The sequence below is a fragment of the Kribbella sp. CA-293567 genome, from assembly GCF_027627575.1.
Lineage (GTDB): Bacteria > Actinomycetota > Actinomycetes > Propionibacteriales > Kribbellaceae > Kribbella.
In genome coordinates this window covers 7,118,056-7,228,971 of record NZ_CP114065.1, presented here as the reverse complement: position 1 = coordinate 7,228,971, position 110,916 = coordinate 7,118,056, and the positions used below count along the sequence as shown (strand labels likewise).

The following is a 110,916-nucleotide window of genomic DNA, read 5'->3' as shown; positions in this document are numbered from 1 at the left end:
GACGGCGCGGTCGACCCGTCGAACTCGGCCCAAGAGAACAACATGGCCCAGGCGAAGGGCTTCGACACCGCGCTGGAGGCCTTCGCCGAGGACTGCGCGCAGCGGTCCTGCCGGCTGGGCAGCTCCAAGGCCGAGGTGCTCGCCAATGTCGACAAGCTGATCACCGAGTCCGACGCCAAGCCGCTGCCGGGCGACGGCGATCGGGAGGTGACCCAGGCGCTGGTCGTACTGGGCGTCATCTTCCCGCTCTACGTGAAGGACTACTGGCCGCGGCTCGAGGACGCGGTGGTCGACGGGCTGGCCGGCAAGGGCGCCCGGCTGCTGGCGCTCGCCAACGAGTACACCGACCGTACGCCGCGCGGCTACGGCAACAACCAGAACGAGGCGATCTACGCGGTCAACTGCATCGACCGCCCGGACCTCACCTCGGTCGCCGAGGCGAAGGCCGACGAGCCGAAGTACAAGGCCGCCTCGCCGCGGTTCGGCTCGTTCCTGCTCTGGGGCTCGCTGCCGTGCGCGAACTGGCCGGTGAAGCCGGTGGACAAGCCGCACACGATCAAGGCGACCGGTGCGAAGCCGATCGTCGTGGTCGGCACCACCCGCGACCCGGCGACGCCGTACGACTGGGCCGTCGGGCTCGCCGGCCAGCTGGACAGCGGCGTCCTGATCACCCGCGACGGCGACGGTCACACCGGGTACAACGAAGGAAACCAGTGCGTCGACGACGCCATCGAGACCTACCTGCTGAAGGGTACGGCGCCGGCGTCCGACATCAAGTGCTGATCGGTACGCCGGCCCCGCGCCGGCGCCGCGGTACCGCGCGCTAGTTGGGCCTCGTGTCGCCCGCGCCCGCACTGAGCTGCAGGCTGTCGGTGGCGCGCTGGAGGACGGTCCGGAGGCCGGCCTCGTCCTGCGGGCGGCCGCCGACGGTGATCTCGACCAGCGTGCGCTTGCCGTCCTCGCTGGGCCGGAAGCTGGAAAGCCCCATCCGCGGACCGCGGGTCTGGTCCGTGTAGGTGTAGATCAGGGTGCCGTTGTCGCGGCTGATCACCTTGAGGTCGCGCTCCTCGATGCTGCGGGCGCGGTTGTCGACCAGCTGGTCCGGCGACTGGCTGCTGCCCCGGGTGTCGAACCGGATCTGCCAGACCCCGGTCGGATCGACGTACCTCGGTCTGGTGCCGCCGCTGCTGCTCTTCCAGGTCGACGGCACCTCGGCGGTCGCCGGCGCGTTGTCGGCCCCGAAGGGCTGGGAGGAGAACTGGAGCGAATCGGCCTGCAGACCGTCGCCACTGGTGGGGGTCTGAGTCGGCTGACTGGCGACCACCTTGGTGGCGGCTGGGTCGTCGCCGGAGAAGTTGCCGTTGATCGCCAGAACGGTGCCGAAGACGGCCACCCCGACGGTCATTCCCGCAAGTGTCGCCAGCAGCGCCTGGTGCCTGGGCGTGAGCATCCCGACCTCACTTCCGCGTCTCGGTGCGCTTCTCGATTATCGGGTACGAAGGGGGCGTCGGCGAAACCCGCGTACCCTTTCCGCCTGTGGAGATGGACGAAGCGCTGCGCTCGTACGACGACGGCGAGGCCGGCCGGGCGGAACTCAAGCTGCTGGTGAAGGAGCTGCTGAAGCTTCTGGTCGCCAAGGCGCCCGGCCACGCGGTGGAGGTACGCGTCCCGCCGTACGGCGCGGTGCAGTGCATCGAGGGTCCACGCCACACCCGCGGTACGCCGAAGGCGGTGATCGAGATGCCCGCCGAGATGTGGATCGACCTCGCGCTGGGACGGATCACCTGGGCGGCCGCCCGCGCCACCGGAAAGGTCCGCGCGTCGGGGGAACGCACGGACCTGACCGAACTACTTCCGCTCTTCGAGCACTGAGAGAACCACCGAGGGTCAGTGCAGGGCCTTGACCACGGTACGGCCGTGGATCAGCAGCAGCTTGCCGTCGTCGCGGAGCTGCAGGACGGTACCGGGCTTCTTGGTGACGATCGCCCAGGGTGAGCCGAAGGTCTCCTCGACGCCGAAGGTGCCGGCCGGGGAGAGGAAGGCCCAGTAGTCCACGAACGGCTTGTACGGCGCCGTCCACAGTACGGTCTTGTTGTTCTGCAGCAGTTGCAGAGCGCCGGTCGGGCGCATCTGCAGCGAGTAGACCCGGCTGCGGGAGAACAGCACCACCGGGCCCCAACTGCCGCCCGGGGAGTAGATCCGGCTGCCCGGTGACATCGTCTCGATGATCATCTTGTAGTTCCAGACCGATCGGCCGGCCGTGTTCTGGATCGTCAGCAGGCCGTCGGTCGGCAGCACGAGCTTGGCGTTCGGGCTGGCCTTCGCGCCACCGATCCAGTACTTCGTCCGGCCGTGGACGATGCTGAGGCCACCGTCCTTCTCCATCACCAGGACGGACCCCGCGCGGGCGGTGCCGGTCTCCCACACCCTGCCGGTCCCGGTCCTGACCAGTTCGACGTTGCCGGTCGCGCGCATCACCAGTGTCCACTGGCGATCCGTGGAGCGGATGTACTGCCCCGACAGCAGCCGCTGGCCGGGCAGCAGAGTGTTGGAGATCGCCGTGGTTGCGGCGCTGGAGACGCTGGAGGTGGTGGCTGCCTGCGCCGGCGCGGTCGTCAGCGCAGTGCCGGTGGCGACGGTGGCCACGGCCGCAGCGAGTGTGGCGACGGAGCGCAGTGTGGTCTTGATCATGCGGGTGGGTCCCCTTTGGTCGAAGAAAGCTCTCTATGAGTTAGACACAAGAAAGGGGGTCCCGCGTTGGGTCGGCAGCCACTATTGCAGCTACCTGCAACAGTGGCCGCCGGCCGCGGCAGGGTCAGCGGCCGCCGGTGCCAATCGCCCAGACCGGCGTACGGCCGGAGATGACGGCCAGGTTGCCGTCCTTCTGCATGACGATGGTCGAGGCCTTGCGGTTGGTGACAGTAGAGGCGAAACAGGTTCGTCCAAGGGTCACTTCGAGTGTCACCATGTGCCAGTGGCAACAAGTTTCCGGACCCGGCTGGACCGGCTGAAGATCGATCTGACCCCGTGGCGCGGGTCGCGGGACTTCCGGATCCTGGTGATCTCGGGCTCGGTCTTCTTCCTCGGCGGCATGGTCGGTTACGTGGCGTTGCCGTACCAGCTCTATCAGTTGACCGGCTCCAACTTCGCGGTCGGCGCGATGGGGCTGGTGACGATCGTCCCGCTGGTCGTCTTCGGCCTGTACGGCGGTGCGCTGGCCGATCACGTCGATCGCCGCAAGATGCTGATCGCGACCGGCGTCGCGCAGGCGGCGATCTGCTCGCTGATGCTGGCCAACTCGCTGCTGTCCAACCCGCAGATCTGGCTGATCTACGTCTGTGGCGCTCTCAACGCGATCGCCACCTCGCTGCAGCGGCCGAGCCGCGAGGCGTTGTTCCCGCGAGTGGTCAAGCACGACGAGATGGCCGCCGCGGTCGCGCTGACCTCGGTGACGATGCAGGTCGGCCAGCTGGCCGGCCCCGCGCTGGGCGGCGTACTGGTCGGCACGGCGGGGGTGACCTGGGCGTTCGCGATCGAGCTGGCCGGCCTGGTGATCGCGACCGTCCTGTACGCCGGGCTGGGGTCGTACAAGACCAGTGAGCACAGCAGACCGCCGAGCCTGCGCGGGATCGGCGAGGGGATCAGCTACGCCTATCGCCGCAAGGACCTGCTGGCCACCTATCTGGTCGACATGGTCGGGATGTTCCTGGCGATGCCGATCGTGCTGTTCCCGGCCTTCGCGACCGAGATCCTGAAGGAACCGAAGCTGCTGGGGCTGCTCTACAGCGCCGAGGCGATCGGCGCGATGTGCGCCAGCCTGACCAGCGGCTGGGCCAGACGCGTGCACCACCAGGGCCGGGCGGTGGTGATCGCGACCATGGTCTGGGGCGCGTCGGTCGGCATCGCGGGGCTGGCGCCGAACATCTGGTTCGCGGTCGGCTTCTTCGCGATCGCCGGGGGCGCCGACATGATCTCGGTGCTGTTCCGGTCGGTGATCTGGAACCAGACCATCCCCGACGAGATGCGCGGCCGGCTGGCCGGGATCGAGATGCTCGGCTACTCCCTCGGGCCGCTCGGCGGTCAGGCCCGCTCCGGTCTGGTGGCCGACGCCACCAGCGTCCGGACGGCGATCGTCAGCGGTGGAGCGCTCTGCGTCGTGGGGGTGGTCGGCACGGCGGTCTGGCTGAACGAGTTCTGGCGTTACGACTCCCGCACCGACGAGCACGCCGTCCGCGAGCGCGAACTTCGCACCGAGCCAGGACCTGGGTCCAAGACGTAGGCTCTGTCACCATGCGTACCCGCTCGGTAGTAGCTCTGCTCGGCAGTACTGCGCTCCTGGCCGGCTGCGGCGGTCCTGGCGGCGAGACCGCTCCTAGCGTGCCGCCACTCGTCTCCATCAGCACGACTCCGACCGAGACCACACCTACGCCGAGCGAGACGCCCAGCAGCCCGCCCACCGCGAAGGTGGCAGACACCCTGTGCACGCGAATGGACCAGACGCTCGTGCAGAGCGCCCTGGCCGCCCCCGCCGTACAGATTCAGCTGAAGCCGGCGCCCGCGGAGTTCGGGTTCCCGTCGTACGACGTGTGCCAGTTGAGGCTCAGCACGAGTGCCAGCGGTCCCGTACTGCGAGTCGGCACCTCTGTCTTCCCGTCGACCCCGGCAGACCTCGCTGCGGCGCGGAAGGCCTACGAGGCGACCAAGGGCGAGGCTGCCAAGGTGGTGACGATCGGCCAGGGTGGTTTCGGGACCAGCCGGTTCGTGGTGTTCCTGCTGGAGGGCAAGTTGTTCAAGGTCAGCGGACCGCCCGCGACGCTGGCGAAGTACGTCGTACTGGGGGAGGAAGCGGCTCAGCAGGCCGACGGGTTGCCGGACAGCGAGCCGCTGATCATCCGGCCGGAGTGCGAGCGAGGCACCAAGTCCGCCGCGATCGCGATGGGCGTCGAGGCGGCCATCCGCCGCGACGGTGAGACCGAGGCGGGCGACATCGTCTGCGGCTGGATCACCAGGACCCGCGTCCTCTACTCCACGGTCCGTCGAGTGGCCGACGCCGAAGCCGTCATCGCCCCCACCCGCAAGGCCGCGACCTCCCAGTCGGTCCCGCTGGGCGACGAGGGTTACATCGACACCGCCAGCGGCCGCGGCGTCATCCGCGTCGGCGCCGACAAGATCGTCGACCTCGTCCCCCTCCCGGCCGGCACCGCCGACAAGGACGACATGGTCGCCTTCGCCCTCGCCATGTCCGGCCTCTACACCCGCTGATGCGCCCCGGCCGGCAGCCGTGCCGGCTGGACGACAGGGCCGCTTCCTGCGACGAGGTTGCAGGTGGGTTACCTTTACCGCGTCGTGGTGTTCGGGAAACCGGTGTGATGCCGGTGCGGCCCTCGCCACTGTGATCGGGATGTTCCTGGGTGATCCGGAGACGGAGACCACTGGCCTAAGTCGGCTGGGAAGGTCAGGCCCAGGGATGCGGTACCCGTCAGCCAGGAGACCGGCCACGGCGTGTCACACCGTCCACGAGGTGCTGGAGGCGCGCGTGAAAACGCTGGCTGCTGCTGTTGTCGTACTGTCCCTGGTCACCGGCTGTAGCGGAGCTGCCGCGCAAGCGGGGCCTGCCGCCGATGCGGTGACGGTGAAGAACTGCGGGGTCGACGTCACCGTCGACGGCCCGCCGAAGCGGGTGTTCGCGGCGTACCAGCCGGCCATCGAGATGGCGCACGCGCTGGGGATCTCCGACCGCCTGGTCGGTACGGCGTACCTGGACGCGGAGGTGCTGCCGGCGTACGCCGCGGCGCAGCGCGACCGCAAGTACTACCAGAACCTGCCGAGTCGCGAGGAACTGCTCAGCCAGGAGCCGGACTTCGTGCTCTCCGGCTTCAACGACGTCTTCGCCAGCGCCGGCAGCGACGGCAGTTTCGGCACCCGCAAGAGCCTGGCGGACCTCGGTGTCCAGACCTGGATCTTCGGCCCGCTCTGCCCGACCGCGGACGGCAAGGGCGACGAGGCGATCGACCCGGCGACGGTCTCGATGGACAACGTGTACGCCGATCTGCGCGACCTCGGCAGGCTGTTCGGTGCCGGCGAGAAGGCCGAGGCCGTGATCGCCGACCAGCAGCAGCGGATCGCGGCGGTGGAGGCGAAGGTGAAGGGCGCGGACCGGCCGACCGTGGCGATCCTCCGGCCCGGCCTCGAGGGCGGTGGCCTGACGGTGTCCGGCGGCCCGGACTTCGGCACGGTGCTGATCCGACAGGCCGGTGGGGTGAACGCGTTCGCCGACCTCACCTCGAAGCGGAACGTGAAGATCAGCGTCGAGGAGTTCATCAAGCGTGATCCCGACTACGTCCTGATCAGCGGCTGCTGTGAGGCCGACCTGACCGAGGCGAAGGTGCAGCCCGACGTACAGAAACTGCTGGCCAACCCTGCCTTCGCCAACTTGAAGTCGGTGCGGAACAAGCGCGTCGTGCCGTGGCTGTTCGCCCACCACTCGGCCGGCGTCCGTGGCGCCGGGTCGACCGAGCTGATCGCCAGGATCATTCACCCCGATCTGGTCAAGTGAGGTCCGAGCCGGCCCTGCTGCGGCACGGTGGCTCCCGAACCGCCGGTCTGCTGGTGGCGGTCGCCGTGCTGCTGGTCGCCGTGCTGCTGTCGATGCTGGCCGGCAACCAGTGGTTCGGGCCTCACGACGTGTATGTCGCGGCAGCCGACTTCACCGGCTCCGACACGGACCGGGTGATCCGCTACCTGCGGTTCCCGCGGACCGCCGTCGGCGTGCTGGCCGGAATGGCGCTGGGCCTGGCCGGTGCCGTGATGCAGGGCATCACCCGCAATCCGCTGGCCGATCCGGGCATCCTCGGCGTCAACGCCGGAGCGGCACTGGCGATCGTGGCGGCGATCGGGCTGCTCGGCGTCCAGTCGTTGACCGGCTATGTCTGGTTCGCGATGGGTGGCGCGCTGGTGGCCACGGTCGTGGTCTACCTGGTCGGTTCGGCCGGCCGGGGCGGCGCGACTCCGGTCAAGCTCGCACTGGCCGGTGCCGCGTTCTCGGCGCTGCTCGGATCGGTCACCTCGGCGATCACCCTGCTGGATCTCACCGCGCTGAACGAGTTCCGGTTCTGGGTGGTCGGGTCACTCACCCTGGCGACCGGTGGGATCGTCGTCCAGAGCCTGCCATTCGTTGCCATAGGCACCGTTTTGGCGCTGTTGCTGGGCCGTTCGCTGAACCAGATCGCACTCGGGGAGGAACTGGCAGCCGGCCTCGGCACCCGCGTCGGTGTGGTCCGCGTCCTGGCCGCTCTGGCGATCGTGCTGCTTGCCGGTACGGCGACCGCGATGGCCGGACCGATCGCGTTCGTCGGCCTCGCCGTACCGCACGTCGCTCGGGCGCTGGTCGGCGCCGACTACCGCTGGATCCTGCCATGGTCGCTGGTCCTCGCTCCGACGATGCTGCTGCTCGCCGACGTGGCCGGCCGGTTCGTCGCCCGGCCGGACGAGCTGCAGGTCGGCATCGTCACCGCGCTGATCGGTGCGCCGCTGTTCATCGCGCTGGTCCGCCGACGGAAGCTGGCCGAGCTGTGAAGGCGCTGCGGATCGGGCCGGTCTCCACCCGGATCGACCTGACCAGCATCGTGGTGACCGTGGTCGCGCTGACGGCGACGGCGGCGATCGGCGCGGTGTCGCTGACGATCGGCGACTACGAGATCCCGCTGCCGAAGGTGCTGGACACGCTGGCCGGCAACGGATCGCTGATCCTGACCGACGTCGTGGTCAACAACCGGCTGCCACGAGTGCTGGTGGCAATCGGAGTGGGCGTCGCGTTCGGTGTCTCCGGTGCCGTCTTCCAGCGGCTGGCGCGCAACCCGCTGGTCAGCCCCGACCTGATCGGGATCAACTCCGGTGCCGCGCTGGCCGCGGTGCTGGTGATCACCGTGATCGGCGCCGGCTCCGGCTGGCTGCCGGCCGGAGCGCTGATCGGAGCGGTGCTGACCGCCGTCGTCATCTATCTGCTCGCGTACAAGAAGGGCATCACCGGCTACCGGTTGGTGCTGGTCGGGATCGGGATCACCGCGATGGTCAGTTCGATCACTGTCTACCTGCTGACCCTCGCCGACATCTACACCGCCAGGAGCGCCACGATGTGGCTGGCCGGCAGCCTGGCAGGCAGGAGCTGGCCGCACGCGACCTTGATCGGCGTCAGCCTGCTGGTGCTGGTCCCGGCTGCGCTGGCCTCGTCGCGGCAACTTCGATTGCTGGAACTGGGCGACGACCTGGCGCGCACTCTGGCCGGCCGGGTGGAGCTGTCGCGGGGACTGCTGATCGCCATCGGTGTCGGCCTGGCCGCCCTGGCGACCGCAGCGGCGGGCCCGATCGCCTTTGTCGCGCTGGTGGCCCCGCAGATCGCCCGGCGGCTGGTCGCCGAGCGGGTCGCGGGACTGCTCGCGGCCGGAGCGATCGGTGGGCTGCTGGTGGTGGCCGCGGATCTGGTCGCCCGGGAGATCTTCGCGCCGACCGCGTTGCCGGTGGGGATCGTCACCGCGTTCCTCGGTGCGCCATACCTGTTGATCCTGATGGCCCGCGCGAACCGCGTCGGGCGAGGAGGCTGACATGCCCGTACTCCGGACCGAGAACCTGACCCTGGCGTACGGCGGAACGCCGGTGGTCTCGGAGCTGTCCGTCGAGATCCCGGCCGGCCGGATCACCGTCATCGTCGGCGCGAACGCCTGCGGCAAGTCCACCTTGCTGCGGGGGCTGGCGCGGCTGCTCACCCCGAAGGGCGGAGCCGTCTACCTGGACGACGCCGACCTGGCTCAGCTCTCCGGCGGAGCGCTGGCGGCCAGGCTCGGCATGCTGCCGCAGCAGCCGGTGGCACCGGACGGGATCACGGTCTCCGACCTGGTCGGTCGTGGGCGGCATCCGCACCAGCGGTGGTTCCGGCAGTGGTCGAAGGAGGACGAGCGGGTGGTCGCGGCGGCGTTGCAGGCCACCGGCACCGAGGATCTGGCGAACCGTTCCCTCGACGAGTTGTCCGGTGGTCAGCGGCAACGCGTGTGGATCGCGCTCGCGCTGGCGCAGGACGCGGAGACGATGCTGCTCGACGAGCCGACGACGTTCCTGGATCTGGCGCACCAGCTGGAGATCCTCGACCTGGTGCACGACCTCAACCGCGACCGCGGCAAGACGATCGTGCTCGTCCTGCACGATCTCAACCTGGCCGCGCGGTACGCGCATCACCTGATCGCGCTGAAGCACGGCAAGGTAGTTGCTTCAGGCAACCCTGCTGAGGTGGTCACGGCCGCGGTGGTCGAGGAGGTCTTCGGCCTGTCCTGCGAAGTCATCGCCGACCCGCTCACCGGTACGCCGCTGGTACTGCCGCGTCCTCGCCGACTCTAGACAACGGGCAGCGCAGGCGGGCCGGCCCGTACACAACGACAGGCAGTAGTTGCCTCCGAAGGCTTGGCGCAGGCAGCAGCAGGCGGGCGGAGAACGCAGCAGCAGGACTACTGCCTGTCGTTGTGTTCAGTCGGCCGTTGATTGCTGATGGTCAGGACAGGGTTGCCAGGGCTTCGCCGATGGTGGCGACGGCCGCGGCGACCTCGGTGGGTGTGCGGGCGGCGTAGCCGAGGACCAGGCCAGGCTGCAGTGGCCGCTGACAGTGCCAGGACAAGGGCTGGGTCTTGACCCCCAGCTCCAGGGCCGCGGTGACGAGGTCCAGGTCGGACAGGTTCGCCTCGTCGAAGGTGATGGTGAGGTGCAAGCCGGCGGCAGCTCCATGAACCGTTGCTGTCGGCAAATGATTGGCGATCGCGGTGATCATCGCGTCGCGGCGGGCCCGGTGGCGACGGCGGACGAAGCGGAGCTGGCGTTCGAGGTCGCCGGACTTCATCAGGTGGGCGACGGTCAGCTGCGGCAGGCCGGCGTTGCCGAGATCTGCCTGGCGTTTCGCGGCGACCAGATCGCGATGGAAGCGCGGTGGCGGCAGCATCCAGCCGATCCGCAGCGCCGGGGCGAGCAGTTTGGAGATGCTGCCGGTGTAGATCACCTGCTCGGTGAGCATGGCCCGGAGGGCCGGCACCGGCGGCCGGTCGTAGCGGTGCTCGGCGTCGTAGTCGTCTTCGACGATCAGCCCGCCATCGGTTGCCCACTGCATCAGTTCGCGACGGCGTTCTCCGCCCAGCACGACGCCGGTGGGGAACTGATGGGCAGGAGTGACCAGGACGGCGGGTGCACCGCTGCCTCGCAGTACGTCGATCCGTAGGCCGTCGGCGTCGACCGCGACGGGAGGGGTGCGCATGCCCCAGAGCTGCAGGTGCTGACGGGTGCCCAGCGAGCCGGGGTCCTCGACGGCCAGTTCGGTGATCCCCGCTCGGGTGAAGACCTGCGCGATCAGGGCCAGGGCCTGCGAGACTCCGGCGACGATGATCAAGTCGGCGGGGTCGGCCTTGATGCCGCGGTTGCGGGCGAGCCAGTTCGCGACGGCCAGCCGCAGGGCCGGCGTACCGGCTGGGTCTCCGTAGCCGAAGGCCGAGGCCGACAGGTCGCTCAGGACGGCACGTTCTGCCCTGAGCCAGGCGGCGCGAGGAAACGCAGCCAGATCCGGTACGCCGGGAGTCAGGTCGATTCGCGCCTCGGCCGCCCGCATCGCGTCGAAGATCTCCTGGCCCGGTGCGTCCAGCGCAGGCAGCGGCCGGAGCGGCGCCGGCTCGCGGCGCTGTCGCGTATTGGGTCGGCCATCGGCGCTGGGTGCCCGGTTCGGCGATCCGCCGCTGCCCGCCGAGCCTGATCGGGTGGTCCCGATCGGTGTCGCGACGACGATCGTCCCGGCCCGTCCTCGGCCGGTGACGTGGCCGTCCTCGCTGAGGCGCTGGTAGGCCTCGGTCACCACTCCGCGGGACACCTGGAGTTCCGCGGCGAGCTGACGTGTCGCCGGGAGGCGGCTGCCGAGGGGGAGCCGGCCGTCCGCGATCGCCGCCCGGAACTCTCCGGCCAGCCACTCGGCCAGCCCGCCGGCCGGGGCTTCTTCCGGTCGCAGCTGGAGAAAGTCCGTGCCTGCGGTTTCGGCTCTCCCGTCGGCACCTGGTTCGGATCGGCTCACCGGACCATTGTCACCGCACCGACGGCAGCCGTGACCCAGGATCGAGTACGCCGAATTGCCCCGGACTGGTAAACAAGAGGCATGTCGCCGACTGAGCAACTCGAGATCGAGACCAAGTACGACGTCGACGAACACGCGATGCTGCCCGCGTTGCACGAACTGCCCGGGGTGGCGAGCGTCGCCCAGCCGATCGAGCTGCACCTCGAGGCCGTGTACTTCGACACCGTCGCCCTCGACCTGGCCGCGGCCAAGGTGACGCTGCGGCGCCGGACGGGCGGTGAGGACGACGGCTGGCACGTGAAGCTGCCGGTGTCGTCGGGTGAGCGGCTGGAGATCCAGCATCCGCTCAGCAAGTCGGTGCACAAGGTGCCGCTCCAGGTGGTCCGGAGTATCCGCGTGCACGTTCGCGACCGGGAGCTGGTGCCGGTGGTGACCCTGGCGACCCGGCGGATCGTGCACCGGCTGCTGGACGCCGACGGCGAGGTGCTCGCCGAGATCGCCGACGACCAGGTCACCGCGACGGTCGACGGCGAGTCGCAGACCTGGCGCGAGTGGGAGGCCGAGCTCGTCAACGGTGACATGTCGTTGCTCGAAGCCACCGAACCCGTACTGCGTGCCGCGGGCGCCGAGCCGGCCTCGGGGCCGAGCAAGCTCGCGCGGGCGCTCGGTGACCGGGTGCCGGTGCGGGAGAAGTGGGAGCTGCCGAAGAAGCCGTCGACGGCCGACCTGTTCCGCCTCTACGCCGCAGAGCAGGTCAAGGCGATCCAGCAGCGCGACCCCGAGGTACGGCGTGACCTGGCTGACTCGGTCCACAAGATGCGGGTGGCGACCCGCCGGCTGCGATCCGCGCTGGCGACGTACCGGCCGGTGGTCGACCGTGCTGCGGGCGACGAGCTCCGCGCCGAGCTGAAATGGCTCGCCGGCGAGCTGGGCGACGCGCGTGACGCCGAAGTACTGCGCGAGCACTTCAGTACGGCGGTCGACGCGCAGCCGGTCGAGCTGGTGATGGGCAAGGTCGGTGGCTTCATCGACACGCATCTGCGGTCGGTCTACAAGTCCGGCCGGGTCAAGGCACTGGCCGCGCTGGAGAGCGAGCGGTACTTCCGCCTGCTGGACGCGCTGGACGAGCTGCTCGTCGACCCGCCGCTGGTCGGCGAGACGCGCAAGGCCACCAAGCAGCTGCCCGAGCTGCTGGATCATGACTGGAAGCGGATGAGCAAGGCGGTCCGCCGGATGGAGAACGCCGAGGACGCCGCCACCCGCGACCACGAGCTGCACGAGGTCCGCAAGGCCTCCAAGCGACTCCGGTACGCCGCCGAGTCGGCGATCCCCGCGCTGGATGACCAGGCCGACGGGCTGGTCACGCGGGCGAAGGAGGTACAGGAGGTGCTGGGCGACCACCAGGACAGCGTGGTGGCGCGTAACCTGCTGCGCGACCTCGCGGTCCAGGTGTATCTGGACGGCGGCAACGCCTTCACGTTCGGCCGCCTGCACGCGGCCGAGGAGCAGCGCGGTGAGGCCTCCCGGCTCGCCTTCCTGGAGCTGTGGCCGACCCTCAAATGAGAATCGGGGGACCCGGCCGGCTGCCGGGTCCCCCGTCTCGGGGTGAAGCTGTCAGGCAGGTTCGCCAGTGGTGCGCAGGGCCTGCCTGACAGGTCTCGGAGGGGTGCCGATCAGTGCTCGGACGCCTTCTCGGCGCCCGCGCCGGTGAGGGAGCGGACCTCCATCTCGGCGAACTTGTCGACGTTGGTGCCTTCCTTGCTGGTCAGCGTTCCGACGATGCCGAGCACGAACGCCAGCGGGATCGAGACGATGCCGGGGTTGTCCAGCGGGAACCAGTGGAAGTCGATCCCGGTGTCGGTGATCATCGACAGGCTGGCGCCGGTCTTGGCGTCGACCTTGCCCGAGACGACCGGGCTGAAGATGATCAGGAAGATCGCCGAGCCGAGGCCGCCGTAGATGCTCCACAGCGCGCCGCGGGTGTTGAAGCGCCGCCAGAACAGCGAGTACAGGATGGTCGGCAGGTTGGCGCTGGCGGCCACCGCGAAGGCGAGCGCCACCAGGAACGCGATGTTCTGGCCGTTGGCGAAGATGCCGCCGATGATCGCGACCGCGCCGATCACCAGCACGGTGATCCGGGCCACCCGGACCTCGCCGTCGCCGCTGACCTGGCCCTTCTTGATCACCTGGCCGTAGATGTCGTGGGCGAACGACGCGCTCGCGGTGATGGTCAGACCGGCCACCACCGCGAGGATGGTGGCGAAGGCGACCGCCGAGATCACGCCCAGCAGGATCTCGCCGCCGAGTTCGTAGGCCAGCAGTGGCGCGGCCGAGTTCGCCTTGCCCGGGGCCGCCCGGATCGCGTCGGGGCCGACCAGCGCGGCGGCGCCGTACCCGAGGACGAGGGTGAACAGGTAGAAGATGCCGATGATCCAGATCGCCCAGCTCACGCTGCGACGGGCCTCGCGCGAGTTCGGCACGGTGTAGAAGCGCATCAGGACGTGCGGCAGCCCCGCCGTACCGAGCACCAGGGCCAGGCCGAGCGAGATGAAGTCGAGCTTGCTGATCCCCGTTGCGCCGTACTGCAGGCCCGGGTTGAGAATCTTCTCGCCCACGGCCGGGCTCTTGTCGACAGCGGCGCCCAGCAGGCTGGACAGGTTGAAGGTGTACTTCGCCAGCACCCACAGCGTCATGATGCCGGCGCCGATCACCAGCAGGACCGCCTTGACGATCTGCACCCAGGTGGTGCCCTTCATGCCACCGACCAGCACGTAGGTGATCATGATGATGCCGACGACGGCGATCACCAGGCTCTGGCCGGCCCGGTTGTCGATGCCCAGCAGCAGCGCCACCAGACCACCCGCACCGGCCATCTGGGCCAGCAGGTAGAAGAAGCAGACACCCAGGGTCGAGATGGCCGCGGCCATCCGGACCGGGCGCTGCTTGAGCCGGAAGGACAGCACGTCGGCCATCGTGAACCGGCCGGTGTTGCGCAGCAGTTCGGCGACCAGCAGCAGGGCGACCAGCCAGGCGACCAGGAAGCCGATCGAGTACAGGAAGCCGTCGTAGCCGTTCAGCGCGATGGCGCCGGCGATACCGAGGAACGACGCGGCGGACAGGTAGTCGCCGGCGATCGCGATGCCGTTCTGCGGACCGGTGAAGGAGCGGCCACCGGCGTAGAAGTCGGCCGCGCTCTTGTTGTTGCGGGAGGCCCGGATGACGATCGCCAGGGTGGCCACCACGAACAGCGCGAAGATCGCGATGTTGACCTTGGGGTCACCGACAGTGGTTGCTTGCGGCAACAATAGTGGCGCGCTCACGGGGTCTCTCCCTCGATCTGCTCCCGCAGGTTCTTGGCATCCGGGTCGAACTTCTGGTCGGCCCAGCGGACGTAGAGCAGGGTGATCGCGAAGGTGGAGACGAACTGACCCAGCCCCATGATCAGCGCGATGTTGATGTTGCCGGCCACCTTGTGCGACATGAAGCCGGGCGCGTAGTCGGCGAGCAGGACGTAGAGGAAGTACCAGGCCAGGAACAGGCCGGTCATCGGGAAAACGAAGCGCCGGAACCGGCGACGCAGTTCGGAGAAGTCCGGTGACAGCTGGACGTCTCGGTACGTCGTCAGTTCCGGATCGCCGGCCGCGCGGCTGGTATCGCTCATCGCGGGACCTCCAGACAGGATCAGGCCGGGCGGAAACCGGCACGCAGGGTTGCTGGTCCGTACTGTGGTCCAGGTCACTGTCGCGCCGACAGCACCGGACAGCATCGAGCGCCCAGCGGCGCCCACCTCTCGACCGGCGGTGAACCCGGCCACGGTGAACGGTCGGAACCGTACGACGAACGGTCGCCCGCCGGGCCTGCGAACCGGTTCAGCCCGGTGGCAGTCCCCGGTCGACGTCGACGGCTTCGGGGGTGTGCAGGCGGACCATGCTGCGGGCGGTGCCGCGGGGGATCTTGCGCGGGGTGAGCTTGGAGACCACGATCACGGTGAGAAAGGCCAGCGGCATGGTCCAGGCGGCGGGCTGGGCGATCAGCGCCTTGGGCCAGCCGGACCGCGGCGGATCGATCACGTTGATCAGGACCGCGGCGATCGCGGCCACTCCGCCGACCACCAGGCCGGCCGCGGCGCCGACGACCGACATCCTGCGCCACCAGATCCCCAGCACCAGCAGTGGGCAGAAGGTCGAGGCGGCCACGGCGAAGGCCAGGCCGACCGTGTCGGCCAGGCTCAACGCTCCGGTCAGGTTGAAGAACAGGTACGGGATCGCGATGGCCAGCAGGGCGGCGATCCGGAAGCTGTTGACGGCCAGGTAGTCGCCGCCGGTCAGGCGGTGCAGCCGGTTGCGCAGCAGGTCCTGGTCGATCACCCCGGCGATCGCGACGGTCAGGCCGGAGGAGGTGGACAGGAACGCCGCGAAGGCTCCGGCGGCGACCAGCGCGCCGAGGAGATCGCCGACCGTGCCGGGGAAGATGCGGCCGGGCAGTTGGAGGACCACGGTCTCCGCGCCGCTGCCGATCAGTTCGGGGGCGAAGCTGCGGCCCAGGATCGCGTACAGGGGCGGGAAGAGGTAGAACGCGCTGAGCAGCGCGAGCACCACGACCGTCGTACGCCGGGCCGCGCGGCCGTCGGGGTTGGTGTAGAACCGGACCAGCACGTGCGGCAGGCCCATGGTGCCGAAACAAAGGGCCAAGAGCAACGAATAGGTGGCGTAGAGGGGGTGGTCGCGGCCCCCCGCTGTCGACAACGGCTCGGCCCACTCGGCCCCCGCGCCCTGCAGGGACTCCAGGACGCCGATCGGGTGGCCGGACGAACGCCAGGCGACCAGGATGACGAAGATCGGGGCGGCCAGCGCGAAGAGCTTGAGCCAGTACTGGAAGGCCTGCACGAAGGTGATCGAGCGCATTCCGCCGGCGGCGACGTTGATCACCACGATCACCGCGACCAGCGCTGCTCCCATCGCGGGCGGTGCGCCGGTCACCGTGTGGACGGTCAGCCCGGCGCCGCGCAACTGGGGCAGCAGGTAGAGAGTGCCGATTCCGACGACGAGGCAGGAACAGATTCGCCGTACGACGGCGGACTCGAAGCGGGTCTCGGCGAAGTCCGGCAGGGTGTAGGCACCAGAACGCCGCAGGGGCGCGGCGATCAGTACCAGCAGCATCAGATAGCCCGCGGTGTAGCCGACCGAGAACCACAGCATGTCGGCGCCGTTCACCAGCACCAGGCCGGCGATACCGAGGAAAGATGCCGCCGACAAGTACTCGCCGCTGATCGCGGAGGCGTTCCAGCGTGGGCTGACCGCCCGGCTGGCGACGTAGAAATCGCTGGTGGTGCGGGAGATCCGCAGTCCGAACAGACCGATCCCGATGGTCGCCGCGATCACCAACCCGATCGCGGTCAAGCTCATCGCCGAGTTCATCTATTTACGCCCGACGAACTCGGTGAACTCGGCTTCGATCCGCTCGGCCTGCCGGACGTAGATGCGGGCGGCAACATAGACGACCGGATAGACGGCGACGCCGAGCAGCAGCCAGGGCAGGGGGAGGCCGAAGACGGAGAGGGTGCGGGTGGCCGGGACGAGGACGAAGAGCAGGGGCAGGCCGCCGAGGAAGACCGCGGCGCTGCCGATCACCGCGAGCGCGAGCCGCAGCTGCGACTGGATCAGCGAATTCATGTAGACCTCGCCGACCCGGGTCTGCTCGTCGATCTCCCGGGTGCCGGCGTGCGCGGTGGTACGCCGGGCCGCGCTCGTCCTTGGGCTCGTGACGCGAACCCGCCGCGGTGGCTCCGGCGTACTCATCTCAGCCCCGCAAGGTGGTCGAGCGGACCAGCAGGTCGCGGAGCTCGCGGGTGTGCCGGCGGCTGACCGGCAGCCAGTCGTCGCCGACCCGGACGGCGCAGCGGCCGCCGTCGACGCGCATCTCGTCGACATGGGCGAGCGCGACCAGGGTGCTGCGATGGATCCGGGTGAAGCCCGCCTCGCGCCAGCGCTCCTCCAGGGTGCTGAGCGGGATCCGGACCAGGTGCGAGTTCTGCCCGGTGTGCAGCCGGGCGTAGTCGCCCTGCGCTTCGACGTACCGGACGGTGGAGCGTTGCACGAACCGGGTGACGCCGGCCAGCTCGACCGGGATCGTCTCGTCCTCGGAGTCCTCCTGCGGCGGCGCGGCGGTGGGGGTCCGGGCGTTGATCACCCGGCGCACCGCCTCGGCCAGCCGCTCGGCGCGGACCGGCTTCATCACGTAGTCGGTGGCGTGCAGCTCGAAGGCGGCCACCGCGTGCTCGTCGTACGCCGTGACGAAGACGATCTGCGGCGGGCGCTTGAAGTTGGACAGCACCCGGGCCAGGTCGAGCCCGTCCAGGCCGGGCATCTTGATGTCGCAGAACACCACGTCCAGCTCGGCGGCCTGCAGGATCTTCAGCGCCTCGGGCCCGTTCGAGGCGGTCCTGACCGGGCCGATCCGGGCGTCCTGGGACAACAGGTAGACCAGCTCGGCGAGCGCCGGCTCCTCGTCGTCGGCGACGAGGGCACGCAAAGGAGAGTCGGTCATGGGCGACAGACTAAGCGGACGCATGCACGCCTGAGGAGTATTTGGGCACCCGGAAGCTGACCTTTGTGCCCGCTCCCGGAGCGGTCTCGACCACCAGGCCGTAGGCGTCGCCGTAGACCTGGCGGAGCCGGGCGTCGACGTTGCCGAGGCCGACCGAGTCGCCGGCCGACTCGCCCGCGAGGGCAGCGCGGATCACCTCGGGGTCGCTGCCCGAGCCGTCGTCCTCGACGCTGATCTCCGCCTCCAGTCCGCGGTCCTGGGCCCGGATGGTGATCTTGCCGATCCCGGTCGTGCCGTCGAGTCCGTGCCGGACGGCGTTCTCCACCAACGGCTGCACGACCAGGTACGGGATCGCCACCGACAGCACCTCGGGGGCGATCAGCAGCGAGACCTTGAGCCGGTCGCCGAACCGGGCCTGCTCCAGCACGAGGTACCGCTCGACGTTGCGCAACTCGTCGGACAACGTGGTGAACTCGCCGCCGCGGCGCAACGCGTAGCGGGAGAAGTCGGCGAACTCGAGCAGCAGTTCGCGGGCGCGCTCCGGGTCGGTCCGGACGAAGGACGCGATCGCGGCCAGCGCGTTGTAGATGAAGTGGGGGCTGATCTGCGCCCGCAGTGCCCGCAGTTCGGCCTCCATGGCCCGGGTGCGCTCCTTGTTGAGCTCAGCGAGCTCGACCTGGCCGGAAACCCACCTGGCGACCTCTTCGGTGGCCCGAACAAGCGCTGCCGACGAGCGTGGGCTGTAGGCGAGCAGGACGGCTACTACGCGATCTTCGGTGACGATCGGCGCGACCACCGCAGTACGGATCGGGCACTGGGGATCACCGCAGGCGACATCATGAGCACCTAGAACTGCGGTCCGGCCGGTGCGCAGGGTAGCTGCAGCGATTGTCCTTGCCACGCCACGGTGATAGTCCTCGTACGCGCCGCCGACACCGTCCCAGGCCAGCACACTGGTCGAGTCGCAGATCGCGATGGCCGCAGTACCGAGCAGGTCACGGAGGTGCTTGCTCGCCTTGGTCGCCGCCTCGGGAGTCAGGCCTTCGCGCAGACTCGGCGTCGCCAGTGAGGCGGTGTGCAGGGTCGCGTACGTCGCCTTGTCGGCCGAGGTGCCGAAGTGCTTCCGTCGCCGGGCAAACATGCCCCGACGGTAGCCGCTCAGACCTCGGAGCGTGCTCTGAACGCCTCAAGTGCCTCGGTGTCGGAGTAGTTGGAGCGCAGGTACGCGTCCAGCCACTCCTCGACCCCCGGGTACGACGACTCTCTGGCGAGCCTGTCGGCGACAGCCGGGTCCAGCGCAGTACGGCGTAGCTGGACGCCGGCCGGACTCAGCAGAGCCCAGCTGGCGCCAGGAGCGCCGTACGGCATGCCGACGCTGCCTGCGTTGACCACCAGCCGCCGGTCGACCTGCCGGGCGAACGGCATGTGCGTGTGCCCGCAGACGATCGTCCTGACTTCTTCCGGTACGCCGCTGAGCACCGCTGCCCACCGGGAGATCGGACTGTCGATCAGCACTACCTCCTCGTCGTCGCGAGGGGTCGCATGGCAAAACAGGGTGTCGCCGATCGTCACAGTGGTCGGCAGGCTGGCCAGTAGCTCCACCTGGTCCGGCCGGAGCTGCCTCGCCGCCCAGGGGCTGACCTCGTCAGGTGGCTCCGCGGCGTACGAGCCGCGAGCCAGCTCCACCAGCTCTCGGTCGGCGTTGCCGCGCACCCACACGGCCCGCTCGCCCAGCCCCAGCAGGAGATCCAGCGTCTCCACCGGCTGCGGCCCACTGGCGAGGTCCCCAGCCAGCACCACCACATCGGCCGCTGCCACGTCCGGTTCGGCCAGTACCGCCTCCAACGCAGGCAGTACGCCGTGAATGTCCGCCAGCACCACCACTCGCTCCATAGGAGCAGTCTGCCGCCGATCACTCCTGGCAGGGCGCTCGTTAGCTGCGAGCAGACGCCGTCACTCGCCGATGCGCACTCCGGACCGGCTCAGCGGGGTCGCCAGCTCACAGGTCCCGGTGGTGATGTCACAGCGGATGATCGCGCGCTGCCCGTTGCCGTCGGCGCCGCCGCCGTTCTCGGCATCGACGACGAGCAGCAGGTGCTGGTCGTCCTCAGGCACGGTCTGGAAGAAGCAGCTGGTCCATTCGCGCAGTTTCACCCCGGTCGTCGCATCGAGTGCCGATGTGGTCCCGGAGCAGTAGCCGTCGGCGTACGCATCGCCTCCGAATGCGGTCCGGCCGTCGGGGGTGAAGCCCGAGATGCTGCTCTCACAGGTCTTCCAGAGCCGTTTGCCGGTGGCGATCTCGGCGACGTCGGTGCACGAGCCACCGTCGCTGATCAGACCCATCGAAGCGACCAGCCGGCCGTCGGGAGAGACACCGGTGGGCGAACTGGCCTTGATCTGCTGGGCTTTCGGCTCACCAGGCGTCCAGGAGTGCAGCTCGGACGCGCCGCCCTGCGTGTCGTTGGCTTCGTAAAACACGTTGCCGTTCACCACGGAGAGGACCCGGACGCCCCACGCCTTCGGCAGGGCGAGCTTCTGTGTTCCGTCGACGTCCTCGGCGTACACCGTGGCGCCTTGGAGCTCCTCGCCCTGCTCGCCGATCCGGGTCGTGGAGTACGCCGCCGCGGCGCCGTCGGCGCTCGACACCAGCGCGGTGACATCCGGCACCCGCACGGCCTGACCGTCGCCCGGTCCGAGCTTCACCAGCTCGGTTCCCAGCCCCTTCTCGACGATCGCGAACACCTGGTCCCTGGCCCGGGCCACCGCGTGAATGGCTGCCTTGCCGGGGATGGTCCGCTCGCCGCCCGCGCCGCCGCGCACCACCCGGCCGACCAGATACGGCACCTGCGGATCGCGGCCCTTGGACAGCTTGGCGAGGTCGAGCGTGATCTTGACCGGTCCGGCGGGCTTGACCGGGGTCCCCGACGGCGTAGGGGTCTTGCTGCCCGGGACCGGGGGAGTGCTCGGAGTCGGCGCCGAAGTCGGGCCCGGCGTCGGGGCCGGAGTGGTCGGTGCCGCCAGCGGAACCGCGGCGCCGGCACCGTCGCTCGGGCCCTTGCTGTAGGCGAGGCCGCCGCCGATGGCTACCGCCGCCACCGCGACCGAGGCGATCAGCGCGACCAGCCGGCCGTTCTTGTTCTTCATCTCCGGCCTCCGGACCGTCGGGGGGACCTGCGTCATTTGGCGAGCCTCAGTCGGGTCTTCGGGCTGACGGGAACGGCCAGCTCGCAGTCGCCGGTACTGATCGCGCACCGGATGATCGCCAGGTCCGCGTCATCCCCGCCACCGCCCGCCGCGACCGCGACCATCAGCAGGTGCTCGTCGTCCTCGGCCGTGACCTGCTGGAAGCAACCCTTCCACTCGCGGATCAGCCGGCCGGTCTTCGCGTCCAGGGCTACCTGGGAGAGGCTGCAATAACCTTCGTCGCCCGACTGGACGCCGAACGTGGTGGCGCCGTCGGGCGTGAAGCCGTTGAGGTAGTAGTCGCAGGTCTTCCAGAGCCGCTTGCCGGTCGCGACCTCGGTGATCGCCGAGCAACTGCCGGCGTCGTTGAGCAGCACCATCGTGGCGGCCACCTCGGCGTCCGCGCTGAGCGTCGTCAGCCGCGGAACGGTCGGGACCGATTCGGCCTCGGCCGCGCCGGGAGTCCATTGGTACGTGCTCGTCGTGCCGCCCGTGCCGAGGTGACTGGCGGACTGGAAGTAGACCTTCCCCTTCACATAGGCGAGGACCTGGAAGTTCCAGCCGGTGGTCACCTTGAGCGACCTCAACTGGTCGCCGGAGTCGGCATAGAGCGTGCCACCCTCCACCGGGGACCCGCTCGGGCCTGAGGCCGCGTAGGCGGCGCCGGTCTGCTCCTCGTTGATCTTCATCCGGTTGACGTTCGGGACGCTCTTCGGATCGTCGCCGCCGAGTCGCAGAACTCTGCTGCCGTTCACATCGGTGGTCAGGGCCAGTACGGCGCCGTTCACTCGCGCGATCTCGAGGATGTCCGCCGTACCGGGGATTCTGAGCGGAGCTCCGGCGCCTCCGCGAACTTCCCGGCCGACCAGGTAGGGAATCTGCGGCAGCCGTCCACGGACGAGCTTGTCGACGGCCAGGGTGATCTTGGTCGGTCCGGTCGAGGTCGCCGTCTTCCCAGGAGTCGCCACCGGAACGGACGAGGGAACCGACGGTGCGGTCGAGGGCGGTCGCGGTGTTGTGGACGGCGCGGCGGGCGGAGTACCGGTCGCAGGCGGAGGGACCGGCGGAGTGGTCGGCCGTGGCGTCGTGGCAAGCGCCGGCAGCGGTACGGCGTCGGCGACGGCCTCGGCTCGCGGCACCTGGCGGGAGGCCAGGACGCCACCCGCGACGACCGCGGCGACCGTCACAGCGGCGACGATGATGGCCAGTAGGGCGTTCTGCTGCTTCATCCCCACCCTCCCATCAGCCGGAGCCGGTCCCGTTCGGCCGTCCGCGCGGGTTTCGTCGCCAGCTCACAGGCGCCGGAGTCGATGCTGCACCTGATGATCGCACCAGGCGTCCGCTCACCGTTGGCGACGACCATCAGCAGGTGGTTGTCGTCCTCGGCGGTGGCGCTGAGGAACTGCACGCCGGTCCACTGGCGCCGTACCGTGCCGGTCGCGGTGTCGATCGCGCTGGTCCACGGGTCGGATCCACCGGCGTGGAAGTCAGGGGTCGCGAAGACGGTCCGGCCGTCCGGGGTGAAGCCGTCCAGCGAGTGCTCGCAGGTCCGCCAGAGCTGCTTCCCACTGCCGAGCTCACGGATCGCCGAGCAGAAGGTCTGGTCGGCGCCCTCCAGTTCGTCGACGCCGTTCGCGCCCTGGAAGTCCACCCCCGCGGGGGTCTTGAAGGACCGCAGCTTCTCCACCTTGCCGCTCCGGGTGTGCCAGCTGTTCAGCGTCGCGGCCGGGCCGTCCCGATCGGTCAGCGCGGCGAAGTAGACGGTCTCGCCGACCACCGCCAGCACCTTCGACTCCCAGTCGCCGGGGCGATCGAGCTTGCGGTCCTCGTAGTTGTTGCGCCAGTGGACGACATTGCCCTTGCGCCGGGTGTGGTCCGGGTTGCTGCGGGCCGTCCCGAAGGCGACCGTGTCCTCGTCGGCGTTGCTGACCAGGCTGGCGACATCGGCAACGCGCTCGGGCTCGATGCCGCTGTGACTGTCGACGCGGACGAGCTCGCTGCCCCCCAGACCGACCTCGAGGACGACCAGCGCGTCACCGTCGTACCGGGCGGCTCGCAGGATCTGCTGCCGGCCGGGCACCGGGACGTCGCTGCCGAGGCCACCCTTGACCACCCGCCCGTCGAGGTAGACCACCTGAGGAGCGCGGCCCTGTGGCAGACGGGCGAGCTCCACCTTCACCGTCGGCAGGGTCGGCGTGGGGGTGCCCGGCGGGGGCGGAGTCGCCGGCGGCGGCGTCGTGGCCACTGTCGACGGGGTCGCGCGGGCCGTGGGGGAGGTGGTGCCGGGGCGAGGGGTCGGGGTAGCTGTCGGGCCCACGGCGAGCGGTCCTACCAGCGCCGAGTTGGACGTGACGGACTTGCGGCCGGCCGCAAGGGCCCCGCCGCCAGCCACAGCCACTACTGCGACCGCAGCCATCGCCGCGGCCAGCACGCCGTTGCCAGATCTCACGTTCGGTCGTCCCATCGATTCGTCCCCGTCCGGGATAGGACGCCGCCGGCAGCGGTTTTGTTCGACAGGTCCCCACAACAACGGGCCGGCGGCCGACGGGTACCTCGGGAGCCTCGTACCGGTCCCGGACGCGCACTCCGGCGACCTGGTCGCACCTGCGATCGAGCATAATGCGGGGATGGACCAGCCACCGCGGATCGGCCGGTACTCCCTGGTCCGCCGGGTGGGTGCCGGGGGTTTCGCGACCGTCTGGCTGGCCCGCGACGAGCAGCTCGACGCCGAGGTCGCGGTCAAGATCCTGTCCGACAACTGGATCGACGAGGACGACGTCCGGCGCCGCTTCCTGGCCGAGGGCCGGTTCCTGCGCCGGGTCGACTCACCACATGTGGTCGGCGTGCACGATGTCGGCGAGACCGAGGACGGCCGGCCCTATCTCGTCCTGACCTATGCCGACGGCGGCTCGCTGGCGGACCGGATCAAGGCCGGACCGGTGTCGATCGACGACGTCGTCGACGTCATCGGCCAGGTCGGCCTCGGGCTGAAGCAGCTGCACGCCCGCGGCGTCCTGCACCGCGACGTGAAGCCGGCCAACGTGCTGTTCCGCACCGACGAGTCGGGCCAGCGCGCGATGCTCGGCGACCTCGGACTGGGCAAGTCGCTGGAGACCGTGTCCCAGCTGACCATGCCCGGCGGTACGCCGGCCTACGTCGCGCCCGAGCAGGTGATGGGCGACCGGCTCGACCATCGCGCCGACCTCTACTCGCTCGGCGCCGTCGCCTACGCGGCCTTCACCGGCCAGGCACCGCACGGCGTGATCAGCCTGGGCGCGGTGATGCGGATCGAGAAGCCGCCGCCCTGGATGAGCACGCTGCGCGACGACGTACCGGACGCGATCGACGCCGTCGTACGGCGGGCCCTGGAGCCGGACCGCGACAAGCGCTGGCCGGACCTCGACAGCTTTCTCGACGCCTTGCGAGAGGCACACGAGACCGGCGAGATCCCGGCCGGGCTGGTTCCGGCCGAGGAACTGCCGGTCCCGGCGGGGCCGGGCGGAATCGACCAGCCGACGGCGCTCTCAGCGGCCAACGCGCCGACAGTCCCACCGGTCAGTGAGGCCGCTGGGGATGCCGCGACCGCTCCGGCGGCACTGGTGTCGGCGGCTGGGACGGGCTCACGGCGCTCCGGCCGGGCATGGGCAGTCACGATCGTCCTTGCTCTGCTACTGGCCGCGGGTGGTGGCTATGGCGGCTATCGGCTCGTCTTGAGCCTTCCAGTGACCGTCAGCGAGAACTCGTTGTCGGTGACAGTCGACCGCAGCTGGAACCAGCAGTCGACCAATGCCGACGGCACCGCCCTCTTGATCACCACCGACACCGGTCAGTGGCGGCAGAGCAGCGACGTACCAGGTGTCTATCTCGAGCTGCAGAAGGGCGTCACGGTCCCGAAGGCCGGCAAGCCGACGGAGAACTGTGTAGCGGACGGTGGCCCGGGTTACACCGAGCAGAACGCGATCTACCTCTACAAGTGCAACGGCGGCCAGCCGGTCGTGGGTGAGCGCTACCAACTGGTCAACGGCGTAGGAGTGCTGCGGACCCAGGTCAGGGCCGGCAGCAAGGACGAGGTCAACGACGTCCTGGGTTCGTCCTCCTACAAGCGGCCCTAGGGCACCAGCGAGGTCAGCGACGAGGCCGTGGCCTTGTGCATCCGCGGGATGACGTTGAGCGTGGCCGAGTCGCCGCTGTAGAGGTGTGAGCCCGACTCGTAGACCAGGTACGCCGTGCCGTTGTACTCGGTGATGCCCTCGGTCATGCTCGGCGCCCGGAAGCAGCTCAGCTGAGCCGCGTCCAGATCCTTCTGGCCACGCCGTACGACGTACAGGTTGCTGCGGTTACCCCGCCCGTACGACGTGCTGTAGACGAAGTGGTTGGCCGTCACCATCAGGCCCTGCGTCTTGGTGGGGACCTCCCAGGCACCGGCCTGAGTGGTGAGCGTGCCGTCGGTGGCGACCTTGTACTCGTACATGGTGCCGCGACCGGTCTCGTTGAAGCTGCCGGAGAAGACCGAGTCGCCGTAGCTGGTCAGGAACGAGGAGCCGGCCACGTTTCGCGCTGTGCCCACCTGCGCCAGGTACGGCGTACCGGCGGCTTTCAGAGCGTCGCGGAGCTCGGTCAGCCGGTACTTGCGGATGGAGCTGCCCGCACCGGCGACGAAGGCCCAGCCCTTGGTGGTGGTGATCCCGCCGACGTGTGCCTCGGCGATGGCCACCACGCCGACCGTGGAGCCGGTGGCCGGGTCGATGCCGTAGATCTGCGAGTCGGCGCCCGCGCGGTACGACGTGACCAGCAGCAGGTTCTTGCCGGAGCCGTCCCAGTTGTACCAAGTGCCCGCGCCCTGTGGGGTGTGCGTGCCGAGGTTGGGAATGCTCGCGCTGTTGCTGAACCTGGCGTCGTACTTCTTGGAGGCCGACGGGCCGTCGTAGAAGGGGCTGCCGGTGTTGGCCGCGGTGTCGCAGGTGATCGCGGCACTGGCCGGCGTACCGAGGGCGGTCAGCGCGGCCGCGGTGGTGACGAAGGCGGTGACGATGGCGAAGGGGCGGGTCATCATGTCCTCCGGGGTTCGGGCGGTAACCTTCGGGATCTTCTCGGTAGAAAGTAAATGATTGACCCGCAGTACGGTAGGGCGCATGACCGATCTAGCCGCGGCGATCGACCGCGTTCTGCCCAGTGTTCGTGCCGACCTCGAGGACCTCATCCGGATTCCCTCGGTCAGTGCGGACCCGGCCCGTGCGGCCGACGTCCAGCGGTCCGCCGAGGCGACCGCCGCGCTGTTCGAGGCCGAGGGCTTCGCGGTGCGGATCGTGCGCGCCGGGGACGGCGCGCCCGCGGTGATCGCGAAGAAGCCGGCGCCGGCCGGCAAGCCGACCGTGCTGCTCTACGCCCACCACGACGTGCAGCCGACCGGCAAGCTCGAGGAGTGGACGTCGGAGCCGTTCGAGCCGACCGAGCGCGACGGCCGGCTGTACGCGCGCGGCGCGGCCGACGACAAGGCCGGGATCGCCGCCCACCTCGCCGCTGTACGGGCCTTCGGCAACGATCTGCCGGTGGGCGTGACGGTCTTCGTCGAGGGCGAGGAGGAGATCGGCTCGCCGACCCTGCTGCAGTTGCTCGACGAGTACGCCGACGAGCTGACCGCGGACGCGATCGTGATCGCCGACTCGGGCAACTGGGCGATCGGCCAGCCCGCGCTGACCGTCTCGCTGCGGGGCCTGGTCGACTGCTTCGTCGAGGTGCGGACACTGAAGCACGCGGTGCACTCCGGCCTGTTCGGCGGCGCCGTACCGGACGCGCTGACCGCGTTGTGCCGGCTGCTCGCCACCTTGCACAACGACGAAGGTGACGTCGCGGTCGACGGCCTGCACGCGACACGCGCGGCCGCGCTGGAGTATCCCGAGGACCGGTTCCGTGCCGAGTCGAGCGTGCTGGACTCGGTCAAGCTGATCGGCTCGGGGACGCTGGTCGACCGGTTGTGGACCCGCCCGGCGATCGCCGTACTGGCCATCGACGCGCCGCGGGTCGCCGACGCGAGCAACACCCTGGTGCCGGTCGCGCGGGCCAAGGTCAGCCTGCGGGTGGCCCCCGGCGACGACGCGGTCAAGGCGATGGAAGCCCTGCGCAACCACCTCGAGCAGAACGCGCCGTGGGGAGCCCAGGTCACTGTGACGGAAGGCGATCTCGGCCAGCCGTGCTCGATCAACGCCAACGGAACGGCGTACGACGCGGCCCGTTCGGCCTTCGCCGCGGCCTGGGGCGTGGAGCCGGTCGACACCGGGATGGGCGGCTCGATCCCGTTCATCGCGGAGTTCCAGCAGGCCTTCCCGAACGCCGCCGTCCTGGTCACCGGGGTGGAGGACCCCGACACCCGGGCCCACGGCATCGACGAGGGTCTGCACCTGGAGGAGTTCGCCAAGGTCTGTCTGGCCGAAGCGCATCTTCTGCGGAACTTGGCCTGATCGGTGGCACCGGGCTTTCCGCATACCGTGTGTTTGGCATAGGTTTCGGCGAGTGAAGATCGCAGTAGTGCGAGAGACCAGACCGGCCGAGCGCCGGGTGGCCCTGGTGCCGGAACAAGTCGTCAAGCTCGTCCAGCTCGGCTACGAGGTCGCGGTCGAGCCCGCGGCCGGCGAGCGCGCGCTGTACTCCGACGACGCCTACCGCGAGGCGGGAGCCGAGGTGGCCTGGGGGGCCGACCATGCCGCGACGGTGGTGGTGTCGGTGCAGCCGCTCGAGCGCGAGCGGCTGCAGCGGCTGCACGCCGGTACGGCGTTGATGTCCTTCCTGCCGACCAACCCGCCGGACGTGGTCCGGGCCGCGACCCGGGCCAAGCTGACGGCGTTCGCGATGGAGATGATCCCGCGGATCTCCCGGGCGCAGTCGATGGACGCACTCTCCTCGCAGGCCCTGGTGGCCGGCTACCGGGCGGCCATCGTCGCCGCCGAGCGGCTGCCGCGGTTCTTCCCGCTGAACATGACCGCCGCCGGCACGGTGCCGCCGGCCCAGGTGCTGGTGCTGGGCGCCGGTGTCGCCGGACTGCAGGCGATCGCGACCGCGAAGCGCCTCGGCGCGGTGGTGAAGGCGTACGACGTCCGCACCGCCGCCGCCGAGGAGATCGCGTCGATGGGCGCCCAGCCGATCGAGCTGGAGCTCGGCACGCTGGACGGGCCGGGTGGCTACGCCCGCGAGATGACCGAGGAGCGCGCGCAGCTGCAGCGTGACCTGCTGACGCCGTACATCGCGGGCGCGGACGCGCTGATCACCACCGCCGCGGTGCCCGGCCGGACGGCGCCGATGCTGGTGTCGCGCTCGATGGTCGAGCAGATGAAGCCCGGCTCGGTCGTCGTCGACCTGGCCTCGGAGTCCGGCGGCAACGTCGAGGGCTCGGTGGCCGGGACCGAACTGATGATCGGCAACGCACTGGTCTGGGGCGGCGCGAACGTGCCCAGCCAGATGGCCGGCCCGGCCAGCCGGCTCTACGGGCAGAACATCGCGAACCTGATCACGCTGATGACCCGCGACGCCGAGTTCAACCCCGACTTCTCCGACGAGATCGTCCGCGGTTGCTGCCTCACCCATGACGGCACCGTGCTGCACGAGCCGACCCGCGAGTTGCTGGAAGGACCGATGGCATGACCGAGACCATCGCTTTGCTGACGATCTTCGTGCTCGCGGCGTTCGTCGGCGTCGAGGTGATCAGCAAGGTCTCCTCGACCCTGCACACCCCGTTGATGTCGGGCGCGAACGCGATCCACGGCGTCATCCTGGTCGGCGCCATCATCGTCACCGGCCAGGCCGAGTCCACCGGCGTGGTGATCGTCGGGTTGCTGGCCGTCGTACTGGCGACGGTGAACATGGTCGGCGGATTCGTCGTCACCGACCGGATGCTGCAGATGTTCCGCGGTCCGGCGGCGCGCAAGAAGGAGCTGCACAAGTGATCGCCACCTGGGCCCAGATCGGCTACCTGATCTCGGCGGTCTGCTTCATCGTCGCGCTGAAGGCCCTGTCGTCGCCGAAGTCGGCACGCACCGGCAACCTGATCGGCGCGGCCGGCGCCACGCTCGCGGTGATCATCACCTTCGCCGCCTACAAGCCGGACCACCTGGCCGCGATCCTGGTCGCGCTGGTGATCGGCACGGTCGCCGGGGTGGTCGGCTCCCGCCGGGTGCAGATGACGCACATGCCGCAACTGGTGGCGCTGTTCAACGGCGTCGGGGGTGGCGCGGCCGCCCTGGTCGCGCTGATGGAGCTCGGCGAGGTGCACGACGGCGAGACGATCGCCGCGATCGCGACCGCCTTCACCGTCCTGGTCGGCGCGATCAGCTTCTCCGGTTCGATCGTGACGTTCGCCAAGCTGCAGGAGCTGATGACGAGCCGGCCGGTGACCTTCCCGGGCCTGCCGGTGCTGTTCGTGGCCGGCATCCTCGGTGGGCTCGCGCTGTCGGTCTGGCTGGTGTCGGACCCGCGCGTCTGGGTCGGCGTACTGCTCTGCCTGGTCGGCCTCGCGCTCGGCGTCATGCTGGTGCTGCCGGTGGGCGGTGCCGACGTACCGATCGTCATCTCGCTGCTGAACGCGTTCACCGGACTGACCGTGGCCGCCGGTGGTTACGTCCTCGGCAACACGATGCTGCTGGTCGCCGGAACGCTGGTCGGCGCGGCCGGCACGCTGCTGACCAAGATGATGGCCGACGCGATGGGCCGCTCGGTCTTCAACATCCTGTTCGGCGCGGTCAAGGGTGGCTCCACCCTCGGCGGCGGTACGGCGTCCGAGCGGCCGGTCATCTCCGGTACGCCGACCGACGTCGCGATCCTGCTCGGCTACGCCCAGCGGGTCGTCATCGTCCCCGGCTACGGTCTCGCCGTCGCCCAGGCCCAGCACACCCTGCGCGACCTGGTCGAGGAACTGCAGGGCCGCGGCGTCAAGGTCGACTACGCGATCCATCCGGTGGCCGGCCGGATGCCCGGCCACATGAACGTCCTGCTCGCCGAGGCCTCGGTCCCCTACGACCAGCTGCGCGAGATGGAAGAGATCAACGGCGACTTCAAGTCCACCGACGTGGTCCTGGTCGTCGGCGCCAACGACGTCGTCAACCCGGCCGCCCGCACCACGCCGAGCGCGCCGATCTACGGCATGCCGATCCTGAACGCCGACGAGGCGCAACGCGTCATCTTCCTGAAGCGCTCCATGCGGCCGGGCTTCGCCGGCATCGAGAACGAACTGCTCTACGACCCGAAGACCACCCTGCTCTTCGGCGACGCCCGCGAGTCCCTCACCAAACTGCTCGCCGCCGTCAAGACCGTCTGACCCCGCGGCAACCGGAAATCGGTCCACAACTGAGCGAACCGGGCCACTTCGCTCAGTTGTGGCGCCATCCCCGGCAGAATCCTGGTCCAGTCCGCATTTCGATCGGATCGCAATTCCTGGCCTGATTGGTCTAGTCCGCAGGTCGCCGGACCGGCCTGGTCCGCGGTGCCGTCATCCCCAGCTCTCCTGGCGGGACGCCCCTGCAGGCAGCTCTCGCCGTTGTCGTACCTGCGGAATTCCGCATGCTGTGACGGCAACTCACAAATACCGGAACCGAGTAGTCCCGTTCTGCGAATTGAAATTGTCGATCTCGGCCCGCAACCAGTCCCGGCGAAGTAATTCGCCGCCATTTCCGGTGTGCTTTTCGGCGATCAGACCCAGCCGCGTTTCGCGGCGGCCACTCCGAGTTCGAACCGGCTGGTGGCATCCAGCCTCTCGGAGAGGTTGGCGGTGATCCGCCGGGCGGTGCGCAGCGAGATGCCGAGCAGCCGGGCCACCTGCTCGTCCTTGGCGCCGCCGGCCAGCAGGCGCAGTACCTCGGCCTCGTGCGGGGTGAGCGGGTTGTTGTCGTCGCGGTCCTCGGGGGAGAAGAGCTCCGAGGCGCGGGACCAGTAGGCGTCGAAGAGGGCGAGCGCGAGTGCGACCACCGAGGGGCTGCGGTGGATCACCGCGCCGGCGGTCGGGTTCTCCGGGTCCATCGCCATGATCGCGATCTCGTGGTCGAGGATGAGCAGCCGCATCGGCAGGGTCGGGGTCGCCCGGACCTCGCCGCCGAGGCGGTGCAGCATCGCCGCGTAGTCGAGACCGGGCTTGGAGACCGTCATGCTCTGCAGGTAGATGGTGCGCATCTTCAGCCCGCGCTCGAGCAACGGCGCGTCCGGCGACCCTTCGACCGGGTGCAGCGCGTCGTCGATGTGGGCCGGCACCATCCCCCAGAAGGAGTTCTTCGCCTTCAGACCGAGCTCCTCGATCCGCCGGGACGCGTTCGCGCGGCCCTTCAGTACCTCGATGTCACCGCTGCTGCGGGAGGTGAGGAGCTCGTTGTACTGCTCCGCGATCACGTCGGCCGAGGACTCGGCCTGGTTCAGCTCGTTGAGCATCTGGGTCAGTTCACCGCGGCGGCGCTCGGCCAGCCCGGACAGGCCCACCCGGGGGTGGACCGCGTGCTCGGCGCCCGGGTCGGTCCAGGTCGGGACCAGCAGTTCGAGCTTCCGCAGCTGGTTCATCGTGTCCAGCACGTCGCTCAGGGACCGGTTCAGCAGCGCCGCGATCTGCTCCGGAGTACTGTCCGGGCGGCTGAGCAGGGCATGGTAGACCGCGAAGGTGGCGTCATCCACACCCAGCGGTTCCAGCACGTTGTTCACTCCTCCAGTGTCTGTTCGGAACCGACCATATACAGAGTGCGTCGACATTGAGCGCTTGATATTGGTTGTTTCAGATTATTCGGAGGGCCGAGTCGTGATCAAGAAGTGGCTTACTGTAGTCGGCGCTCTGGCGCTGGTCGCCACATTTTCGGTATTGCCGAGTCCGGGCGGCCGGGCGGCCGGGGACCCTGGGACCACCCAGTGCGCACCCGGCGTGAACTGCTGGCAGTTCTAGTCCCGTAGACTGCCGGGCGTGGCTCGTGGCGATGGTCGGCTCACTCATGATCTTGACCCGCAGGATCTGGGCCCTCAGGACGCTTGTGGCGTCTTCGGGGTCTGGGCACCGGGGGAAGAGGTCGCCAAACTCTCCTATTTCGGACTCTTCGCTCTGCAGCACCGGGGGCAGGAGTCGGCTGGCATCGCGGTCAGCAACGGCAGTCAGATCCTGGTCTACAAGGACATGGGTCTGGTCAGCCAGGCCTTCGACGAGGCGACGCTCGCCTCGCTGAAGGGATACATAGCGGTCGGTCACTGCCGGTACTCGACCACCGGGTCGAGTGTCTGGGCCAACGCCCAGCCGACCTTCCGGTCCACCGCGACCGGTTCGATCGCGCTCGGGCACAACGGCAACCTCACCAACACCGGTGAGCTGGCCGCGACGCTGAGCGGGCGCGACGACCTCGATCTCGGGCTGGACCTGGAGGTCGAGCACGCGAAGGCGAACGCCAAACACGGCGCCTCCTCCGACACCGATCTGCTCACCTCGATGCTGGCCGGCTACCCGGACCTGACCATCGAGCAGGCGGCCGCCAAGGTGCTGCCGAAGGTCAAGGGCGCCTACAGCCTGGTCTTCATGGACGAAACCACCCTGTACGCCGCCCGCGACCCGCAGGGCATCCGTCCGCTGGTGCTCGGCCGGCTGGAGCGGGGCTGGGTGGTGGCCAGCGAGACCGCCGCCCTCGACATCGTCGGCGCCAGCTTCATCCGTGAGGTCGAGCCGGGCGAGATCGTCGCGATCGACGAGGACGGCCTGCGCTCCACCAAGTTCGCCGAGCCGGAGCCCAAGGGCTGCCTGTTCGAGTTCGTCTACCTGGCCCGCCCGGACACCCAGATCTCCGGTCAGCGGATCCACTCCACCCGCGTCGAGGTGGGCCGCCGGCTCGCCCGGGAGCACCCGGTCGAGGCCGACCTGGTGATCGCCACCCCGGAGTCCGGTACGCCGGGCGCCATCGGGTACGCCGAGGAGTCGGGCATCCCCTACGGTTCCGGGCTGGTCAAGAACGCCTATGTCGGCCGGACCTTCATCCAGCCCAGCCAGACCATCCGCCAGCTGGGCATCCGGCTGAAGCTGAACCCGCTGCGCGAGGTGATCGAGGGCAAGCGCCTGGTCGTCGTCGACGACTCGATCGTCCGCGGCAACACCCAGCGCGCGGTGATCAAGATGCTGCGCGAGTCGGGCGCGAAGGAGATCCACGTCCGGATCTCGTCGCCGCCGGTGAAGTGGCCGTGTTTCTACGGCATCGACTTCGCCAGCCGCGCCGAGCTGATCGCGAACGGCCTGAACACCGAGGAGATCTGCCGCTCGATCGGCGCGGACTCCCTCGGGTACGTCAGCCTGGACGGGCTGATCGACGCCACCACGGTGCCGAAGGACCAGCTCTGCCGGGCCTGCTTCGACGGGGTCTACCCGGTCGCGCTGCCCGAACCGGAGCAGCTGGGCAAGCACCTGCTCGAGATACCGGTCAGCACCGACGTCGACGGCCTCGCCACCGTGTCCGGTGGCGCCGGTGCCGCCGACGCCCTGTCGCGGCCGTAGAGCCCGCAAGCCCCCAAGAAGGAGAACCACAGTGAGCGAGGGCGCGAGCTACGCGGCCGCCGGTGTCGACATCGAGGCCGGTGACCGGGCCGTCGAACTGATGAAGGAATGGGTGGCCAAGGCGACCCGTCCCGAGGTGGTCGGTGGGCTCGGCGGATTCGCCGGGCTGTTCGACGCGAGTGCGCTGACGGCGTACCGGCGGCCGTTGCTGGCCACCTCCACCGACGGGGTCGGCACCAAGGTCGCGATCGCGCAGAAGCTGGACCGGCACGACACGATCGGCTTCGACCTGGTCGGCATGGTTGTCGACGACCTGGTGGTCTGCGGTGCCGAGCCGTTGTTCATGACCGACTACATCTGCACCGGCAAGGTGGTGCCGGAGACGATCGCGCAGATCGTCAAGGGCATCGCGGAGGCCTGTGTCGAGGCCGGTACTGCGCTCGTCGGCGGCGAGACGGCCGAGCACCCGGGGCTGCTGGAGGCCGGCGAGTACGACGTGGCCGGCGCGGCCACCGGAGTCGTCGAAGCCGACGAGGTGATCGGCGCGGACCGGGTCCGCGCGGGTGACGTGGTGGTCGCGATGGCGTCCTCCGGGCTGCACTCCAACGGGTACAGCCTGGTCCGGCACGTGTTCTTCGACCGGGCCGGCTGGCAGCTCGACCGCGAGGTCCCCGAGCTCGGCGGCACGCTCGGCGAGACGCTGCTGATCCCGACCCGGGTCTACGCCAAGCACTGCCTCGAGCTGATCCGCGAGCTGAACGCTGCTGATGAGAAGCCGCTGCATGCCATGTCGCACATCACTGGTGGTGGATTCGCGGCCAACCTGGCCCGCGTCATCCCCGAGGACCTCGCGGTCCGGATCGACCGCTCCAGCTGGACCCCGGCCCCGATCTTCGGCCTGGTCGGTCAGCTGGGCGGCGTCCCCCAGCTCGAACTCGAGAAGACGCTGAACATGGGCGTCGGCATGGTCGCCGTCCTGGACCCCGCCGCCGCCGACCGCGCGATCGCGACACTCGCCGAGCGCGACATCACCGCCTGGGTGTGCGGCGAGGTCAGCACGGCAACCGACGCCAAGGCAGGCGTCGAGCTCCAGGGCGACTACGCCAACTGAAGTCCCCGAGGCCGCCGCAGCGTCACCTGACTTGGCGGCGGCCTAATCACAGTACGTACGGGTCGGCGCAGGCCGCGGTCCGGCTGGTGCAGTGGCGGCCACGCAGTACCGGCTGGCGCATCGCTGGCTAGTGGCAATGCGGGCTGAGGCGATGGAGATCGGCAGCAGCGCTGGTAGCGGCGGTGTTGGCAACAGCAGGTGCCGAAGCGGGTGGATGCTGTGGGCAGTTGCAGCGCAGCCGATCGCAGTACGGGCTGGCCCAACTCCGGCGATCGGCAGTGCGGGCTGAGGCGATGGCGATCGGCAGCAGCGCTGGTAGCGGCGGTGTTGGCAACAGCAGGTGCCGAAGCGGTCGGATGCTGTGGGCAGCTGCAGTACAGGCTGGCACAGCGGCGGCAACCGCAGTACGGGCTGGCGCAACTCCGGCGAGCGGCAGTGCGGGCTGAGGCGATGGAGATCAGCAGCAGTGCTGGGTAGCGGCGATGTGTTGGCCTACCGCGGGCTGATGTAGCGCAGGTAGCCGCGAGGTGCTCGTCAGTGGCGGGCACGCGAAAGGTCCTTCGGTGCCTGGGCTGGGCTCAGGGCGCCGAAGGACGATCCGGACTGCCAATGCTTCGGAAAAGGGCAGGCTGGGAAGACCTGACCTGCCGTGTGGTGGAACTACGTCGGCTAAGCGCAATCAACCTGCCCAAGCGCCCCGAGGCGCCGGGCAGGTCGAAGTGCTGCAGCTTTACCGACGGGGGTGGTAGTCGTCGGCGTCATCGCCGACGTCAGCGTCGTTGTTGCCGTTCGCAGAGGTACCGCCCTCGTCCCCGCCGGACAGCTCTTTTTTGAGCTGGTCCAAGTCGGTGTCCCAGGTGCGGTACTTCAGGTCGCGTGCGACCTTCGTCTGCTTGGCCTTTGCACGGCCGCGCCCCATAGCGTCGACCCCCTCGCACAAGTCAACCGGGTACGCAGCGTGGCGTCCACGGATCAGTCGTCAGTAATCGTGGTTCTAGGTTACCCGGAGCCGGTGTCCGACACACGCACCGCCCCCTGACTGGACCCCCGAAGAGGTCCGGCAACAGGGCCGGGAGGCCCAGCCGGTCCCCTCAAACCGGCCAGGCCTCCCGCGTCTTTCGCCCCTGACGGGGCTGCTACTTCACCTCACGACGTGAGCTTGCCCACAGTCCGACGATGGTCGGCAGGACGATCCAGATCGCGAGTGCGGTGAGCGTCTGCGGCACCATCCCGTTCAGCTCGCGCTCGGAGATCCGGCCGAAGGCGCCGAACACGTCCAGGTAGTCGGCGTTGCTCTTGAACAGCGCCGGCCCGGCCAGCGACCAGGCGGTCGGAGCGACGAAGAAGACCAGGATCGCGACCGCGGTCTGGGCGATCACCGCACCGAAGGCGGCACCCATCACGACGTTCAGCGCGGTGGTCAGGTAGGCGCCGGCCAGGGAACCCCCGATGCCGGCGTACGACGCTCCGTCGCCGCTCAGCGAGCCGCCGAGGGCGGTGCCGGCCAGGGAAAGCACGACCGTGGCGCTCAGAACCACGACGCTGAGCACGATCGCCGAGGCGAACTTGGCGAGCTGCACCCGGATCCGGCGCGGCGACAACGTGAACGTGGTCAGCGCGGTGCGCTGGGTCCACTCACTCGTCATCGCCATCACGCCGATCACGGGCAGCAGCAGCAGGACACCGGTCGCGGCGGCGCCGAGATAGCTCTCGAACGCCTGTTTGCCGTCTTCCATGTGGGTGAGCTGCCAGGTCAGCGCGGCCAGCGCCAAGGCCAGGATGCCCAGGATCAGGAACCGGCCACTGCGGGTGTTCACGGACTTGCGCAGTTCGATCGTGACGAGCTTGAGGAACGACTGGCCGCGGGCGGGCGGCAGCGAGGTGGCGACCGCCGCGCGGTGCTTGCCCGGAGCCGCCGCGACGACCGGAGAAGTGATTTCGGAAACAGCCATGGTGGAAAGCTCCAGAAGGTCTAGGAAGAAGAAGTTGGGGGTCAGGCAGCGACGGCGGTGGGGGCGGCGGTGAGCTGGAAGAAGAGCTCCTCCAGGCCGGCGCCGTCGCTCTCGCGGAGTTCGAGCAGGACCTGGCCGGCGGCAGCGGCGGCACGGCCGACCTGCTCGGCGGAGGCGTCGACGCGGAGCGCGCCGTCGTGCAGCGGCTCGAGGTTCAGTCCGGCGGCGGTCAGCGCCTGGTTCAGGCCGATCGGGTCGAGACCACGAACGAGCGTGCCGCTGCCGGCCAGCAGCTCCTCCAGGGAGCCGTCGGCAACGATCTTGCCGCCGCCGATGACGACCAGCCGGTCGACGGTCGCCTGGACCTCGCCGAGCAGGTGGCTGGACAGGATCACCGTGCCGCCGCGGGAAGCGAAGTCCTGCAGCAGCCCACGCATCCAGCGGATGCCCTCGGGGTCCATCCCGTTGGCCGGCTCGTCCAGGATCAGCGCGGCCGGGTCACCGAGCAGCGCGGCCGCGATGCCGAGCCGCTGCCGCATGCCCAGCGAGTACTGACCGACCCGGCGCTTGGCGGCCGGCGTGAGACCGACGGCGTCCAGCATCTCGTCCGCCCGGCTTTTCGGTACGCCGAGCAGCGACGCGTTGAGCTGCAGCGTCTCGCGGCCGGTGCGGCCCGGGTGCTGCGCCGCGGCGTCCAGCATGACGCCGACGACGCGCCCCGGGTTCGGCAGGTCGGAGTACTTCTTGCCCGCGATCGTGGCGTGACCCGCGCTCGGCGGGGTCAGCCCCGTCAGCATCCGCAGCGTGGTGGACTTGCCGGCGCCGTTCGGGCCGAGGAAGCCGGTGATGCTGCCGGGCTCGACGGTGAAGGAGACGTTGTTGACGGCCGTGGCGCTGCCGTAGCGCTTGCTCAGGTTCTCGACGGTGATCATGTCCACTACTCAACCGTTTCCGGCCCTCTCCTCACATCGACCGACCGTCCTGTGTGACCCCCTACTTAAGTCGTCGCGGCGGTCCCCGGACCCCCACCGGAAGGGGGAGACACGTCGTCAACGGAAGACGGACGTAAGTCCTGACCTGACCGGACTAGGCTGACGCAATGCAACGGCTGAAGCGCTGGTACGCCTGGTTCGTCCGGCGTGCCCCGCGCTTCCGTGACCTGATGTTCGTCGGGATCAGCCTGCTGACGATCGTCGCCCAGGCCTCCTCCGGCCAGTCGGGCTGGCAGCCCAGCAACTGGCTGGTGGTCGGCCTCGGCACCGTCGCCTCGCTGGCGCTGTGGTGGCGCCGGAGGTTCCCGGTCGTGGTCACGGTGATCGCCGTGGTCGCGCTCGGCGTCGCCACCGTCAGCGCGCCGGTCGGCCTGGCGTTGCTGACGCTGGCGATCCGGCGGCGCGACCTGGTGCTGGGGGCCCTGACCTTCGCGGCGTATGTCGCGTACGTCGTCTCGAGCCTGCCGGCCGACAACGATCCCACCGTCCCGCTCCTCACCGGGCCGTTCGCGCTAGGTATCTGGGTGGCGATCGGTGCCTACATCGGCGCCCGGCGCGACCTGATGGCGTCGCTGCGGGACCGGGCCGAGCGGGCCGAGTCGGAGCGCGAACTGCGCGCCGACCAGGCCCGGCTGGGTGAACGGGCCCGGATCGCCCAGGAGATGCACGACGTGCTGGCGCACAAGGTGTCGCTGATCGCGCTGCACGCCGGCGGGCTCGAGGTGAACCCGGGGGTCGGCCCCGAGAAGGTGGAGAGCTCGGCCGGCCTGATCCGCGAGACCGCCCGGCAGGCGATGGAGGATCTCCGCGAGGTTCTCGGCGTACTGCGAACCGACCTGAGCCAGACCGGCGCCGACCTGGCGCCGATACCACGCGCCGCCGACCTGGCCAGGCTGGTCGAGGCGTCGCGCGCGGCCGGCGTACAGGTGACGAGCTCGCTGACGCTGCCGGACGACGTACCGGCTCTGGTCGGGCGGACGGTCTATCGGGTCGTGCAGGAGGGTCTGACCAATGTGCACAAGCACGCGCGGGGTGTCTCCACCGAAGTACTGGTGGACGGCGCGCCCGGGACCGGCGTGACCGTGCGGGTGACCAACGTGCGGCCGGTGGCGGCTGATTCACTGTTGCCGGGCTCGGGTGCGGGGCTGGTCGGGCTGCGCGAGCGCGTGACGCTGTCCGGCGGGCGGCTGGAAGCCGGGCCGACCCAGGGTGGCGGGTGGCAGGTCGAGGCCTGGTTGCCCTACTGACCGGGGTGCGGTCGGAGTTCGTAGAGCCAAGGGAAATGGAGAGCGATGACGCGGCTGTTGATCGTGGACGACGAGGCGCTGGTCCGGGCCGGGCTGAAGATGATCCTGGAGTCGGCCGACGACCTCGAGGTGGTGGCGGAGGCCGAGGACGGCGCGGACGCTGCCGCGATGGTTCGCGAGCACCGGCCCGACGTGGTGCTGATGGACATCCGGATGCCGCGGCTGGACGGGCTGGCCGCGACCCGGCAGGTTCAGGCGCTGACCGATCCGCCGAAGGTCATCGTGCTGACGACGTTCGATCTGGACGACTACGTGTTCCGCGCGCTGCAGGCCGGCGCGAGCGGGTTCCTGCTCAAGGACACTCCGCCGCGGGAGCTGGTCCAGGCCGTGCGGGTGGTGGCCGGTGGCGACGCGATGCTGTCGCCCACGGTGACGCGGCGGCTGATCGGGCACTTCGCGGCGGATCCGCGGACCGACCGGCAGCGCAGCGCCCGGGAGCGGCTGACCGCGCTCACCGACCGGGAACGCGAAGTCCTGGCCTCGATCGCGCGCGGCCTGTCGAACGCCGACATCGGGCGGGCCCTGTTCATGAGCGAGGCGACCGTGAAGGCGCATGTCTCGCGGGTGCTGGTGAAGCTCGACGCGACCAACCGGGTCCAGGTCGCGATCCTCGCGCACGACGCGGGGCTGCTGGATCTCTGACGTCGTCCGGACGTGGACAACCGGTCGGGCGCCGCCGGGAGGGGTGGGGGTGGCGACGCACGACCGGTTGTCAGGTCAGCGGACCGAGGGGGGAGCCGGTGCCGCTGACGGGCTGGAACTCAGGCGCGGCCGTAGGCCACGCTGCTGGTCCAGATCTTCGCCTTGGCAATCGGCTTGCCCGGCTTGGAGGCGTGCCAGAGCAGCCCCTTACCCGCGTAGATGCCGACGTGGTAGACGCCGCCACCGCCACTGCGGAAGAACACCAGGTCGCCCGGCTTCGCGGCGGCCTTGCTGATGTGCTTCGTCGCGCTGTACTGCTGACGCGACGTACGGGGCAGCTTCTTCCCGGCCTTCTTGTACACGTAACCGGTGTAACCGGAGCAGTCGAAACCGCGGGTGGTCGTGCCGCCGTAGCGGTACGGCGTGCCCTTGAGCTTCGCGGCCTCACGCAGAACCTTCGCGCGGAACGTCGTCGTGGTGCTGCTGACGGCGCCCTTCTTGCCGTAGAGCACGCCGTGCTTGGCGGCCCAGGTGAGGCGGTTCCAGGTCGGCTTGCTCATGTAGCCGGTGGCGCTGATGCCCCAGGAACGCTGGAACTTCTTCACCGCGGCGACAGTGCTGTTGCCGAAGTACCGGTCCTGCGGAAGGCGCAGGGTCTTCTGGATGTACTTGACCGTGGAGCCCGAGTCGCGGAAGCGAATCAGGGGGCGACTGGCGATGGTCGTGCTGCCGCGGACCTGGCCGGCCGTGAGCTTGGCGGTGGTCGCCGCGGAGGCGGTCGTCGGAGCGGTGACCACGCTGATCGCGGCTCCACCACCGACTGCGAGGCCGACCGAGAGGACGGCTGCCGCGGCGCGAGGGGCGGCCGCGGACTTGTTGGTCTTGCGGTGCTTCGCCAGGGTGCGGCCGGTGGGCCGGGTGCTGGCATCGCTGGACTGACTGACGGCGCCCTGAAGCGCTGTCCGTCGGGCAGTGACGGGCATGGTTGTCTCCCGACGCCTGTGAAGTTAGCTGTCGGGTTCGGGCTGAGAGTCAATAGCCCGGTCCGCTCCCGCGGACTTCACCCCAGGGACCCGACCACTCACGGTCGGACCCCAACTTCCTGGGTCCCCCACTCCTGCCATGGTTGTTCGAGGGGAGCGGGTGTGCCTGGCAGGACTCGGCGTTGACACACTCGCAGTTCGGCGCATTTGTCGAACCGCCGACGACTGTATAACAGAACGATCACGACGCAAACCCTCAAATCGGCAGAGACCCTCCCGAACGGCCCTGAACAGCTCTCTGACGGCTCAGGGACCTGTGGTGAACACCAGGTGTCCTGAGCCCGTTTGAGCGTGTCTCAGGCGGCCACTGAGTAGATTCGTGTGACCCCGGTCACAACCCGTGGTGGCGGTCTGTGACGGTGAGCACAGTGAGTACTCAGGCTGCCCTTGGCTCAGCGCTTTCCGAGCACCTGCAGCCAGCGCTCCAGGCCCACGTTGCCGCCTGAAACCACCACGCCGACGCGGTCGGGAAGGTTCTTGATCCGGCCGGCCAGCAGGGCCGCCAGGGCGCAGGCGCCGCTGGGCTCCACAACGATCTTCAGCCGTTCGAAGACGAACGTCATCGCGGCCCGGATCTCGTCGTCGCTGACCAGTTCGATGCTGTCGACCAGTCGCTGCACGATCGGGAAGGTCAGCTCGCCCGGCGTCGCGATCGCCTGGCCGTCGGCGATCGTTCGCGGGATGTCGATCTGCACCCGCTCGCCGGCCTTCAGCGACCGGGCCGTGTCATCGCCGGCTTCCGGTTCGACGCCGATCACCCGGATCCCCGGCGACAGCGCGGTCGCCGCGGTCGCGCAGCCGGCGATCAGCCCGCCGCCACCGATCGGTACCAGCAGCGCGCCGAGCGGCCCGACCTCCTCGATCAGCTCCAGTGCGACCGTGCCCTGACCGGCCATCACGTCGTAGTGGTCGTACGGCGGGATGAGGGTCAAGCCGCGTTCCGCCGACAACTGCTTGCCCAGCGCGGTCCGGTCCTGGGTGTAGCGGTCGTAGGTCACCACTTCTGCGCCGTACCCGCGCGTGGCCGCGATCTTGGTCGGCGGCGCGTCCTTCGGCATCAGCATCACCGCGGTGGTCCCGGCCAGCCTGGCGGCCAGCGCGACCGCCTGGGCGTGATTGCCCGACGAGTACGCCGCGACGCCCCTGGCGAGCTGCTCGGGGGAGAGCCGGCTGATCGCGTTGAAGGCGCCGCGGAACTTGAAGGCGCCGATCCGCTGGAAGTTCTCGGCCTTGAGATAGACCTCCGCGCCCACCCGCTCGTTCAGCGTGCGCGAGGTCAGCACCGGCGTACGGTGGGCGACGCCTTCGATCCGTCCGGCCGCGGCCTGCACGTCCGCGAAAGTCAGCTCAGTCATGACACGACGCTATGTCAAGGTGGCAGCGCCCGCTCCGTACTGATGGCGAGAGGCTTCCGTTCGGGAGCCGCCGGTGAAGGAGAGCTTCGTGAAATACCTGGTGGTACTGAACATCAACCCCGACGTCCTGAACGCGCTGACCGAGGACGAGCAGCAGGCGATCTTCAGTGGGCACGAGAAGTTCCTGCAGACGGTGCAGGAGTCCGGGGAGTTCCACAGCACGGTCGCTCTCGCCGAGCCGGCCAAGACCGCGGTGGTCAAGGTGCGCGGCGGCGTACCGGCGGTGACGGATGGGCCGTTCCTGGAGGCGAAGGAGTTTCTCGCCGGGTACTACCTACTCGACTGTGCCACCGCGGAACGGGCACACGAGCTGGCCGCGATGATCCCGGACGCCTCGATCGAGGGGCTCGGTGTCGAGGTCCGGGAGGTAGTCCACGAGCTGGGCCTCTGATCCCGGCCGGCGACGGCAGAACGACAGAACGGCAGGAGCTCCGCTTCGGGGAGTTCCTGCCGTTCTGTTCCGTACTACTACCGAGGACTAGGAAGTCTGGTCGTCGAGGTTCGCGTCGCCGGCGTTCTTCTTCACGGACTCGATCCCGTTCAGCGCGCCGTCCTTGGTCTTGTAGCTCTCGCTGACCGCGATCACCTCGCCGTTGCCGGCCTTGAGGCGGAACCGGAATCCGCCCGACTTGTCTTCGTACAGCTCGAACTTGGCCGCCATGGCTGAACCCTCCGTGTAATGGACTGACTCCGCTCCGGAGCGTACCGGGGTTCAGGCTTCCCGGACCGTCAGCACGCCGCGAATGCCGGCGACCACGAGATCGATGCCGAGGGCGTAGTACCGGTCGGTGGAGGTCGGGCAGATCAGCGTGTCCGCCGCCGCGGTGATCAGCGGATAGCGGTGCGGTGACAGGGCGGCGAGGGCGGCGCGCTTGCCGCGAAGGGCGTCCTCGCGGGTGACGGGGTCGGTGTCCTCGTTGGCGCCGGGCTCGGTGGTGACCAGGGTGATCAGCGAGCAGATCGACTGCCGGCCGACCTCCGCGGCGTCGTCGGCGGAGAAGCCGCCCTGGGTCAGCAGTTCCATCGTCCGCTCGGCCATCGCCAGGCCGGCCGGTGAGACGAGAATGCGGAACAGAGTCAGCCCGGCTGCCTTCGGGTGTGGTCGGAGGGCGGCGACGAACGCATCCAGTACGCCGCGCAGCTGCGCATCCCAGGGCTGATCGGTCGGTTCGGGCAGCGCGAGGTCGGCCAGGATCCGGTCGCCGACCGCCGCGAGCAGGTCGTCCTTGTCGCTGAAATGCCGGTAGAGCGCCATCGGCGTGACGTCGTGCGCCTGCGCCAGCCGGCGGATGGTGAGCGCCTCCAGTCCTTCGGCGTCGGCGATCGCCAGCGCGTTGGTGGCGAGCAGGGCCGGGTCGAGCCGCTTGCTGGTCTGGCTGCTGGTGGGAGTCACGTTGACAAGTTTACAACGTAGACCTACGGTTTACGACGTACACATACAACGTATACATACGCCGTAGACCTGTGAGGAAGACATGCGACGCAGTCCCTGGGCCACCCTTGCGGTGCTGGCCCTAGCGCAGTTCATCGTGGTGCTCGACGTGACGATCGTGAACGTCGCGCTGCCCGACATCCAGAAGGACCTGAACTTCTCCGCCGACTCCCTGCAGTGGGTGATCAACGCCTACACGCTGCTGTTCGGCGGCTTCCTGCTGCTCGGCGGCCGGATGGCCGACCTGCTCGGGCCGCGCCGGGTCTTCGTCGCCGGACTGGTGCTGTTCGGCATCACCTCGCTGGTGGCGGGGTTCGCGAACTCGCCCGAGTTCCTGATCGGCGCCCGCGCGGTCCAGGGGCTCGGCGGCGCGTTGCTGTCACCCGCGGCGCTGGCGATCCTGACCGTCACCTTCGCGCACGGCCGGGAGCGCAACATCGCGATGGGCGTCTGGGGCGGTCTGGCCGGCCTCGGCGGCACACTCGGAGTGGTGGCCGGCGGACTGCTGGTCGACTCGCTGAGCTGGCAGTGGATCTTCTTCGTGAACGTGCCGATCGTGGCCCTGCTGGTCGCGCTCATCCCGATCTACGTCCGCGACACGCGGCACAACGAGAACGGCACCCGCGCCTTCGACACGGCGGGCGCAGTACTGGCTACTTCGGGTCTGCTGGCCGTCGTGTACGGCGTCGTCCGGTCCGAGCCGAAGGGCTGGGGTTCGGGCGAGGTCATCTTCTTCCTGGCCGGCGGGGTCGTTCTGCTGGCCGCCTTCGTGCTGGTCGAGGCGCGGTCGAAGGCCCCGCTGGTGCCGCTGCGGCTGTTCCGGTCGAGGGCGTTGAGCGTGTCGAGCGGAGCGCTGGCCCTGAACGGCGCGGGCTTCCTGTCGATGTTCTTCCTGACCGCGATCTTCCTGCAGCAGGTGCGCGGCGACTCCGCGCTCGAGGCCGGCGTGCACTTCCTGCCGATGGGCGGCGCGGCGATCGTCGCCGCAGTACTGGCTTCGCAGCTCGTCCAGACGGTCGGCACCCGCACCGTGCAACTGTCGGGCGCCGTACTCAGCGTGATCGGTCTCCTGCTGCTCTCCCAGGCCGACGCGACCGGTAGCTACGCGACGCAGATCCTGCCCGGCCTGCTCATCTTCGGCTTCGGCATCCTCGGCGTCGGCGTACCGGGTCAGATCACCGCCGTCTCAGAGGTGGAGAACCACGAGGCCGGCGCCGCGTCAGGCGTCGTGAACGCGATGTACCAGGTAGGCGGCGCCCTGGGCCTCGCGATCGTCACCACCCTCTCGATCACCCGCACGACTGAATCCCTCGCCGCCGGCGTCCCCCAGCAACAGGCCCTGGTTGACGGCTTCCAACGCGGCCTCCTGGTAGCCGCCGGCTTCGCCGTAGCCAACGTCTTCCTGACCCTGGCCTCTCCCCAACTGCAACCCACCTCAGAACAACTGACCGAAGCCGCCGCCGCGGCCTGATGTTCATCGCCCTCGCCCAGCAGGCGGGGGCGTTGAACGTGGTCTAACCGACCCAGGTCACGTCGAAGATCCGGAGAAGTCGCCGGTGATCATCGAGATGGAACGAGATCAGCCCGGACCCGCCGAACTGACTCTGGCGGAACTGGGGTTCGTCCGGTGACAGCAACTGAGCGTCCCACGGGGCGTCCACGAGCTTGACGACGTGGTCCACCAAGGCGTCGAACGCCTCGGACGGTAGTCCGTCCAGCTGTGCGAAGGCGGCCGCGTGGAAGTCCACGCGGTAGGTCATTGTCGTTCGGCCCAGCCGGGGATGACTTGGTCCGCGGACGTGAACTCGTCGTCGCGCCCTTCGCGGGCGGCTTGCGCGGCTTCCTCGAACCCAGGTCTCGAGTAGGCCGCGGCTCGGAGGTGCCACAACTGCAGTACCTCGCGCAGTTGCTGGAAGCGCCAGACCTCGTGCGCCGCATCGAGCGCCCCGTGGTACTCCGCCAGGAACTGTGGATGCCACTTCGAGGGCAGCACACGCAGAATCTCCGCCGGGTCCTCCGGCGACTCCTGATGCGGCTGCGCGGTCACAGTCCGAAGACTACTCGGTAGAAGCCGCCTGACGTTTCTGCTCATCCACAGGAGCCGTTCGGAGTACCAGGGCGCTCGGCTAGCTGATCGGGTAGGCGACGTACGCGAAGTACCGGCTGTCCGGCGACCAGCTCGGCACGTTCATCGTGCCTTGGCCGCCGGAGAGCTGGGCCACTTCCCGGATCTGTCCGTTCTCCAGCACCCGGACCCGGACGTCCGCCACGTCGGCCGGATGGCCTTCTGTGCCAGGGGGAAAGCTGACGTAAGCGATGCACGAACCATCCGGGGAAGGATGCGGGAACCAGTTCACCCGCTCGTCGAAGGTCAACTGCTCGACGGTTTCGCCCTTGATCCTGAACAACTGCGCGTGCCCCGCCCGCTCGGAGTTGAAGTAGATCCACTCCCCGTCAGGCCCGTACTCCGCGCCGTCGTCCGCGAACTCGTCGTCGGTGACCTGGACATCCACCCCGCCGGCCACCGGAACCGTGTAGACGTTGGTGATCCGCAGCTCGTCCCGGCTCTTCAGCCCGATATAGGCCAGCCGCTCCCCATCGGGCGAAACCCCATGCAGGTAATGGTGAACGCCGTGCTCGTTGCTCACCCGCCGGCCCGTGCCGCCGGCCAGCGGTACGGCGTACAGGTGTCCGTCCTCCGCCGACACGTAAACCGTCGAGCCGTCCGGGCTGACCACATGGTCGTTGTTGATCTCCGGCACCCCACCGAGCTCGATCCGCTCGAGCTCACCGCCACTCACCAACAACCGGAACAATCCGCCGTCCCCGTTGACGATCAACTCGTGACCGGTCCAGTTAGGGGCCTCGAACAACAACTCGGTGGAGGAGAACACCAGCGTTCGCTTGCCGCTGGCAACTTCTACGACGTACAGCTCGGCTGTCTGACCCTTACGCAGTTTCCTCGGCATACCCCAACCCTAGGTCTTGGCGGCCAGGGCCAGCTTGAGCCAGCGCGACACAGAGGAATCCGGCGGTAGCTCGGCCAGCGTCATGGAGACCCAGCGAGCCTCGGACAATTCCGGGTTGAGGCGGAACTTCGCCGACGTCGGCTCGGCGAGGAAGATCGTCAGGCTGTCGATCTTGCCTTCGCGGTCCGTGATCAGGGTGTTCAGCACCACTGGAGTCCGGGTGATGGTCAGCGACAGCTCCTCGGCCACCTCACGGATCGCGGCCGCCTCCGCGGTCTCACGCTTCGGGTTGTAGCCGCCGCCGGGCAGCGCCCACCACTGGCGATCGACGTACGAGTGCCGCACGACCAGGCAGCGCGACGGATCATCGGGGTGGACCAGCAGAACTTTGACGCCGTACGACGACGGCTGCCGCACCTTCCACCACAGGCGCAGCGCCCGGTATCCCCAGCGCAGCAAACCCGCTCGCACTCTCACCGCGCGATCCTCTCACGCCCTACTGGTGACCTCCGGGACTCTCAGGGGCGCTCCCCGATGTGACCGCCGAGTTCTTCGCCGCAGGGTGGACCGACGAACTGTTCAGAGGAAGGCCCGAGATGAAGCGAGTACTGAAGATACTGGCCACTGCGATGGTGGTGGTTGCCGTGCCAGGAGTCGCCAATGCCAGTAGCAGTGCCAAGCCGGCGCAAGGGGAGCTGCAGCAACGGTTGGACCAGGTGGTTGCCGCGGGCTCGGTGGGCGCGCTGGCCGAGGTGCGCACCGGGGACCGCGTCTGGCGAGGAACCAGCGGGGCCGCCGTACTGGGGACGACGCGCGCGGTGCCGGTCGACGGGCGGTACCGGATCGGGAGTGTCACCAAGACGTTTGTCGCCACTGTCGTGCTGCAGTTGGCCGACGAGCGGCGCTTGCGGCTGGATGACCCCGTGGAGAAGTGGCTGCCGGGAGTCGTGCCCAACGGCCAGAACATCACCCTGCGCCAGCTGCTCAACCACACGAGCGGGCTGTACGACTACCTCTACACGATCCCGTTCCCGCCGAGCCAGGCGTTCCTGGCCAACCGGTGGCGCACCTGGAACCCCGAGGAGCAGATCCGGCAGGCGTTGGTGCACCCGCCGACCTCCGAGACACCCGGTACGACGTACGCGTACTCGAACACCGGCTACCTGCTGCTCGGCCAGGTGATCGAGAAGGTGACCGGGAAGCCCTACGCCAAAGCGATCGAGCGCCGGATCATCCGGCCTCTGAAGCTGCGGGACACCGAACTGCCGGGCACCTCGCCGTGGATCCGAGGGCCGCATCCGCGGGGCTACGTGCCGATCGAGTACGCCGATGGCGTCCGTCTGGTCGACTACACGGAGATGAACCCGTCGGTGATGGGCGCGGGTGGCGAGATGATCTCCACGAACCAGGACCTCAACAAGTTCTTTGCCGCGCTGCTCGCCGGCGACCTGCTGCCGCGGCACCTGCTCGACGAGATGAAGACACCGGGCACGGAGACCAAGAAGTACGGACTCGGGCTGGCCTGGCGGGACACCGAGTGCGGTGTCCGTGTCTACGGCAACGACGGTGACGCCCTGGCCTACAACGTCTGGTCGTTCTCGACCGAAGACGGGCGTCGTCAGGCCACCCTCGCGCTCACGCCCAACCATGACGGTGATGTGGACGACGCCGTGAAGGCCTTCCTGGACGAGGCTGTCTGCGGACACAACGACAGGAAGTAGTGCGCTGAATCGCGATCCCGGACCAGCCGCTGAGCGTGGGCCCAGCGGCCGGCCGGGACTACTTCCTGTCGTTGTGCACGGCGATCGCTAGGAGCTGACGCGTTCCCGGGTCCTGCGCCGGAAGTCCCGGCCGAGCTGGGTCGTGTCGTCACGCTGCAGTTCGGCCATCACGAGCGCCGGCGTACCCGAGGCGGGGCCTTCGGCAACCCAGTCACCGCGGGGATCGATCACCCCGGACTCCAGACCGGAACCGGGATTGGCCGCCGTTGCGATGCTCACCCAGCAGGTGGTGTTCGCGGCGGCGCCCCGAGCCTGCACGCCCACCTGCGCGTTCCGCGAAACGCCGACGGATGCGTAGGAGGCCAGGACGGCGTCGACCTCAAGTCGGTCGTACTCGGTGAAGATCTCCGGGAACAGCATGTCCAGTCCCAGTGCGAGACCGAACCGCCAGCCTTCGACGTCGAAGGTGACCGGTTGGTCGCCCTCGCTGTACATGAAGCTGACCTTGGTGGTCGACAACCGGCGTTCGTCGTACCGGCTGATGAGCTTCCCCTGATCCGATACGACGTACATGCTGTTGTACGGCCGAGCCGGCGCCGGCAGTTGGTGCACCGACGGGATCACGGTCCAGATCCCGAGCTCACCCGAGAGCGCGACGATCCGGTCCAGCTCCTCCTGCAGCACGGCCCACTCGGCCTTGCTCCAGTCGGACGGCCCGACCTCGTCCGGTCCGAGCTCGGACATCACGACTTTGCTGGGAAAGCAGAGCGCGCCCTCACTGAAGTGCACCAGACGGGCACCCGCCTCGGCCGCTTCGGTCATGAACCGCCGTACTTCCTCCGCGCTCGCATGCAGTCCCGCGACGTCGGTGGGATCCTCGCGAACCGTCGACTGGGCAACGGCGATCCGCAGGCTGGTCTGAGGGATTTCTTCCGGCATGTCTTCTCCTGAAGGAGTCGGACGGAAGTGCCGAAGGGCAGCAGTGTAGGACTCGCCCGTCTTGGCGGCGCGGGCACGAACCCGTCGCTTGAAGCTCCTGTGCGCTGTCATCTGGCCTTCCACGCACCCGCACGCGATCCCCCAGCGATCTCGCCCGGGGCAGCTGACCAGGACGAGCGACCCGAGATCCGAGATCCCTTTGCCTTCTGAAGAGGACCAGGCTGGGGCCGGTCGACGAAGGTGAGGCGCGGGCCGCGCCGGATCCCCATCCTTCCCGATCCCCGACCCGGCCGTCAATCACCGCCGCGGCGTCGAGACGGACAAGCTCCCGTCGCTCACCGAAATCAAGGCGACCGATCAAGTTCGCGAACGTAGCCTGACCAGACCATGGAGACCTCCGACCGCACGCGCGCGATCGCAGCTGCGACCTCGATCGCCGCATCGCTCAACCTGCCGACCAACGACGCCACCGTCCTCCACAACTCGAACAAGCTCGCGCTGCACCTGACGCCCTGCAACGTCTTCGCCCGAGTAGCCCATGTAGGACAAGAGGTCGCACAACTCGAAGTCGAACTCGCTCAACGCCTCGCCGAGGTCGGCTGCCCAGTAGGCGAACTAGAGCCCCGAGTAGACCCACTCGTCCACACACGCGACGGCTTCGCCGTGACGCTCTGGACGTACTACGATCCTGTGACACCTGAAGTCTCACCAGCCGACTACGCCAAAGCGCTGGAACGCCTGCACACAGGCATGCGCAAAGTCGAGATCGCGAGCCCACGGTTCACGGATCGAATCGCCGAAGCACAAGCAGTAGTTGCCACCCCGCATCGCTCACCAGAGCTTCCCAATGCAGACCGCGAGTTCCTCAGCAGCAAGCTGGCCGCCCTGCGACAAGCAATCGAGCACCACGGCGCCCCGGAACAACTACTCCACGGCGAACCACACCCAGGCAACCTGCTCACCACCAAAAGCGGCCCATTGTTCATCGACCTCGAAACGTCCTGCCACGGCCCGATCGAGTTCGACCTGGCCCACGCCCCCGAAGAAGTCGGCAAGCATTACCCCCACATCAACCAAGACCTGCTCAACGACTGCAGACAACTCGTCCTGGCCATAGTCGCAGCCTGGCGCTGGGAACTCGGCGACCAGTTCCCCAACGGCAGGCAATCCGGAAAAGACCTCCTCCACCAACTACGAGAGATTTCACCCTCTCCAACCTCCGACACGGGAACAGGCTGACTCGACGGCCGGTGATGGTCGCCGGCGGCTTTATCCGCATTTCGAATTATTCGTGTGGGGCGAAGTAGCTGGTGAGCATTTCGGTTGGCCAGCTCGGCTGGTGGGTGGTGCCGCGGGGACCGAACTCGTTGAACCAAGGCTTGATGTCGAGAATCGGGGTGCCGTCGACGGCGTCGAGGTCTTCGACGTGGAGGTCGAGGCCGTCGACTTTGAGGAGGCGGCAGCGGGAGACGCCTAGCCAGTTGAGGCGGCGCATGTTGCGGTGTGCGAAGGTGCCTGCCGCTGGCCAGTCGGGGTTGTTGCGAGCGGAGCGGGCGCCGAGGTGGAGATCGGACTGGTCGGTCAGGTGGAAGTGGAAGACGATTTCGAGGTGGGAGAAGTCTTCGAGGCCTCTGGTGGAGTCGGTGTCAAGGCGTGGGTCGTCGATGCGGATGATGGCTTGGGTGCCGCCCCAGTAGTCGTCGGTGGGCTCCGCTCGGCCGCCGATAACGTGGGCGACCGGGCGGAGGGTGATCGGTTGGTCAGTCATTGTTCCCTTGTAAGTAAGGCGTTGTGCGGCCGCTCGCGCTAGTCACAGAGGCGCGTGGTCTGGCTGATCAGCGGAGTACTCGATGAAATTCTCACGAGTACTCCGGCAGGTGGACGCTTCGTCAGCGGATCTTGTTCACCGTGGAAGCCGAGGCCGGGCAGAGAATCAGCAGACAACTCTCCACCTTGACGTCATCGAGCACCGGCCCCCACCTGGTCGGCGCGGTGGTACTGGTGAACTGCAGCACCGTCGAACTCGACAGCAGATTGGTGAAGTAGAAGCTGCGGTAGACCCACCCCATGTTGCCGATGTTCTTCCCCGCCACACTGACGGTAAAGGTATCCACCTGCTGCCCGTTGACGGACACCTTGCCGCTCTTGATGGTCGGCAGACCCTCCGGATTACCGGCCACGGCATAGGTGACCTTGTACGTCGTGAGCAGCTGCGCCGGCAACGTACGCGCAACCGACCCGGCTGACGTCCCGTTCATATCAAGCGATTGCCGCCCTTCGGCGTTCTGCCAGTACGAAACGGAGTCGACGGTCCCCGAGGCCACAGTCCAGCCCCCGAACTGCTGACCCGCGACGTACTCCTTGTAACCGCCCGAAATCAGCGGATCCTCAAACCCGCTGGCCAACACCGGCGCGGCGGCAGCCGGCGACGCGGTCAAACCGACAAGCGCGGTGGTCAACGCGATCAGCAACGCAGTACGACGAAGTTTCGGCATAACAAGGCCTCCCCAGGCATGGACGGACGGGTCCTACCTGTCAGCCTACGATCACTCTCCGCAGTCGGCCTGCCTCACCGGCGTGGGGAGTCACCAAGTCAGGTCGCGCGCACGATCGCGAAGGGATCCTCCTCATCCGAGGCATCGGACTCGCCGTCATGCCAGACAAAAGTCCACCACTCCGCCCGCCGATCCAGACCAGGAGCGTTCTCGAGCCCCGCCCACTCATCGACATGAACGATCTCAGCGGCAGCCCGCACAATATCCGGGACAGCTAGGACTACGTCTTCGTCGGTACCTGAGGGCCACAAACTCCGATAGGCGTCCCTTCCAGCCCCGATCACGGCCGCCTCATCAGTGACCGTGAAATCCCAACGAACGAAGCCAGACAGAACCGACCGCGGGCCAACAACGTCATCGGACTCGTCATCCTCATCGTCAAACTCATCGAGGTCTTCACCCGAAAGGCTCAACGGGAAGGAGCCGCACCAATCGAGCTCGGACTCATTAAAGGCCTCAGCAGCCTCCTCAAGTGACTCGCTAGAGGAAAAGTACGGACCAAGCTCGCGCTCGCGACCACTGCGCTCGATCGTGAGCGCGACGTGTGCTCTGAGCGCCGCAATCAACTCTTCCGCGCTCTGCACGTAACGCTCGCGCGCCGCATCCGACCACTGGATGTCCTCGCTGGTGTCGTTCATGAACCGAAGGCTAACCGCGGCGGCAGAGGAGCCATTGCGAGGCGCAGGTCGCTAAGCACAGAACACGCCAGCCAGTTGAGTTTGCCGAATGAGCCTTCTGGATCACGACCGCCGGCCCGAACTGACACCGGAGACCCCGGACATGAACGAGCAGCCAGCCTGATTCAGGCATCCGACGGCTGGCTAGCACCGTTCACTGCCCATTCGATGGTCCGGCCGTGACGACCTACATCAAGAGCGCTCGCATCTCCATGGGCGCAAGCTCGACACCTGACGTGCGCTGCTCTGGCGTGTCCCAAGCAAGCGGACCGTCAGGCCCAGAGCGCGCAGCGCGGCGCAGCCGCAGAATCCGGCGTCGGCTAATAGACCCGGCGCCAGCCAAAGCCTCCGCCGGCGCTAGCCGGAGGGTGGGCGGGAGCAGGCGCAGCGGGTGGCCGGAGGAGCGGAGCGACGGAGGTCGGCTGCGAAGTGCGCGTGGGAAAGAAAAACCCTCTCCGAACGACGGAGAGGGTGGTGATGAGATGTGTGGTCAGGGGCGGTCTCGAACCGCCGACCTTCCGCTTTTCAGGCGGACGCTCTACCAGCTGAGCTACCTGACCGGGAGAGAAATAATGGCGGCGGTGTGTGGACACCTGCCGCCACTCTCCTGGCGACCCAGACGGGACTCGAACCCGCGACCTCCGCCGTGACAGGGCGGCACGCTAACCAACTGCGCTACTGGGCCTAGCAACTCGATGATGCTACACCATCATTCGAGCTTGTTCACTTTGGTCTTTCGACCGTATCCCCAACGGGATTCGAACCCGCGTTACCGCCTTGAAAGGGCAGCGTCCTAGGCCACTAGACGATGGGGACTCGGACCGCGGGAGCCGAAGCTCCTAGGGACAGCCGTAAGCATAGAGGAGAGTTCGCTGAGGTCCAAAACGAGTTCTTGGGGAGCGGGGAAGTGGGGGGCTGCAGGCGGGGGAGGGAGGGGTTGGATCGCCTTGTGGGGTGGTGAAAAGGCGGCGTCGTGAGGGTGGGCGTAGGCGGGTGGGGAGGGGGTAGGTGGGATGGATGTAGGCGGGCGGGGAGGGTGTGGGTGACGTGGATGTGCGCTTCGTCATACGGCGGGACGTGGTGGGCGGAAGGTGGTGTGGAGCGCATCACTACGCTGGGGCGGTGATCGAGATGAGCCGGGCTGATTTCGAGGTGCTGGTGTCGGAGGCGCTGGATCAGGTGCCGCCGGAGTTGGCCGCGCTGATCGACAATGTGGCTGTGTTCGTCGAGGACGATGCGCCGGCGAGCGATCCGCATCTGCTCGGGATCTACGAGGGCATTCCGTTGACCGAGCGCGGGCACTACTACGGCGGGGTGCTGCCGGATCGGATCACCGTTTACCGCAATCCGACGTTGGAGATCTGCGAGACGGTCGAGGATGTCGTTGATGAGGTGAACATCACCGTGGTGCATGAGATCGCGCATCACTTCGGGATCGATGATGCGCGGTTGCATGAGTTGGGTTACGGCTGAGCCGGTACGCCGGTACGCCGCTGCTCACGGCGGTTAGCAGCCGCAGCAGGCCGTGAGTCACGCAGGCGAGCCAGTAGGCGCTCAGGCAGGCGCAGAGGAGCGCCGGTGAGCCGGCAGTCGCGAAGCACGTCGGGGATCGCTGGAATGCACGCCAATGAACCCGCAGGCCGCCGAGCCGCACGCTCACCAACCCGCCGAGTCGCACTTACTCACGCACGTGGCCGCGCCACCAAGCTGCCTGTCGAGGGATCCCGGCGAGGCCGCCACGGCGTATGGGGTGGAGCTGGAGGGTTCAGCCGTGCTGAGCCGCGCCCGCCGAGCCGCGCGTAGCAGGCGGTTAAGTCACGCATGCGAGCCAGGCGCTCAGGCAGGCGGTTAAGTCACGCCGGTGAGCCAGTAGGCGCTCAGGCAGGCGGTTAAGTCACGCAGACGAACCAGTAAGCGCTCAGGCAGGCGTAGAGGAGCGCCGGTAGGCCAGTAGCCGCGAAGCGCGCCAGGGATCGCTGCAATGCACGCCAGCGAAGCCACAGCCGGGCCGCACGCCCGTCAGGCGGCCGCCAGTAAGCTTCTGAGCCGGTCGCCTACTGAGCTAGAGCGCCCGCCAAGCCGCCTGCCTGCCGCGCACGCCAACAATCCGTCCGGCCACAACGCGCCCGGCGAGAACGCGCCCACCAAAACCCGCCCGGCGAGAAGCTGCCCACCAAAACCCGCCCGGCGAGAACCCGCCCCGCCAAGCCCGAGCGGCTGAAACCACCCTCAGCTCAAGACCGCTTGAACAGCAACTTCCACGGCATCAGCGCCGACTCGAGCTGCACCTTCAAGCTCATCTTCGACGCCCCCACAGTCCGCTCTTCGAAGCGGATCGGAACCTCCGCGATTCGCTTGCCCTGGCGGACGGCGCGGTAGTTCATCTCGACCTGGAACGAGTAGCCGTTGCTGCGGATCGTGGAGACGTCGATGGCCCGCAGGGTGTCGGCCTTCCAGGCCTTGAAGCCGGCGGTGGCGTCCTTGACGTGCAGGCGCAGGATCGTGTTCACGTAGACGTTCGCGAAGGCCGACAGCAGGCGGCGGTGCCAGGCCCATTCGGCCGCGGCGGAGCCGCCTTCGACGTAGCGGGAGCCGATCACCACGGCGGCGTCGGTGGTCTGCAGGGTTTCCACCATGATCGGCAGCACGGAGGCGGGGTGGGACAGGTCGGCGTCCATCTGGATGACGATGTCGGCGTTCTCGTCCAGCGCGCGGCTGATGCCGGCGATGTAGGCGCGGCCGAGGCCGTCCTTCTCCGTCCGGTGCAGCACCGAGACCTGCTCGGGGGACGCCTTGGCCAGCTCGTCGGCCACGTCGCCGGTGCCGTCGGGGGAGTTGTCGTCGACCACCAGCATCTGCAGCCCGGGCAGCTTCAGGTCGGACAGCAGCGCCGCCAGGACGGGCAGGTTCTCCCGCTCGTTGTAGGTGGGCACCACCACGATGATCTTGGCGCTCTCAGCCATTCTCATTCCTTCACAAAGGCCATTCTCCGGACAAAGTGCCCGGTACCGGACACAGGACGCTATCGCATCAACTGTTCCGGACACGCGGTGGTGACGCGATCGAAGATTGCAGTACGGCGTCCGGGCGGGCCGGACGAGCCGGACGAGCCGGGTGGGGCGTTCCACCCGGCTCGGCTCCGGTGGTCTAGAAGGCGGCCGCCCACTGGTCGACGAGTTCACTGACCATGTGCAGGGCGAGGAGGTGCATTTCCTGGATCCGGGCGGTCTCCTCGGCCGGTACGACGATCGCGAGGTCGGCCGCCGCGGCCAGCCCGATCCCGCGCCGGGAGGTGAACGCCACCGAGCAGGCCCCGGCCGAACGAGCCGCGGCCAGACCCTTCACCACGGTCGGTGAGGTCCCGGACGTGCTGAACCCGACCACCATGTCTCCCGGCCGGACCAGCGCCTGGACCTGCCGGGAGAAGACGTCCTCGTACCCGTAGTCGTTGGCGATGCAGCTCGTCACCGCTGCGTCCCCGACCAGTGCGACGGCCGGCAGCGGCCGCCGTTCCCTCAGGTAACGGCCGATGAGTTCACCGACCAGGTGTTGTGCGTCGGCAGCGGACCCGCCGTTGCCGTAGGTGTAGAGCACTCCGCCCGAGTCGAGTCGGCGGATGAGCTCGTCGGCGACCGCTTGGATCGCGTCCAGCTGGCTGTGCATCGCATAGGCGACCTCGGTGTGACGTTCGAGCTGCCTGGCGATGACCCGGTCTACATGGAGTTGTGTCATAGGCCGGTGGTACGCCAGAAAGTCAGTTTCTGGGAGCGGGACCGGTGGATCCGCGGACCACCAGACGCGGCGCGACCCGGACAATTCGCCGCCGTGCGGGCAGTTCGTCGCGGATTCTGGCCAGCAACAGTTGCGCACAGCTACGGCCCAGATCCACTGTGTGCTGATCCACCGTGGTGATCCCCGGTTGAACCAGTGACATCCACGGAACATCGTCGTACGCGGCGAGGCTGATTTTGTTCGGTATCCGGAGTCTCCGGCGCTTCAGTTCGGCCAGCGCGCCCTGGGCCAGCACGTTGTTCGCCGACAGGATGGCGGTCACGTCGTGCTGGTCGAGCAGTTCGCGGGTGGTCTCCTTGGCCGCGGCGGCGTCGAAGCTGGTGAAGACGATCAGGTCTTCGTCGAGCTCCAGCCCAGCCGCCTCGTACGCCGCCCGGAACCCCGCCAGCCGGCCCGCTCCGGTCGACCACTTGGTCTCGTCGATCAACAGGCCGATCCGCTCGTGCCCCAGCCCGAGCAGGTGCTCGGTGAGCTCTCGCGCACCGGCCTTGTTGTCACTCAGTACGGCGTCGCCGCCGCGCCCGAGCTGCCGGTCCGCGGAGACGACGTGGATGCCGTTGTCCTGCAGCATCTTCGGGCAGGCCGCGGCGACCGGGGTGACGATCACTCCGGCGACCTGCATGGCCAGCAGCGTCTCGGCCGCGTGCATCTCTTCTTCGGGGTCGCCGTTGTCGTTCACCAGGATCATCTGGTGCCCCTCGAGCCGCAGCACCTCCTCGATCCCGGCGGCCAGATCGGCGTAGAACGGGTTCCGCAGGTCGGAGATCAGGACGCCGATCGCGGTCGAGGTCCGGCTGCGCAGGTTCCGGGCCATGTGGTTCGGCACGTAGCCGAGCCGCTGCGCCGCCTGCTGCACCCGCTCACGGACCTCCGGCGAGGCGTACCCCCGGGTGTGCAGGGCGCGCGACACAGTCGACGGCGAAACGCCGGCCTCCCGGGCGACGTCCTGCACGGTCGGCCGGCTCTGCTGCTTCCTGTTTTCCCCGCTCACAGGCGTCATGGTAGGGCCACGATCGGCAAATAGACCCTCATTGGCTTTCATCGTGAGCAAAGCGCCGCACCACTGAGCGCTGGACTACGCATGCCGCTCGGACCACGATTGCCCGCGCAGCGTGCGGGTCCGGTCACAGACCGTTGCGCCAGCTGTTGTTGATCGCCACCCGGGCGTTCGGCGATCGCAGGCCGATCGTGGCCCAGATGACCTTCCCGCCGCTCGAGGTCGGACTGGCGCCCCACGCGCTCGACAACGCGGTCACGATGCCGAGGCCGAGGCCGTTCTCGCGAACGCCCGGCGGGCGGCGTACGGGAAGGAGAGGACTGCCGTCGGCGACGCTGACGGTCAGCCGCTGACGCCGGAGCTCCAGCCGGAGATCGGCATCGGTCTTCGCGTGCCGGACCACGTTGGCGACCAGCTCGGACACGATCGCCACCGCGTCCTCGGCGACCTCCTCGCAGTGCCACAACTCACAGACCGAGGCGACGAACCGGCGCGCGGTCGCCGCGCTGTGCGGCTCGGGCGCCAGCCGGAGCCGGCTGAGCTGCCGGGCCGGCGGGTTGTGCATCGCCGCCAGCGCCGACGCGAGGTCGGGATGGACGGGGATGAAACGGGAGATCAGCTCCGAGTGCCGCTGCAGTTCGCGACTGCGATTCCGGCCGGTGACCAGCAGCAACGGTACGCCGGACCAGTCGGCGACCTGCCGGGCCAGAGTGGTGAAGACGCTGAGCGAGTGCGACTTGGCCAGCACCAGGTCCTGCAGCAGCACGATCACCGCGCCGGGCTGGTCGGCCAGCCGCCGGGCCAGGAACGTGCGCAACTGTGGCGCGGTGGTGAGCTCCAGCGTCCCCGAAGGGCTGACCAGCACCGCCTCCCCGACGGTCTGGACCCTGATCTTCAACGCACTGCCTCGCCCCATCGACCTCACCCTCCCCAGGCTGCCGGACCCTCCGCGTGCGGCAACGATGCCATCGCGCGGTGAGGGACCAGCAGTCACACAGCGTTCCCCTCCTCGGGCGTCGTCAACCCTGCAAGCGCCCCGTACTCCGCCCGCTGCGCCGAACCGCGTACGGTCCGCGACCGCCCGCCCGTACCGCGCTCGCCCGCTACGCCCGTACCGCGTCCGCCCGCTGCGCGCCCGCCCGTACCGCGCCTGCCTCTACCGCGTACCGCGCCCGCTCGTACCGCGTACCGCGCCCGCCCGTACCGCCGCGACGCCGCGACCACGCCGGCTGCGGCGTCAGCGCTCGCGGTTCTGCAGCGCGTCTTCCACCGAGGCGAAGATCGAGAAGTCGCGACCGAGACCGGTGATGGTGAGCGGCCGGTCCACCGGCCGGCCGACCCCGACCAGTGCGAGATCGATGCCATGCTGCCCGGCCAGTTGCCGGGCCTCGACCAGGTTGCCCAGCCCCGCCGAACTGCAGAACGTCACCGCGGACACGTCGATCAGCACCAGCCGGGCCGGTGGCGCGATCGCCGCCCGGATCGCCTCGGCCGCGGGCTCGGTGGTGGCGATGTCGATCTCACCGGACAGCCGGACCACCAGAACGCCGGGCTGGTGCTGCTCGGTGACGGCGCCGAACGTGGTCCGGATCATCTCGCCGTCGAGGCCGTCGTGCTGGCTCGTCACGCTGTTCTCCCCCGGGTGCTCCCGCGACGCCGGTCGGTCCTGGCGCGGTGGACAACAGCCCTGGTACACCGTATGCCCGAACGCTCCGGGGTCACAACGGTTGTTGGCCGGTGGACCCCGGAGCGCGATGGAACCGCTTACCGGAAAGCGGGCTGAGTCTGGACGTTCAGCTCCTTCAGCCGGACCCGCTTGGCCGGGTCGGTCCGCCGGTCGTCGATCCGGAAGACGTCGAAGGCCTTGACCGTTTCGGTGCCGTAGATGTGGCCGTTGTAGTAGTACGCCGACCAGTAGCCGCCGAAGGAGGCCGGCTCGTTCGGCGGACGGTCGAAGTACCCGATCTCCTTCGGGTGGGCGGAGTCGGTGAAGTCCCAGACCGAGAAGCCGCCCTGGTACCACGCCTGCACCATCAGGTCGCGGCCCTTGACCGGGATCAGCGAGCCGTTGTGCGCGACACAGTTCTCCCCGGCCGCCTGGTGCCGGTCGATCTTGTAGTAGCTGCGGAACTCCAGCTTCTTCCGGTTGATGTCGAAGATCGCCGTCGCCCCGCGGTTCGGGCCGACCTCGGCGTTGCACATCGCGCCGCCTCCGCCGCCGAGTTCGTCCATGAAGACGACCTTGCTGCCGTCGGCGTTGAAGGTGGCACCGTGCCAGAAGGCGAAGTTCGGGTCCTGGATCCGGTCCAGCACCTTCGGCCGCTCCGGCTTGGAGATGTCCAGCAGTACGCCGTCGCCCATACAGGCCGCGGCCGCGATGCCCTTCGACGGGAAGGCGGTGATGTCGTGGCAGCCACTGGTCGCGCTACGGTTCGGGCCGCCGGGGACCGGGCTGGGAGCGCCCGGGAAGCCGCCGTCCGGGAACAGCACCGGCGAAGCCACCACGGCTGCCTGCTCCGGGTGCTTGATCGGCACCTTGACAATGTCGACCTTGTCGTTCGGCGGCTGACAGTCGGGGAAGGTGGCGTTCGGGTTGTACGACGAGTTGTAGACGTAGATCGCCCGCTTGGACCGGTCCGGGACCAGCGTGTGCGTGTGCGAGCCGCAACTCGTCTCGACGGCGGCGACGAACCGGGGGTTCGCCGGGTCCTTCACGTCGAAGATCTTGATCCCCTCCCACGACTCCTTGATCGTGGCCGACTGCGCCACGCTCTGGCAGGAGTTGTCGCTGCGGGAGGAGTCCGTGCTGAGGAACAGCAGCCCGTCGGAGACGCTGATGTCGTTCTGGCTGCCGGGGCAGGACACCTGGCTGACCAGCCGTGGCCGGGCCGGGTTGCCGATGTCGTAGATCACGAATCCGGCGTAGTTGCCGACGTAGGCGAGGTTGCCGACGAACGCGATGTCGGTGTGGACCCCGTCGGCCAGGGGCCCGCTCAGCGGCACGCTGGCCAGGTGGGTGATGTTGTCGCTCTTCGTGGCGCCGGTGTCCGGTGGCGCCGGTACTTCGGCGTTCGCGGTGCTGCCGGCGACCAGCACGGCGAACAGGCTGAGGCCAAAGGTGAGACTGGCGAGCGTGCGGGGGCGGCCCATGCGCATGCCTCGGTCCCTTCGTGAAGTTGTTCGAAGATTTCTCTCGGCCCTTCAGGGTAAGCGTGATAGACACGGTCCGGAAGCGATTTGCGACTGGGAGTGAGGACTCGGTGAACTTTTCCGCCTATCGCCGGCCGATGGCCGTGCTGCTGCTCGCCCTGCCGCTCGCCGGCTGCAGCTCCGATCCCGAGCCGCAGGCCGCGCCGACCCCGTCCGGCCCACCGGTGATCGTGCCCGGTACGCCGGGCGGTCCGAACCGGACGGTCTCTGCCCTGCCGGAGGTCGAGCGGACCGTCGACCCGGACGACACCAGCTTCCTGAGCGACATGATGATCCACCACACCCAGGCGTTGCAGATGGCCGGCTGGGCGCCCACCGCAGCCAAGAACGCGCGGGTCAAGGCGCTGGCCGAGCGGATCAGGGTCGGCCAGAAGCCGGAGATCGAGTCGATGCGGCAACTGCTCACCTCCGCGGGCCAGACCCCGCCGGACCTGGAGCACGTCCAGCACGAGGACCACTCCAAGATGCCGGGGATGGCCACCCGCGACGAGCTCACCACGCTGCAACAGACCCGCGGCCGGGCCTTCGACGAGCTGTTCCTGAACCTGATGATCAAGCATCATCAGGGAGCGGTGCTGATGAGCGGCCGGCAGGCGGCGAACGGCTCCGATCTCCGCGTCGGTGAGGTGGCGCAGGACGTCAGCGTCACCCAGTCCAAGGAGATCACCACGATGCGGCAACTCCTGAAGGAACTCTGACCTGAGCGCGATCGACGACCTGCTCCGGGAGATCGACCGGGCGGCGGATCCGGCGACCGCCGAGATTCTCGCGCGCTACTTCCAGGTCAAACCGGGCGGCTACGGTGATGGCGATCGGATGATCGGCGTCAAGTTGTCCACTCTGCGCCTCCTCCTGAAGCCGTACCTCCGCCTCGAGCTGCCGCTACCCGAGGTGGAGAAGGCGCTGGCCGACCCTGTCCACGAGCACCGTCTGGCCATCCTCTGCTGGCTGGCCGACCGCGCCACCCGATCCCTCAAGCCCCGTACCGCGAACCCCGCCGAACTGCAGGCGATCTACGAGCTCTACCTCCGCAACACGAGGTACGTCGACAACTGGGACCTGGTCGACTGCAGCGCCGCGCAGATCGTCGGGGCCCGGTTGCTCGACCGTCCCCGCGATCCGCTGTACGAACTGATTGCTTCTAGCAACCTCTGGGAGCGCCGGATCGCGCTGGTCGCGACGCACAAGCTGATCATGGCCGGCCGCACCGCCGACACCTTCGCCCTGGCCGAACTGGTCCTGGACGACCCGGAGGACCTGATCCACAAGGCTTCCGGCTGGATGCTACGCGAAGCCGCCAAGCGCACCACTCCCGACGACCTCTTCGTCTTCCTCGACACGCATGCCGCCAGGATGCCGCGAACCATGCTCCGCTACGCGATCGAGCACCTGCCCAAGGAACTTCGGGCGCACTACCTGGCGAAACCCCAGTAGGCCATACCCAGTAGGGGATCCGCACCGGACGATGCCAGGACGGCATCGCCTCCACGGAACCGAGGTCAGCCGGCTTGCGCGTGAACGGCGGCCAGTTCGGCCACCAGGGGCTCGCCGGGACCGCCGTCGAGACCGGCCGCGGCCGCCGCGATCCTCTTGGTGCGAAGCGTCGAGACCGCCCGCAGGGCGCCTAGCAGTCCGCTGTCGGAGTCGGCGCGCGCCGGCGTTCGCTCGCTGTCCGCGTCGAAGATGTCGGCGCGCAGGTGCTCCGGGGACGTCGAAGGCAGCGGCAGCACCCGAGCGAAGACCGGTACGTCGAAGCCGAGCAGGGCAGCCTCCCGGCCGGTCATCAGGTTCAGCAGCGCCGGTTGGTGCACCTGGCCTGATTTGCTGTCCACGAGACGAACGAGCAGCCGGTCGGTGATGATTGCAGACGGCAACCGTCGGCCGAAGGCGGGCACGGTGACGAGCACCCCTTGCCCGGATTCTCCGCTGACCAACTCCTGCCGGATCTCGGCACCCGGACCGACCAGTCGGGCCCGCAACTGCCGCGGATCCACCAGGCTGGTCAGCGCCCGGCTGTCGGTAGGCGGCCGGGTCGCCGCTCCGTTGATCGCCGCGCCGTTGAGGAAACTGCCCCCCGGGCGGTGGGCGATCGATACCTGGCCCTTCAGTCGCTGCCAGGCCTTCGCCACACCCGCCAGCTCCTTTTCGGGGCCGCTGGCAACCTCTCGCGCCAGCGTCGCATAGCCGTTGACCAGACGCCCGAGGCCGGAGAACAGATCCGCTGGAACCGCCGAGGCAGTGTCGGCCAGCGTGGACAGCTGAGCGGAGAGCCCGATCGCGGCCTCCCGGGCGATCGTCAGTGCCTCGCCGACGAGTCGTGCCCGCAGCGGACCGTGCGGCAGCGTCGCCGCGGCCTGGCTCCGGGCGACTCCGCGCTCGGCGTCCAGCAACGCCTGGTCGAGTTCGAGATGCAGCCAGCGGTCCAGCGCGTCGAGGACCGCGACCCTGAGCCAGACACTCGGCGCCGCGAGCGCCGACGACAGCTCGAACTCGCGACGAGTACCGCCCGCCGCGCGCAGTTCCTCGCGCAGACCGGCCAGTCGTTGCCTGGCCGCCGAGCCGATCAGGGAGTCCAGCAGGGCCGGGTCCGCCTCGTCCCAGCGAGCGATCGAGACGGAGCGCCAGTGGTGTGGTCCGGCCAGATCGACGCTCACGCTGATCCCGGTCCCGATCGAGGTCGGCTCGACCAGATCGTCGGATTCCCCTGTGGTGACGAGGATTTCGGGCGAGGCGCCGCGGTCCGTGCTCTCCGGCGCGGTCACGAAGGCAATCATGGGGACCTCACTCTCGCGCCGCCCGGTCACTGTGAAGCAAGCAGTTTGTTCCCAAAGGTTAGAACTCAACCGTTGCCTCGTAAAGACCACGTAAAGGCTTCGCTGTTCTGAAGTGCCTGCGCTGCCATCCAGGCGTTCAGGGCCCAGACCCGCGCGGGCAACAGGTCGGCGAGGGCAGGCTCCACCCAGGCGGGTCGACCGCGCTGGGAGAGCTCGGTCAGGGCCAGTCCACGCAGTCCGCGGTACTGGCCGGCCCGGTCCCAGACCGCGCGGGTCATCTCGCCCGCAGTCGGGCGGGACAGCCGGCGTACGTCGGTGGCGCTGCGCAGCAAGGCCTCCCGGCGGCGGTCGATGAATTCGGAGATCCGGTCCTCGACCGCCGCGCCCTCTTCGTCCGGCGGCGTCTGCGGCTGCCAGGTCCCCGGGTCGGCGTCGACCCAGGTGAGGTACTCGACGGTTGCGAGGACCAGGATGTGCTGGTCCTCCGTCAGGCCCTCCGGGCAGTCGCCGGCTCGCCGCCGCAGCAGCCTCAGCTCACCCTGCTCGCGGCAGATCAGCTGAATGGTGCGGAACGCGGCCTGGGCCGGATGGCCCGGCTCCGGCCGGAGCGGCAGCGCGAGCTGGACGACCTCGGAGTTCCTGAAGGGCAGGACAGGCAGGTTCCGTTGCCGGTCGCGAAGGCTTTTCGCCGCGACGGCCAGCGTGGTCCATGCCTTGCTGTGGTTGCCGGCGGCCCGGTAGCCCATGGCCCGGGCGACGGTGCGCAGATCGGCTCCCAGCCGGGCGTCGTAGAGGTTGCCCTGACGGAGCTGCCCGAAGGCGTGCCGCCAGTTGCCGGCCTCCAGCAGCAGGATCGGGTCGGAGTACGTCGGCGCCTTGACAGCTGACCTGGTCATGAGCACCCGCTTCCGTCGAACGCACCCGCCAGGGACGGGACAGCTTGAACGCCTCAACAGGTGAACAGCGACCCCAAGGCCATTCCGCGATACGGTTCAGGAATGGCTTCACTTGGCAACACGCAGTTTCAGGTACTACGGTAGAACCCCGGTGGAATCGGGTCAATATAAGGCGCGTCGATTACTTATCGAGGGTGTTGCGCTACTGAGAGCTCCGATCGAGCGAAGGCAGTGCAGGCGTCGACAGGGCCGATTCTCCCGGTGGTAGGACCAACACGCAGCTGAGTACACCAGTGGTAGAAGTGGTATTTGCTGGTGGAAATAGGTGTAGCGTGACCGGTGCAGCGCCCGCGACGTGTGCGGGTGCCGACTTTCGGGAGTGAATGTGGCCCCCTCGTCAGAGGCCGTCCGCCTCGCCAAGAGGCTCCGCGGTCTGCGGGACGACCAAGAGCCCGTGCTGACGCAGTCAATGCTCGCGCGGGCGCTCAGCGACGACTCCCGGGTGGCCGTGGCGACCATCAGTTCGTGGGAGTCGCTGACCAATCCCAAGCTGCCGCCGGCCGACCGGCTGCGCTCGTACGCGCTGTTCTTCTGTACCGACCGGTCGACCGAGGGCACCCCGCACCTGATCCCCGAGAACCAGTTGACGCCGGAGGAGCGGACGAACTTCCACGCTCTGCACCACGACCTGATCGCCCTCCGCGACGCGGTGCGGGGCCAGGGCGGCGGGCCGAGTTCGTCTCCTGGCGGCTCCTACACCTGGGACTTCGAGAGCGGCCCGATCACGATCATCTGTCCCGAGGCGCCGGTCGAGGGACGCTCTCCGCTGGCCGCGGAGACGCACGCGAACTTCACCCGGATGTACCGGTACGCCGACCTGGACGCGCTGATCGAGCTCTGGGGCCACATCCGCGCCTCCAACCCGGATCTGAAGGTGAACCACCGGCTGCCCTCCGAGGTGGTGGCCGACGACATGTCCGGCCATGTGGTCGTGCTCGGTGGAATCGCCTGGAACCAGGTGACCAAACGGCTGCTCAAGACGCTGAGCGAGCTGCCGGTCTCCCAGGTCGGGGTGGAGGATCTGAACGAAGGCGAGATCTTCAGAGCCAGCGGCCCCGGCGGCGGTGACTTCCGGCCCTTGTGGGAGGAGTTCGACGACGGTACCGAGCTGGCCGAGGACGTCGCGCTGCTGGCCCGGGTCCGGAACCCCTTCAACCACAGCCGCACGGTGACCATCTGCAACGGCATCTACAGCCGGGGTGTGCTCGGAGCGGTGCGGGTGCTGAGCGACGCCGCGGTCCGGGAGCGCAACGAGGCCTTCCTTTCCCGAGAGTTCCCCGACGGACTGTTCGCGCTGCTGCTGCGGGTGCCGGTGATGAACGGCGAGGCGATCTCGCCCGACCTGGAGATCGCCGAGAACCGGCTGTACCAGTGGTCTCCGGACGAGACGCAGGCCGGCCGGTGAGCCGCCAGCTCAGCCATCACCAGTCCCACGCCTCACTGTTACGGGACGTCTCGGCCGGATCGGTTCCGTCGACGCGCAGCCGCCTCGACGCGATCGTCGTCCCGGCCGCCCGCGCCGTACCGCAGAGTGCGATCGACCTGTCGGCCAGACTTTCGGTGCCGCTGGTCATCCTCTGCAGCCTGCAGGCCAAGGCGGACAACATCGCCGACCGGGTGAACAAGACCTTCGGCGCCCAGGCGCTGGTCGTCCAGGTCGACGACAGCCACCAGTTGCTGTCGTCGGCCTCCCAGCTGACCTCCCACCAGCGGTTCAAGGAACTCAGCGCGGGCCGATCGAGCGATCTCAGCGTCAAACGCAATCTCGGCCTGCGCCTGGCCCGGCTGCGCGGCTGGCGCAAGATCCTCTTCGTCGACGACGACATCTCACAGATCCGTACGCCGCAGGTCGATCGGCTGGTCGGCTATCTCGACAGCCACCCGGTGGTGTCGATGGCGAGCCGGGAGTTCCCCGACAACTCCGTGGTCTGCCACGCCCGCCGTGAGGCCGGCTTCAGTCAGGACGTCTTCGTCAGTGGGGCCGTGCTCGGGGTCAACACCCAGCACCCCGACTTCCCGTACTTCCCCGACGTCTACAACGAGGACTGGTTCTTCTTCTCCCGCTATGCCGCTCAGCGGTCGCTGGCGAAGATCGGTGAGGTCCGGCAGGACGAGTACAAGCCGTTCGCCGACCCGCTGCGGGCGGCGCGGGAGGAGTTCGGTGATCTGCTGGCCGAAGGGCTCTATGCGTTGTTCGAGAGCACCCAGGGCCTGAGTTTCTCCGAGCAGCTGGCGGCGGCGGGCCACAGCCACTGGCAACGCTTCAGCGAAGCACGCCACGAGATGATCACCCAGACCGCGGAAGAACTCGAGAAGCTGCAGGCCACCGCTGACGCGACGAAGTACCGGCGGGGACTGCAGGCGCTCGAATCCCTGCGCTACGCGGAGAAGTACCTCCAGCAGATCACACCGGCCGACTGTGTCGAGTTCATCCAGCGCTGGCGGGCCGACGAACACGACTGGCAGTACCTGATGGCCAGAAGTGCCACGGGACTCAGCGAACGGGACGCCTTCGACGAGCTCGGGCTCGCCCAGCCGATTCGCTGCGGCTACGGGAGCTCGTCAGGGAGCCGGAAGCGTGCTCCGTTTCAGCCGAAGCTCCGTGCGGCCGGACTCGTCGGTCAGTAGCTGACGCTCGCCGGTGGCGCGGAAGCCCAGCCGCTCGTAGACCGTGCGTGCGTCCAGATTGCGATCGACCACCCACAACAGCCAGACGTGGACGTCGGGCTCCAGTTCGGTCAGGTAGCGCAGGATCGCCCGCATCACGCCGCTGCGGCGGTACCGCGGATCGACCCAGATCGATTCGAGGTGCCGTTCGTCGGGTGGCCGGTCGTCGACCCGCAAGGACCTCGCCAGCCCGATGATGCGGCAGCCTCGTTGGGCGACGATCCAGAGGCCGTCGGCGAAGGTCTGCCGCCAGTCGGCCTCCGTTCGGGCCGCGGTCGCTTCGTAGCTGGAGATGTAGGCGGCCGGAGAGTCCTTGAGGGCTTGGAGCCGGACGTCCCGGACAGTCTCCCAGTCGTCCGCAGCGAGCACCGAGAAGTCCAAGGCCCGACCCCCTCCACACGGCGACGTGCTGCCGACGGCACGGGGCGGTGCCTCGACAGCAATCGTTACCAGTTTCACCGTTCCGGCGGCCCGCCAAACCGGCGACGCGCGTTCGAGCGCTTGATCACGAGATAGCCGGCCGTCGCGAGCAACAGGTAGCCGGGGATGAGCAGGACCGCATCGGGGGTGGTCGTCTCCGCGGACCATCCTGCGTCGCGGTCGGCACCGAAAAGGGTCAGGCGGTTGACGGTCAGGAAGGTGAGGTGAGTGGCGATGCTCGCGTACAGGGAGCCGGTGCAGGTGCGGGCGGCGATCAGGGTGAAGCCGAAGACGGTGAGCAGGACGAAGTAGCTGATCGGGTCCTCACCCGGTGGCGCGAGGCTGGGAGCCGGCGCGGCGACGCCGATCAGACGACTGAGGACGGACTGGACCACGCTGGCCAGCCCTGGCGCCAGCAGGAACAGGAAAGTGGTGCCGGTGGCCGCGATCCAAGGACGGTGTACGGCGCGCAGGGTGCTGTAGGTGTGGCCGCGCAACGTCAGCTCTTCGGGGATGGCCTCCAAGAGCAAGGCGATGACGGCATTGGTCAGCAGGAAGAGCAGCACCGCCGAGAGATCGAACGAACCCCATCTGAACCAGCCAAGTGCAGTGCCGCTGCCCAGCATCAGGGCCGCGCTGCCGCCGGTGACGGCGAACCCGATCAGAAACGGGCGCAGGCCACCGGTCAGGCCCAACTCCGATCTGCGCCGCCAAGGCCGGATCAGCAGTACTGCGATTGCCGCGCAAAGCAGGGCGGGCAGCAAGCGCTCGAGCCACGTCGGAGCGTCCGCAAGCGCAGTACCGGCGGTCGAGGCCGTGCCGAGTGCCAAAGCCATGGCGAGGGTGCCGAGAGCGGCTCGCAACCAGGTCATGCGGAGCACCATACGACACGAGTGTGTTAAATAGCAGGTCTTCACAGTGCGCGAGCAGCCCAGTACTCTCCGATGAAGATGAATTTGGCTCAGCTTTCGTCCGTGCAGAAGGAGACGCCATGCGCCGCCCCCGCCCGCTCGTCGCCGTACTAGCTCTCGCGCTCGTCGCCATCGGGGTGGTGAGCGTCGATCGGACCGTTCCCGCCCAGGCGGCCGACTCGCCGTACCTGGTCGGCCGGGGGATCTCCGACGTCACCGGGCCGGCCGCCGAGAACGGGATGATGGGCTACTCGAAGTTCGGCCAGAACACCACCGGCCTGCACCAGCGGTTGCGGGCCCGGGCGTTCGTGACCGTCGAGCAGGCGAGCGGTCAGCGGGTGGCCTACGTGAACGCCGACCTGGGGATGATCTTCCAGGCGCAACGGGACGCGGTACTGGCCAAGCTGCAGGCGAAGTACGGCACGCTCTACACCACCCGCAACTTGTTGCTCTCGGCAACTCACACGCACAGCGGGCCGGGCGGCCAGTCGCACAACCTGGCCTACAACCTGTCCATCCTCGGCTTCCAGAAGCAGGCCTTCGACGCCACCGTCGAAGCGGTCACCGAGGCGCACCAGAATCTCGCCCCGGGCACCATCAGCCTCGGCCGGTCGACCCTGACCAACGCGAGCGTGAACAGGTCCCGGGTCGCCTTCGAGCAGAACCCGGCCGCCGACCGGGCCGCGTTCCCGCAGGCGATCGACCCGGCGGTGACCGTACTGCGCTTCCAGCAGGGCGGCAACGAGATCGGCGCGATCAGCTGGTTCGCCACCCACGCGACCTCGATCACCAACGAGAACACGCTGATCAGCCCGGACAACAAGGGCTACGCCGCCTATCGCTGGGAGCACGACGAGAAGGGCGTGCGGTACCTCGACGAGAGCCAGGGCTTCGTCGCCGCGTTCCCCAACACCAACGCCGGTGACATGTCGCCGAACCTCAACCTCCGGGCGGGTTCCGGCCCGACCGAGGACCCGCTGCTGAACGAGCAGATCCTCGGCGACCGCCAGCAGCAGGCCGCGGCCCAGGCCTACAACGGGCCTCGGGCAACGATCACCGGCAGCATCGACGCCCGGATGCGATATGTCGACATGTCGGCTGTCCAGGTCGCCCCGCAGTACACGCCGGACGGTCAGCCGCATCGCACCTGCCCGGGCGTGGTCGGTGCCTCGACCCTGGCCGGCAGCGTCGAGGACGGGCCCGGGATCGCGATCATCCCCGAGGGCGTGACGAACCCGTTCTTCGAGCTGCTCAAGCCTTTCAACGTCGACGTCCCGCCGTGGCTGATCAGCTGCCAGTCGCCGAAGCTCGCCGCGGTGCCGACCGGGTTGCTGCAGGCCACGCCCGACATCGTGCCGATCCAGCTGGTGAAGCTCGGCCAGTTCTACCTGGTCGCGGTGCCGGGTGAGGTGACCATCGTGGCCGGCCTGCGGCTTCGGCGTACGGTGGCGGCGGAGGTCGGCGTACCGCTGGAGAACGTGTTGATCCAGGGCTACGCGAACGCCTACAGCCAGTACGTGACGACCCCGGAGGAGTACCAGCTCCAGCAGTACGAGGGTGGCTCGACGCTGTTCGGCAAGTACACGCTGCCGGCGTACCAGCAGGAGTTCGCGGGGCTGGCCAGAGCACTCGAAGCCGGTACGCCGGTCGCGGCGGGAACGCATCCCCCGAAGCCGGCCACCGCGGAGCTCAATCTGCAGACCGGAGTGGTGTTCGACAGCCCGCCGTTGTTCAAGTCGTTCGGCCAGGTGCTGACCGACGCCGCACCGCAGTACCAGCGGGGCGCGACCGTGGCGGTCTCCTTCGTGACCGGTCACCCGAAGAACAACCTGCACCGCAACGGCACGTTCCTCGAGGTGCAGCGGCAGGTCGGTGGCCAGTGGCAACGAGTCGCCGACGATGGTGACTGGGACACCCGCTACCAGTGGGCGCGCACCGGAGTGGCCGATTCGAAGGCCACGATCACCTGGAAGGCGACCGAACCCGGTACTTACCGGATCCTCCACCACGGGGACTCGAAGGCGCTGAACGGCACGATCACGCCGTTCACCGGGATGTCGCGGACCTTCACGGTGTCGTAGTCGCGCTCGGCGGAGGCGGTGAGACCAGCGAGCAGTGCGGGTAGTTCTGCTGGTCCACCGGCCGACCCGGATCCTTGCGCGGGGCAAGCGTCACCCAGGCCAGTACCGCGCCGGCCACGGCGAGACCGGCGGAGATCCACATGGCCGTCCGGAACCCGTCACTGAAGGCGGCGGGATCCCGGTACGAGTCGCCGGTGATGCCTGCCGCCAACGGGATCGCGGCGACCGCTAGTAGTTGCGCGGTACGGGCGATGGCGTTGTTGACGCCGGAGGCGACCCCGGCGTGGTCGTCCTCGACCGCGGACAGCACGGTGGCCGTCAGGGGAGCCACCGTGCACACCAGGCCGATGCCGAGAACGACGACGGACGGCAGGACCGCGGTGAGGTACTTCGCGCCCGGCTCGACCCGCATCATCAGCAGGAAACCACCGGCCATGAACAGCGGGCCGACCGTCATGTGGATGCGAGCGCCGATCTTCTCCGACAAGGCGCCGGCGTAGCCGGACAGGCCCAGCATCAGCAGCGTCATCGGCAGCAGCGAGGCGCCCGCCGTCAGGGCGTCGTACCCGAGGGCGGTCTGGAGGTAGACGACCAGCAGGAAGGTGGCCGTACCGAGGGCGCTGTAGACGGCGACGGTGACCAGGTTGGCACCGGTGAACCGCAGGTTGCCGAAGATTCCCGGCGGCAGCATCGGGTGCGAGCTGCGGCGCTCGACCTCGACGAAAGCCACGAGGCCGAGGAGGCCGATCGCCAAGGTGGTCAGCACCAGCGCGTCACCGAAGCCTCGGTCGCCGGCGCTGATCAGGCCGAAGGTGAATCCGGCCAGGCCGATCGTCGCCAGGGCGGCACCGGCGACGTCGAGCTTGCCGGTCGCGGTCTCGTCGCGGGTCTCCGGTACGTGCCGCAGGGTGACCAGCACGGTGGCCGCGGCGATCGGCAGGTTGATGACGAAGATCCAGCGCCAGGAGCCGCTGTCCACCAGAGAGCCGCCGACGAACGGTCCGACCGCCGCGGCGACCGAGGTGAGGCCGGACCAGGTGCCGACCGCCTTGGCGCGGTCGGACGGCCGGAAGCTGGTCTGCAGGATGGCGAGGCTGCCGGGGGTGAGGAGCGCGCCGCCGATGCCCTGCAGGATGCGGCCGGCGATCATCACCTCCACGTTCGGTGCGATCGCGCAGATCAGCGAGGCGATCGCGAACCAGACGACGCCGGCGATGTAGGTGCGGCGGCGGCCGAGGCGATCGCCGAGCGAGCCGCTGAGCAGGATCAGCGAGGCCAGCATCAGCAGGTAGCCGTTGACGATCCACTGCAGGCCGGAGATCTCGGCACCGAGGTCCTCGCCCATGGAGGGGAGTGCGACATTGACGACCGTGCCGTCCAGGAAGGCCATCCCGGAGCCCAGGGCGGTGGCGGCCAGCACCCACCGGGCCCGGGCGGTACCGAATGCGATTCGAGCCTCAGGCCGCGCGTCCACCATGGCTACAGCCTAAGCGCTTCAAAACAGTCGCCCGGAGCGGTCCGCAGCGGAGGTCAGGGTTGCATGGGAAGATTCAGCTGCAGTACTGCGAGAGCCTGGTCGGCGGGGATGCCCTGCTGGATGCCGAGGCCGGGTGGCTCGCCTACGGCGCAACGGGTCTCGGTCCGCTCGGGGCAGCTCGCGTTGAGCAGGCCGCCGCCCGAGATCCGGAAGTTCGTCGGCAGGGTGCCGTCGACACCGGCCGTCAGCGGCCTGATCGCGGCGGATGCGCGTCCGGCCTCGGACGGCAGGCTGCGCACGCTCGACCCGGACAGCCGGTAGACCAGGCGGAAGCGCGTCGCGGCGACCGGCAGCGTCAGTTCGCGGGCCGCGGCCAGTTGCGTTGTCTCCAGTGCCTGCTCATCGTCGGCAGTCACCTTCAGGCTGGTCGCGACCGGCCGGGTCTTGCGCATCATCCCGACCAGGCGCTCTGCCGAGGGCGGCAACTCCAGACGGACGAGCGTGACCTCCGAGCGCAGTACGACGTCCTCGGTGATGTCGAAACTGCCGTCACCTCGCGGTACGGCGGCCAGGTGGATGCCGGGCGCGGTCAGCCCTGGTCCCTCTGCCGTCGGCGCCGGCTGAACCGGTGCTGCCCCGCCACCGTTGGCCAGCGGGCCCGGGCTGGGCGCGACCGGAGTACCAGCCTGTTCGTTCGCTGAACAGCCTGCGATCACACCGAGCCCCAGCACCAGTGCGGCCAGGGCCGTCACCGGACTGTGGATCGATCTGCGTGCGGACATGCGGCACCGCCCCCCACCGGACCCGGACACTTCCTCTGGTGGCCGGATCAACTTCCGCATACGATACGCCGGAATTCGCCTTTCGAGGCAAATACTTATGCATTCCCCGAAGGGATGGGAAAATGCGGAAACGCAGCGTGTCCGGGCAATCTCCAAGAGTTGTCCTCAGGCCTGACAAAATCAGGACAATATTATCGAGAATGCCAGGTCCGCGATTTCGCACAGTGATTTCGGTCGTGCTGGCGGTGACCGTCGCAGGCCTCGGCGCGCTGGTTGCGGTGCCGGCTCAGGCGGCCGGCACCGGCGTACTGCACGTGATCCAGGGGCTGCCCGGACGGACCGTCGACATCGCTGTCGACGGCAGGACGGTTGCCTCGGGCGTCAAAGCGACCGAGGTCGTCGGCCCGCTGACCGTGGCAGCCGGTGCTCGCAGGATCACTGCGAAGGAAGGCGGAAAGGTGGTCCTCGAGCGGCAGGTGACGGTGGCCGTGGACAACAACCTGGACGTCGTCATCCACCGTCCGGCGTCGCCGACGGCAGCTCCGGTGATCACCACCTATGTCAACAAGCTGACCGCCGTGCCGCGGGACAAGGGTGCGGTCCGGGTCGCGCACACCGCCGCGGTCGGGCCGGCCGACATCCGGGTGAACGGCAAGGTGCTATTTGCCAACGTGGCGAACGGGGAATCACTCGACGTAGTCGTTCCGGCCGATACCTACCAGGTCGATATCGTGCCGGCCGGCACGACCACGCCGGTTGTTCTCGGCCCCTTGGACCTGCCGGTCCGGGCCGGATATCTGACCCGCGTTTTCGCGGTCGGCGAGCCGACTTCGAAGACCATGAATGTCGCGGTCGCGACGCTGAAACTGCCCGGCGCCGGGAGCGACAAGCCCGGCTTGGTCAACACCGGCACCGGCGGCCAGGCCGCCGAGCTCGGCCTGACCGGGGAACGGCAGGGCCCGGCGCTGCCGCTGGTCCTTCTGCTGCTCGCGGGCGCCCTGGCGCTGACCGTGACGGTCAGCAAGGCGGTACGTCGCTGAAGCGGATCTTGCTCGGACTGTTGTTGTTCGGCTGCGTGGCCCTGGAGGGGTGCGCCGCGCAAGTGAACGAGGCGGTCCCGAGTGCTGGTGCGAATGACGGCGGTACTCCGGCTGCAGGTCAGCCGGAGCCGTCGTCGTCCGTGCTGCCCGGCGAGGTGCCGCCGGGCAGAGTCGGTACGCCGGCCGCGAGCCAGCGGGTCAGGTTCGTGCCGACGGAGCTCGTCCTGCCGGGTGGCGCTCGGGCCGATGTCCTGCCCGCGGCTACGGTCGGCGGCCAACTCGTCGTACCGGAGCACGTTCGGCGGGTCGGCTGGTGGGACGGTGGAGCGCAGGCGGGTGATCCGTTCGGCTCGGTGGTGATCGCGGGACACGTCGACTCCGCCAAGGAGGGGGTCGGGTTCTTCGCGCGGCTGCTGAAGGCCAAGCCGGGCGAGGTCGTCGTACTGCGCGGCGGCGACCACAGTGCGTCGTACCGGGTGGACTCGGTGACCTCGGTGCTGAAGGGCGCACTGGCGACGGAGAGCGGCGCGTTCGACCAGACCGGTGACCATCGGCTGGTACTGATCACGTGCACGGGTGCCTACGATCGGGCTCGGGGCGGCTACGAGAAGAACCTGGTGGTCAGCGCGACGCCGCTGGGACTGGCGAAGTAGTGGAGGTAGGCCTACCCCTGGCGTAGTGGTCGCTCCCTGTCCGGGGCCGTGGCGACGGACCAGAGTTGCCCGCATGAACATCACCTCGTTGCGCCCCGCGCGCAGGGCCCTGGTGGCGGTCGGGATCGTCGCCGGACTCGCTGTGGCGCCGCTGTCGGTTCCGTCGGCAGCCAGTGCCGCAACCTCCACGGACGGTATCTGGCGGATGGACGGCTACGGCACGGTCGTTGCTATTGACAACGGTAAGGCCAGGCTGTTCTCGACCACCTCGACCACCTCGATCAGCTGTACGCCGGCCGCCGTGTACACCCGGTCCGGCGATCGCTTCACCGCCGACGAGCAGCAGGCCTTCACCTTCCGCGGCCGCCGGGACCGCGCGGTGATGCGGGTCGAGGGCAACGTCGGCAGCAAACACCTGCATCGGCTGGCGAAACTCCCACGGCTCTGCACGGTGCCCGGCGCCACCGGGCCGCTCGCCGTCTTCGACCAGTTCTGGTCGACGTACGCCGAGAACTACCCGTTCTTCCGGGCCAAGGGCATCGACTGGGACAAGGTCCGTGCCACCTATCGGCCACAGGTGAAGCCGACCATGTCCGAGGACGCGTTGTTCGACCTGCTGACCGCGATGATCAAGCCGCTCGGTGACGCGCACACCGCGCTCCGCAGCGAGACCAGGAGCTTTCCCGGCGTCCGGCCGGGCACCACCTTGCCGACGGAGGAACTCGAGGCGCGGATCCGGCCGTACATCGAGAAGGCGACGCTGAAGGGTGCGCGCTTCACGTCGTACGCGAACGACCGGATCGGGTACGCCGATCTGCCGGGCCGCGTCGGCTACCTCCGGGTGATCGCGTTCCTGGGCTACGGCGACGTGCCCGACTACAACGCCGAGCGGAAGATCCTCGACGACACGCTCGACCAGATCCTCACCGAGCAGCGGGCGAGGAGCCTGCGCGGCCTGATCATCGATCTGCGGATCAACGGTGGCGGCTCCGACCAGCTCGGCCTCGACCTGGCGTCGCGACTCACCGGCAAGCGGTTCTTCGCCTACAGCAAGCGGGCTCGCAACGACCCGTCCGACCCGGCCGCGTTCACCACTGCCCAGCCGCTGTTCGTCCACCCGTCCGAGCGGACGAAGTACACCGGACCGATCACGATCCTGACCAGCGGCTCGCAGATGAGCGCCGGCGAGACCTTCACCCAGGCGATGGCCAACCGCACGCCGCGACCGATCCGGATCGGCCAGAACACCCAGGGCGTCTTCTCCGACGTACTGGTCCGGACGCTGCCGAACGGCTGGCAGTTCATCGTGCCGAACGAGGAGTTCCGCACCCGGGACCGGAAGAGCTACGACGGACCCGGCCTCCCGCCGGACCTGCGGACCCCGGTCTTCACGCCGGCCGAGTTCGCGGCCGGGCGTGACACGGCCAACCGGACGGCCCTGAAGCTGCTGGTCAGGTAGTCCATCGGGGCACCCCGGACCTGTCCCTGATCTACACTCCAAGCCGTTCCCAGTACCGGGAACGGCTTGGAGTATGTGTCTGATGAACGCCCGTCCGATCCTGATCACCGTCTTCGCCCTCACCACGCTGGCGCTCAGCCTGCTGCTTTAGCGCTAGGGTCGGAGAATGGCCAGGTATTTCGACGTGCACCCGGACAACCCGCAGAAGCGAGCCATCGGTCAGGTGGTCGACCTGATCCGCGGCGGCGGCCTGGTCGCCTATCCGACCGACTCCTGTTTCGCGCTCGGCTGCCAGCTGGGCAACAAGGACGGACTGGACCGGATCCGGACCATCCGGCAACTCGACGACCGGCACCACTTCACCCTGGTCTGCCAGGACTTCTCCCAGCTCGGGCAGTTCGTGCACATCAACAACGCGGTGTTCCGCTCGATCAAGGCCGCGACGCCGGGCAGCTACACCTTCATCCTGCCGGCGACCAAAGAGGTCCCGCGCCGGCTGCTGCACCCGAAGAAGAAGACGGTCGGCGTCCGCATCCCCGACCATGTCGTCACCCAGGCCCTGCTCGAGGAACTCGGCGAGCCGCTGCTGTCGAGCACCCTGCTGCTGCCGGACCAGGAAGAGCCGATGACCCAGGGCTGGGAGATCAAGGAACTGCTCGACCACCAGATCGACGCCGTGATCGACTCCGGCGACTGCGGCACCGAGCCGACCACGGTGATCGACTTCTCCGAGGACACCCCCGAGATCGTCCGGGTCGGCGCGGGGGACCCCAGCCCGTTCGAGTAGGACGAGGTCACGCGGGCTGACAAACTGGTTCGGTGACCACACTCGACCTGACGCCGGACGAACTGCTCACCACCACCCGCACGGTCCGCAAGCGGCTCGACCTGGAGCGACCGGTGCCGATGGACCTGGTCCGCGAGTGCATCGAGGTCGCGCTCCAGGCGCCGTCCGGGAGCAATCGGCAGACGTGGCACTGGCTGGTGATCACGGACCCGGAGAAGCGAACAGCGATCGGGGAGTACTACCGGCGCTCGGTCGCGTCGTACCTGGAATCCCCAGGGGCGGCCGGACGGCTGCACGCCGACGATCCGGACCGGGCTTCGGTCCAGCAGCGAGTCGGCTCGAGTGTCGCCTACCTCGGCGACCGGATGGGGCAAGTGCCCGTTCTGGTCATCCCCTGCCTCCAGGCGAAGTCACTGGGCGCGGGCAATCAGGCGGGCCTGTGGGGCTCGATCCTGCCCGCCGCTTGGCAGTACTGCCTGGCCGCCAGAGCGCGCGGCCTCGGCACTGCTTGGACCACCCTGCACCTGGCCTACGAGCAAGAGATCTCTGACCTGCTGGGGCTGCCAGAAGACATTCGGCAGTCCGTGCTCCTGCCGACCGCCTACTACACCGGCGACACCTTCAAGCCGGCTCCACGTCAGCCGGTGGACGAGGTTCTCCACGTGGACGGCTGGTAGGCCGGCGAAGCTTCAGCTTGCGGTGGCTGCCAGCTCTTCGATGGTCAGGCCACTGATGATGGAGCGCGGCTCGGCCGTGGTCAGGTCGAGCAACGGATCGGCTGCCTCGTCGCGGACCTTGACGAGCAGCCAGTCGCCGGCGCGGCCGGTCCGGGTGAACGCCCACGAGCCGGTCAACTTCACACCGTGCAAGGCGAATCGGAAGTGTCCCCGCTCGATCGCCTCCGCAGGATCGACCAGCTTGCGTTCTTTGTCCCGCGTCTGGTTCTGGTACTCCCCGGCGTCCCAGATGATCACGGCACCGCTCCCGTACCGCGCACCCGCGTGAACGCCTTCGTACGTCGCGTAGTCCATCGCGTGGTCATCGGTCGGCACCGCGAGCCGCTTGACCGCCGGATCGAGCGACGGGCCACGGGGTACCGCCCAGGACTTCAGGACGCCGTCGACCTCGAGCCGTACGTCGTAGTGCAGTCGCCGCGCGTCGTGCAGCTGGACGACGAAGACGGGGGCTCTGGGCATCCGGGCGTGGTTCCTCTCCGCCGGTGATCCGCGCGCAGACAAGTCTACGGCGGACCACCGCGGGGAGGTCGTTACCGAACCTGGCGGGAGGATCAGGCGGCGGTCACGGCGGGAGGCTCGATCTGGTCGCGCAGCCGGTCCAGGATGCCGCGCAGCAGCCGGGAGACCTGCATCTGGCTGACGCCGATCTCGGCGCCGATGTCGGCCTGGGTGTGACCCTCGACGAACCGCAGTTCGAGGATCTTGCGTTCGCGCGGGGTGAGGTCGTTCAGGACCGGTTCGAGCATCGCGATCGCCTCGGTCCGCTCGAACTCGCTGTCGGCCTCGTCGGCGATGGTGTCGGCGAGGCTCGCGGTGGATTCGCCGTCCAGCGGCCGGTCCAGGGAGAGCACGGAGAAGCAGCCGTCCGCGGCCAGCGCGGCCTCGATCTCGGCGACGTTCGTGCCGACCGCCTCGGCCAGCTCCTCCAGGGTGGGATCGCGCTGCAGATCCTGCACGAGCTGCGGCCGCACGGAGGCGATCGAGCCCTGCAGTTCCTGCAGCCGGCGCGGGATGCGGACCGTCCAGGAACAGTCCCGGAAGTACCGCTTCACCTCGCCGCGGATGGTCGGTACGGCGTAGGCGAGGAAGGGGGTCTCGGTGTCGGGACGATAGCTACGGGCAGCTTTGAGCAGCCCCAGGTAGGCGACCTGATCCAGGTCGTCGGCCTCGACACCGCGGCCGCGGAAACGGCCGGCAATGCTGTGGGCGATCCCGAGATTCAACTCGATGGCTTCTTCCAGCAGGGACTGCCGGACGGTCTCGTCGGTGGCTTCGGCGCGCCGGGTGAGAAGGTCCCGGGTGATCACATCGCGCTGTTGCTTCGGATCGCGGTGCAACTTCGGTTCAGCAAGTACGGTAACCATGATTCTTGACCTCGCGACGGTGAGTCACGGCGCGGCACATGTCTGGACCGCGGTCAATATCTGTGAGGTCATTCCTACCCCATGAATCCCGAAGTTATGCATTCGAGGGTCGAAATTCATCAACTCGCAGGGTCGAGACCGGCCGGAAACATCAACACTGGTTGAAGAAACGCCCCACGAAGATCGCGTTCGCTATCCGGTCGGATGATGGCGCTAGTCCAGAGTGCGGAGTACCGCGAGGGCCGCGGCGGGGGTGCGCGGAGAGTCACGCCACCGCAGCGACCACCCGTACGGCGGAACGCCGGCCGCGAGTGGCCGGACCACCACCCCGGCCGGGTACGGCGTCGAGAGCAGCCCCACCGCGACGCATTCGCCGGCCCGCACCAGGTCGGCCACGGAGCTCGAGCGCGCGGGATGCCTGCGCGGCGCGAATCCGGCGGTGCGGCAGCAGGCCAGCACGAACTCGTTCCACTCCGGTGCGAGATCGTCCGGCGGCAGGTAGTGCAGCTCGTCGGTCAGTTCCCGCACCGCGACCGACTCCGCGGAAGCGAGCGGATGACTCTCCGGCAGCGCTACGCCGAGCGCCTCCCGGCGGATGATCCGCTGCATGACCCCGTCGGGACAGCGAGCCGTGGAACCGCACAGTGCGAGATCGAGCTCCCCGGCAAGCAGCCGCTGCTGTTGCTCGCGGGTGCCACGGTTGCTGATCTCCAGCCGGAACGACGGCAACCGGTCGCGCAGTCGAGCGAGCACCGCGCGCGGGGTGACCAGGTTGGTCTGCATCAGGTCGATGCGCAGCACCTGGTCGCGGGCCGCGGCGGCGGTGGCATCGGCGATACCCGACCTGATCGCGGCGAGAGCGCCGCGGGCATGCGGCAGGAAGGCATCGCCGGCGGCGGTCATCGTCACCCCGCGAGGCGACCGGTTGAACAACTGCGCGCCCAGTTGGGACTCGAGCCGGCGGATCTGGTTGCTCAACGCCGGTTGTGACACGTAGAGCCGGCGGGCCGCGGCGGTGAAATGCAGTTCCTCCGCCATCACCAGGAAGTACCGCACCAGCCGTAGATCGACATCCATACCTCTCGGGACCTTCCCCACCTTCGACCGCCAGAAGCCTGCGACGGTAGTGGGCCGGACCGGCGCGCGTCGAGGGCTCGGCGACGAGAACACGCATCCCTTACACAGAACGAAGAAACCGCGGTCACCTGTCGGCCGTTTGCCCGACAGCACCTGACCCGGACAGGCGACGGCCCCGACGCTGTCTGCTCAACGCCGGGGCCAATGGCAACCAGTACTTGCTTCTTTTCCAGTGCCCTTCCGCTCTCACTTCATGCGAGCGGCGGAGCACACATCTTCAGTTTCCGGGCCACTCCCCGGTCCACCGCTCGAACGCCTTGGCGCCGCCACGGTCCACCGCGGCCTTGACCATGGCGTACACGGCGCCCTGGAGCGCGGCGGCGAGCAGGACCTCACGCCACGGGTACTCCGCCTGGAGCGCGTCAGGCGCGTCGTCCTGGTCGCTGATCCGGCGCCAGACCTGCTTGAAGACGGCGCCGGCAACCAGACCACCGGCGATACCGCCGAGCAGTCCGAACGGGCGGTAGGCGAGCTGGGCGGCCTTGTTGTTCTTCACCGGCCACGCCCCACGAGCCACGCGGCTGCGCCGACCCCGAGGGCTACGGCACCACCGACAGCGGCAGCGGCCCTCGGATGCTGCCGGGCTGCCACCGGCATCTGCTTCGCCCGGGCCGGCAGGTTCCGTGCGCTGTCCTTCGCGCGCCAGCCCGCAGTACTGGCCGCCTGTACTGCGCGGTGCCCGGCGCTGGCCGCCGACTCTTTCAGCCGACGAGGCACGTTGAGTTGACGGCTCAGCTCCTGGACGGTGTCGGCCAAGTGCTGCCGGGTCATCTCCAGATCGGCCCGCAGGGCTTCGGTCTCGGTCAGGCCGGTGTGCTTCGCAGTGGTGGTCATGCGGTGACCTTCCGTTCCGGCCGGTGGCCCTTGAGTGCCTCGATGTCCTCGTGCACGCCTTCGACGGCCTGCTCCGGCATCGGCGGCGTGGCCTGGGTGACGTGCTTCTTGCCGAGCAGCGCGGCGACCCCGGCGACGGCGAACAGCACCAACGCGATGATCAACGCCGACAACCAGGCCGGTACGGCGGTCGCGAGGCCGAGGATGGCAGCGGCGACCAGCGCGCCGACGCCGTACACGGCGACCGTGCCGGCGCCGCCGAACAGGCCGAAACCGATGCCGGCCTCCTTGCCCTTGTCCTTGAGCTCGGCCTTGGCCAGTTGCAGCTCGTCGCGAACCAGCCGGCTCACATCATTGCTGAGCTGGGCCACCAGAGTGCCGATCTGTTGCTCCTGGCGGTCGGTCTCGGTGTTCTCGCGCTGCATGGTCATGGTGACCTGGTACCCACCGATGATGTCGCCAAGCAACCACAGGAGGCAGGCACGATGGACTGGAAACTCGAACTGGTCTCGGTACCGGTGTCGGACGTGGACCGGGCGAAGCAGTTCTACACCGAGCAGGTCGGTTTCAACGCCGACCACGACCACCAAGTCACCGACGAGTTGAGGTTCGTCCAGCTGACCCCACCCGGCTCGGCCTGCTCGATCGCCATCGGCACGGGGACGCCGCAGGCCGAGCCCGGCTCGGTGCGTGGACTGCAGCTCGTCGTCGCCGACGTCGCCGCGGCCCGGGAGGAGTTGGTCGGTCGCGGAGTCGAGGTCAGCGAGGTACAGGAGTTTCCGTGGGGCACGTTCGTCTTCTTCGAGGACCCTGACGGCAACGGCTGGGCGCTACAGCAGCTGCCTGACTACAGCTGAGCGTTCGGGCGCCGATAGACGAGCTCTGCCAGCAGGGCGTCGGCGCGGGCCGTCGTCAGCGGTTCCGATCGGAGGTCCTGGACGGCGGTCAGCAGGTGGTTCGACACTTCGTCGACCGACAGGCCGGCGCGACGGGCATGCCAGACCAGCATCGCTGCCGCCGCGTCGGCGTCCAGCCGGTAGACCATCATCAGCACGCCACAGGCCTGGTCGACGGCGCCGCGGGTGAGCATCGCGCGGTACAAGGCGCGGACTTCGGCCAGCAGTTCGCCGGGATCCGGCGCGGCCGGACCCGGGGTCGACAGGAGCACCCGGATCGCTTCTTCCAGGCGGTCGAAGACCGGGACCGGCTCCTCACGGTCGGCGCAGACCAGGGTCAGCATGCGGCGGTAGACCGGGCTCAGGCCACTGATCGCCGCCGGCACGGCCAGGTCCTCCGGGGTGATGGCGTCGAGCAGGACGGCCAGGCCGGCCGCATCGCAGGTCACCAGCCCGGAGGCGTCGACCAGTAGCCGCTGGGGCCGGCGGCCGAGCGCGTGCCGGAAGGTCTGCGGCAGGTGCGCCTGAACGGCTCCGTGCAACCGGCCTGTCAGCCGGGCGATCAGCAGCGCCGGGCTGAACTCGAAGCGGACGTCGAGACCGGGCCCGGGAACCAGCAGCCGGTCGACGGCTGCCGACGGTGAGGTGGGCGGTTCGGGAGGCGGCAAGTCGGCGTCCTCGCGGCAGGCGCGGCATCGGCTCGACCTCTGAACCTGGGCTCACGGTAGGTGAAGCGGGCCGACGTGTCGAGGGTGGATTAGGGACGGATTCTTCGAAAAGTCCTTACCTGGTTGGAGATGAACCGCGGGCAACCGGAGTCCGGACAGTTCGGGATACCGCTGGGTCGTAGCTGGTCACCGGTTGTAAGGTGGGCTCTGGTTGAGCAGCCAGCCGGCGTTCGATGCGTCGACGACTGCGGTCCCTGCCGAGGACGACTATGACCGATCTGCACCACCACCCCGTTCCTGCGGTGCGACGCCGCAAATCCGTGACCGCCCCTGTTCAGAAGTCTGGTGCCATGTCTGTTGCCACCCCGGTGCGTCCCTCGAACGTCCGGCCAGAAGCCGTCCAGGTCCAGCTGGGAGGTCGCTGGATCGCCGGTCAGGCGCTGGCCCGGCGCGGCGGTGAGGTGCTGGTCAGTCACCACGGCCACCTGGTCTGGGTCGACCAGCAGTCCGTCCGCAAGCCCTGACCACTGTGGGGCCCGCTTCAGCTAGTTGCTGAGGCGGCGGCTGAGCTCTGCCAGGTAGCCGTCGATGGGCCCGAAGTTCACCAAGCCGCTGCCGGCCGCCAGTTGACCTGCCGCAGGCGTCAGCGCTGCCAGCGCGTCCCGCATCGTCGGCAGGTCGTCCTGTTCGATCGCTTGTCGCGCGACCAGGCACCACTGAGCTTCCAGCAAGAGGCCCGGGCGCGGAGTCGCTGCTGAGCCGCCGGACCCGAGCGACTGCAGCGCCAGCGGCAGTAGCCCGTCCGCCAAGCCGGGCATGCCGGCCGTGTCCAGCAGCGTCGCGGCCCTCCGGTACGCCGTTTCGTCAGCCGCCCGCATCGCGAGGTACCAGGTGGTGAACACCGCGACCAGTGGCAGCTCGAAGCGTTCCGCCAGCTCGTCGGCGGCCTGAGCCTGCGCATCGGCCGCGGCGAAGTCGCCCAGCGCACTGAGAGCCTGCAGCCGAATCAGGTGGCCCAGTACTTCGTACGTGGTCAGGTCGTGGCGGCCGGCCAGCGTGATGAGTTCGGAGCCGATCTGGTCGCGCTCGGGTGCCAGGCCTGCCCGGTAGAAGGTCTGCATGAACAGGCCGTTCAAGGCGAAGGCCAGCAAGGCTGGGTCCTCCAGCCGCCGGGAGATCTCCACTGCTTCTCGGGCCGCGGCCAGGCCACGGGTGCTGTTGCGGCCACGCGATTCGACCGCCACTGTCGCCAGAAGCCGAGCACGGGCCGCTTCCTGCGTGGTCGCTGACAGGGCGCGCTCCGCTGCCGCCACGATCTCGTCGGCTTGGCGTTGGTCGTCAGAGCGCGTCCAGATCGCCGGTACGTCGTACAGGCCGATCACCCGAGCCGTCAGGTTCGGATCGCCCAGCTCCTCGGCCGCGGTGATGGCGGCCAGCCTGTGTTCGCGGGCAGCCTCCAAGCCGCTGCCGCCGGTCACCGCGAGATTGCGGAGCAGCCCGACGGTCGACTCCAGCCGTGCGCGGGCAGTGGAACTCACTGCCCGGTCATAGGCCGCAGTGGCCTGTGCCCACACCTGCCCTGCTGCGTGCGGATCCAGGTGGTCGGCCTGGTTGAGGATGTCCGTCTCCAGCCGCTGCAACGCGGGACCGGGGTCGACACCGAGTTGCTCGACCAGCAGGGTGCGCGCTTTACGCAGTACTGCGAGCGCGTCGCCTTGGCGGCCTGAGCGGTACAGCGCCAGCGCCAGCAGCCGCCAGGCGTCCTCACGCCACGGGTGCTCGGCCACATGCGCATCCAGTGCCGGTACTGCGTCCGCAGCAAGTCCCAGCGCGAGTCTTGCCTCGGCCTGGCGCTCAATGGCGGTCAGCCGCAGCTCCGCCAGCCGGGAGCGCTCTGCATGAGCCCAAACCGCGTCGGCGAACTCTGCATAGGCCGGACCTCGCCACTGGGCGACTGCCGCTTCGAGCATGGCCAATGCGTCTTGCGGCGGGCGCGTGGCGCTCTCCTCCAGCGACTGCTCGAAGCGCCAAGCGTCGACGTCAGTTGCTTTCAGGGCATAGCCCGGACCCTCGGTGATCAGCAGCGCGGGCGGCGTGCGCGGCGGCCGGTCAGGCTCCAGCGCGCGCCGAAGTGCCGCCACGAAGGTGCGGACGGAGCTGGTGGCGCCGTCGGGCGGGACCGTCCACAGGTCGTCGACGAGCGAGTTGACCGGCACGATCCGGCCGCGGGCGATGATCAGGCGAGCCAGGACGGCGCGATGCCGAGGTCCCCTCAGTGCCAGCTCGGCGCCGTCGCGCCAGGCCGTCACCGGTCCGAGCACCCCGAAAGCCACCTGCACCAGCTCACCGTATAGCTCTGCTCATCGGATGCTCATCGGCGCGCGGCAGGCTCTTTCCATGAAGATTCCTGGTTTCACCTATCAGCACGTGCAGGTCGCCGACGGGGTCTCGCTGAACGCCGCGATCGGCGGCACCGGCACCCCGATCGTGCTGCTGCACGGCTTCCCGCAGACCCACTTGATCTGGCGGCACGTCGCCGCCGAGCTGGCGACCGACCACACGGTGATCTGCCCCGACCTGCGCGGCTACGGCGCCAGCGACAAGCCGGCGGAGACCGACGGTACGGCGTACTCGAAACGCACGATGGCCGCCGACATCGTGGCCCTGGCCGCCGCCCTCGGGCACCCGGAGTTCGCGCTGGTCGGACACGATCGGGGTGCTCTGGTGGCCTTCCGCGCCGGGCTCGACCACCCGGACAAGATCACCCAGCTGGTCTGCCTCGACGTGCTGCCGACCCTGGACATGTGGGACGCGATGCACGGCGTCAACGCCGCTGTCGCCTTCCACCTCTACCTGATGGCCCAGCCGCCCGGCTTGCCCGAGGAGCTGATCGCGGCCGCGCCGGACGCCTTCTTCAGCTACTTCCTCGACCTGTGGATCAAAGACCCGGCCGCGATCCCGGCGGAGATCCGGGCTGCCTACCTGACGGCTTCCCGCGAGGCTGTGGTCTCGATCGTTGCCGACTACCGCGCGAGCGCGGGAATCGATGTCGAGCACGATCGCGAAGACCTTGCCGCCGGCAACAAGCTGCGGATGCCGGTCGCCGTGGTCCAGCAGGACTGGGGCAGCGCCCTCGGCTTCGACGCCGCCGCCCTCTGGTCCGCCTGGGCGCCGGACCTGCGCCACTCCACCACCACCGCCGGCCACTTCATGGCCGAAGAAGCTCCGGCGGAGATCACCGAGACGATCCGGAGCCTCCTGGCCTAAGCTGTCGGCAGTGAGTCCCCGATCCGGACCGGCTCAGCTCTGACCTCGGCCGGTGCGCACCTGCAGCTCCTCGATCAGCTGCGACGCCTCGGCCTTCGTCAACTCGCCGGCCGGCAGTTCCTCGCCGGCCTCCTGCGCGAGAGTGCTCAGGTACGACGCCTGCGGCCCGGTCATCGGCTCGTCCCCGGTGGACCAGTCCGCCGGATCCTTGTCGGGGACCGGCTGTACCTCGTCGTTGGTGCTCATCAGACGCTCCTACCCATCGAACAATTGCTCGGTTGTCGCTTACCAATCCCTCTGTACCCAGCCCGCGAAGCGCCATGCACCAGCCGTGCTCCGCGGCTGAGGAGCATCTCGACAAGCGGTCGGGCATCGCCTACTGTCAGCTCCGACAACTCAAGACCGCGCCGTCGACACCGGGCGGGAGAGTCCCCGCCGCATCAGGTGAGGGGACGCCGGAGGAGCAACTCTCCCCAGAATCTCTCAGGCCCCGATACCGCTCGGAAGAGGCGACTCTGGAAAGCCGGGATCGAGTCGATCCCGCACCCACGGTGCAAACCGCCCGACCGGCGGTGAAGCTCTCAGGTACCGATGACAGAGCGGGGAGGCCCACCATCCCGGCCACGGCCGGGGGAAAAGAGCCTCCTCATGCCCCAAAGTCCTGCCGGCGCGCTGCCCGGCGACGACCGGTACCGCTACACCGCGGGCCACGAATGGCTGTGCCCCGATGCCGGCGGACTCGTGCTGATCGGCGTCACCGCGTTCGCCGCCGACGCGCTCGGCGACATCATCTTCCTCGACCTCCCACCGGTCGGTACCGCGCTCACCGCGGGCGCCGCCTTCGGTGAGATCGAGTCCACCAAGTCGGTCGGCGACCTGCACGCCCCGGCCGGTGGAGAGGTTGCCGAGGTCAACGAGGCCGCGGTGGCCGAACCGGGACTGCTGAACAGCGACCCGTTCGGCGCCGGCTGGCTGGTCAAGCTCCGGCTGACCGAAGAACCCGCCGGGCTGCTCGACGCCGCGGCGTACACCGAGCTGATCGAGCGGGGTGAGTGATCGTGCTGGAGACGCCACTCACCGAGTTCGACCCCGAGATCGCCGCCGCGCTGGCGGCCGAGCTCGGCCGCCAGCAGAGCACGCTGGAGATGATCGCCTCGGAGAACTTCGCGCCGCTCGCGGTGATCCAGGCCCAGGGCTCGGTGGCCACCAACAAGTACGCCGAGGGCTACCCCGGCCGCCGGTACTACGGCGGCTGCGAGCACATCGACGTGATCGAACGCCTCGCCCAGGACCGGGTGAAGGAGTTGTTCGGCGCCGGTTTCGCCAATGTCCAGCCGCACTCCGGTGCCTCCGCCAACGCCGCGGTGATGAGCGCGCTGCTCCAGCCCGGGCAGACGATCATGGGCCTCGACCTCGCCCATGGCGGCCACCTCACCCACGGCATGCGGCTCAACTTCTCCGGCCGCCTGTACGACGTGGTGCCCTACCACGTGCGCGCCGACGACCATCGGGTCGACATGGACGAGGTCGAGCGGCTCGCGAAGGAGCACCAGCCGGCCCTGATCGTGGCGGGCTGGTCGGCGTATCCGCGGGTGCTGGACTTCGCGGAGTTCCGCCGGATCGCGGACTCCGTCTCGGCGTACCTGATGGTCGACATGGCGCACTTCGCCGGACTCGTCGCGGCTGGTGAACACCCGAACCCGGTGCCCTACGCGCACGTCACCACGACCACCACCCACAAGACGCTCGGCGGTCCGCGCGGTGGGGTGATCCTGACCAACGACGCCGACCTGGCCAAGAAGGTCAACAGCTCGGTCTTCCCCGGCCAGCAGGGCGGGCCGCTGGAGCATGTCATCGCCGCCAAGGCGGTCGGCTTCAAGCTGGCGGCGAGCCCGGAGTTCCGCGAGCGGCAGAAGCGCTCGCTGGCGGGCGCCAGGATCCTCGCCGATCGCCTGCTGGCCGACGATCTCGAGCAGGCCGGCGTCGCGGTCGTCTCCGGCGGCACCGACGTGCACCTCGTCCTGGCCGACCTGCGCGACTCGGAACTCGACGGCCGGCAGGCAGAGGACCGGCTGCACCAGATCGGCATCACGGTGAACCGCAACGCGGTGCCGTTCGACCCTCGGCCGCCGATGGTCACCTCGGGCCTGCGGATCGGGACACCGGCCCTGGCCAGCCGTGGCTTCGGTGAGCCGGCCTTCGAGGAGGTCGCCGAGATCATCGCCCGGGCGCTGCTCCCCGGCTTCGACGACCGCCGCGCCGCCGTACTGGGGCAAGCGGTCAGCGCACTGGCTGCCGCCCATCCGCTCTACGCCTCGCTGGGCTGAGCACCGAGGTCGCGCCGGGCGGTGTACCTACGGACAGGTAGTGCACCGCCAGACGCTGTCCACATCGCCGCCACCTCCGCTCAGGTGCACTAGTTGCCGCGCACTACTTCCTGTCGCTCTGTCCGAAGTCGGGGCAGGTGAGGTGGTGTGTCGGCGGCGGGTGGCAGGATCTGCGGGGTAACGGGCTGAGCGGTGGGGGGTGCGGTGGCGGGCTGGGACGTGGAGCAGGTGCTGGCGATGGCGCCCGATGCCGCGTCGGCCAAGGCTGCCCAAGGGCTGGCCCGGCCGCAGCGGTGGTCGGAGATCGGCAGCTCCGAGCGTGCGCTGTGGGGCCTGTGCCAGGGGAGCGGCAAGAAGCCGTACCAGACCGTCGTCGACCGGAGCGGCCCGGCGTTCAGGTGTTCGTGCCCGAGCAGGAAGTTCCCCTGCAAGCACGCACTCGCGCTGATGCTGCTCGCCGCCGTCGGCCAGGTACCGGAAAGGGCCGAGGCCGAGTGGGCCTCCAGCTGGCTGGAGGATCGGGCGTCCCGGGCCGAGAAGTCGGCTGAGAAGGCAGAGCGGAAGCCCGGCGAGGTGGCCGATCCGCTGGCGGCTCAGCAGCGGGTGACGCGCCGAGCTGACCGGGTGTCGGCAGGCATGGCCGAGTTGCAGAGCTGGCTCGACGACCAGGTACGCCGCGGCCTCGGCGGTTTCGAGCAGCGCGGTTACGGCGAGCTGAGTCGTCTGGCCGCGCGGATGGTCGACGCCCAGGCTCCCGGCGTAGCAGGCGCCGTACGCCGGGCCGCCGCCGTCGTCGGCCGCGGTCACGGCTGGCCCGGCGAGCTGCTCGAAGAGCTCTCCCTGATCCACCTCATCGTCTCGGCCCACGCTCGGCTCGGTGAAATCCCACCGAGGCTGGCCGACACTGTGCAGTCGCGAATCGGCTGGACCGTCGAGACCGCCCGTGTGCTGGCCGAGGGAGAGAAGGTCGAGGACGACTGGCTGGTGCTCGGCCGGGTGATCGAGCCCGACGACCACCTGACCGTACGACGCCTCTGGCTCCGCGGCTCCAGCACCGGACGCCTGGCCCTGATCCTCAACTTCGCTGCCGGCGGCCGCCAACTTGACCCGCTCCCGGCCCGTCCCGGAGAGCTGGTGCCGGCCGTGCTCTCCTACTACCCGGGTGCCCTGCCGATGCGGGCCCTCCTGACCCAGACGGCGCACCGTCTCCCTGCCCCGCGCCCAGGCGGCCTCAACGCCAAACAGGCCCTCGCCTCGTACGTCGAATCGCTGGCAGCCGATCCTTGGAACGAGCGCTGGCCACTGGTGCTCGCGGACGTTCGCCCTGCCCGCAACGGCGATCAGTGGGCCTTCGTCGACAGCGCGGGTGACGCGCTGGAAGTCCTGCCAGGGGTAGACCTCTGGCAGCTGCTCGCTGTCTCCGCAGGCGACCCGATCACCGTCGCCGGCGAGTGGAACCGGGCAGGCTTCAAGCCGATGACCTGCTGGCACGGCGACCGTCCGGTGGTCCTCTCATGAGGGGCTGGGACGGCCTGGTCAGCTCGGCCCTTCTCGGCACCGAGCGCAGACCTGCACGTTTCGACGATCTACCACCGGCGATCCAGGAGCAGTTGGGCGACGGCAACCTCCTCGACGCGGCAGCGCTGGCCACCCTCTACAAGCGAGCCGGCCGTACGCCGCTGGAAGGCCTGACGCCACTACCGTCCACCCACGGCGAGGACCAGCCGCTTCCCAGGCCGGCTGCCATCCGCCGGCTCGCAGCGATGCTCACCGGCTTCCAGACCACTGCTCTGGGTGAATGGCTGCGGGCAGCTGATGCCAAGGGCTGGGGCGTTCCTCCCGAGCACCTCCCCGCTCTGGCCGACTACGCCCGCGGTCGCGCGGAGTACCGGCCGTTGGTGGTCAAAGCCGCGGGGCGCCGGGCGAGCTGGCTGGCGGATCTCAACCCCGACTGGCGCTTCCTCCACGAAGCTGTTGTCGAGGGCAACGATCATTGGACCCACGGCAACTCGACCCAGCGCCGCAGCTGGCTGCGGGCCCGCCGTCAGGCAGATCCGGCCGCAGCACTGGAAGCGCTGCGAGAGGTCTGGCCCACCGAGCCGGCCCCGGCCCGGCTGGACTTCCTCGGCCTGCTGACCGAGAACCTGTCCGCGGCCGACGAGGAGTTCCTGGAGCAAGCCCTCGACGACCGCTCCAAGGAGGTACGCCGGGCCGCGGCCGGCCTGCTTGCGCGGAGTCCCGGGTCGCAGTACGGCGAGCGGATGGCCCAACGCGTCCGATCGCATCTCATCGTGAGCCAAGGCGTGATTGCCGTCGACCTGCCGACCGAAGTCACTCCGGCGATGGAGCGCGACGGCATCGACCCGCAGCCGCAGGACGGAATCGGCAAGCGGGCTTGGTGGTTCCGGCAGCTGGTCGCCGCAGCACCGCTGTCCACCTTCGAGCTGGACGACCTCCAACTCGACGTCGAAGGCTGCTCACCCGAGGTGTTGCAGGTCGCGTGGTCACAGGCAGCCGTCCGCGAAGGCTCGGCCGAGTGGGCCCGGGCGCTGCTGCTCGCGAATGCCAGGACCGGCGGCAGGGTCGCCGAGCTGCTGCGGATCCTGCCACCTGACGAGTGGGTGCCGGCCGTGGAGCTGCTGCGCACCCGCGTCGACATCGCCGATCTGGTCGGCGGGTTGCCGGTTCCGTGGCCGCCGGGGCTCGCCACCAGCATCCTCGACCAGCTGGCGAAGGCCGGCACCGCGCGAACGGCGGCGCGGCTGGCGAGCATCGCGGCGCGCGCCGTACCGGCCGAAGTACTGGACCATCCGATCACCCGCGAACCGACCGGTGAGGAAGACACCTGGCGGCGACGCCTGGTGGAGACGCTGAACTTCCGCCGTGAACTGTACGAGGAGCTGTCATGACCGTCACCCCTGAAGTACTGCGCCCGCACGCCGAGGACGAGTACGCCGTGGAGCTGGCCGCGCTGGCAGCCACCGACGACCGGCTCCGGCCACCCGCGTGGAAGCTGTCACCGGCCGCGGTGGTGACCTACCTGCTGGGCGGCAAGGCGGGTGACGTCGAGATCACCCCCAAGTACGTCGGCCCGCGCCGGCTGGTCGAGGTCGCGGTCGCCACCCTCGCGACGGATCGCGCGTTGCTGCTGCTCGGCGTACCGGGAACGGCGAAGACGTGGGTCAGCGAGCACCTGGCGGCAGCGATCAGCGGGGACTCGACGCTGCTCGTGCAGGGCACCGCCGGCACGGCCGAGGAGTCGATTCGCTACGGCTGGAACTACGCGCAGTTGATCGCCCAGGGCCCGAGTGAGGCAGCGCTCGTGCCCAGCCCGGTGTTCCGGGCGATGGCCGACGCGAAGATCGCCCGGATCGAGGAGCTGACCCGGATGCCGTCCGACGTACAGGACGCGCTGATCACGATCCTGTCCGAGAAGGCGCTGCCGATCTCCGAGCTCGGCACCGAGGTCCAGGCCCGCAAGGGATTCAACGTGATCGCCACCGCCAACGATCGCGACAAGGGCGTCAACGAACTGTCCAGCGCGCTCCGGCGCCGGTTCAACACGGTCGTCCTGCCGCTGCCCGACGACGCCGAGGACGAGGTCGCGATCGTCTCCCGCCGGGTCGCGCAGCTCGGCGCCTCGCTCGAACTGCCGGAGCAGGACGACGCGGTGGAGGAGATCCGCCGGGTCGTCACCGTGTTCCGCGAGCTGCGCTCCGGGCGGACCGAGGACGGCCGGACCGCGGTCAAGTCACCCTCGGGAACGCTGTCGACCGCCGAGGCGATCAGCGTGGTGACCGGTGGGCTCGCGCTGGCGACGCACTTCGGCGACGGCGTACTGCGCTCGAACGACGTGGCCGGCGGCATCCTCGGGGCCGTGGTCAAGGACCCGTCGGCGGATCGCGTGGTCTGGTCGGAGTACCTGGAGACCGTGGTCCGCGAACGCGACGGCTGGGCCGACTTCTACCGGGCCTGCCGGGACATCTCCGGATGACCGTCCACCTTTTCGGCATCAGGCACCACGGCCCCGGGTCCGCCCGGGCGCTCGCGACCGCGCTGGCGGAGCTGCAACCCGACATCGTGCTGATCGAGGGACCGCCCGAGGCCGACAAGGTGGTCGAGCTGGCCGCCTCCGCGCAGATGGTGCCGCCGGTGGCTCTGCTGGCCTATGCGGCCGATGACTCGACCCGCGCCGCGTTCTGGCCGTTCGCGGTGTTCAGTCCGGAATGGCAGGCGATCACGCACGCGCTGGCGAGCGGCGTACCGGTGCGGTTCTGCGACCTGCCCGCGGCGTACCAGTTCGGCAGTTCCGGGCGGGAGGATCGGCGCGGAATGTCGGCCGATCCGCTGGCGACGCTGGCCGCGGCCGGTGGGTACGACGATCCCGAGCGCTGGTGGGACGACGTGATCGAGCATCGGCGCGACGGTGCCGAGCCGTTCACGGTGATCGCGGAGGCGATGACCGAACTGCGCCGCGGTGAGGAGGCGTCCGGGCGGGAGGCGCAGCGCGAGGCCTTTATGCGGACGACGTTGCGCAAGGCAATCAAAGAGGGGTTCGAGCGGATCGCCGTGGTCTGCGGCGCCTGGCATGTCCCTGCCCTGCAAGCGCCGTTGCCACCGGCAACGCACGACCAGCGGATCCTGAAGGGCTTGCCGAAACGCAAGGTCGCCTGTACCTGGGTGCCCTGGACACACGGCCGGCTGGCCACGGCCAGCGGGTACGGCGCCGGCGTCACCTCACCCGGCTGGTACCACCATCTCTTCACCGCGCCCGACCAGATCACCACCCGCTGGCTGACCAAGGTCGCTCACGTACTGCGGGCCGAGGACCTGCCGGTGTCGAGTGCTCACGTCATCGAGGCAGTGCGGCTGGCCGATGCCCTTGCCGCGTTGCGGGAGCGCCCGCTGGCCGGCTTGAGCGAGGTCACCGAGGCGACGCGCGCGGTGATGTGCGGTGGCAACGACGTACTGCTCAACCTGGTGACGCGCGAGGCGGTCGTCGGGGAGTTGCTCGGCGCAGTACCGGCTGAGACTCCGCAAGCACCGGTGGCTGCGGATCTCGCCGCGCAGGCTCGGCGGTTGCGGCTGAAACGGGACGCGGCCGAGCGGGTGGTCGAGCTGGATCTGCGGAAGCCGAACGACCTGGAGAAGTCCCGGCTGCTGCACCGGCTGCGGATCCTCGGCATCGACTGGGGTGTGCCGACCGCCGATGAACGCCGGAACCAGGGCACCTTCCGGGAGAGCTGGAAGCTCGCCTGGGATCCCGGGCTGGAGGTCGACCTGGTGGCTGCCGGTGCCCACGGGACGACCGTGCTCGGCGCGGCGACGACGACGATGCTCAAGGCGGCCGAGGACTCCGCCACCCTCGCCGAGATCACCTTTGCGCTGGAACGCTCGCTGCTGGCCGATCTCGCCGAGGCGTTGCCGACCTTGTTGCAGGGCGTCGACACCCGGGCCGCCAAGGACGCGGACGTCGGGCATCTGATGGCGGCGCTGCCCGCTCTCGCGCGTTCCGCCAGGTACGGCGATGTGCGCGGCTCGTCCGCAGAAGGACTCGGTCTGGTGGCCGGACGCATGGTGTCGCGGGTGTGCGCCGGTCTCGCCCGCACCGTTCACGGTCTCGACCCGGAGGCGGCTGCTTCGGTGCTCGAGCTGATCGACGGCGTGCAGGATGCGACGGCCTTGCTGGCCGAGCCCGCGCGGCTCGAGTGGCTCAACACGCTGCAGGGCTTGAGCGATCGGCCGTCCGTGCCGCCGGTGATCGCGGGCCGTCTGACCCGTTTGATGCTCGACACGTCACGGCTGGAGGCTGCCGAGGTGGCGCTCCGGCTGGGACGGGCCCTCTCTCCCGGTACGCCGACCGCCGACGCCGCGGGGTACGTCGAAGGCTTCCTGGCCGGCGGCGGACTCCTGCTGGTGCACGACGAACGGCTGCTGACTCTCGTCGACGCCTGGCTGGCCGCGATCCCCGACGAGGCGTTCCTGGAGGCGCTACCCCTGCTCCGCCGAACGTTCGGAACCTTTGCCTCGCCGGAGCGACGGTCGATCGGTGAGCGGGCCCGAGCGCTGGACGATCCAGCCGCCGCGGTCCTTGCCGATGACAACGAACTCGACCAGCTGCTGGCCGCCTCGGTCCTGCCGGTCGTCAAGCTTCTGCTGGGGGTGTGACGATGCCCGACGACGAACGCCTGCGGCGCTGGCGGATGGTGCTCGGCAGTGAAGCCGACCCCGAGACCGGTACGGCGCTGTCTGCTGCCGATCGCTCTGTCGACGCGGCGCTCGCGGCCCTGTACGACGCCGAGCGGGGTGAGCCCGGCACCAAGCGATCGGCCGGCCTGGGCTCGTCGGCGCCCCGGGTGGCGCGCTGGCTCGGCGACATCAGGCAGTACTTCCCGAGCACGGTCGTCCAGGTCATGCAGCGGGATGCGGTCGAGCGGCTGGGCATCACCCGGATGCTGATGGAGCCCGAGCTGCTGAACGCCGTCGAACCCGACGTCCACCTGGTCAGCACCTTGCTCGCGCTGAACGAGGTGATGCCCGAGGAAACCAAGCAGACCGCCCGCGAGGTGGTCGGCCGGGTGGTGGCCGAGCTGGAGGCCCGCCTGGCCGAGCGCACCCGCGCCGCGGTGAGCGGGGCCCTGAACCGAGCGGGTCGCACCGGCCGGCCGCGGCACTCCGACATCGACTGGGACCGCACGATCCGCGCCAACCTGAAGCACTTCTCGCCGGCCCTGGGCACGATCGTGCCGGACCGTCTGGTCGGCTACGCCCGCCGCAATCACGCCGTCCAGCGCGACGTCGTCCTGGCGATCGACCAGTCCGGCTCGATGGCCGAGTCCGTCGTCTACGCCGGCCTGTTCGGCGCCGTCCTCGGATCGATGCGCGCCCTGCGGACCAGCCTCGTCGTCTTCGACACCGCTGTCGTCGACCTCACCGACGAGCTGGACGACCCGGTGGACGTCCTGTTCGGCACCCAGCTCGGCGGCGGCACCGACATCAACCGCGCCGTCGCCTACTGCGAACAGCTGATCACCCGGCCGGGCGAGACGGTGATGGTGCTGATCAGCGATCTCTACGAGGGCGGCATCCGCGAGGAACTCCTGCGCCGGGCCCGCCACCTGGTCGAGTCCGGGGTCCAGCTGATCGCGCTGCTCGCGCTGTCCGACTCGGGCACTCCGTCGTACGACGCGGAGAACGCGGCCGCGCTGGCCGACCTCGGAGTCCCCACCTTCGCCTGTACGCCGGAGCTGTTCCCCGACCTGATGGCGGCGGCGATCCGTCGCGACGACATCTCGGCGTGGGCCGCGGCCAATGTGGCGGGTGATTGACTGATCCCATGCGGATCGTCACGATGAACGCGTTCTGGCCCGGCTACGCCAATATCGCGGGCTGGGCCGAGGAGCACGGCCACGAGATCGTGCTGGTGGTGACGCCGCCGGCCGGGGCCGGCGATCGGTACGACGCCGCCGCGAAGCCGTTCCTGCTGGAGCTGCCGCGCACGGCCGACGTACTGGTGACCGGCAAGCTCCGCACCGTGGCGGCCGCCGCCATCGCGGCACTGGAGCCGGATCTGGTGATCTCGGCCGCCTTCCCGCGGCTGATCCCGGCGGAGATCCTGAAGATCCCGGTGTACGGCGCTGTGAACCTGCACCCGTCACCGCTCCCGGCCGGTCGCGGGCCGAACCCGGTCCGGCTGGTCTACGAGGGTGCGACCACGGTCGGAGCGACGCTGCACCGGACCGAGGCGGAGTTCGACACCGGCGCGATCCTCAGTCAGCGCGAGCGGCCGCTGCCGGCCGACCTGGCCGGACCGGCGATTTTCCAGGCCTGGCGCGAGATGCTGCGTGAAGTACTGGTGGAGGGAGCCGCCCGGGCGTTCGCCGGGGAGCAGGGATCGCCGCAGGATCCCGCGCTGGCCTCGGAAGCGCCGATGTTCACGCCGGAGGAACAGGTGCTCCGGCTGACCGATCCGGGCGCGGTCCTGGTCCGGAAGTCGGCGGCGCTGAACGTGCTGGAGGCCAAGACCAGGGTGATCGTGGCCGGAATCAAGCAGCCGATCCGCCTCGTCGAGCTGGTCTCGGCGGGCGAACGGACGCCCCAGCCCGGCGAGGTCGTCGGCTACCACACCGACGGCTGGACGGTCCGCTCCGGCGACGGCGTCGTCCGCCTGTACCGGAGCTGACCGGGAATGGAACCACCGCTCCGGCAAGTTGGTCATGATGAGTGACTGTCAAGATGTATGACGGAGTTGAGCTGAGATGAGCACGATCGAACTGACCCGCTTCAAGGTCGCCGCCGACCACGAGGCCGAACTGCTGGCCGCCCGCCCGGAGATGCTGGCGGACTTCGCCGCGGACCGCGCCGGTTTCCTCGCGGCCCAGCTGGTCCGATTGCCGGCCGGCGAGTGGCTGGACATCGTCGAGTGGGAGAGCCCGGAAGACTTCGCCGCGTCCCGCGAGAAGGGTGGCAACCTGCCCGGCATCGCCCGCTTCTTCGCCGCGATCGAATCCCTGGTCAGCGCCGAAGAAGGGACCGTCGCCGCGGTTCAGAAAGCGTCTCGGTAGGCAGCCCAGAATCGCTCCGGAATCTCGTGCTCCAGCAGGGCAACGAGTTCGGACACTTCCGCCGCGCTCCGGGCCCCGACCACCACCGCCGGTATCGCGGGGTCGCCGAGCGGGAACTGAAGAGCGGCGGCCAGCAGCGGTACGTCGTACCGGTCGGCCAGCTCGCGGAGCGCCCTGATCCGGGCGGCGAGAGCGGCCGGCACTGTGCCGTACCCGTGTGGTGCGCCGTCGGAAGCATCCGCGAGCACACCACCCTGGAAGACTCCTGCCGCCAGAACCGCGACCCCCAGCGAGCGGCAGAGCGGCAGCAGCTCCTCGGCTCCCGACCGGTCGAGCAAGGTGTAGCGTCCGGCCAGCAGAATGCAGTCCGGCCCCGCCGGACCCACCTCCCGCAGGAAGCGTGCGGCGACGTCGGCGTGGTTGACCCCGAGCGAGATCGCCCTGATCGTCCCGCGCATCCGGAGCTCTTGCAACGCCCGGAGGGCCTCGGTGGAGGCGGTGGCGAAGTCGAGATCAGGGTCGTGGATGTGCAGGATGTCGAGATGGTCGATCCCCAGCCGTCCGAGACTGTCCTCCAGCGAGCGGATGACGGCGCTGTAGGAGTAGTCGAGCCGGGGTCCCAGACCGGCCGGTGGCTCGGCCCAGATCGGCTGGGTGTCCGGGCCGCCCGGCTCGATCAGCCGGCCGACCTTGCTGCAGAGAACGAACTCCTCCCGCGGTCTCCCGCGCAGCGCCAGCCCGGCGCGCTGCTCCGACAGCCCGTAGCCGTAGACCGGTGCGGTGTCGAACAGCCGGACGCCGAGCTCCCAGGCACGGTCGATCGTCGCGACGGCCTCCGACTCCGGGACGGCCGCGAACATCCCGCCGATCGAGGCGAGCCCGAGACCCAGCCGACTGATCCGCAACCCCGTACGCCCCAGCTCCACAGTGTCCATGAACCAACACAGTAGAGGCCGCCGGTGTCGTCAACCGGAGTCCCAGCGGCCGGCGACAAAGTTGATGCTCGACGATTCAGTACCAAAAAGTTGCTCAGGGCAACGGTCTTGGTCGAGGCGTTACCCAGCAGCATCGCACCGGCGGCTGCGGCTCTCGCCAAAAGGTTGGCGCTGCTGGAGACTGTTCGAGCAGAACCACAGAAGATGTTGGGGAGGCACCACCGATGGGCGAGGTCGCGGAGCGGTACCGGCGGCGGGCGGAGGCGTTCGAGCAGAAGATCGCCGGCGTGCGGCCGGAACAGTGGGGGAACCAGTCGCCGTGTGACAAATGGTCGGCGCGGGACGTCGTGGACCACATCGTGGCGATGCACGGTTACCTGCTGAGGCCGGTGGGCCGGACCGTGCCGCCGGACGAGGATCCGCTGCCGGCGTTCCGGAACGCACGGGCGGCGGTGGAGCAGGTGCTGGCCGCCCCGGACCTGGCCGGCCAGGAGTGCGACACCCCGGCAGGGCGAATGACGGTCGAGGAGCAGATCGACCAGGTCGTCAGTGACGATCTGGTGCTGCACGGCTGGGATCTGGCCCGCGCGACCGGCCAGGACGAGACGATGGACCCGGTCGACGTCGAGCGGCTGTGGGCGAGCAACTCGGCGATCCCGGCGGAGGTGATCGAGCGGTACCGGACCCCCGGCGCCTTCGGGCCCGGGATCGAGGTCTTCGGCCCGGAGGTCGTGGTGCCGGCGGACGCACCGCTGCAAGCCAGGCTGCTCGGTTTCATCGGCAGGCACCCCTGAGCGGCAGCCGGCCGGAGCAGTAGCTAGAGCGGCAGCCGCAGAGGGGCGTAGTACGTGGCGGGGTCGGAGGCATTGGGGAGGCTGCTGAGGGCGGGGGCCAGCGCATCCGGGCTGCTGACCAGAGCGGAGTCGCCGCGATCGATGGCCGGGGTCAGGTATTCGTGGCCGGGCAGCTTCGCGACAGCGGTCCGGCAGCCCAGCACCATGCCCTCGAAGAGCGCGGTGGTGGAGACCCCGACCTGGTACGTCGCGGCGGCCAGCACCGCCAAGGTGTTGCCGGCTGCCAACCGGACACCGGCAGGCGCGACATAGTCCGTACTGCGCTCGCTCGGGTGCAGCTGGAAGGCCACGTCGAGGTCCGGCCGAGCGGCAGCCAGTGCCGCGGCGTAGCCGAGAAGCGCCGGGCCGGTGGTGCCTTGCGACAGGAAGACGACCGACCGAGGGTCTTTGGCCGCCACCTCGGCCGGCGACAGCGGTGAGATGAACGAGGCGCCGACCACCGACGCCTTCATCCCGGCCGGCAACTCGGCGACATCGGTCCAGTACGAGCCGAAGCACCAGAGTTCGTCGGGCTGGTCCGGGACATCAGGACGGCCCGGATAGCTGTAGCCCAGGTGGTACGGGCTGATCACGCCGTGCTGGAGCTCCACGACCCGGATGCCGAGATCGCGGGCGGCCCCGACGAGGTGCTGGTGGAAATAGGCGACCACGACGTACACGGTCTTGATCCGCCGCCGCCTCAGCAACGCCCGGTAGACCGCGCGGAGCCGGGCGTGCTTCGGCACCTCTCGCGCGACGAGCGCCGCGATCGGCACCCGCACCCCGGTCGCTGCCTCCAGGGCCGCGGTGATCTCCTCGCAGCGCGCGTGCGCCTTGCGGCTGCGGACAGCCCCGGCCGCGGAGGTGAAGAAGTCCAGGTTGCGGCTGTCGGGCAGCGGGGTGCCGTTGATACCCGAGTCCAGCACCAGGGCCGAACTGCCGAGTGCCGCGCGCAGCGAGTCGGTGTAGACCTCGACGCCACCGGGCTTGCGCGGATGCGGGACCACCAGCGAGTCGAACGAGCCGCGGGCCAGGAACGGGTTGCGGGTGACGGTGCCGGCGACGTGCTTGCCGACGAGCCGGGCCTGGTCGGCACGGGTCCGGCGTACCGGGTGGGGGTCGCCGTGCAGGCCGCCGCGGCGGGTCAGTTCATGGAAGACGCGCATCCGGATGATCGGCCACGGACGGACCCCGTCGATCTGCCAGGCCGGCAGGTCCAGCTCCCGCTCCACCTTCCAGACCGCTTCGCACAGCGTCCTCACGGTCAGGATGGTGCCGCTCCCGGTACTCGTCATGGTTGATCCCTACTATCCCCGCGAGGCTCCCGATACCGGAGAAGAACCGGCGGACCGCCTTCAGCAGGTAGGACCTCCGGAACAGCACCAGGCCGCCGAGGCCGAAGGCCAGCGCCGACACGATCCGGGCCAAAGAATAGGCCAGTACCAGGACGTAACCACGCACCCCCGGCCGGATCAGCAGCCGGCTGATGGTGTCACCGCTGCCCGAGCGGAAGGCCCGCCGGACCAGCCACGACAGCGTCGTCCGTGAAGCCGGCACGTGCTCGTGGATCTGCGCCTCCTCGCACCAGACGATCCGGTAGCCGGCCCGGTGCACGCGCAGGAAGAAGTGCAGGTCGCTGGAGCCGGTGTAGCGGAAGGCGGGGTGGAAGCTGGGCGTCACCGAGTGGAAGACGTGCTGCGCGACCAGGGTGTTGTTCGTGTAGGCCTTGTTCCGGCTGTCGCCGGTGGCGTGCCGTCCGGTCGAGTCGTGGACGTCGCTGTGCTGGTTCCAGGCCGGGGCGCCGGGCGGCAGGATGCCCCGGACCGGCCCGGTGACGACGTCGGCGCCGGACGAGCGCCAGGCCCGCAGCAGCGTGCACAGCCAGCCGGGCGGAGCGACCTCGTCGTCGTCCACGAAGATCAGCGCGTCGTCGTCCCAGGCGAGCAGCACCGACTTCTCCCGGGCGAACGGGATCCCCGGCTCGGGCTCGGCCGCGGCCTCGACCGGAAACCGGGACTCCTTGGCCGCGCGCTGGATCACGTCGGTCGCGCTGCCCTCGTCGTCGTTGTCGACCACGATGATCCGGACCGCGAAATCCTCCTCGGCCGGAAGTTCCTGGGCCAGCAGACTGTCGAGCAGCGCCGCGAGCAGGGCGGGTCGCCGAAAGGTGATGACGGCGATCGCGACCCTGGTACTCATGGAGGCCGACAATATCTGTAGACCCGGTCCGCGCGTGAGGTCGCCCGTGAGTCGGGCGCCGGGAGAAATGTGCTGGTGACGAAGCGATCCGGATTCCTGTACCTATAGGTGGGTACAGTTGCGCGGTGGAGACGGTCGAACGGTTGATCCGCAGTACTCAGGAACTGCTCTGGGAGCGGGGTTATGTCGGCACCAGCCCGAAGGCGATCCAGCGGGCCGCGGACGCCGGCCAGGGCAGCATGTACCACCACTTCAGCGGCAAGGCCCAGCTCGCCCAGGCGGCCATCGAGCGATCCGGCAGCGAGTTGCGCGCGGCCGCCGAGGAGCAGTTGAGCGGCGCCGGCCCGGCGACCGAACGGATCGCCGGCTACCTGCGCCGCGATCGGGAGGTGCTCAAGGGCTGCCGGATGGGCCGGCTGACCGCCGATCCCGACGTGCTGGCCGACCCGGTACTCCGGGCGCCGGTGGCCGAGACCCTCGGCTGGCTCCGCACCCGGCTGGCCGAGGTCATTGCCGACGGCAAGGAGTCCGGCGAGTACCCGGCCGGCCTCGATCCGGACCGGACTGCGGCGACCGTCGCCGCCGTACTGCAGGGTGGTTACGTACTGGCCCGCGCGGCCGGCTCCGACGAGCCGTTCGAGCTGGCAGTCGAAGGCCTGATCGAGCTGCTCGAGGGAGTTGCCGCATGAGAATCGGTGCAGTCTTTCCGCAGCTCGAGATCGGCGCGGATCCAGAGGTGGTCCGGCACTGGACCCAGACGGTGGAAGCGGCCGGCTACACCCATGCCCTCGCCTACGACCACGTGCTCGGCGCCGATCCGGCCAACCGGCCTGGCTGGCAGGGCTACACCGACAAGTCGCTCTTCCACGAGGTCTTCGTGCTGTTCGGCTTCATGGCCGCCATCACCACTTCTCTGGAGCTCGTCACCGGTGTCCTGGTCCTGCCGCAGCGGCAGACCGCGCTGGTCGCGAAGCAGGCGGCCGAGGTCGACGTGCTGAGCGGCGGCCGGCTGCGGCTGGGCGTGGGGATCGGCTGGAACCAGGTCGAGTACCAGGCGCTCGGCGTACCGTTCGAGCAGCGCGGCGCGCGGTTGACCGAACAGGTCGGCCTGCTGCGCGAGCTGTGGGCCGATCCGGTCGTCTCGGCCGAAGGCCGCTTCCACGAGGTGGTCGAGGCGGGACTCAACCCGCTGCCGCCGCGGCGACGGATCCCGATCTGGTTCGGTGGCACCGCGGACGCCGTACTGCGCCGTACCGGCCGGATCGGTGACGGCTGGATGCCGCAGAGCGGGCCGGACGCCGAAGCCCGCCGGCAGGTCGAGCTGGTCCGGGCCAGTGCGGTCGAGGCGGGCCGCGATCCGGCCGAGATCGGGTTCGAGGCACGGCTCACGCTGGGCAGGGTGCCGGAGAAGGAGTGGCCGGCCTTCGTCGCGGGCTGGCGGGAGCTGGGCGCCACCCATCTGGGAGTGAATACGATGAACATGGGTCTCGCCGGGCCCGAGGACCATGCCGCCGTACTGCGTGACGTCCTGCCGCTGCTGCAGGACAGTTGAGGAGAGTTTGCCTGTGTCGGTAGAAGTCACCGGACCGAAGCACGACCGGTACGACGAGATCCTGAGCGAGCGGGCCCTGGAACTCATCGGGCTGCTGCACCGGGAGCTGAACCCGCGCCGGCTGGAGCTGCTGGAGCGGCGCCGGACCCGGGTGCAGGAGATCGCGGACGGCGGTTCGCTCGGCTTCCTCGCCGAGACCTCGGCCGTGCGGGAGGATCCGGACTGGCGAGTGGCCGATCCGGCGCCCGGCCTGGTCGACCGGCGGGTCGAGATCACCGGTCCGACCGACCGGAAGATGACGATCAACGCGCTCAACTCCGGCGCGAAGGTCTGGCTGGCCGACCAGGAGGACGCGAACACGCCGACCTGGGAGAACGTGGTCGGCGGCCAGCTCAACCTGCTCGACGCGGTCACCCGCACCATCGACTTCACCAGCGACGCGGGCAAGACCTACGCGCTGAAGCCGGACGACGAGCTGGCCACCATCGTGGTCCGGCCGCGTGGCTGGCACCTGCCGGAGAAACACCTGCTGGTCGACGGCGAGCGAACCTCGGGGTCGCTGGTCGACTTCGCGCTCTACCTGGTCGCCTGTGGACAACTCCAGCTCGACCGCGGTCAGGGCCCGTACTTCTACCTGCCGAAGATGGAGTCGCACCTCGAGGCGCGGCTGTGGAACGACGCGTTCGTACTGGCCCAGGACTTCCTCGGGCTGCCGCGCGGCACGATCCGCGCCACCGTGCTGATCGAGACCTATCCGGCCGCCTTCGAGATGGCGGAGATCCTGTACGAGCTGCGGGAGCACTCGGCCGGGCTGAACGCGGGCCGCTGGGACTTCATGTTCAGCGTGATCAAGACCTACCGGACCCGCGGTACCGACTTCCAGCTGCCCGACCGGAACTCGGTCACCATGACGGTGCCGTTCATGCGCGCCTACACCGAGCTGCTCGTCCGGACCTGCCACCAGCGCGGCGCGCACGCGATCGGCGGGATGGCGGCGTTCATCCCGAGCAAGGACCCGGCGGTCAACGAGCAGGCGTTCGCCAAGGTCGAGGCCGACAAGACCCGTGAGGCCGGCGACGGTTTCGACGGGTCGTGGGTCGCGCACCCCGGCATGGTCGACATCTGCAAGACCGTCTTCAGCGCGGTCCTGGGCGATCGTCCGAACCAGCTCGACGTACTGCGAAGCGACGTGCAGGTGACCGCCGAGCAGTTGCTCGACGTGGTGTCGACGCCCGGTGAGGTGACCGAGGCCGGGCTGCGCAACAACATCAGCGTCGCGATCCAGTACCTCGCGGCCTGGCTGGAGGGCACCGGCGCGGTCGGCATCTTCAACCTGATGGAGGACGCGGCGACCGCCGAGATCTCGCGCTCCCAGATCTGGCAGTGGCGGCACAACGGCGTCGTCCTGGACACCGGCGCGGTCGTCACCACGGAGCTGGTGACCGGCCTGGCCGACGAGGAGATCGCGAAGCTCGACGGCGACCCGGCCGGCTACGCGACCGCCCGCGAGACCTTCCTCGCGGTCGCCCTGGCCGACGAGTACGTCGACTTCCTCACCCTCCCGGCGTACGAGCGCTTCGACTGAGCGGCGGTGGAGGTCGCCGGCGGTCAGACGCCGGTGGCCTGCACCACCTGCGGCTGCTCGACGGGACTCCTGGCGCTGTCCAGCCGGTCGGCGAGCTTGAGCCAGATGACACCGGCGATGATCAAGCCGAGCCACAGGGACTGGACCAGGGTCAGGCGTTCGTCGAAGAAGACGGGACCCAGCGCCGCTGCTCCGGCCGCCCCGATCCCTGCCCAGACGGCGTAGCCGATGCCGACCTCGATGGTGCGCAGCGCGGCGCTCAGCGCCCACAAGGTCAGCAGGAAGAAGACGACGGCGACCACTGACCAGGTCAGCCGGGTGAAGCCGTGGCTTCCGCCGACCGAGAGTGCGTAGCCGATCTCGAAGACGCCGGCCAGCAGGAGCATCAGCCAGGAGCGGGCCGCGGAGGGGGTGGTCGAGGACATCTGGAGTTTCCTTTCGAGAGGTTCGAGGACTGGGCGGGTGCGGGCAGGCGTCAGGCTGCGCCGCTGAGCTGGAGACCGACCACCCCGGCGATGATCGCCGCGACACCGAGTCCCTTGCGCCAACTGAGGCGCTGACCGAACAGCCAGACGCCGAGCAGCGTGATGCCGACCCCGGAGACCGAGGTCCACAGCGCGTAACCGACGCCCACGTCGAAGGTCAGCAGGGCCCGGCTGAGGAAGTAGGTGCCGAAGGCGCCGCTGACCAGCGTCACGATCGTCCAGCGGCGGTTGGTGAAACCTTCGGCCTTGCCGGCCGCGATCGCGACGACGACTTCGAAGACGACGGCGACGCCGAGATGGAGCCAGTGCATGAGGTGCCTCTCGATCGTTCATGAAGTTGCATGTGCATGCAAGTACTGCAGTGAACCATATCTCCTGAGGCGCGCTGAAGGGAACAGTAGAACTTTGCATGAGCATGTAATCTTGGTCGGAGAGTCGATGACAGGAGACCGGTCGCCATGGCACCTTCGCCCCTTGCGCCGCCGCGGGCGTCCGATCGCAGTGCCTGGGATCGGGTCCTGATGCTGCACGCCCGCGTGGAGCGCGAACTGGCCGCCGCGCTCCAGGGCCGGCACGGGATCGGTCTGTCCGAGTACCGCTCTCTGGAGCAGCTCGCCCACTCCGAGAGCAGCGAGCTGCGGATGCAGGACCTCGCCGACAAGGTAGGCCTCGGGCAGTCGTCGGTCACTCGGCTGGTCGGCCGGCTGGAGGCGGCAGGCTTCGCCTACAAGGATCTCTGCCCGTCGGACAAGCGGGGTGTCTACGCGGTGATCACGGACCAGGGGCGGGAGCGCTACCAGTCGGCGCGCGCGACGTACGCGGAGGTTCTCTCGTCCGCGTTGAACGTCTTCGCCGCCGACCCGGAGCTCGGCCCTACGGTCCAGGCTCTGCGTGTGCCACAGAACTGAGGCCTAGTCCGGCCAGGTGTAGCTGCCCGACGGGACGACCAGGGTCGGTACGGGCGTGTGTCGCAGGATCTTCGTCGCGGTCGAGCCCAGGAAGACGCGGGCCAGCGGGCCGAGGCGGCTGGAGCCCAGGACGAGGAGATCGTCGGGGGTCCAGGGGATCGCGGTCAGCGCGCCCGCCCAGCCCCGGCCGCGGGCGACCGCCGTCTCGACGTCGGTGACGCCGTGGTTCCGGCAGAACTCCACGGCGTCCTCATGCAGCTCGACCGCTTGCTCGGCCCACTGGGCGGCGACCAGGTCCTCGGCGTCGAGGCCGCCCTCGGGTGGGTACATGGTGTCCGCGCGCGGCACGAAGGTCGCCACGCGCAGGTGTCCGGCGTACCGCTTGACCAGTGCGCAGGCCGCGGCGAGAGCCTCACGAGACTGATCGGTGCCCGCGTAGGCGCAGGTCAGTGAGCCGAAGGTGGCGAGCGGATCACCGCCGTAGCCCTGCGGTGCAAGGAGAATCGGGACCGGCGACGAGTGCAGCAGTCGTGAGCTGACGCTGCCGACCAGCAAGGAGCCTTCGGTGGCGGCACGGGCCGACCCGAGCACCAGCAGGTCGACGTCCGGCTCGCTGGCCACCCGCACCAGGCCGTCAGCCACCGAGGACGACGCGATCCGGCGAAACTCGAGGGCGTCCGGATCACCCTGGGACAAGGCGTCGACCGCGACCCGCCGGGCCTGCTCGGCAACGGAGTCGAGCCATTGGCGGTACTCGAGATCGACGCGCTCCGTGCCGGGCTCGGAGCCGGCCGGCAGGACGGCGGCCACGACCAGTTCGGCTCCCGTCGTACGCCGAAGAGTGGCGCCGAGTTCGAGTGCCTCGGGGGTGTCGTCACCGCCGCGGTAGGCGACCACGGCTTTCACTGGCCGGCACTTTCGCCACGATCGGCCAGGACGGAGTGTTTGCGGCTGTAGAGGAAGTAGATAGTGAGCGCGAGAACCAGCCAGAGGGCGACCGAGATCCAGGTGACGGCGGCGATCGTGCTGGCGGCGTACGCGCAGGCGACGATCGAGAGGATCGGGATCACCGGGCCGAACGGCAACCGGAAGCCACGTTTCAGGTCGGGCCGGGTCCGGCGCAGGATGATCACCGTCGCGGAGACCACCATGAAGGCGGCCAGGGTGCCGATGCTGACCAGGTCGAACAGCTTGTCGATCGGTACGAGCGCGGCCAGGATCGCGATGAAGGCGCTGGTGACGAGCACGTTCCGGTTCGGCGAGAGGGTGCTCCGGTTCACCTCCTTGAACAACGGCGGCAGCATCCCGTCGCGGCCCATCGCGAACAGGATCCGGGTCTGGCCGTAGATGGTGATCAGGGTGACCGAGAAGATCGAGACGACCGCGCCGACGGCGATGATGATGCCGGGCAGCGCGACCCCGGTGACGTCGTTCAGGATCGCTTCGAGGCCGGCGTCCTGTCCCTCGAACCTCGACCTCGGCTGGGCGCCGACGGCGGCGAAGGCGACCAGCAGGTAGAAGACCGTCACGATCGCGACGGCGCCGAAGACCGCCCGCGGGATGGTCCGGCCGGGGTCCTTGACCTCCTCGCCGGCGGTGGAGACCGCGTCGATGCCGAGGAAGGTGAAGAAGATCGCCGGGATCGCGGCGGAGACGCCGCTGATCCCCTCCGGCGCGAACGGCCGGAGGTTGCCCGACTCGAACCAGGTCAGCGCGATCACCACGAACAGCGCCAGCACGCAGAGCTTGATCACCACCATGATCGCGTTCGCGCGGGCCGACTCCTTTGCACCGCGCAACAGCAACAGGCAGCACAGACCCACCAGGACGACCGCGGGCAGGTTGACGATGCCGGGGTCCTCCGCGAGCAGGCCGGCGCTCAGGGAGGCGGGGATCTGGAAGCCGAAGACGTCGTCGAGCAGCGCGTTGAAGTACTCCGCCCAGCCGACCGAGGTGGCAGCGGCGGCCACGCCGTACTCGAGGATCAGGCACCAGCCGACGATGTACGCCGGCAGCTCGCCCAGCGAGGCGAACGAGTACGAGTAGGCGGAGCCGGAGACCGGGATGGTCGAGGCGACCTCGGCGTAGCACAGCGCGGTCAGCGCGGCGATCACCCCGACCAGCAGGAAGGTGATCATCACCGCCGGGCCGGCCTCGGGCACCGTTACCGCGAGGACGAAGAAGATGCCGGTACCGATGGTGGCGCCGACGCCGAACATCATCAGCTGGAAGGTGCCCATCGTGCGCTGCAGGTGCTCGGACCCATGCTCGCCGCGACTGGCGGCGAGCATGTCGTCGATGCTCTTCTTGCGCAGCAGCGGATGCGTGGCTGACGGCGGACGAGTGGCTCGGTTCATGCTGACCTCCGACCGGATCGGTCGGGTCAGCGTGACACTCCGTGTCCGCCGTGTACAGCTCCCACTCTGGTCAGGAGCGTTTCCAGAACTGCCGCTTCGGTACTGCGTCCGCGGGAGCCGGGTGTGCGTCGTCAGCCGGCCCGCCTGTGGTCGGCGTGGTGCCGGCGAACTCGTCGAGCACCCGCAGCGCTCGCTCCCACAACGCGTCTAGCTCGGCTTCGACTACCGCCGTCGAACTGTCGAGCGCGGCCAGCTCGGTGATCAGCTGACGCAGCGCCTCCGCTTCTGAGCCAGTGGTGCGGAGGAGCGCGTCGAGGCGGCTGGCCAGATCGGACAGGATGATCCGCCGCTGCAGCAGCGTCGGCGTACCGGCGGTGCGGAGCAGTTGTGCCTCGGCAGCGGCTTGTGCGCGAGCTTCGGTCAGCGGGTCGTGGGCTGACTGCAGCTCCTCCGAGAAGCCGGCCGGAGCGCTGTGCATCGCGCTGCGGCTCATGGCGTTGAGGCCCGGGCGGAGTCGCGCCGAGCTTCGTGGGAGCGGCCGGCCGGCGCCACCCGCTGCGGCAGCGGGGAAGGCGGCATCAGATGCCGCCTGGGCACCGCCGGGAGCGGCAGCGAAAGCGGCAGGCATGGCGAGGGCGTGGTGATCCCAACCGGACGGCAACTCGACCGGCTGCGTTACTTGATGCCTTGGGCCACCATCGTTGACGACTCGCGAATCCACGGCGACCAGGGCGGTGAAGCGGCAGAGCACCTGGTGACGCAACGACACCGCGACGATCCGCTGCTCCAGTTCTTGCACATCGCCGGCAGCGGTGGAGTAGCGGTCCTCCAAGTCACGCAGGTGGCCGCGTGCCCAGACTGCGCTTGCCGCGGTGCTCTCCGACTGGGCGGCAGGCACCTCGGCATGCCACTCGTCGCCTGACGCGGTGATGCCGCGCAGAGTGGCAGTGGCATTGTCGGCCCGACCGCGATAGCGCCCGCGCAGTACGAGGGGGACGCCGGCGAATGCGTTCGGCGTACGGGCCGGGCTGATCGAGTCGGTCAGCAAGGTCAGGCCGTCGGCCGACAGCTCGAGGCCGGTCAGCAGCGGCGTACCGATCCGGAGGTGGATGCGGTCCAGTGCCTCGTCGAGGCGGTCCTCGCTCTCGACCAGTTCGCAACGGCCGCCGCCGAGGCCGGCCAGGCGACTGAGGAATCCCGCGTTCACTGCGCGGTCGATGCCGACGGTGTGGATGCGTACGCCGGTCAGTGGGCCGGCGAGTTCGGAGAGGAGCTGGTCCTCGTTGCCGACCTGACCATCGGTGACCAGGACGACCACGCGGTCGCGCTCGCCGCCGTCGCTGAGCAGGGTGGCGGCTTCGCGCAGCGGTGCGAGCATCTCGGTGCCGCCGCGTGCGGTCAGGCCGGCCAGGTGCTCGACCGCCCGGAAACGATGGCGATCGGTGCCCGCGGACAAGCCTTCGGGCAAGCCGGCCGGGCGCTCCACGAAGGTGTCGAAGCTGAGGACGGCGAAACGATCGGCCGGGGTCAGGGTGTCGACGATCCGCGCGGCTGCCCGGCGGGCGGCGATCATCTTCCAGCCGCTCATGCTGCCGGAGCGGTCCAGCACCAGCACGACGTCGCGGGCGCGCGGTGGGGTGGTTCCGAGGGGCGGCAGGATGGTCAGCTCGAAGGTGCCTTCGCCGCTGTCGTTGCTTTGAGCAACGTTCGTCTGAGTGGCCTGATTGATCGGGTCCGGGTGGAGGGTGAAGGCGGTCGCGGTTGCCTCGGCTTCGCCGTACGCGAGTCTAAGGATGAAGTCGCGGTCCACTCGCTCACCCGGCTCGATCGCGACGGTGGTGCCGTGATCGCCTTGCTGAGTAGCGATCGCGTGCAGGCTGGAGCGGATTCCCTGCAGCGGAAGGCCGGAGGGGTCGAGGTCGGCGGTGATGCTCAACCTGACGGGGTTGGGGAAACCAGGGAGCAGGATCGGCGGGGTGATGCGAGAGGCGTCCGGTACTGCGTCCGTGTCCGGTACGACGCCGTCGCCGACGCTGGGGCCGGTCAATGGGTGGCCTGGGATGTACCGCGGGGCGACCACCAACGGCAGCCGGTACGTCGCTTCGCCGTCCTCGTACGGGAGCGGCATGACGAGAGTGAGCTGGATCGTCACGAGCTCGCCGGGGAGGATGTTGCCGACTCGAAGGGTGAAGACGTCGGGCCGTTCCTCTTCGGCGATCGACGCTCGCTGGCCGGCCGCAAGTGCGTTGTCGTAGGTCTCGCGGGCCTGAGCGCGTTCTTGCAGCTCGGCCTCGACCGTGCGGCCGTCGGCGGTCATCCGGAGCGTGGTGACGGCGGCGCGGGGTGGGAGCGGGAAGATGTAGGTCGCTTCCAGCGGTACGTCGTACGGGTTGCGGAAGTCCTGGGTGAGCACGGTGCCCGCGACCAGGCCGGTGATGGTGGCGTGGGCGTCGATGCGTTCCAGCGGGAGGTTGCCGCGTTCGGTGCTCAGGGCACCGAGACCGGCGTCGTCGCTGAGGTCGGGGCGGTCGCCGGATTCGAGGGCGGGCAGAACGGTCATCTCTCGTCTCCTGACGATCGGGTGACAAGCCCCTGGCGGGTCAGCTCCGCGAGCAGCGGGGCTGCGGCGGCGGCCAGGCGGGCAGGGTCGGCGACGGGGCCGGGGTGGTCGAGCACGACGGTCACGCCGGTGGTCAGCCGAATGGCGGCGACCAGAGCGGCTGACGCGTCCGTTGCTGGTGCCGCTTCGCGCGGCGAGGCGGCGGCGGATGGTTGGTGTTGGTGGTCGGCCCAGAAACGGGAACGAGCCGACTGACGCGACCCGGCGAAGTGACTGTCGGCGGGATCACCCGAGCTGCCGTCGCCCGCGCCGCTGGCGATACCCGCAGCAGCAGCGTCGGCGCTCGCCGTACCCGCAGCGTCGGCGCTCGCCGTACCCGCAGCGTCGGCGCTGCCGTTGACGGGGGCGCTCGGGGTGGCTGGGAGGCCTGCGATGGGGTGGAGGGTTTCGTTGGTGGCGCCGGTGAGTTCGGACTGGATCTCGGCGAGGGTGCGGCCTTGGGACTGGCGGCGTTTGATGGCTACCAGTTGGAGGAGGTGGCGGTGGCTGTAGAGGGCGGTGCGGCCGCGCATCTCGGTGGGTCGGTCGATCAGGCCGGTGGTCGTGTACCAGCGGATCGCGCGCTGGTCCGGGACGGCGCGCACCCGGCCGTTGGCCTGCCCCGGGTAGTCGGCCAATGCCGACTCCACCCGTTCTGCCAGCTCGCCAAGGGTCCACAGTTCCATCTGTGGATCATGACACTGTCATATGACAGTGTCAATGTCAGGGAGCCGCTGTTACCGCGCGAGCTCGGCCTGCAGCAGCTTGGTGGCCGACGAGATCTGCGCGTAGACCCCCGGATACCCACGCTCGGCGCACCCCTTGCCCCACGAGACCGTCCCGAGCAGCCGTCCGTTCAGCACCAGCGGACCACCCGAGTCGCCCTGACACGCATCGCGGCCACCGTCGACATAACCCGCACAGACGTTGGTGGCAGCGGCGTACCCGTTGGCGGTGTACTCCTCGTTGGCCAGGCAGGCGGCGTCGCCCAGATTCGGTACGGCGAGCTTCGACAACGTGTCGGCGGGACCCGTCTCCTGCGTGTCACCCCAGCCGAAGACCGTCGGTACGACGCCCTTCCGGTCGGCCTTCGGGTCCGTCTCCAGCGGCAGCAGCGGTACGCCGGTGATCGGCCGGCTGAGGGTGAGGACGGCGAAGTCGTACCGGTTCTCGGTCCGGTTGTACCCCGGGTGGATCCAGATCGACTTGATTCCCGAGCTCCGGCCGACGGTGGTGTCGGTCAGGTCGGGCCGGCCCTGGACCGCCGTGTAGGTGGAGGCCGGCTTGATCATGCAGTGCGCGGCGGTGATCACCTTGTCCGCCTTGACCAGCGCGGCGCCGCACCAGCGGCCGGTCGACCGCGAGGACGTCGAGTTGGTCAGCGCGATCGCCCACGGCGCTTCGGTCGTACTGGAGAGGGTTCCGCCGACGATCAGTTCATGGTCCTGACGGTCCATCGAGGCCGTCGCGGTGCCGGCGGAGGCGAGCAGCAGTACTCCGGCAATGGCAACAGCGCGTTTCAGCATGCCGGAGAACCTACTCTATGTGGCTTCTCGAACGCGGTAAGTGATCGAAACGTCGCAGGCGTGGACACATCGGGTTGCCG

General features: G+C 69.1%; 112 protein-coding genes, 3 tRNA genes and 3 riboswitches (1 of these 118 only partly in view). Of the genes, 50 read left to right on the top strand and 65 right to left on the bottom strand.

Annotation, left to right across the window (positions count from 1 at the left end; genetic code table 11):
- Positions 1-783, top strand: partial view of an alpha/beta hydrolase gene (locus tag OX958_RS33585; protein ID WP_270134331.1) — the 3' portion only. Its footprint begins 747 nt before the window's first position; the window shows 783 of its 1,530 coding nt (coding positions 748-1,530); its start codon lies beyond the left edge, outside the window; it ends in the stop codon at positions 781-783.
- 40 nt (positions 784-823) lie between these two features.
- Here the strand turns inward: OX958_RS33585 and OX958_RS33580 are convergent, their stop codons facing one another.
- Positions 824-1,450: a hypothetical protein gene (locus OX958_RS33580; RefSeq protein WP_270134330.1), complete on the bottom strand. Its 627-nt coding sequence runs from the start codon at positions 1,448-1,450 to the stop codon at positions 824-826.
- Positions 1,451-1,542: 92 nt separating this feature from the next.
- Here OX958_RS33580 and OX958_RS33575 point away from each other — a divergent pair, with 92 nt between their 5' ends.
- Entirely contained in the window at positions 1,543-1,872 is a 330-nt protein-coding gene (locus OX958_RS33575) for a sterol carrier family protein (RefSeq protein WP_270139194.1), read from the top strand.
- Positions 1,873-1,887: 15 nt separating this feature from the next.
- Here OX958_RS33575 and OX958_RS33570 read toward each other — a convergent pair whose 3' ends face one another.
- Positions 1,888-2,691, bottom strand: coding sequence for a hypothetical protein (locus tag OX958_RS33570; RefSeq protein ID WP_270134329.1), 804 nt, complete (start codon positions 2,689-2,691; stop codon positions 1,888-1,890).
- Between the two features lie 124 nt (positions 2,692-2,815).
- A complete protein-coding gene (locus OX958_RS33565; protein WP_270134327.1) occupies positions 2,816-2,953 on the bottom strand; it encodes a hypothetical protein in 138 nt (45 codons plus the stop codon).
- A gap of 21 nt (positions 2,954-2,974) precedes the next feature.
- Between OX958_RS33565 and OX958_RS33560 the strand changes: the two genes are divergently transcribed.
- The 6 genes from OX958_RS33560 (at position 2,975) to OX958_RS33535 (ending at position 9,387) form a co-directional block, all read left to right on the top strand.
- Positions 2,975-4,279 carry an MFS transporter gene (locus OX958_RS33560; RefSeq protein ID WP_270134325.1) on the top strand — a complete coding sequence of 435 codons (1,305 nt, stop codon included), beginning with the start codon at positions 2,975-2,977 and terminating at the stop codon, positions 4,277-4,279.
- Positions 4,280-4,290: 11 nt separating this feature from the next.
- Complete coding sequence (locus OX958_RS33555) at positions 4,291-5,262, top strand: hypothetical protein (RefSeq protein WP_270134323.1); 972 nt, start codon at positions 4,291-4,293, stop codon at positions 5,260-5,262.
- 68 nt (positions 5,263-5,330) lie between these two features.
- Positions 5,331-5,514: riboswitch (cobalamin riboswitch) on the top strand.
- Between the two features lie 22 nt (positions 5,515-5,536).
- A complete protein-coding gene (locus OX958_RS33550; protein ID WP_270134322.1) occupies positions 5,537-6,556 on the top strand; it encodes an ABC transporter substrate-binding protein in 1,020 nt (339 codons plus the stop codon).
- Positions 6,553-7,575: a FecCD family ABC transporter permease gene (locus OX958_RS33545; RefSeq protein ID WP_270134320.1), complete on the top strand. Its 1,023-nt coding sequence runs from the start codon at positions 6,553-6,555 to the stop codon at positions 7,573-7,575. The genes OX958_RS33550 and OX958_RS33545 overlap by 4 nt, the downstream gene beginning before the upstream one ends.
- Positions 7,572-8,600: a FecCD family ABC transporter permease gene (locus OX958_RS33540; protein ID WP_270134319.1), complete on the top strand. Its 1,029-nt coding sequence runs from the start codon at positions 7,572-7,574 to the stop codon at positions 8,598-8,600. The genes OX958_RS33545 and OX958_RS33540 overlap by 4 nt, the downstream gene beginning before the upstream one ends.
- A 1-nt stretch (position 8,601) precedes the next feature.
- Positions 8,602-9,387, top strand: coding sequence for an ABC transporter ATP-binding protein (locus OX958_RS33535; RefSeq protein WP_270134317.1), 786 nt, complete (start codon positions 8,602-8,604; stop codon positions 9,385-9,387).
- Positions 9,388-9,538: 151 nt separating this feature from the next.
- On the opposite strand, the gene pdxR is transcribed toward OX958_RS33535, so the two are convergent.
- Positions 9,539-11,089 carry a MocR-like pyridoxine biosynthesis transcription factor PdxR gene (gene pdxR, locus OX958_RS33530; protein ID WP_270134316.1) on the bottom strand — a complete coding sequence of 517 codons (1,551 nt, stop codon included), beginning with the start codon at positions 11,087-11,089 and terminating at the stop codon, positions 9,539-9,541.
- Between the two features lie 81 nt (positions 11,090-11,170).
- Here pdxR and OX958_RS33525 point away from each other — a divergent pair, with 81 nt between their 5' ends.
- On the top strand, positions 11,171-12,652 hold the full coding sequence (locus tag OX958_RS33525; protein WP_270134314.1) for a CYTH and CHAD domain-containing protein: 1,482 nt from the start codon (positions 11,171-11,173) through the stop codon (positions 12,650-12,652).
- A gap of 110 nt (positions 12,653-12,762) precedes the next feature.
- Here OX958_RS33525 and OX958_RS33520 read toward each other — a convergent pair whose 3' ends face one another.
- The 10 genes from OX958_RS33520 to OX958_RS33475 all read right to left on the bottom strand — a co-directional run bounded on the left by OX958_RS33520 (position 12,763) and on the right by OX958_RS33475 (position 23,267).
- Positions 12,763-14,409: a solute symporter family protein gene (locus OX958_RS33520; RefSeq protein WP_270134312.1), complete on the bottom strand. Its 1,647-nt coding sequence runs from the start codon at positions 14,407-14,409 to the stop codon at positions 12,763-12,765.
- Positions 14,406-14,750: a DUF485 domain-containing protein gene (locus OX958_RS33515; protein ID WP_270134311.1), complete on the bottom strand. Its 345-nt coding sequence runs from the start codon at positions 14,748-14,750 to the stop codon at positions 14,406-14,408. Before OX958_RS33515 ends, OX958_RS33520 begins: the two co-directional genes overlap by 4 nt.
- Before the next feature lie 208 nt (positions 14,751-14,958).
- Positions 14,959-16,494: a sodium/solute symporter gene (locus OX958_RS33510; RefSeq protein ID WP_270134309.1), complete on the bottom strand. Its 1,536-nt coding sequence runs from the start codon at positions 16,492-16,494 to the stop codon at positions 14,959-14,961.
- A 12-nt stretch (positions 16,495-16,506) separates the two neighbouring features.
- Entirely contained in the window at positions 16,507-16,887 is a 381-nt protein-coding gene (locus OX958_RS33505; protein ID WP_270134307.1) for a hypothetical protein, read from the bottom strand.
- Between the two features lies 1 nt (position 16,888).
- Positions 16,889-17,635 (bottom strand): LytR/AlgR family response regulator transcription factor, encoded by a 747-nt coding sequence (locus OX958_RS33500; protein ID WP_270134306.1) that lies wholly within the window; start codon positions 17,633-17,635, stop codon positions 16,889-16,891.
- A gap of 10 nt (positions 17,636-17,645) precedes the next feature.
- Positions 17,646-18,776 (bottom strand): histidine kinase, encoded by a 1,131-nt coding sequence (locus tag OX958_RS33495; RefSeq protein WP_270134305.1) that lies wholly within the window; start codon positions 18,774-18,776, stop codon positions 17,646-17,648.
- A gap of 17 nt (positions 18,777-18,793) precedes the next feature.
- Positions 18,794-19,528, bottom strand: coding sequence for a metallophosphoesterase family protein (locus tag OX958_RS33490; RefSeq protein WP_270134304.1), 735 nt, complete (start codon positions 19,526-19,528; stop codon positions 18,794-18,796).
- Positions 19,529-19,588: 60 nt separating this feature from the next.
- Positions 19,589-20,815 (bottom strand): hypothetical protein, encoded by a 1,227-nt coding sequence (locus OX958_RS33485; RefSeq protein WP_270134303.1) that lies wholly within the window; start codon positions 20,813-20,815, stop codon positions 19,589-19,591.
- Positions 20,812-22,047 carry a hypothetical protein gene (locus OX958_RS33480; protein ID WP_270134300.1) on the bottom strand — a complete coding sequence of 412 codons (1,236 nt, stop codon included), beginning with the start codon at positions 22,045-22,047 and terminating at the stop codon, positions 20,812-20,814. The genes OX958_RS33485 and OX958_RS33480 overlap by 4 nt, the downstream gene beginning before the upstream one ends.
- Entirely contained in the window at positions 22,044-23,267 is a 1,224-nt protein-coding gene (locus OX958_RS33475) for a hypothetical protein (RefSeq protein WP_270134299.1), read from the bottom strand. The genes OX958_RS33480 and OX958_RS33475 overlap by 4 nt, the downstream gene beginning before the upstream one ends.
- A 178-nt stretch (positions 23,268-23,445) precedes the next feature.
- Here OX958_RS33475 and OX958_RS33470 point away from each other — a divergent pair, with 178 nt between their 5' ends.
- On the top strand, positions 23,446-24,930 hold the full coding sequence (locus tag OX958_RS33470) for a serine/threonine-protein kinase (RefSeq protein ID WP_270134297.1): 1,485 nt from the start codon (positions 23,446-23,448) through the stop codon (positions 24,928-24,930).
- Here the strand turns inward: OX958_RS33470 and OX958_RS33465 are convergent.
- The gene (locus OX958_RS33465; RefSeq protein WP_270134295.1) at positions 24,927-25,871 is read right to left on the bottom strand and encodes a hypothetical protein; all 945 of its coding nucleotides are present in this window, start codon (positions 25,869-25,871) and stop codon (positions 24,927-24,929) included. The two genes, OX958_RS33470 and OX958_RS33465, sit on opposite strands and share 4 nt — an antisense overlap.
- Before the next feature lie 79 nt (positions 25,872-25,950).
- On the opposite strand from OX958_RS33465, the gene OX958_RS33460 reads away from it, so the two are divergent.
- The 4 genes from OX958_RS33460 to OX958_RS33445 are packed head-to-tail and all read left to right on the top strand — an operon-like array spanning position 25,951 to position 30,122.
- Entirely contained in the window at positions 25,951-27,276 is a 1,326-nt protein-coding gene (locus OX958_RS33460; protein ID WP_270134293.1) for a dipeptidase, read from the top strand.
- A gap of 52 nt (positions 27,277-27,328) precedes the next feature.
- Complete coding sequence (locus tag OX958_RS33455) at positions 27,329-28,453, top strand: NAD(P) transhydrogenase subunit alpha (RefSeq protein WP_270134292.1); 1,125 nt, start codon at positions 27,329-27,331, stop codon at positions 28,451-28,453.
- Positions 28,450-28,755, top strand: a complete 306-nt coding sequence (locus OX958_RS33450) for an NAD(P) transhydrogenase subunit alpha (protein WP_270134291.1) — start codon at positions 28,450-28,452, stop codon at positions 28,753-28,755. The genes OX958_RS33455 and OX958_RS33450 overlap by 4 nt, the downstream gene beginning before the upstream one ends.
- Complete coding sequence (locus OX958_RS33445; RefSeq protein WP_270134289.1) at positions 28,752-30,122, top strand: NAD(P)(+) transhydrogenase (Re/Si-specific) subunit beta; 1,371 nt, start codon at positions 28,752-28,754, stop codon at positions 30,120-30,122. Before OX958_RS33450 ends, OX958_RS33445 begins: the two co-directional genes overlap by 4 nt.
- Before the next feature lie 371 nt (positions 30,123-30,493).
- On the opposite strand, the gene OX958_RS33440 is transcribed toward OX958_RS33445, so the two are convergent.
- On the bottom strand, positions 30,494-31,486 hold the full coding sequence (locus tag OX958_RS33440) for a helix-turn-helix transcriptional regulator (protein ID WP_270134287.1): 993 nt from the start codon (positions 31,484-31,486) through the stop codon (positions 30,494-30,496).
- A gap of 253 nt (positions 31,487-31,739) precedes the next feature.
- Here OX958_RS33440 and purF point away from each other — a divergent pair, with 253 nt between their 5' ends.
- A complete protein-coding gene (gene purF, locus OX958_RS33435) occupies positions 31,740-33,302 on the top strand; it encodes an amidophosphoribosyltransferase (RefSeq protein ID WP_270134286.1) in 1,563 nt (520 codons plus the stop codon).
- Between the two features lie 31 nt (positions 33,303-33,333).
- Positions 33,334-34,413, top strand: a complete 1,080-nt coding sequence (purM, locus tag OX958_RS33430; RefSeq protein WP_270134285.1) for a phosphoribosylformylglycinamidine cyclo-ligase — start codon at positions 33,334-33,336, stop codon at positions 34,411-34,413.
- Positions 34,414-35,143: 730 nt separating this feature from the next.
- On the opposite strand, the gene OX958_RS33425 is transcribed toward purM, so the two are convergent.
- The 3 genes from OX958_RS33425 to OX958_RS33415 all read right to left on the bottom strand — a co-directional run bounded on the left by OX958_RS33425 (position 35,144) and on the right by OX958_RS33415 (position 37,297).
- Positions 35,144-35,332 carry a DUF3073 domain-containing protein gene (locus OX958_RS33425; protein ID WP_270134284.1) on the bottom strand — a complete coding sequence of 63 codons (189 nt, stop codon included), beginning with the start codon at positions 35,330-35,332 and terminating at the stop codon, positions 35,144-35,146.
- Between the two features lie 217 nt (positions 35,333-35,549).
- Positions 35,550-36,365 carry an ABC transporter permease gene (locus OX958_RS33420; RefSeq protein ID WP_270134283.1) on the bottom strand — a complete coding sequence of 272 codons (816 nt, stop codon included), beginning with the start codon at positions 36,363-36,365 and terminating at the stop codon, positions 35,550-35,552.
- A 41-nt stretch (positions 36,366-36,406) separates the two neighbouring features.
- The gene (locus tag OX958_RS33415; RefSeq protein WP_270134282.1) at positions 36,407-37,297 is read right to left on the bottom strand and encodes an ABC transporter ATP-binding protein; all 891 of its coding nucleotides are present in this window, start codon (positions 37,295-37,297) and stop codon (positions 36,407-36,409) included.
- Between the two features lie 167 nt (positions 37,298-37,464).
- Here OX958_RS33415 and OX958_RS33410 point away from each other — a divergent pair, with 167 nt between their 5' ends.
- On the top strand, positions 37,465-38,604 hold the full coding sequence (locus OX958_RS33410; protein WP_270134281.1) for a sensor histidine kinase: 1,140 nt from the start codon (positions 37,465-37,467) through the stop codon (positions 38,602-38,604).
- 45 nt (positions 38,605-38,649) lie between these two features.
- Positions 38,650-39,306 carry a response regulator gene (locus OX958_RS33405; protein ID WP_270134279.1) on the top strand — a complete coding sequence of 219 codons (657 nt, stop codon included), beginning with the start codon at positions 38,650-38,652 and terminating at the stop codon, positions 39,304-39,306.
- A 119-nt stretch (positions 39,307-39,425) separates the two neighbouring features.
- Here the strand turns inward: OX958_RS33405 and OX958_RS33400 are convergent, their stop codons facing one another.
- Complete coding sequence (locus OX958_RS33400; protein WP_270134278.1) at positions 39,426-40,289, bottom strand: C40 family peptidase; 864 nt, start codon at positions 40,287-40,289, stop codon at positions 39,426-39,428.
- Positions 40,289-40,481, bottom strand: a riboswitch (cyclic di-AMP (ydaO/yuaA leader). Its footprint overlaps the gene before it by 1 nt.
- 260 nt (positions 40,482-40,741) lie before the next feature.
- A complete protein-coding gene (locus tag OX958_RS33395; RefSeq protein WP_270134277.1) occupies positions 40,742-41,704 on the bottom strand; it encodes a threo-3-hydroxy-L-aspartate ammonia-lyase in 963 nt (320 codons plus the stop codon).
- 88 nt (positions 41,705-41,792) lie between these two features.
- On the opposite strand from OX958_RS33395, the gene OX958_RS33390 reads away from it, so the two are divergent.
- The gene (locus tag OX958_RS33390) at positions 41,793-42,155 is read left to right on the top strand and encodes a YciI family protein (protein WP_270134275.1); all 363 of its coding nucleotides are present in this window, start codon (positions 41,793-41,795) and stop codon (positions 42,153-42,155) included.
- A gap of 87 nt (positions 42,156-42,242) precedes the next feature.
- On the opposite strand, the gene OX958_RS33385 is transcribed toward OX958_RS33390, so the two are convergent.
- On the bottom strand, positions 42,243-42,425 hold the full coding sequence (locus OX958_RS33385) for a YegP family protein (protein WP_270134273.1): 183 nt from the start codon (positions 42,423-42,425) through the stop codon (positions 42,243-42,245).
- 51 nt (positions 42,426-42,476) lie between these two features.
- Positions 42,477-43,157 carry a TetR/AcrR family transcriptional regulator gene (locus OX958_RS33380; RefSeq protein ID WP_270134272.1) on the bottom strand — a complete coding sequence of 227 codons (681 nt, stop codon included), beginning with the start codon at positions 43,155-43,157 and terminating at the stop codon, positions 42,477-42,479.
- An 82-nt stretch (positions 43,158-43,239) separates the two neighbouring features.
- Between OX958_RS33380 and OX958_RS33375 the strand changes: the two genes are divergently transcribed.
- Positions 43,240-44,667, top strand: coding sequence for an MFS transporter (locus OX958_RS33375; protein ID WP_270134269.1), 1,428 nt, complete (start codon positions 43,240-43,242; stop codon positions 44,665-44,667).
- 43 nt (positions 44,668-44,710) lie between these two features.
- On the opposite strand, the gene OX958_RS33370 is transcribed toward OX958_RS33375, so the two are convergent.
- From OX958_RS33370 to OX958_RS33355, 4 genes are all read right to left on the bottom strand, one after another.
- A complete protein-coding gene (locus OX958_RS33370) occupies positions 44,711-44,956 on the bottom strand; it encodes a hypothetical protein (RefSeq protein ID WP_270134268.1) in 246 nt (81 codons plus the stop codon).
- On the bottom strand, positions 44,953-45,243 hold the full coding sequence (locus OX958_RS33365) for a DUF6247 family protein (RefSeq protein WP_270134266.1): 291 nt from the start codon (positions 45,241-45,243) through the stop codon (positions 44,953-44,955). Before OX958_RS33365 ends, OX958_RS33370 begins: the two co-directional genes overlap by 4 nt.
- A gap of 79 nt (positions 45,244-45,322) precedes the next feature.
- Positions 45,323-46,165: a TolB family protein gene (locus tag OX958_RS33360; RefSeq protein ID WP_270134265.1), complete on the bottom strand. Its 843-nt coding sequence runs from the start codon at positions 46,163-46,165 to the stop codon at positions 45,323-45,325.
- Between the two features lie 9 nt (positions 46,166-46,174).
- Complete coding sequence (locus OX958_RS33355) at positions 46,175-46,642, bottom strand: NUDIX hydrolase (protein ID WP_270134264.1); 468 nt, start codon at positions 46,640-46,642, stop codon at positions 46,175-46,177.
- Positions 46,643-46,761: 119 nt separating this feature from the next.
- On the opposite strand from OX958_RS33355, the gene OX958_RS33350 reads away from it, so the two are divergent.
- Entirely contained in the window at positions 46,762-47,886 is a 1,125-nt protein-coding gene (locus OX958_RS33350) for a serine hydrolase domain-containing protein (RefSeq protein ID WP_270134263.1), read from the top strand.
- Between the two features lie 87 nt (positions 47,887-47,973).
- On the opposite strand, the gene OX958_RS33345 is transcribed toward OX958_RS33350, so the two are convergent.
- On the bottom strand, positions 47,974-48,825 hold the full coding sequence (locus OX958_RS33345; RefSeq protein ID WP_270134261.1) for a carbon-nitrogen hydrolase family protein: 852 nt from the start codon (positions 48,823-48,825) through the stop codon (positions 47,974-47,976).
- A gap of 387 nt (positions 48,826-49,212) precedes the next feature.
- On the opposite strand from OX958_RS33345, the gene OX958_RS33340 reads away from it, so the two are divergent.
- Complete coding sequence (locus OX958_RS33340; RefSeq protein WP_270134260.1) at positions 49,213-50,064, top strand: phosphotransferase; 852 nt, start codon at positions 49,213-49,215, stop codon at positions 50,062-50,064.
- 46 nt (positions 50,065-50,110) lie between these two features.
- Here the strand turns inward: OX958_RS33340 and OX958_RS33335 are convergent, their stop codons facing one another.
- The 6 genes from OX958_RS33335 to OX958_RS33310 form a co-directional block, all read right to left on the bottom strand.
- Positions 50,111-50,593, bottom strand: coding sequence for an SAM-dependent methyltransferase (locus tag OX958_RS33335; protein ID WP_270134259.1), 483 nt, complete (start codon positions 50,591-50,593; stop codon positions 50,111-50,113).
- 121 nt (positions 50,594-50,714) lie between these two features.
- Positions 50,715-51,320 (bottom strand): DUF642 domain-containing protein, encoded by a 606-nt coding sequence (locus OX958_RS33330; RefSeq protein ID WP_270134258.1) that lies wholly within the window; start codon positions 51,318-51,320, stop codon positions 50,715-50,717.
- 98 nt (positions 51,321-51,418) lie between these two features.
- Positions 51,419-52,018 carry a hypothetical protein gene (locus tag OX958_RS33325; RefSeq protein WP_270134256.1) on the bottom strand — a complete coding sequence of 200 codons (600 nt, stop codon included), beginning with the start codon at positions 52,016-52,018 and terminating at the stop codon, positions 51,419-51,421.
- Positions 52,019-52,544: 526 nt separating this feature from the next.
- Positions 52,545-52,617, bottom strand: a tRNA-Phe gene (locus OX958_RS33320).
- 48 nt (positions 52,618-52,665) lie between these two features.
- Positions 52,666-52,742, bottom strand: a tRNA-Asp gene (locus OX958_RS33315).
- A gap of 58 nt (positions 52,743-52,800) precedes the next feature.
- A tRNA-Glu gene (locus tag OX958_RS33310) sits at positions 52,801-52,873 on the bottom strand.
- A gap of 315 nt (positions 52,874-53,188) precedes the next feature.
- Between OX958_RS33310 and OX958_RS33305 the strand changes: the two genes are divergently transcribed.
- Entirely contained in the window at positions 53,189-53,530 is a 342-nt protein-coding gene (locus OX958_RS33305) for a metallopeptidase family protein (protein ID WP_442913301.1), read from the top strand.
- 761 nt (positions 53,531-54,291) lie between these two features.
- On the opposite strand, the gene OX958_RS33300 is transcribed toward OX958_RS33305, so the two are convergent.
- The 6 genes from OX958_RS33300 to OX958_RS33275 form a co-directional block, all read right to left on the bottom strand.
- Positions 54,292-55,020 (bottom strand): polyprenol monophosphomannose synthase, encoded by a 729-nt coding sequence (locus OX958_RS33300; RefSeq protein WP_270134253.1) that lies wholly within the window; start codon positions 55,018-55,020, stop codon positions 54,292-54,294.
- A gap of 184 nt (positions 55,021-55,204) precedes the next feature.
- On the bottom strand, positions 55,205-55,789 hold the full coding sequence (locus OX958_RS33295; protein ID WP_270134251.1) for a D-sedoheptulose-7-phosphate isomerase: 585 nt from the start codon (positions 55,787-55,789) through the stop codon (positions 55,205-55,207).
- Positions 55,790-55,811: 22 nt separating this feature from the next.
- Positions 55,812-56,849, bottom strand: coding sequence for a LacI family DNA-binding transcriptional regulator (locus OX958_RS33290; RefSeq protein WP_270134249.1), 1,038 nt, complete (start codon positions 56,847-56,849; stop codon positions 55,812-55,814).
- A gap of 124 nt (positions 56,850-56,973) precedes the next feature.
- Positions 56,974-57,762, bottom strand: coding sequence for an ATP-binding protein (locus OX958_RS33285; RefSeq protein WP_270134247.1), 789 nt, complete (start codon positions 57,760-57,762; stop codon positions 56,974-56,976).
- 321 nt (positions 57,763-58,083) lie between these two features.
- Positions 58,084-58,473, bottom strand: coding sequence for an STAS domain-containing protein (locus OX958_RS33280; protein WP_270134246.1), 390 nt, complete (start codon positions 58,471-58,473; stop codon positions 58,084-58,086).
- Between the two features lie 137 nt (positions 58,474-58,610).
- Complete coding sequence (locus OX958_RS33275) at positions 58,611-60,002, bottom strand: LVIVD repeat-containing protein (protein ID WP_270134244.1); 1,392 nt, start codon at positions 60,000-60,002, stop codon at positions 58,611-58,613.
- Between the two features lie 104 nt (positions 60,003-60,106).
- On the opposite strand from OX958_RS33275, the gene OX958_RS33270 reads away from it, so the two are divergent.
- Entirely contained in the window at positions 60,107-60,754 is a 648-nt protein-coding gene (locus OX958_RS33270; RefSeq protein ID WP_270134242.1) for a DUF305 domain-containing protein, read from the top strand.
- Between the two features lies 1 nt (position 60,755).
- Positions 60,756-61,490: a DNA alkylation repair protein gene (locus OX958_RS33265; RefSeq protein ID WP_270139193.1), complete on the top strand. Its 735-nt coding sequence runs from the start codon at positions 60,756-60,758 to the stop codon at positions 61,488-61,490.
- 65 nt (positions 61,491-61,555) lie between these two features.
- On the opposite strand, the gene OX958_RS33260 is transcribed toward OX958_RS33265, so the two are convergent.
- Together OX958_RS33260 and OX958_RS33255 are read right to left on the bottom strand one after the other, a co-directional pair.
- A complete protein-coding gene (locus OX958_RS33260; RefSeq protein WP_270134241.1) occupies positions 61,556-62,830 on the bottom strand; it encodes a hypothetical protein in 1,275 nt (424 codons plus the stop codon).
- Between the two features lie 65 nt (positions 62,831-62,895).
- On the bottom strand, positions 62,896-63,726 hold the full coding sequence (locus OX958_RS33255) for a hypothetical protein (protein WP_270134240.1): 831 nt from the start codon (positions 63,724-63,726) through the stop codon (positions 62,896-62,898).
- A 454-nt stretch (positions 63,727-64,180) separates the two neighbouring features.
- Between OX958_RS33255 and OX958_RS33250 the strand changes: the two genes are divergently transcribed.
- Positions 64,181-65,191, top strand: a complete 1,011-nt coding sequence (locus OX958_RS33250; protein ID WP_270134239.1) for a hypothetical protein — start codon at positions 64,181-64,183, stop codon at positions 65,189-65,191.
- Complete coding sequence (locus tag OX958_RS33245) at positions 65,188-66,414, top strand: hypothetical protein (RefSeq protein WP_270134238.1); 1,227 nt, start codon at positions 65,188-65,190, stop codon at positions 66,412-66,414. Before OX958_RS33250 ends, OX958_RS33245 begins: the two co-directional genes overlap by 4 nt.
- On the opposite strand, the gene OX958_RS33240 is transcribed toward OX958_RS33245, so the two are convergent.
- On the bottom strand, positions 66,349-66,834 hold the full coding sequence (locus tag OX958_RS33240) for a GNAT family N-acetyltransferase (protein WP_270134237.1): 486 nt from the start codon (positions 66,832-66,834) through the stop codon (positions 66,349-66,351). The two genes, OX958_RS33245 and OX958_RS33240, sit on opposite strands and share 66 nt — an antisense overlap.
- A 74-nt stretch (positions 66,835-66,908) precedes the next feature.
- Positions 66,909-67,745 carry a CPBP family glutamic-type intramembrane protease gene (locus OX958_RS33235; protein ID WP_270134236.1) on the bottom strand — a complete coding sequence of 279 codons (837 nt, stop codon included), beginning with the start codon at positions 67,743-67,745 and terminating at the stop codon, positions 66,909-66,911.
- 119 nt (positions 67,746-67,864) lie between these two features.
- Here OX958_RS33235 and OX958_RS33230 point away from each other — a divergent pair, with 119 nt between their 5' ends.
- Positions 67,865-69,865 carry a neutral/alkaline ceramidase gene (locus tag OX958_RS33230; RefSeq protein WP_270134235.1) on the top strand — a complete coding sequence of 667 codons (2,001 nt, stop codon included), beginning with the start codon at positions 67,865-67,867 and terminating at the stop codon, positions 69,863-69,865.
- Here OX958_RS33230 and OX958_RS33225 read toward each other — a convergent pair.
- A complete protein-coding gene (locus OX958_RS33225; RefSeq protein WP_270134234.1) occupies positions 69,852-71,342 on the bottom strand; it encodes an MFS transporter in 1,491 nt (496 codons plus the stop codon). The two genes, OX958_RS33230 and OX958_RS33225, sit on opposite strands and share 14 nt — an antisense overlap.
- A 53-nt stretch (positions 71,343-71,395) precedes the next feature.
- Positions 71,396-72,124, bottom strand: a complete 729-nt coding sequence (locus tag OX958_RS33220) for a hypothetical protein (protein WP_270134233.1) — start codon at positions 72,122-72,124, stop codon at positions 71,396-71,398.
- Positions 72,125-72,246: 122 nt separating this feature from the next.
- Between OX958_RS33220 and OX958_RS33215 the strand changes: the two genes are divergently transcribed.
- The 5 genes from OX958_RS33215 to OX958_RS33195 all read left to right on the top strand — a co-directional run bounded on the left by OX958_RS33215 (position 72,247) and on the right by OX958_RS33195 (position 76,740).
- Positions 72,247-73,164 carry a DUF4397 domain-containing protein gene (locus tag OX958_RS33215; RefSeq protein WP_270134231.1) on the top strand — a complete coding sequence of 306 codons (918 nt, stop codon included), beginning with the start codon at positions 72,247-72,249 and terminating at the stop codon, positions 73,162-73,164.
- A 62-nt stretch (positions 73,165-73,226) separates the two neighbouring features.
- Entirely contained in the window at positions 73,227-73,817 is a 591-nt protein-coding gene (locus OX958_RS33210; protein ID WP_270134230.1) for a class F sortase, read from the top strand.
- A gap of 73 nt (positions 73,818-73,890) precedes the next feature.
- A complete protein-coding gene (locus OX958_RS33205; RefSeq protein WP_270134229.1) occupies positions 73,891-75,276 on the top strand; it encodes a S41 family peptidase in 1,386 nt (461 codons plus the stop codon).
- A 166-nt stretch (positions 75,277-75,442) separates the two neighbouring features.
- Positions 75,443-76,063, top strand: a complete 621-nt coding sequence (locus OX958_RS33200) for an L-threonylcarbamoyladenylate synthase (protein ID WP_270134228.1) — start codon at positions 75,443-75,445, stop codon at positions 76,061-76,063.
- A 32-nt stretch (positions 76,064-76,095) separates the two neighbouring features.
- Positions 76,096-76,740, top strand: coding sequence for a nitroreductase family protein (locus tag OX958_RS33195; RefSeq protein ID WP_270134227.1), 645 nt, complete (start codon positions 76,096-76,098; stop codon positions 76,738-76,740).
- 12 nt (positions 76,741-76,752) lie between these two features.
- Here OX958_RS33195 and OX958_RS33190 read toward each other — a convergent pair whose 3' ends face one another.
- From OX958_RS33190 to OX958_RS33165, 6 genes are all read right to left on the bottom strand, one after another.
- Entirely contained in the window at positions 76,753-77,259 is a 507-nt protein-coding gene (locus OX958_RS33190) for a DNA polymerase ligase N-terminal domain-containing protein (protein WP_270134225.1), read from the bottom strand.
- Between the two features lie 92 nt (positions 77,260-77,351).
- Complete coding sequence (locus OX958_RS33185) at positions 77,352-78,164, bottom strand: sigma-70 family RNA polymerase sigma factor (protein WP_270134224.1); 813 nt, start codon at positions 78,162-78,164, stop codon at positions 77,352-77,354.
- 213 nt (positions 78,165-78,377) lie between these two features.
- Positions 78,378-79,241: a LysR family transcriptional regulator gene (locus OX958_RS33180; protein WP_270134223.1), complete on the bottom strand. Its 864-nt coding sequence runs from the start codon at positions 79,239-79,241 to the stop codon at positions 78,378-78,380.
- A 277-nt stretch (positions 79,242-79,518) separates the two neighbouring features.
- Positions 79,519-79,797: a DUF4235 domain-containing protein gene (locus OX958_RS33175; protein WP_270134222.1), complete on the bottom strand. Its 279-nt coding sequence runs from the start codon at positions 79,795-79,797 to the stop codon at positions 79,519-79,521.
- Positions 79,794-80,135 carry a DUF3618 domain-containing protein gene (locus OX958_RS33170; RefSeq protein WP_270134220.1) on the bottom strand — a complete coding sequence of 114 codons (342 nt, stop codon included), beginning with the start codon at positions 80,133-80,135 and terminating at the stop codon, positions 79,794-79,796. Before OX958_RS33170 ends, OX958_RS33175 begins: the two co-directional genes overlap by 4 nt.
- Complete coding sequence (locus OX958_RS33165; protein ID WP_270134219.1) at positions 80,132-80,566, bottom strand: phage holin family protein; 435 nt, start codon at positions 80,564-80,566, stop codon at positions 80,132-80,134. Before OX958_RS33165 ends, OX958_RS33170 begins: the two co-directional genes overlap by 4 nt.
- A gap of 54 nt (positions 80,567-80,620) precedes the next feature.
- On the opposite strand from OX958_RS33165, the gene OX958_RS33160 reads away from it, so the two are divergent.
- On the top strand, positions 80,621-80,992 hold the full coding sequence (locus OX958_RS33160; RefSeq protein WP_270134217.1) for a glyoxalase superfamily protein: 372 nt from the start codon (positions 80,621-80,623) through the stop codon (positions 80,990-80,992).
- Here the strand turns inward: OX958_RS33160 and OX958_RS33155 are convergent.
- Positions 80,983-81,699: an ANTAR domain-containing protein gene (locus tag OX958_RS33155; RefSeq protein WP_270134216.1), complete on the bottom strand. Its 717-nt coding sequence runs from the start codon at positions 81,697-81,699 to the stop codon at positions 80,983-80,985. The genes OX958_RS33160 and OX958_RS33155 overlap by 10 nt on opposite strands.
- Positions 81,700-82,049: 350 nt before the next feature.
- Between OX958_RS33155 and OX958_RS33150 the strand changes: the two genes are divergently transcribed.
- Positions 82,050-82,223, top strand: coding sequence for a hypothetical protein (locus OX958_RS33150; protein ID WP_270134214.1), 174 nt, complete (start codon positions 82,050-82,052; stop codon positions 82,221-82,223).
- A 21-nt stretch (positions 82,224-82,244) separates the two neighbouring features.
- Here the strand turns inward: OX958_RS33150 and OX958_RS33145 are convergent, their stop codons facing one another.
- The gene (locus OX958_RS33145) at positions 82,245-84,038 is read right to left on the bottom strand and encodes an AfsR/SARP family transcriptional regulator (protein ID WP_270134213.1); all 1,794 of its coding nucleotides are present in this window, start codon (positions 84,036-84,038) and stop codon (positions 82,245-82,247) included.
- A 58-nt stretch (positions 84,039-84,096) separates the two neighbouring features.
- On the opposite strand from OX958_RS33145, the gene OX958_RS33140 reads away from it, so the two are divergent.
- Entirely contained in the window at positions 84,097-84,966 is an 870-nt protein-coding gene (locus tag OX958_RS33140) for an alpha/beta fold hydrolase (protein WP_270134212.1), read from the top strand.
- A 33-nt stretch (positions 84,967-84,999) separates the two neighbouring features.
- Here OX958_RS33140 and OX958_RS33135 read toward each other — a convergent pair whose 3' ends face one another.
- Positions 85,000-85,212: a DUF3072 domain-containing protein gene (locus OX958_RS33135; protein WP_270134210.1), complete on the bottom strand. Its 213-nt coding sequence runs from the start codon at positions 85,210-85,212 to the stop codon at positions 85,000-85,002.
- Positions 85,213-85,377: 165 nt separating this feature from the next.
- Positions 85,378-85,475: riboswitch (glycine riboswitch) on the top strand.
- A gap of 139 nt (positions 85,476-85,614) precedes the next feature.
- On the opposite strand from OX958_RS33135, the gene gcvH reads away from it, so the two are divergent.
- From gcvH to OX958_RS33090, 9 genes are all read left to right on the top strand, one after another.
- Complete coding sequence (gcvH, locus tag OX958_RS33130) at positions 85,615-86,022, top strand: glycine cleavage system protein GcvH (protein WP_270134209.1); 408 nt, start codon at positions 85,615-85,617, stop codon at positions 86,020-86,022.
- A 2-nt stretch (positions 86,023-86,024) separates the two neighbouring features.
- Positions 86,025-87,293 (top strand): serine hydroxymethyltransferase, encoded by a 1,269-nt coding sequence (glyA, locus tag OX958_RS33125; RefSeq protein WP_270134208.1) that lies wholly within the window; start codon positions 86,025-86,027, stop codon positions 87,291-87,293.
- A 204-nt stretch (positions 87,294-87,497) separates the two neighbouring features.
- A complete protein-coding gene (locus OX958_RS33120; RefSeq protein ID WP_270134207.1) occupies positions 87,498-88,811 on the top strand; it encodes an SWIM zinc finger family protein in 1,314 nt (437 codons plus the stop codon).
- Positions 88,808-90,202 (top strand): DUF5691 domain-containing protein, encoded by a 1,395-nt coding sequence (locus tag OX958_RS33115; protein ID WP_270134205.1) that lies wholly within the window; start codon positions 88,808-88,810, stop codon positions 90,200-90,202. The genes OX958_RS33120 and OX958_RS33115 overlap by 4 nt, the downstream gene beginning before the upstream one ends.
- Positions 90,199-91,287, top strand: a complete 1,089-nt coding sequence (locus tag OX958_RS33110) for an ATP-binding protein (protein WP_270134204.1) — start codon at positions 90,199-90,201, stop codon at positions 91,285-91,287. Before OX958_RS33115 ends, OX958_RS33110 begins: the two co-directional genes overlap by 4 nt.
- Positions 91,284-93,461, top strand: a complete 2,178-nt coding sequence (locus OX958_RS33105) for a DUF5682 family protein (RefSeq protein ID WP_270134203.1) — start codon at positions 91,284-91,286, stop codon at positions 93,459-93,461. The genes OX958_RS33110 and OX958_RS33105 overlap by 4 nt, the downstream gene beginning before the upstream one ends.
- Positions 93,462-93,463: 2 nt before the next feature.
- Positions 93,464-94,621 (top strand): VWA domain-containing protein, encoded by a 1,158-nt coding sequence (locus OX958_RS33100; RefSeq protein WP_442913235.1) that lies wholly within the window; start codon positions 93,464-93,466, stop codon positions 94,619-94,621.
- A gap of 8 nt (positions 94,622-94,629) precedes the next feature.
- A complete protein-coding gene (locus tag OX958_RS33095; RefSeq protein WP_270134200.1) occupies positions 94,630-95,475 on the top strand; it encodes a methionyl-tRNA formyltransferase in 846 nt (281 codons plus the stop codon).
- Between the two features lie 76 nt (positions 95,476-95,551).
- A complete protein-coding gene (locus OX958_RS33090) occupies positions 95,552-95,857 on the top strand; it encodes an antibiotic biosynthesis monooxygenase family protein (protein WP_270134198.1) in 306 nt (101 codons plus the stop codon).
- Here the strand turns inward: OX958_RS33090 and OX958_RS33085 are convergent.
- Entirely contained in the window at positions 95,839-96,792 is a 954-nt protein-coding gene (locus tag OX958_RS33085) for an aldo/keto reductase (protein ID WP_270134197.1), read from the bottom strand. The genes OX958_RS33090 and OX958_RS33085 overlap by 19 nt on opposite strands.
- Positions 96,793-97,016: 224 nt before the next feature.
- Here OX958_RS33085 and OX958_RS33080 point away from each other — a divergent pair, with 224 nt between their 5' ends.
- Entirely contained in the window at positions 97,017-97,586 is a 570-nt protein-coding gene (locus OX958_RS33080) for a TIGR03086 family metal-binding protein (protein ID WP_270134195.1), read from the top strand.
- Positions 97,587-97,609: 23 nt separating this feature from the next.
- Here the strand turns inward: OX958_RS33080 and OX958_RS33075 are convergent, their stop codons facing one another.
- Complete coding sequence (locus OX958_RS33075; RefSeq protein ID WP_270139192.1) at positions 97,610-98,791, bottom strand: hypothetical protein; 1,182 nt, start codon at positions 98,789-98,791, stop codon at positions 97,610-97,612.
- Positions 98,775-99,824, bottom strand: coding sequence for a glycosyltransferase (locus OX958_RS33070; RefSeq protein ID WP_270134193.1), 1,050 nt, complete (start codon positions 99,822-99,824; stop codon positions 98,775-98,777). The genes OX958_RS33075 and OX958_RS33070 overlap by 17 nt, the downstream gene beginning before the upstream one ends.
- A gap of 125 nt (positions 99,825-99,949) precedes the next feature.
- Between OX958_RS33070 and OX958_RS33065 the strand changes: the two genes are divergently transcribed.
- From OX958_RS33065 to aceB, 3 genes are read left to right on the top strand one after another with little or no spacing between them, the layout of a single operon-like run.
- A complete protein-coding gene (locus tag OX958_RS33065; RefSeq protein ID WP_270134192.1) occupies positions 99,950-100,513 on the top strand; it encodes a TetR/AcrR family transcriptional regulator in 564 nt (187 codons plus the stop codon).
- Positions 100,510-101,376 (top strand): LLM class F420-dependent oxidoreductase, encoded by an 867-nt coding sequence (locus OX958_RS33060; protein ID WP_270134191.1) that lies wholly within the window; start codon positions 100,510-100,512, stop codon positions 101,374-101,376. The genes OX958_RS33065 and OX958_RS33060 overlap by 4 nt, the downstream gene beginning before the upstream one ends.
- Positions 101,377-101,389: 13 nt before the next feature.
- Positions 101,390-102,961, top strand: a complete 1,572-nt coding sequence (aceB, locus tag OX958_RS33055; protein ID WP_270134190.1) for a malate synthase A — start codon at positions 101,390-101,392, stop codon at positions 102,959-102,961.
- 23 nt (positions 102,962-102,984) lie between these two features.
- Here aceB and OX958_RS33050 read toward each other — a convergent pair whose 3' ends face one another.
- Positions 102,985-103,386, bottom strand: coding sequence for a DMT family transporter (locus tag OX958_RS33050; protein WP_270134189.1), 402 nt, complete (start codon positions 103,384-103,386; stop codon positions 102,985-102,987).
- A gap of 50 nt (positions 103,387-103,436) precedes the next feature.
- The gene (locus OX958_RS33045) at positions 103,437-103,757 is read right to left on the bottom strand and encodes a DMT family transporter (RefSeq protein WP_270134188.1); all 321 of its coding nucleotides are present in this window, start codon (positions 103,755-103,757) and stop codon (positions 103,437-103,439) included.
- Between the two features lie 147 nt (positions 103,758-103,904).
- On the opposite strand from OX958_RS33045, the gene OX958_RS33040 reads away from it, so the two are divergent.
- Positions 103,905-104,354, top strand: a complete 450-nt coding sequence (locus OX958_RS33040; RefSeq protein WP_270134187.1) for a MarR family winged helix-turn-helix transcriptional regulator — start codon at positions 103,905-103,907, stop codon at positions 104,352-104,354.
- Positions 104,355-104,357: 3 nt separating this feature from the next.
- Here OX958_RS33040 and OX958_RS33035 read toward each other — a convergent pair whose 3' ends face one another.
- The 5 genes from OX958_RS33035 to OX958_RS33015 all read right to left on the bottom strand — a co-directional run bounded on the left by OX958_RS33035 (position 104,358) and on the right by OX958_RS33015 (position 110,836).
- Positions 104,358-105,260 carry a universal stress protein gene (locus tag OX958_RS33035; protein WP_270134186.1) on the bottom strand — a complete coding sequence of 301 codons (903 nt, stop codon included), beginning with the start codon at positions 105,258-105,260 and terminating at the stop codon, positions 104,358-104,360.
- Complete coding sequence (locus tag OX958_RS33030) at positions 105,257-106,711, bottom strand: amino acid permease (RefSeq protein ID WP_270134185.1); 1,455 nt, start codon at positions 106,709-106,711, stop codon at positions 105,257-105,259. The genes OX958_RS33035 and OX958_RS33030 overlap by 4 nt, the downstream gene beginning before the upstream one ends.
- A 70-nt stretch (positions 106,712-106,781) precedes the next feature.
- On the bottom strand, positions 106,782-109,271 hold the full coding sequence (locus tag OX958_RS33025) for a VIT domain-containing protein (protein ID WP_270134184.1): 2,490 nt from the start codon (positions 109,269-109,271) through the stop codon (positions 106,782-106,784).
- Positions 109,268-109,996 (bottom strand): MerR family transcriptional regulator, encoded by a 729-nt coding sequence (locus OX958_RS33020; protein WP_270134183.1) that lies wholly within the window; start codon positions 109,994-109,996, stop codon positions 109,268-109,270. Before OX958_RS33020 ends, OX958_RS33025 begins: the two co-directional genes overlap by 4 nt.
- Positions 109,997-110,047: 51 nt before the next feature.
- Positions 110,048-110,836, bottom strand: a complete 789-nt coding sequence (locus OX958_RS33015) for a S1 family peptidase (RefSeq protein ID WP_270134181.1) — start codon at positions 110,834-110,836, stop codon at positions 110,048-110,050.
- Positions 110,837-110,916: the final 80 nt, after the last annotated feature.

Excerpts from the sequence above, each read along its gene's own strand:
- OX958_RS33260 (WP_270134241.1), bottom strand. The coding sequence starts at position 62,830 with ATGATTGCCTTCGTGACCGCGCCGGAGAGCACGGACCGCGGCGCCTCG.
- OX958_RS33555 (WP_270134323.1), top strand. The coding sequence starts at position 4,291 with ATGCGTACCCGCTCGGTAGTAGCTCTGCTCGGCAGTACTGCGCTCCTG.
- OX958_RS33515 (WP_270134311.1), bottom strand. The coding sequence starts at position 14,750 with ATGAGCGATACCAGCCGCGCGGCCGGCGATCCGGAACTGACGACGTAC.
- OX958_RS33410 (WP_270134281.1), top strand. The coding sequence starts at position 37,465 with ATGCAACGGCTGAAGCGCTGGTACGCCTGGTTCGTCCGGCGTGCCCCG.
- OX958_RS33185 (WP_270134224.1), bottom strand. The coding sequence starts at position 78,164 with ATGGTTACCGTACTTGCTGAACCGAAGTTGCACCGCGATCCGAAGCAA.
- OX958_RS33485 (WP_270134303.1), bottom strand. The coding sequence starts at position 20,815 with ATGACGCAGGTCCCCCCGACGGTCCGGAGGCCGGAGATGAAGAACAAG.
- OX958_RS33230 (WP_270134235.1), top strand. The coding sequence starts at position 67,865 with ATGCGCCGCCCCCGCCCGCTCGTCGCCGTACTAGCTCTCGCGCTCGTC.
- OX958_RS33415 (WP_270134282.1), bottom strand. The coding sequence starts at position 37,297 with ATGATCACCGTCGAGAACCTGAGCAAGCGCTACGGCAGCGCCACGGCC.
- OX958_RS33060 (WP_270134191.1), top strand. The coding sequence starts at position 100,510 with ATGAGAATCGGTGCAGTCTTTCCGCAGCTCGAGATCGGCGCGGATCCA.
- OX958_RS33570 (WP_270134329.1), bottom strand. The coding sequence starts at position 2,691 with ATGATCAAGACCACACTGCGCTCCGTCGCCACACTCGCTGCGGCCGTG.
- OX958_RS33205 (WP_270134229.1), top strand. The coding sequence starts at position 73,891 with ATGAACATCACCTCGTTGCGCCCCGCGCGCAGGGCCCTGGTGGCGGTC.
- OX958_RS33425 (WP_270134284.1), bottom strand. The coding sequence starts at position 35,332 with ATGGGGCGCGGCCGTGCAAAGGCCAAGCAGACGAAGGTCGCACGCGAC.
- OX958_RS33370 (WP_270134268.1), bottom strand. The coding sequence starts at position 44,956 with ATGACCTACCGCGTGGACTTCCACGCGGCCGCCTTCGCACAGCTGGAC.
- gcvH (WP_270134209.1), top strand. The coding sequence starts at position 85,615 with ATGCCCCAAAGTCCTGCCGGCGCGCTGCCCGGCGACGACCGGTACCGC.
- OX958_RS33075 (WP_270139192.1), bottom strand. The coding sequence starts at position 98,791 with ATGCGCGTCTTCCATGAACTGACCCGCCGCGGCGGCCTGCACGGCGAC.
- OX958_RS33300 (WP_270134253.1), bottom strand. The coding sequence starts at position 55,020 with ATGGCTGAGAGCGCCAAGATCATCGTGGTGGTGCCCACCTACAACGAG.
- OX958_RS33080 (WP_270134195.1), top strand. The coding sequence starts at position 97,017 with ATGGGCGAGGTCGCGGAGCGGTACCGGCGGCGGGCGGAGGCGTTCGAG.
- OX958_RS33040 (WP_270134187.1), top strand. The coding sequence starts at position 103,905 with ATGGCACCTTCGCCCCTTGCGCCGCCGCGGGCGTCCGATCGCAGTGCC.
- OX958_RS33170 (WP_270134220.1), bottom strand. The coding sequence starts at position 80,135 with ATGACCACCACTGCGAAGCACACCGGCCTGACCGAGACCGAAGCCCTG.
- OX958_RS33105 (WP_270134203.1), top strand. The coding sequence starts at position 91,284 with ATGACCGTCCACCTTTTCGGCATCAGGCACCACGGCCCCGGGTCCGCC.
- OX958_RS33045 (WP_270134188.1), bottom strand. The coding sequence starts at position 103,757 with ATGCACTGGCTCCATCTCGGCGTCGCCGTCGTCTTCGAAGTCGTCGTC.
- OX958_RS33580 (WP_270134330.1), bottom strand. The coding sequence starts at position 1,450 with ATGCTCACGCCCAGGCACCAGGCGCTGCTGGCGACACTTGCGGGAATG.
- OX958_RS33480 (WP_270134300.1), bottom strand. The coding sequence starts at position 22,047 with ATGAAGCAGCAGAACGCCCTACTGGCCATCATCGTCGCCGCTGTGACG.
- OX958_RS33215 (WP_270134231.1), top strand. The coding sequence starts at position 72,247 with ATGCGGAAACGCAGCGTGTCCGGGCAATCTCCAAGAGTTGTCCTCAGG.
- OX958_RS33465 (WP_270134295.1), bottom strand. The coding sequence starts at position 25,871 with ATGATGACCCGCCCCTTCGCCATCGTCACCGCCTTCGTCACCACCGCG.
- OX958_RS33100 (WP_442913235.1), top strand. The coding sequence starts at position 93,464 with ATGCCCGACGACGAACGCCTGCGGCGCTGGCGGATGGTGCTCGGCAGT.
- OX958_RS33190 (WP_270134225.1), bottom strand. The coding sequence starts at position 77,259 with ATGCCCAGAGCCCCCGTCTTCGTCGTCCAGCTGCACGACGCGCGGCGA.
- OX958_RS33460 (WP_270134293.1), top strand. The coding sequence starts at position 25,951 with ATGACCGATCTAGCCGCGGCGATCGACCGCGTTCTGCCCAGTGTTCGT.
- OX958_RS33490 (WP_270134304.1), bottom strand. The coding sequence starts at position 19,528 with ATGGAGCGAGTGGTGGTGCTGGCGGACATTCACGGCGTACTGCCTGCG.
- OX958_RS33255 (WP_270134240.1), bottom strand. The coding sequence starts at position 63,726 with ATGACCAGGTCAGCTGTCAAGGCGCCGACGTACTCCGACCCGATCCTG.
- OX958_RS33140 (WP_270134212.1), top strand. The coding sequence starts at position 84,097 with ATGAAGATTCCTGGTTTCACCTATCAGCACGTGCAGGTCGCCGACGGG.
- OX958_RS33115 (WP_270134205.1), top strand. The coding sequence starts at position 88,808 with ATGAGGGGCTGGGACGGCCTGGTCAGCTCGGCCCTTCTCGGCACCGAG.
- OX958_RS33020 (WP_270134183.1), bottom strand. The coding sequence starts at position 109,996 with ATGGAACTGTGGACCCTTGGCGAGCTGGCAGAACGGGTGGAGTCGGCA.
- OX958_RS33200 (WP_270134228.1), top strand. The coding sequence starts at position 75,443 with ATGGCCAGGTATTTCGACGTGCACCCGGACAACCCGCAGAAGCGAGCC.
- OX958_RS33330 (WP_270134258.1), bottom strand. The coding sequence starts at position 51,320 with ATGCCGAAACTTCGTCGTACTGCGTTGCTGATCGCGTTGACCACCGCG.
- OX958_RS33535 (WP_270134317.1), top strand. The coding sequence starts at position 8,602 with ATGCCCGTACTCCGGACCGAGAACCTGACCCTGGCGTACGGCGGAACG.
- OX958_RS33165 (WP_270134219.1), bottom strand. The coding sequence starts at position 80,566 with ATGACCATGCAGCGCGAGAACACCGAGACCGACCGCCAGGAGCAACAG.
- OX958_RS33325 (WP_270134256.1), bottom strand. The coding sequence starts at position 52,018 with ATGAACGACACCAGCGAGGACATCCAGTGGTCGGATGCGGCGCGCGAG.
- OX958_RS33525 (WP_270134314.1), top strand. The coding sequence starts at position 11,171 with ATGTCGCCGACTGAGCAACTCGAGATCGAGACCAAGTACGACGTCGAC.
- OX958_RS33395 (WP_270134277.1), bottom strand. The coding sequence starts at position 41,704 with ATGACTGAGCTGACTTTCGCGGACGTGCAGGCCGCGGCCGGACGGATC.
- OX958_RS33180 (WP_270134223.1), bottom strand. The coding sequence starts at position 79,241 with ATGGATGTCGATCTACGGCTGGTGCGGTACTTCCTGGTGATGGCGGAG.
- OX958_RS33450 (WP_270134291.1), top strand. The coding sequence starts at position 28,450 with ATGACCGAGACCATCGCTTTGCTGACGATCTTCGTGCTCGCGGCGTTC.
- OX958_RS33235 (WP_270134236.1), bottom strand. The coding sequence starts at position 67,745 with ATGACCTGGTTGCGAGCCGCTCTCGGCACCCTCGCCATGGCTTTGGCA.
- OX958_RS33400 (WP_270134278.1), bottom strand. The coding sequence starts at position 40,289 with ATGCCCGTCACTGCCCGACGGACAGCGCTTCAGGGCGCCGTCAGTCAG.
- OX958_RS33360 (WP_270134265.1), bottom strand. The coding sequence starts at position 46,165 with ATGCCGAGGAAACTGCGTAAGGGTCAGACAGCCGAGCTGTACGTCGTA.
- OX958_RS33420 (WP_270134283.1), bottom strand. The coding sequence starts at position 36,365 with ATGGCTGTTTCCGAAATCACTTCTCCGGTCGTCGCGGCGGCTCCGGGC.
- OX958_RS33405 (WP_270134279.1), top strand. The coding sequence starts at position 38,650 with ATGACGCGGCTGTTGATCGTGGACGACGAGGCGCTGGTCCGGGCCGGG.
- OX958_RS33385 (WP_270134273.1), bottom strand. The coding sequence starts at position 42,425 with ATGGCGGCCAAGTTCGAGCTGTACGAAGACAAGTCGGGCGGATTCCGG.
- OX958_RS33225 (WP_270134234.1), bottom strand. The coding sequence starts at position 71,342 with ATGGTGGACGCGCGGCCTGAGGCTCGAATCGCATTCGGTACCGCCCGG.
- OX958_RS33160 (WP_270134217.1), top strand. The coding sequence starts at position 80,621 with ATGGACTGGAAACTCGAACTGGTCTCGGTACCGGTGTCGGACGTGGAC.
- OX958_RS33150 (WP_270134214.1), top strand. The coding sequence starts at position 82,050 with ATGTCTGTTGCCACCCCGGTGCGTCCCTCGAACGTCCGGCCAGAAGCC.
- OX958_RS33575 (WP_270139194.1), top strand. The coding sequence starts at position 1,543 with ATGGACGAAGCGCTGCGCTCGTACGACGACGGCGAGGCCGGCCGGGCG.
- OX958_RS33375 (WP_270134269.1), top strand. The coding sequence starts at position 43,240 with ATGCGACGCAGTCCCTGGGCCACCCTTGCGGTGCTGGCCCTAGCGCAG.
- OX958_RS33305 (WP_442913301.1), top strand. The coding sequence starts at position 53,189 with ATGAGCCGGGCTGATTTCGAGGTGCTGGTGTCGGAGGCGCTGGATCAG.
- OX958_RS33025 (WP_270134184.1), bottom strand. The coding sequence starts at position 109,271 with ATGACCGTTCTGCCCGCCCTCGAATCCGGCGACCGCCCCGACCTCAGC.
- OX958_RS33495 (WP_270134305.1), bottom strand. The coding sequence starts at position 18,776 with ATGTTTGCCCGGCGACGGAAGCACTTCGGCACCTCGGCCGACAAGGCG.
- OX958_RS33285 (WP_270134247.1), bottom strand. The coding sequence starts at position 57,762 with ATGGGGCGAGGCAGTGCGTTGAAGATCAGGGTCCAGACCGTCGGGGAG.
- OX958_RS33275 (WP_270134244.1), bottom strand. The coding sequence starts at position 60,002 with ATGCGCATGGGCCGCCCCCGCACGCTCGCCAGTCTCACCTTTGGCCTC.
- OX958_RS33470 (WP_270134297.1), top strand. The coding sequence starts at position 23,446 with ATGGACCAGCCACCGCGGATCGGCCGGTACTCCCTGGTCCGCCGGGTG.
- OX958_RS33015 (WP_270134181.1), bottom strand. The coding sequence starts at position 110,836 with ATGCTGAAACGCGCTGTTGCCATTGCCGGAGTACTGCTGCTCGCCTCC.
- OX958_RS33510 (WP_270134309.1), bottom strand. The coding sequence starts at position 16,494 with ATGAGCTTGACCGCGATCGGGTTGGTGATCGCGGCGACCATCGGGATC.
- OX958_RS33505 (WP_270134307.1), bottom strand. The coding sequence starts at position 16,887 with ATGAGTACGCCGGAGCCACCGCGGCGGGTTCGCGTCACGAGCCCAAGG.
- OX958_RS33500 (WP_270134306.1), bottom strand. The coding sequence starts at position 17,635 with ATGACCGACTCTCCTTTGCGTGCCCTCGTCGCCGACGACGAGGAGCCG.
- OX958_RS33340 (WP_270134260.1), top strand. The coding sequence starts at position 49,213 with ATGGAGACCTCCGACCGCACGCGCGCGATCGCAGCTGCGACCTCGATC.
- OX958_RS33050 (WP_270134189.1), bottom strand. The coding sequence starts at position 103,386 with ATGTCCTCGACCACCCCCTCCGCGGCCCGCTCCTGGCTGATGCTCCTG.
- OX958_RS33085 (WP_270134197.1), bottom strand. The coding sequence starts at position 96,792 with ATGGACACTGTGGAGCTGGGGCGTACGGGGTTGCGGATCAGTCGGCTG.
- OX958_RS33350 (WP_270134263.1), top strand. The coding sequence starts at position 46,762 with ATGAAGCGAGTACTGAAGATACTGGCCACTGCGATGGTGGTGGTTGCC.
- OX958_RS33295 (WP_270134251.1), bottom strand. The coding sequence starts at position 55,789 with ATGACACAACTCCATGTAGACCGGGTCATCGCCAGGCAGCTCGAACGT.
- OX958_RS33220 (WP_270134233.1), bottom strand. The coding sequence starts at position 72,124 with ATGTCCGCACGCAGATCGATCCACAGTCCGGTGACGGCCCTGGCCGCA.
- OX958_RS33110 (WP_270134204.1), top strand. The coding sequence starts at position 90,199 with ATGACCGTCACCCCTGAAGTACTGCGCCCGCACGCCGAGGACGAGTAC.
- OX958_RS33335 (WP_270134259.1), bottom strand. The coding sequence starts at position 50,593 with ATGACTGACCAACCGATCACCCTCCGCCCGGTCGCCCACGTTATCGGC.
- OX958_RS33070 (WP_270134193.1), bottom strand. The coding sequence starts at position 99,824 with ATGAGTACCAGGGTCGCGATCGCCGTCATCACCTTTCGGCGACCCGCC.
- OX958_RS33135 (WP_270134210.1), bottom strand. The coding sequence starts at position 85,212 with ATGAGCACCAACGACGAGGTACAGCCGGTCCCCGACAAGGATCCGGCG.
- OX958_RS33090 (WP_270134198.1), top strand. The coding sequence starts at position 95,552 with ATGAGCACGATCGAACTGACCCGCTTCAAGGTCGCCGCCGACCACGAG.
- OX958_RS33095 (WP_270134200.1), top strand. The coding sequence starts at position 94,630 with ATGCGGATCGTCACGATGAACGCGTTCTGGCCCGGCTACGCCAATATC.
- OX958_RS33345 (WP_270134261.1), bottom strand. The coding sequence starts at position 48,825 with ATGCCGGAAGAAATCCCTCAGACCAGCCTGCGGATCGCCGTTGCCCAG.
- OX958_RS33290 (WP_270134249.1), bottom strand. The coding sequence starts at position 56,849 with ATGACGCCTGTGAGCGGGGAAAACAGGAAGCAGCAGAGCCGGCCGACC.
- OX958_RS33030 (WP_270134185.1), bottom strand. The coding sequence starts at position 106,711 with ATGAACCGAGCCACTCGTCCGCCGTCAGCCACGCATCCGCTGCTGCGC.